The sequence below is a fragment of the Planctomycetia bacterium genome (assembly GCA_021413845.1).
In the GTDB taxonomy this organism is placed as follows: Bacteria; Planctomycetota; Planctomycetia; order Pirellulales; family PNKZ01; genus PNKZ01.
In genome coordinates, this window is sequence record JAIOPP010000008.1 from 57,672 (window position 1) to 173,014 (window position 115,343).

At 61.7% G+C, this 115,343-nt stretch carries 88 protein-coding genes and 1 tRNA gene (2 of these 89 cut by a window edge); 44 read left to right on the forward strand and 45 right to left on the reverse strand.

Annotated features, from left to right (window positions below; translation table 11 throughout):
* From K8U03_01660 to K8U03_01705, 10 genes are all read right to left on the reverse strand, one after another.
* On the reverse strand, positions 1-197 hold the 5' portion of the coding sequence (locus K8U03_01660) for a biopolymer transporter Tol (protein ID MCE9603589.1). 829 nt of this gene lie to the left of the window's left edge; the window shows 197 of its 1,026 coding nt (coding positions 1-197); it begins with the start codon at positions 195-197; its stop codon lies off the left edge, out of view.
* Between the two features lie 159 nt (positions 198-356).
* Positions 357-1,994 carry a GGDEF domain-containing protein gene (locus K8U03_01665; GenBank protein MCE9603590.1) on the reverse strand — a complete coding sequence of 546 codons (1,638 nt, stop codon included), beginning with the start codon at positions 1,992-1,994 and terminating at the stop codon, positions 357-359.
* 178 nt (positions 1,995-2,172) lie between these two features.
* Positions 2,173-3,573, reverse strand: coding sequence for an amino acid permease (locus K8U03_01670; GenBank protein ID MCE9603591.1), 1,401 nt, complete (start codon positions 3,571-3,573; stop codon positions 2,173-2,175).
* A gap of 62 nt (positions 3,574-3,635) precedes the next feature.
* Positions 3,636-5,576, reverse strand: coding sequence for a sulfate adenylyltransferase subunit CysN (gene cysN / locus K8U03_01675; protein MCE9603592.1), 1,941 nt, complete (start codon positions 5,574-5,576; stop codon positions 3,636-3,638).
* Between the two features lie 47 nt (positions 5,577-5,623).
* Positions 5,624-6,001 (reverse strand): four helix bundle protein, encoded by a 378-nt coding sequence (locus tag K8U03_01680; GenBank protein MCE9603593.1) that lies wholly within the window; start codon positions 5,999-6,001, stop codon positions 5,624-5,626.
* A gap of 57 nt (positions 6,002-6,058) precedes the next feature.
* Complete coding sequence (gene cysD / locus K8U03_01685; protein MCE9603594.1) at positions 6,059-6,973, reverse strand: sulfate adenylyltransferase subunit CysD; 915 nt, start codon at positions 6,971-6,973, stop codon at positions 6,059-6,061.
* Between the two features lie 488 nt (positions 6,974-7,461).
* Positions 7,462-8,799 carry an ABC transporter permease gene (locus K8U03_01690; GenBank protein MCE9603595.1) on the reverse strand — a complete coding sequence of 446 codons (1,338 nt, stop codon included), beginning with the start codon at positions 8,797-8,799 and terminating at the stop codon, positions 7,462-7,464.
* Positions 8,800-8,821: 22 nt separating this feature from the next.
* Entirely contained in the window at positions 8,822-9,508 is a 687-nt protein-coding gene (locus K8U03_01695) for an ABC transporter ATP-binding protein (protein ID MCE9603596.1), read from the reverse strand.
* Entirely contained in the window at positions 9,505-11,112 is a 1,608-nt protein-coding gene (locus tag K8U03_01700) for an HlyD family efflux transporter periplasmic adaptor subunit (GenBank protein ID MCE9603597.1), read from the reverse strand. Before K8U03_01700 ends, K8U03_01695 begins: the two co-directional genes overlap by 4 nt.
* 353 nt (positions 11,113-11,465) lie before the next feature.
* Positions 11,466-14,126, reverse strand: coding sequence for a hypothetical protein (locus tag K8U03_01705; GenBank protein MCE9603598.1), 2,661 nt, complete (start codon positions 14,124-14,126; stop codon positions 11,466-11,468).
* A 462-nt stretch (positions 14,127-14,588) separates the two neighbouring features.
* On the opposite strand from K8U03_01705, the gene K8U03_01710 reads away from it, so the two are divergent.
* The 4 genes from K8U03_01710 to K8U03_01725 all read left to right on the forward strand — a co-directional run bounded on the left by K8U03_01710 (position 14,589) and on the right by K8U03_01725 (position 20,597).
* The gene (locus K8U03_01710) at positions 14,589-15,773 is read left to right on the forward strand and encodes a hypothetical protein (GenBank protein MCE9603599.1); all 1,185 of its coding nucleotides are present in this window, start codon (positions 14,589-14,591) and stop codon (positions 15,771-15,773) included.
* An 89-nt stretch (positions 15,774-15,862) separates the two neighbouring features.
* Positions 15,863-16,732: a rhomboid family intramembrane serine protease gene (locus K8U03_01715; protein MCE9603600.1), complete on the forward strand. Its 870-nt coding sequence runs from the start codon at positions 15,863-15,865 to the stop codon at positions 16,730-16,732.
* A gap of 32 nt (positions 16,733-16,764) precedes the next feature.
* Complete coding sequence (locus K8U03_01720; protein MCE9603601.1) at positions 16,765-18,324, forward strand: hypothetical protein; 1,560 nt, start codon at positions 16,765-16,767, stop codon at positions 18,322-18,324.
* 53 nt (positions 18,325-18,377) lie between these two features.
* Positions 18,378-20,597, forward strand: coding sequence for a tetratricopeptide repeat protein (locus tag K8U03_01725; GenBank protein ID MCE9603602.1), 2,220 nt, complete (start codon positions 18,378-18,380; stop codon positions 20,595-20,597).
* Between the two features lie 54 nt (positions 20,598-20,651).
* Here the strand turns inward: K8U03_01725 and K8U03_01730 are convergent, their stop codons facing one another.
* The 3 genes from K8U03_01730 to K8U03_01740 are packed head-to-tail and all read right to left on the reverse strand — an operon-like array spanning position 20,652 to position 22,914.
* Positions 20,652-21,563, reverse strand: a complete 912-nt coding sequence (locus K8U03_01730; protein MCE9603603.1) for a PDZ domain-containing protein — start codon at positions 21,561-21,563, stop codon at positions 20,652-20,654.
* A gap of 28 nt (positions 21,564-21,591) precedes the next feature.
* The gene (locus K8U03_01735; GenBank protein ID MCE9603604.1) at positions 21,592-22,308 is read right to left on the reverse strand and encodes a hypothetical protein; all 717 of its coding nucleotides are present in this window, start codon (positions 22,306-22,308) and stop codon (positions 21,592-21,594) included.
* Positions 22,309-22,368: 60 nt separating this feature from the next.
* The gene (locus tag K8U03_01740) at positions 22,369-22,914 is read right to left on the reverse strand and encodes an RNA polymerase sigma factor (protein MCE9603605.1); all 546 of its coding nucleotides are present in this window, start codon (positions 22,912-22,914) and stop codon (positions 22,369-22,371) included.
* Positions 22,915-23,203: 289 nt separating this feature from the next.
* Here K8U03_01740 and K8U03_01745 point away from each other — a divergent pair, with 289 nt between their 5' ends.
* Positions 23,204-23,767, forward strand: a complete 564-nt coding sequence (locus K8U03_01745; GenBank protein ID MCE9603606.1) for an EVE domain-containing protein — start codon at positions 23,204-23,206, stop codon at positions 23,765-23,767.
* Positions 23,764-24,930, forward strand: a complete 1,167-nt coding sequence (gene bioF, locus K8U03_01750; protein MCE9603607.1) for an 8-amino-7-oxononanoate synthase — start codon at positions 23,764-23,766, stop codon at positions 24,928-24,930. Before K8U03_01745 ends, bioF begins: the two co-directional genes overlap by 4 nt.
* A gap of 2 nt (positions 24,931-24,932) precedes the next feature.
* Here bioF and K8U03_01755 read toward each other — a convergent pair whose 3' ends face one another.
* On the reverse strand, positions 24,933-25,562 hold the full coding sequence (locus K8U03_01755) for a hypothetical protein (GenBank protein ID MCE9603608.1): 630 nt from the start codon (positions 25,560-25,562) through the stop codon (positions 24,933-24,935).
* 48 nt (positions 25,563-25,610) lie between these two features.
* Positions 25,611-26,306, reverse strand: a complete 696-nt coding sequence (locus K8U03_01760; GenBank protein ID MCE9603609.1) for a class I SAM-dependent methyltransferase — start codon at positions 26,304-26,306, stop codon at positions 25,611-25,613.
* A gap of 181 nt (positions 26,307-26,487) precedes the next feature.
* On the opposite strand from K8U03_01760, the gene K8U03_01765 reads away from it, so the two are divergent.
* Positions 26,488-27,972, forward strand: a complete 1,485-nt coding sequence (locus tag K8U03_01765) for a PDZ domain-containing protein (GenBank protein ID MCE9603610.1) — start codon at positions 26,488-26,490, stop codon at positions 27,970-27,972.
* A 70-nt stretch (positions 27,973-28,042) separates the two neighbouring features.
* Here the strand turns inward: K8U03_01765 and K8U03_01770 are convergent, their stop codons facing one another.
* Positions 28,043-29,065 carry a zinc-binding alcohol dehydrogenase family protein gene (locus tag K8U03_01770; GenBank protein MCE9603611.1) on the reverse strand — a complete coding sequence of 341 codons (1,023 nt, stop codon included), beginning with the start codon at positions 29,063-29,065 and terminating at the stop codon, positions 28,043-28,045.
* Between the two features lie 119 nt (positions 29,066-29,184).
* A complete protein-coding gene (locus K8U03_01775) occupies positions 29,185-30,123 on the reverse strand; it encodes an aldo/keto reductase (GenBank protein MCE9603612.1) in 939 nt (312 codons plus the stop codon).
* A 295-nt stretch (positions 30,124-30,418) separates the two neighbouring features.
* Between K8U03_01775 and K8U03_01780 the strand changes: the two genes are divergently transcribed.
* From K8U03_01780 to K8U03_01805, 6 genes are all read left to right on the forward strand, one after another.
* On the forward strand, positions 30,419-30,631 hold the full coding sequence (locus K8U03_01780) for a hypothetical protein (protein ID MCE9603613.1): 213 nt from the start codon (positions 30,419-30,421) through the stop codon (positions 30,629-30,631).
* Positions 30,632-30,658: 27 nt separating this feature from the next.
* A complete protein-coding gene (locus tag K8U03_01785; GenBank protein MCE9603614.1) occupies positions 30,659-31,384 on the forward strand; it encodes a metallopeptidase in 726 nt (241 codons plus the stop codon).
* A 51-nt stretch (positions 31,385-31,435) separates the two neighbouring features.
* Entirely contained in the window at positions 31,436-32,542 is a 1,107-nt protein-coding gene (locus K8U03_01790) for a methyltransferase domain-containing protein (GenBank protein ID MCE9603615.1), read from the forward strand.
* Positions 32,543-32,659: 117 nt separating this feature from the next.
* Positions 32,660-33,571 (forward strand): DUF3592 domain-containing protein, encoded by a 912-nt coding sequence (locus K8U03_01795; protein ID MCE9603616.1) that lies wholly within the window; start codon positions 32,660-32,662, stop codon positions 33,569-33,571.
* Positions 33,572-33,633: 62 nt separating this feature from the next.
* A complete protein-coding gene (dinB, locus tag K8U03_01800) occupies positions 33,634-34,794 on the forward strand; it encodes a DNA polymerase IV (GenBank protein ID MCE9603617.1) in 1,161 nt (386 codons plus the stop codon).
* 51 nt (positions 34,795-34,845) lie between these two features.
* Entirely contained in the window at positions 34,846-35,298 is a 453-nt protein-coding gene (locus tag K8U03_01805) for a YaiI/YqxD family protein (protein ID MCE9603618.1), read from the forward strand.
* 14 nt (positions 35,299-35,312) lie between these two features.
* Here K8U03_01805 and K8U03_01810 read toward each other — a convergent pair whose 3' ends face one another.
* The 3 genes from K8U03_01810 to K8U03_01820 form a co-directional block, all read right to left on the reverse strand.
* Positions 35,313-37,748, reverse strand: coding sequence for a PPC domain-containing protein (locus K8U03_01810; protein ID MCE9603619.1), 2,436 nt, complete (start codon positions 37,746-37,748; stop codon positions 35,313-35,315).
* Between the two features lie 73 nt (positions 37,749-37,821).
* A complete protein-coding gene (locus tag K8U03_01815; protein MCE9603620.1) occupies positions 37,822-39,156 on the reverse strand; it encodes a DUF1501 domain-containing protein in 1,335 nt (444 codons plus the stop codon).
* 79 nt (positions 39,157-39,235) lie between these two features.
* Positions 39,236-41,548, reverse strand: a complete 2,313-nt coding sequence (locus K8U03_01820; GenBank protein ID MCE9603621.1) for a DUF1549 and DUF1553 domain-containing protein — start codon at positions 41,546-41,548, stop codon at positions 39,236-39,238.
* A 316-nt stretch (positions 41,549-41,864) separates the two neighbouring features.
* Between K8U03_01820 and K8U03_01825 the strand changes: the two genes are divergently transcribed.
* The 4 genes from K8U03_01825 (at position 41,865) to K8U03_01840 (ending at position 47,553) form a co-directional block, all read left to right on the forward strand.
* Positions 41,865-42,179, forward strand: a complete 315-nt coding sequence (locus K8U03_01825) for a thioredoxin family protein (protein MCE9603622.1) — start codon at positions 41,865-41,867, stop codon at positions 42,177-42,179.
* Positions 42,180-42,472: 293 nt separating this feature from the next.
* The gene (locus K8U03_01830) at positions 42,473-44,554 is read left to right on the forward strand and encodes a DUF1080 domain-containing protein (GenBank protein ID MCE9603623.1); all 2,082 of its coding nucleotides are present in this window, start codon (positions 42,473-42,475) and stop codon (positions 44,552-44,554) included.
* Between the two features lie 58 nt (positions 44,555-44,612).
* Positions 44,613-45,332, forward strand: a complete 720-nt coding sequence (locus K8U03_01835) for a DUF1080 domain-containing protein (GenBank protein ID MCE9603624.1) — start codon at positions 44,613-44,615, stop codon at positions 45,330-45,332.
* Positions 45,333-45,636: 304 nt separating this feature from the next.
* A complete protein-coding gene (locus K8U03_01840) occupies positions 45,637-47,553 on the forward strand; it encodes an MBL fold metallo-hydrolase (GenBank protein MCE9603625.1) in 1,917 nt (638 codons plus the stop codon).
* A 216-nt stretch (positions 47,554-47,769) separates the two neighbouring features.
* Here K8U03_01840 and K8U03_01845 read toward each other — a convergent pair whose 3' ends face one another.
* A complete protein-coding gene (locus K8U03_01845; protein MCE9603626.1) occupies positions 47,770-49,032 on the reverse strand; it encodes a Gfo/Idh/MocA family oxidoreductase in 1,263 nt (420 codons plus the stop codon).
* A 663-nt stretch (positions 49,033-49,695) separates the two neighbouring features.
* Here K8U03_01845 and K8U03_01850 point away from each other — a divergent pair.
* The 10 genes from K8U03_01850 to K8U03_01895 all read left to right on the forward strand — a co-directional run bounded on the left by K8U03_01850 (position 49,696) and on the right by K8U03_01895 (position 69,108).
* The gene (locus tag K8U03_01850; protein MCE9603627.1) at positions 49,696-51,819 is read left to right on the forward strand and encodes a DUF1549 and DUF1553 domain-containing protein; all 2,124 of its coding nucleotides are present in this window, start codon (positions 49,696-49,698) and stop codon (positions 51,817-51,819) included.
* Between the two features lie 67 nt (positions 51,820-51,886).
* Entirely contained in the window at positions 51,887-53,146 is a 1,260-nt protein-coding gene (locus K8U03_01855; protein ID MCE9603628.1) for a DUF1501 domain-containing protein, read from the forward strand.
* 531 nt (positions 53,147-53,677) lie between these two features.
* Complete coding sequence (locus K8U03_01860; GenBank protein ID MCE9603629.1) at positions 53,678-56,218, forward strand: tetratricopeptide repeat protein; 2,541 nt, start codon at positions 53,678-53,680, stop codon at positions 56,216-56,218.
* A 76-nt stretch (positions 56,219-56,294) separates the two neighbouring features.
* Positions 56,295-63,590: a tetratricopeptide repeat protein gene (locus K8U03_01865; GenBank protein MCE9603630.1), complete on the forward strand. Its 7,296-nt coding sequence runs from the start codon at positions 56,295-56,297 to the stop codon at positions 63,588-63,590.
* A 280-nt stretch (positions 63,591-63,870) separates the two neighbouring features.
* Positions 63,871-64,566 carry a MotA/TolQ/ExbB proton channel family protein gene (locus K8U03_01870; protein ID MCE9603631.1) on the forward strand — a complete coding sequence of 232 codons (696 nt, stop codon included), beginning with the start codon at positions 63,871-63,873 and terminating at the stop codon, positions 64,564-64,566.
* Between the two features lie 15 nt (positions 64,567-64,581).
* Entirely contained in the window at positions 64,582-65,007 is a 426-nt protein-coding gene (locus K8U03_01875; protein MCE9603632.1) for a biopolymer transporter ExbD, read from the forward strand.
* Between the two features lie 42 nt (positions 65,008-65,049).
* Positions 65,050-65,454 carry a biopolymer transporter ExbD gene (locus K8U03_01880; GenBank protein ID MCE9603633.1) on the forward strand — a complete coding sequence of 135 codons (405 nt, stop codon included), beginning with the start codon at positions 65,050-65,052 and terminating at the stop codon, positions 65,452-65,454.
* Between the two features lies 1 nt (position 65,455).
* Positions 65,456-65,974, forward strand: coding sequence for a hypothetical protein (locus K8U03_01885; GenBank protein MCE9603634.1), 519 nt, complete (start codon positions 65,456-65,458; stop codon positions 65,972-65,974).
* A 34-nt stretch (positions 65,975-66,008) separates the two neighbouring features.
* On the forward strand, positions 66,009-67,478 hold the full coding sequence (locus K8U03_01890) for a DUF4159 domain-containing protein (GenBank protein MCE9603635.1): 1,470 nt from the start codon (positions 66,009-66,011) through the stop codon (positions 67,476-67,478).
* Between the two features lie 91 nt (positions 67,479-67,569).
* A complete protein-coding gene (locus tag K8U03_01895; GenBank protein ID MCE9603636.1) occupies positions 67,570-69,108 on the forward strand; it encodes a tetratricopeptide repeat protein in 1,539 nt (512 codons plus the stop codon).
* 84 nt (positions 69,109-69,192) lie between these two features.
* Here K8U03_01895 and K8U03_01900 read toward each other — a convergent pair whose 3' ends face one another.
* The 4 genes from K8U03_01900 to K8U03_01915 all read right to left on the reverse strand — a co-directional run bounded on the left by K8U03_01900 (position 69,193) and on the right by K8U03_01915 (position 73,801).
* Entirely contained in the window at positions 69,193-69,333 is a 141-nt protein-coding gene (locus tag K8U03_01900; protein MCE9603637.1) for a YHS domain-containing protein, read from the reverse strand.
* A 794-nt stretch (positions 69,334-70,127) separates the two neighbouring features.
* On the reverse strand, positions 70,128-71,156 hold the full coding sequence (locus K8U03_01905) for an alpha/beta hydrolase (protein MCE9603638.1): 1,029 nt from the start codon (positions 71,154-71,156) through the stop codon (positions 70,128-70,130).
* A gap of 119 nt (positions 71,157-71,275) precedes the next feature.
* Positions 71,276-72,724: a neutral/alkaline non-lysosomal ceramidase N-terminal domain-containing protein gene (locus K8U03_01910; GenBank protein ID MCE9603639.1), complete on the reverse strand. Its 1,449-nt coding sequence runs from the start codon at positions 72,722-72,724 to the stop codon at positions 71,276-71,278.
* A 36-nt stretch (positions 72,725-72,760) separates the two neighbouring features.
* Positions 72,761-73,801 carry a galactose oxidase gene (locus K8U03_01915; GenBank protein MCE9603640.1) on the reverse strand — a complete coding sequence of 347 codons (1,041 nt, stop codon included), beginning with the start codon at positions 73,799-73,801 and terminating at the stop codon, positions 72,761-72,763.
* A gap of 276 nt (positions 73,802-74,077) precedes the next feature.
* Here K8U03_01915 and K8U03_01920 point away from each other — a divergent pair, with 276 nt between their 5' ends.
* Entirely contained in the window at positions 74,078-75,058 is a 981-nt protein-coding gene (locus K8U03_01920) for an amidohydrolase (GenBank protein MCE9603641.1), read from the forward strand.
* 7 nt (positions 75,059-75,065) lie between these two features.
* Here K8U03_01920 and K8U03_01925 read toward each other — a convergent pair whose 3' ends face one another.
* Positions 75,066-76,028: a bile acid:sodium symporter family protein gene (locus K8U03_01925; protein MCE9603642.1), complete on the reverse strand. Its 963-nt coding sequence runs from the start codon at positions 76,026-76,028 to the stop codon at positions 75,066-75,068.
* A gap of 277 nt (positions 76,029-76,305) precedes the next feature.
* Between K8U03_01925 and K8U03_01930 the strand changes: the two genes are divergently transcribed.
* Both K8U03_01930 and K8U03_01935 read left to right on the forward strand, forming a co-directional pair.
* Positions 76,306-77,238, forward strand: coding sequence for an SMP-30/gluconolactonase/LRE family protein (locus K8U03_01930; GenBank protein ID MCE9603643.1), 933 nt, complete (start codon positions 76,306-76,308; stop codon positions 77,236-77,238).
* 180 nt (positions 77,239-77,418) lie between these two features.
* Positions 77,419-78,378: a hypothetical protein gene (locus K8U03_01935; protein ID MCE9603644.1), complete on the forward strand. Its 960-nt coding sequence runs from the start codon at positions 77,419-77,421 to the stop codon at positions 78,376-78,378.
* Between the two features lie 31 nt (positions 78,379-78,409).
* On the opposite strand, the gene K8U03_01940 is transcribed toward K8U03_01935, so the two are convergent.
* On the reverse strand, positions 78,410-79,399 hold the full coding sequence (locus tag K8U03_01940) for an alpha/beta hydrolase (protein ID MCE9603645.1): 990 nt from the start codon (positions 79,397-79,399) through the stop codon (positions 78,410-78,412).
* Positions 79,400-79,435: 36 nt separating this feature from the next.
* The gene (locus tag K8U03_01945) at positions 79,436-80,845 is read right to left on the reverse strand and encodes an amidase (protein ID MCE9603646.1); all 1,410 of its coding nucleotides are present in this window, start codon (positions 80,843-80,845) and stop codon (positions 79,436-79,438) included.
* Between the two features lie 230 nt (positions 80,846-81,075).
* Between K8U03_01945 and K8U03_01950 the strand changes: the two genes are divergently transcribed.
* The 4 genes from K8U03_01950 to K8U03_01965 all read left to right on the forward strand — a co-directional run bounded on the left by K8U03_01950 (position 81,076) and on the right by K8U03_01965 (position 87,058).
* A complete protein-coding gene (locus tag K8U03_01950) occupies positions 81,076-81,855 on the forward strand; it encodes an SDR family oxidoreductase (protein ID MCE9603647.1) in 780 nt (259 codons plus the stop codon).
* Positions 81,856-81,907: 52 nt separating this feature from the next.
* Complete coding sequence (locus K8U03_01955) at positions 81,908-82,966, forward strand: SMP-30/gluconolactonase/LRE family protein (protein ID MCE9603648.1); 1,059 nt, start codon at positions 81,908-81,910, stop codon at positions 82,964-82,966.
* Positions 82,967-83,128: 162 nt separating this feature from the next.
* Positions 83,129-85,774 (forward strand): DUF1592 domain-containing protein, encoded by a 2,646-nt coding sequence (locus K8U03_01960; GenBank protein MCE9603649.1) that lies wholly within the window; start codon positions 83,129-83,131, stop codon positions 85,772-85,774.
* A gap of 3 nt (positions 85,775-85,777) precedes the next feature.
* On the forward strand, positions 85,778-87,058 hold the full coding sequence (locus tag K8U03_01965; protein ID MCE9603650.1) for a DUF1552 domain-containing protein: 1,281 nt from the start codon (positions 85,778-85,780) through the stop codon (positions 87,056-87,058).
* Between the two features lie 33 nt (positions 87,059-87,091).
* Here the strand turns inward: K8U03_01965 and K8U03_01970 are convergent, their stop codons facing one another.
* Both K8U03_01970 and K8U03_01975 read right to left on the reverse strand, forming a co-directional pair.
* Positions 87,092-88,273, reverse strand: coding sequence for a mandelate racemase/muconate lactonizing enzyme family protein (locus K8U03_01970; protein ID MCE9603651.1), 1,182 nt, complete (start codon positions 88,271-88,273; stop codon positions 87,092-87,094).
* Positions 88,274-88,335: 62 nt separating this feature from the next.
* Entirely contained in the window at positions 88,336-89,553 is a 1,218-nt protein-coding gene (locus K8U03_01975; GenBank protein MCE9603652.1) for an amidohydrolase family protein, read from the reverse strand.
* A gap of 240 nt (positions 89,554-89,793) precedes the next feature.
* Here K8U03_01975 and K8U03_01980 point away from each other — a divergent pair, with 240 nt between their 5' ends.
* The 4 genes from K8U03_01980 to K8U03_01995 all read left to right on the forward strand — a co-directional run bounded on the left by K8U03_01980 (position 89,794) and on the right by K8U03_01995 (position 93,768).
* Positions 89,794-90,711, forward strand: coding sequence for a hypothetical protein (locus K8U03_01980; GenBank protein ID MCE9603653.1), 918 nt, complete (start codon positions 89,794-89,796; stop codon positions 90,709-90,711).
* 42 nt (positions 90,712-90,753) lie between these two features.
* Positions 90,754-91,464 (forward strand): isochorismatase family protein, encoded by a 711-nt coding sequence (locus K8U03_01985; protein MCE9603654.1) that lies wholly within the window; start codon positions 90,754-90,756, stop codon positions 91,462-91,464.
* 118 nt (positions 91,465-91,582) lie between these two features.
* Complete coding sequence (locus K8U03_01990; GenBank protein ID MCE9603655.1) at positions 91,583-92,428, forward strand: amidohydrolase family protein; 846 nt, start codon at positions 91,583-91,585, stop codon at positions 92,426-92,428.
* 56 nt (positions 92,429-92,484) lie between these two features.
* Positions 92,485-93,768: a dipeptidase gene (locus tag K8U03_01995; GenBank protein ID MCE9603656.1), complete on the forward strand. Its 1,284-nt coding sequence runs from the start codon at positions 92,485-92,487 to the stop codon at positions 93,766-93,768.
* Between the two features lie 96 nt (positions 93,769-93,864).
* Here the strand turns inward: K8U03_01995 and K8U03_02000 are convergent.
* Positions 93,865-93,947: transfer RNA gene (locus K8U03_02000), tRNA-Leu, on the reverse strand.
* A 282-nt stretch (positions 93,948-94,229) separates the two neighbouring features.
* Between K8U03_02000 and K8U03_02005 the strand changes: the two genes are divergently transcribed.
* Positions 94,230-95,486: a glucose-1-phosphate thymidylyltransferase gene (locus tag K8U03_02005; GenBank protein MCE9603657.1), complete on the forward strand. Its 1,257-nt coding sequence runs from the start codon at positions 94,230-94,232 to the stop codon at positions 95,484-95,486.
* Positions 95,487-95,577: 91 nt separating this feature from the next.
* Positions 95,578-96,450 (forward strand): methylenetetrahydrofolate reductase [NAD(P)H], encoded by an 873-nt coding sequence (gene metF, locus K8U03_02010; protein ID MCE9603658.1) that lies wholly within the window; start codon positions 95,578-95,580, stop codon positions 96,448-96,450.
* Positions 96,451-96,463: 13 nt separating this feature from the next.
* On the opposite strand, the gene K8U03_02015 is transcribed toward metF, so the two are convergent.
* From K8U03_02015 to hisF, 12 genes are all read right to left on the reverse strand, one after another.
* Positions 96,464-97,261, reverse strand: coding sequence for a hypothetical protein (locus K8U03_02015; GenBank protein MCE9603659.1), 798 nt, complete (start codon positions 97,259-97,261; stop codon positions 96,464-96,466).
* Between the two features lie 57 nt (positions 97,262-97,318).
* Positions 97,319-98,284, reverse strand: a complete 966-nt coding sequence (locus K8U03_02020) for an NAD-dependent epimerase/dehydratase family protein (protein ID MCE9603660.1) — start codon at positions 98,282-98,284, stop codon at positions 97,319-97,321.
* Between the two features lie 3 nt (positions 98,285-98,287).
* The gene (locus K8U03_02025; protein ID MCE9603661.1) at positions 98,288-99,013 is read right to left on the reverse strand and encodes an NTP transferase domain-containing protein; all 726 of its coding nucleotides are present in this window, start codon (positions 99,011-99,013) and stop codon (positions 98,288-98,290) included.
* A 74-nt stretch (positions 99,014-99,087) separates the two neighbouring features.
* Complete coding sequence (locus K8U03_02030) at positions 99,088-100,317, reverse strand: glycosyltransferase family 4 protein (protein MCE9603662.1); 1,230 nt, start codon at positions 100,315-100,317, stop codon at positions 99,088-99,090.
* Positions 100,318-100,444: 127 nt separating this feature from the next.
* Positions 100,445-101,545: a lipopolysaccharide heptosyltransferase II gene (waaF, locus tag K8U03_02035; GenBank protein ID MCE9603663.1), complete on the reverse strand. Its 1,101-nt coding sequence runs from the start codon at positions 101,543-101,545 to the stop codon at positions 100,445-100,447.
* A 59-nt stretch (positions 101,546-101,604) separates the two neighbouring features.
* Positions 101,605-103,185 carry a D-glycero-beta-D-manno-heptose 1-phosphate adenylyltransferase gene (gene rfaE2 / locus K8U03_02040; GenBank protein ID MCE9603664.1) on the reverse strand — a complete coding sequence of 527 codons (1,581 nt, stop codon included), beginning with the start codon at positions 103,183-103,185 and terminating at the stop codon, positions 101,605-101,607.
* Between the two features lie 152 nt (positions 103,186-103,337).
* Positions 103,338-104,288, reverse strand: a complete 951-nt coding sequence (gene lpxK / locus K8U03_02045) for a tetraacyldisaccharide 4'-kinase (protein ID MCE9603665.1) — start codon at positions 104,286-104,288, stop codon at positions 103,338-103,340.
* Positions 104,289-104,426: 138 nt separating this feature from the next.
* Positions 104,427-105,521 carry an isocitrate/isopropylmalate dehydrogenase family protein gene (locus tag K8U03_02050; GenBank protein ID MCE9603666.1) on the reverse strand — a complete coding sequence of 365 codons (1,095 nt, stop codon included), beginning with the start codon at positions 105,519-105,521 and terminating at the stop codon, positions 104,427-104,429.
* 249 nt (positions 105,522-105,770) lie between these two features.
* Complete coding sequence (locus K8U03_02055; GenBank protein MCE9603667.1) at positions 105,771-106,385, reverse strand: CvpA family protein; 615 nt, start codon at positions 106,383-106,385, stop codon at positions 105,771-105,773.
* Between the two features lie 85 nt (positions 106,386-106,470).
* Positions 106,471-108,462 carry a Flp pilus assembly complex ATPase component TadA gene (gene tadA, locus K8U03_02060; GenBank protein ID MCE9603668.1) on the reverse strand — a complete coding sequence of 664 codons (1,992 nt, stop codon included), beginning with the start codon at positions 108,460-108,462 and terminating at the stop codon, positions 106,471-106,473.
* Entirely contained in the window at positions 108,462-109,607 is a 1,146-nt protein-coding gene (locus K8U03_02065; protein MCE9603669.1) for a PilT/PilU family type 4a pilus ATPase, read from the reverse strand. The genes tadA and K8U03_02065 overlap by 1 nt, the downstream gene beginning before the upstream one ends.
* Before the next feature lie 101 nt (positions 109,608-109,708).
* On the reverse strand, positions 109,709-110,476 hold the full coding sequence (hisF, locus tag K8U03_02070; GenBank protein MCE9603670.1) for an imidazole glycerol phosphate synthase subunit HisF: 768 nt from the start codon (positions 110,474-110,476) through the stop codon (positions 109,709-109,711).
* Positions 110,477-110,763: 287 nt separating this feature from the next.
* On the opposite strand from hisF, the gene K8U03_02075 reads away from it, so the two are divergent.
* Positions 110,764-111,165 (forward strand): hypothetical protein, encoded by a 402-nt coding sequence (locus K8U03_02075; GenBank protein ID MCE9603671.1) that lies wholly within the window; start codon positions 110,764-110,766, stop codon positions 111,163-111,165.
* Positions 111,166-111,254: 89 nt separating this feature from the next.
* Here K8U03_02075 and K8U03_02080 read toward each other — a convergent pair whose 3' ends face one another.
* Positions 111,255-112,121: a hypothetical protein gene (locus tag K8U03_02080; GenBank protein ID MCE9603672.1), complete on the reverse strand. Its 867-nt coding sequence runs from the start codon at positions 112,119-112,121 to the stop codon at positions 111,255-111,257.
* Positions 112,122-112,605: 484 nt separating this feature from the next.
* On the opposite strand from K8U03_02080, the gene K8U03_02085 reads away from it, so the two are divergent.
* The 3 genes from K8U03_02085 to K8U03_02095 are packed head-to-tail and all read left to right on the forward strand — an operon-like array spanning position 112,606 to position 113,586.
* Positions 112,606-112,782 carry a hypothetical protein gene (locus K8U03_02085; GenBank protein ID MCE9603673.1) on the forward strand — a complete coding sequence of 59 codons (177 nt, stop codon included), beginning with the start codon at positions 112,606-112,608 and terminating at the stop codon, positions 112,780-112,782.
* Between the two features lie 6 nt (positions 112,783-112,788).
* A complete protein-coding gene (locus K8U03_02090; GenBank protein ID MCE9603674.1) occupies positions 112,789-113,082 on the forward strand; it encodes a type II toxin-antitoxin system RelE/ParE family toxin in 294 nt (97 codons plus the stop codon).
* Positions 113,083-113,586, forward strand: coding sequence for a YfcE family phosphodiesterase (locus K8U03_02095; GenBank protein ID MCE9603675.1), 504 nt, complete (start codon positions 113,083-113,085; stop codon positions 113,584-113,586).
* Between the two features lie 304 nt (positions 113,587-113,890).
* Here the strand turns inward: K8U03_02095 and K8U03_02100 are convergent, their stop codons facing one another.
* Positions 113,891-115,343, reverse strand: the 3' portion of a protein-coding gene (locus K8U03_02100) for a helicase (GenBank protein MCE9603676.1). The gene runs 527 nt beyond the window's last position; only the last 1,453 of its 1,980 coding nucleotides appear in the window; the start codon falls outside the window, past its right edge; it ends in the stop codon at positions 113,891-113,893.

Sequence of the window (115,343 nt, forward strand, 5' to 3'; positions counted from 1 at the left end):
GAGGGAGCGTCGAGCGGCTGTGTGTAGATCTGATAGAAGGGATAGTCTTTCGTCACCGCTTGGTAGACGATCTGCTTGCCGTCCGGGGAGAAATAGCCTTCGCCGGCGCGCACCATGCCGCTGGTGACTTGGCGCACGTTGGAAAGATATTTCCCTTCGATCGACTCTTCGCCCTGTGCGACGGCGACCAAGTTCATGACGACGAGAGCAAGAGTAGTACGCAGTAGCGACATCGAAGAGGTCTCCGCAAGCCGGACGAGAAATGTTCACCGGCCGGTTAGTATAGGGGCCGGCCAAGGGGGTGCGATAGAGTTTCCTTCGCACCGAAAAGCGGAATACCGAACTGCGAACGGGAGCTATCGCGTAGGCTGCGCTCCGTTGCCTTGCGGGGCAAGATCGACCGGCTCGGCGGTGTGGCCGTCGTGGACGAACGTGCAATCGCGGCCCGACGCTTTCGCCGCGGCGAGCGCTACGCCGGCATGCATCACGACCGAGACCGAGCGATCGTGCGGGCCGACTTCGGCGACGCCGCAACTGACCGTCGCGTCGACATGCTTGAAGCCCCGCTCCAGCGACGACTCGTGCATGACGGCGCGAATGTGCTCCGCCGTACGGGCACCGTCGACGGCCGTGGCGTCGTTCAGCAACAGCGCGAACTGGCCGTGGTGGTAGCGAGCGAGATAATCGCGCTCGCGACAGATGCTGCGCAACACGTCGGCCGTGCGGCGAAGAACGAGATCGCCGCCGTCGCGTCCGACACCGGCGTTGATCGCAGTCAGGCGATCGACGTCGATCAGAATCAAGGCCGACGAACGATGCTCGAGTCGCGAGCGATGGATGCGGCGACGAAGTTCGTGGGAGAACGTGCCGGCCGTCGGCAGGTTGGTGAGCGCATCGTCGGGCTCCGCAGCGCGCTTGCCCGCGCGAGCGATCTTCTCGGACTCGTTACGCGCCGCGGCGACGAGAGACTCCGCCTTTTGCAGCGAGTCGGTCGTGCAATCGGCCGAAGCTTTCGCAACCGGGTCGATAGCCCGGGCGCCGGTCGCATCGAAGGACTCGAACTCCATCGCCTGATCGAGCAAGCGCGGAGAATCGAGCGAGAGAAAGTCGGCCCCGGTGTGGAAGTGGCCGCAATTGCGACCGGCGGCTTTCGACAGATACAAGGCTTCATCGGCCCGACGGACGAGCGAGGCCGCGTCGTCGTCGGGTTGCATTTCGGCGAGGCCGAGGCTGATCGTGACCGTGACTTGTTCGTGGTCGTATTCGAAGGTGTGCTTCGCGACCGATTCCAAAGCACGCTGCGCCGCGCGGCGGGCTTCGCGGAGCGTCGTCGAAGGGAGGACGACGGCCAATTCATCGTCGCCGTAGCGGGCGACGAAATCCATTTCGCGCATCGTCGCTTCGAGCACCCGTGCCACATCGCGCAACACGGCATCGCCGATCGGTGCGCCGCGGCGATCGTTGATTTGCTTCAAGCGATCGATGTCGATGAGAATCACGGATAACGGGGCCGGGCGGCGGCGGCGTTCGGCCAAGCGGCGTTCGAGCTCTTCGTCGAAGGCCCGACGGTCGGCGATGCCCGTGAGCAGGTCCAATCGCGACTCGGAAAGTTGCGTTTCGATTTGCCGCGATTGTTCTTCAAGCTTCGTTTCGGCTTCGTGAAGTTGCGTTTGCAGGTGCGTATTCGCCGTGACGATCTCGGTCATGCCGTCGACGAGCGCTTGGTGAAGTTCTTCGACGTCGTCTTCGGCGACGGTATCGAGCCGCCGGCCGACGGCTTCGACTTGCTCGGCATGATGGAACGCGCCGTGGCCCATGTCGTCGGCGATGTTTTGTAGCTTGCCGAGCGCTTCGGTAAGACGTCGCGAAAGCACTTCGGAGGTGTTCGTTCTGGTGCGTCGCGCGGAGCGGAGCCACCAACCGACGCACAAGCCGATCGTGACTTGAAACGCCGAGATGCCGCAGAGCAATAAGATCGTGGAAGTCGACAACATACGCGGACGCTCACGGAGAGAGGATCGCGAAAATCGAACCGGGAGCATGTGCGCAATGGATGCGCGCGACACGGCCCGTCATGGCAAACCTAGGTCGAAAAGAACGCGATCGAGCGTGGAAAACCGACCCCGCAAGATTTAGGGGGTCGACCTATGACGGTCGGAGCGCTTGCGCCGGTTAAAGCCGCGCCGAACGGGCCGCCGAGCCGCGGAGCATGTAGAAGTAGACCGGCACGCCGGCCGCGATGAGGAGCGATCCCCGAGCCGATTCCTCCGGCGCTCCCATCAGCAGCGACACCAGCGCCGCCGCGAAGGCCGTGAGATACAGAGCCGGCGTAAACGGATAGCCCCAGGTCCGATAAGGACGAGGCAGCTCGGGCTTCTTATACCTAAGCACGAACACCGCGCCGACCGCCAGTGCGTAGAAGAACGAGCCGCCGAAGATCACGAAATTCGTCAAGTCGTCGAACGTCTTGAGAGGATCTCCTTTTTGCAAAAACACGTAGGTCGTCAAGAGCGACGTCCAGATGCATTGCACGAGAATGGCGTTCGCCGGGGTTTCGAAGCGGCCGTGGATGCGTTGTACGACATGCGGCAACAGGCCGTCGCGGGCCATCGCGAAATAGATTCGCGGGCCCGTGAGCATGTTGGAATTCGCAGCGCCGAACGTCGAGCACATCACGCCGAACGCCACGATCTTCGCCGCAGCGCCACCGGCCAACACGCTGAAAGTCGAGGCCGCCACGCTGCTGCTGGCCGCGACCGTCGGCATGTTCAGCACTAAATGAAACGCGCAATTTACGGTCACATAGACGAACATCACCAACAGCATTCCGCTCAGCAGCGCGAGCGGCACGTTGCGCTGCGGGTTGCGAATCTCTTCGGTGATCGGGCCGATATTGATCCAGCCGTCGTAGGCCCAAAGCACCGCGATCATCGCCGCGGCGAATCCGCTCCAGAGAGTCGCGTCGGTGCGCTCGGGCCAGATCGGCTGCAAGTTGTCGACGTTCGTCTTGCCGAAACAGAAAGGCAAGATGATGATCGCCGCGAGGAAGGCGACTTTCGCGATCGACGTGAGGTTTTGCACGTGCGCCGACCAACGCGTGCTCACGTAATTGATCGCCGAAAGGAAACAGACGATCGCGAGCGTCACGGCCAGTTGGCCGTAATGATCGAGGCGACCATTGCACAGGACGTTGATGTTGATCGCCGTGCCGGTCGAAAGGGCCGCGATGGAGCCGGTGCGGATAATCCAAAACTCGGTCCAGCCCCAGAGAAACGCCGGCAGTCGACCGTAGGCTTCGCGAAGATACACGTAGGGACCGCCGGATTGCGGCAGCATTGCGCCGAGCTCGGCTAAGGCCAAGCAGCCGCACAGCGTCACGAGCCCGACGACGATCCAGACGCCGATGATCGGGCCGAAGTAAGGGAGCGCGGTCGCGATCGTTGCGGGTTTCAAAAACACGCCGCTCCCGATCACCGAACCGACGACGACCATGCACGCATCGAACGGCCCGAGAACGCGCGGCAGCGACACGGGCAACGGCGCTGGAGCGGAGCGAGGTTCTGCGGAGTCCATCGATGGGTTCTCGGTGGCACGTTTTCGGAGCGAGCGACTCGCGGCAGAACTTCAACGCGCGATCAAATAAACTTCCGACGTTCGAGCAGGGCCATGATTCGATCGACGCAATGCGCGACGGTGAGGCTATCGGTTTCGAGAGTCAGGTCGGGCTGCTTCGGTTCGTCGTACGGAGCGGAAACGCCCGGAAACTCGGCGATCTCGCCGCTGTCGGCCTTGGCATACATGCCGGCCGTGTCGCGCTTGCGCAACACTTCGAGAGGGGCCTTGAGATAAATCTCGAGGAAGCGCGCCTTGCCGACAACGTCGCGAGCTTTCGCGCGGATCGTTTCGTCGGGAGCTAAGAACGCGCAGATGCAGATCAGGCCGGCGTCGTTCACCACCTTCGCGACTTCGATCGACCGGCGAAGATTCTCCGAGCGTTCCCAACCGGAAAAGCCGAGCCCCTTCGAGATGCCTTGCCGCATCGTTTCGCCGTCGAGCACGTAGGCCGCTTTGTGGGCGTCGAACAGCCGACGTTCCAGCGCATAGGCGATGCTCGTCTTTCCGGCACCCGTCAGACCTGTCAGAAGCACGGTGACGGGCTCGACCCCGGTGCGCGCTTTGCGTTCGTCATGCGAGACCGAGTCGACGCCGATGTGCTTCCGCTCTTCGGCATCGACGACGTCCCACAAGTCGGCTCCGAAGCCGCCGATGGAGCCGTCGCGATCGACGATCATGCCCGCGCCGACGGTGTTGTTCGTCATCCGATCGATGAAGATGAACGCGCCGGTGCTGTGGTTCTTGCGATAAGGATCGAAGGCGATCGGCGAGCTGAGCGTGATCTTGCAACGCCCGACTTCGTTCATCTTCAGCTCGGCGGCATCTTGGCGATGCAGCGAGTTGACATCGACGCGATAGCGGAGCACGGCGCAAGTCCCCGCGGTCGATTTCGTCGCGTGCTTGATGGAGTATTGCTTGCCCGGCGTCAGGGCTTGGTCGTTCATCCAAACGACCATCGCTTCGAACGAGCGATCGACGCGCGGCTGGTTGTTCGGGTGAACGAGCATGTCGCCGCGGCTCACGTCGACTTCGCTCGTGAGCGTCAGCGTGACGGATTGCGGTGCGAACGCTTCCTCGCGATCGCCGTCGTAGGTGACGATCCGCGCGACCTTGCTTTTGCGGCCCGACGGAAGCGTCATGATTTCGTCGCCGACCCGGACGATGCCGGAGGCGATGGTGCCGCAGAAGCCGCGATAGTCGAGATTCGGGCGGTTCACGTATTGGACCGGCATCCGAAAGTCGATCAGGTTCCGATCGCTCGCGATGTGAATCGTTTCGAGGTAGTGCATCAAAGTGCCGCCGTGGTACCACGGCATGTTCACGCTCGCGTCGACGACGTTGTCGCCGCGCAGGGCCGACATCGGAATGAACGTGAGATCCCCCATTTCAAGCTTCGTGACGAACCGGCTGTACTCACGTTTGATCTCTTCGAACTTCTCTTCCGAGAAATCGACGAGATCCATTTTGTTGATCGCCACGACGACGTGCTTGATGCCCAACAGCGAGACGATGAAGCTATGGCGGCGCGTCTGCTGCATGACGCCGTGACGAGCGTCGATCAAGATGATCGCGAGGTTGCAAGTGCTCGCGCCGGTCGCCATGTTGCGCGTGTATTGTTCGTGGCCGGGACAGTCGGCGATGATGAACTTGCGTCGCGCGGTGGAGAAATAGCGATAAGCGACGTCGATCGTGATTCCCTGCTCGCGCTCGGCCTTGAGCCCATCGACGAGCAGCGACAAGTCGACTTCGCCGCCGGCGGAGCTTTTCTTCGCGCTATCGCGCGTGACCGCGGCCATCTGATCTTCGTAGACCTGCTTCGAGTCGTGCAACAGCCGGCCGATGAGAGTGCTCTTCCCGTCGTCGACGCTCCCGCACGTGAGCAGCCGCATGAGCTCCTTGCGTTCATGCTGAGCGAGGTAGGCTTCGATGTCTTTTTCGATTAGTTCTTGTTCGGTGAACATGGGCGGCGATGACTAATGACTAATGACTAATGACTAATGACTAATGACTAATCGGATTTTGGGTTCTTTGGCGGGTTTTTGCGGTAGATCGCTACGAAGATCAGATGTAGTTCTTTGGCTTCGCTCCATAATTCGCGGCAATCTTCTTTGTGTTCCGGTTCCGCCGTGGCGAGCATTCGGAGCCAGTATTTCGTTTCTCGTGCTTCTCTCTTGCAGACGCTGATGCGATATCTGAATTCCTTGTTCGAGCCTGCGTCGTCCGCCTCGCAATAATTTGCTCCGATACTCGTTGCACATCGGACAAGCTGGCGGATCAGCGGATCTGTAATCGAATGAAACGGTAAGCGGCGCAAAAATCGAATGACCGCCTTACCGAATTTCGCGGTTCGTTCTTCGAGATCGAATCGTTTCGATTCCGCATCCAAAGGAACCACCGCGAAAAAAGTTTAGTCATTAGACATTGGTCATTAGCCATTCAAGTTTTAGAAGTACCCCTGTCGTTTCTTCTCTTCCATCGAGCCTTGCTCGTCGTGATCGATCATGCGGCCTTTCCTCTCCGAGGTCTTGGCAAGCAGCATCTCTTGGATGATTTCCGGTAACGTCGTCGATTGCGATTCGACGGCACCGGAGAGCGGATAGCAGCCGAGCGTGCGGAAGCGGACCATCTTGATCATCGGGACCTCGCCTTTGTTCAGCGGTAGGCGTTCGTCGTCGACCATGATGAGGTTGCCTTCGCGCACGACGACCGGCCGCTCCTTCGCCAGATAGAGATCCGGGAGCGGAATTTTTTCGAGATGCACGTATTGCCAAACGTCGAGCTCGGTCCAGTTCGACAACGGGAACACGCGGATGCTCTCTCCTTTGTTCACCTTGCCGTTGTAGATGTTCCAAAGTTCCGGTCGCTGGTTCTTCGGGTCCCACACGTGGAACTTATCGCGGAACGAATAGACCCGTTCCTTCGCGCGCGACTTTTCTTCGTCGCGCCTGGCGCCGCCGAACGCGGCGTCGAACTTATGCAGATCGAGCGCTTGCTTCAGCGCCTCGGTCTTCATGATGTTCGTGTGCTTCTGGCTACCGTGCGTGATCGGGCCGATCCCTTGCTTCAAGCCTTCGGGATTGCTGTAGACGATCAGATTGAGCTTGTATTCCTTCGTGATGAACTCGCGAAAGCGGTACATCTCTTGGAACTTCCAAGTGGTGTCGACATGCATGCAAGGGAAGGGGAGCGGCGCGGGATAAAACGCCTTCTGCGCCAAGTGGAGCATCACCATCGAGTCTTTGCCGAGCGAGAACAGCATCACCGGGTTCTCGAACTCGGCCGCGACTTCGCGAATGATGTGGATGCTCTCGGCCTCGAGTTGCCGGAGGTGGGTCAGCGTGTAAGACGACGTGCTCATGATCGGGCTCGAAACCAAAAAGGAAACCGGCGATAGACGATGCGAATTACTATGGGAACGACGACCTGCGGCAAGCGGGCTCTATCGACGATCGGATACTGTCGGAAATGGAGCCCCTTCGGCAATCGAGCACTGTCGGCAATCGAGCACTGTCGCGAGAAAGCCTGCGGCGCGCGCGTGGCCGTGGCTGGAAGAATCGTCGAGAAGCGGCGACGCGACGACCTAGTCGATGTCGCGGTCTTGGCGGCGGCAATCCCTCGAGCACTCTACCGGCCTCGGCGAACTTCGGCCTCACCCGCCGCGCGCACTCCGTTTGCTCTGCTGCGGAAACCGAGTATAGAAAAACGGGGTGGAGTCCACAATGCGGAACGATTACGGGGAAGATTGGGGTCAGGGGTCGGGGGCCAGGGGTCGGGGGACAGCTGAAGAGAATGCGGGATCGACGAACTCCTATTAGTCATTAGACATTAGTCATTCGAATTTCGTCCCTATGCGACATGCCGTAGCGCTTCGATCGGGTTCATCAATGCCGCACGGCGGGCCGGGTAGAGGCCGAAGACGACGCCGATGAACATCGAGATGCCGAACGCCAGCGGAATCGACCACGGCACGACGATCGGCGAGACCTCGCGCATCGACTCGGGCATCGTGGCGACGACGCTCGGAAAGCCGGTTTCGAGTGCCGAGCGGAGGCCGCGAATCATCGGCCCGCACAGCAGCCCGCCGAGAACTCCGGTCAGGCCGCCGGCGATCGACAGCACGATCGTTTCGACGAGGAACTGCCGCGTGATGTCGCCACGCTTCGCGCCGAGCGCGCGACGAATACCGATCTCGCGCGTGCGTTCGGTCACCGTGGCGAGCATGATGTTCATGATGCCGATGCCGCCGACGACGAGCGAGACCGTCGCCATCAGGCCCATAAAGATCATGAACATCATCCGGGTGTTCTTCGCTTGTTCCAACAGCTCCATCGGTACGACCACGGCATAATCGTTCGACGGGTGCTTTTGCGAGAGCATCGCCCGGACGGCGTCGGCGGTGGGAAGTACGTCGTCGGGTACGCGCACTTTGAGCGTGACTTGATTGAGCTCGAGGAACTCGGCCGTGCGCGTGCCGTTGTGCGTGTAGGCATTCTTATCGCCGATGCGGCGGACGAACGTGTTGTAGGGAATGTAGACGTCTTGCGCGAAGTCTTGCCCGGAGAGCGAGCCGCCGACCGCGGCCGTGGCGGTCTTTTGCTTAAGGACGCCGACGACGCGATAGTAGAACTTCTCGACGTGGATCGTTTGGTTTAGCGGGTTGTCGAAGCGAAACAATTGCTCCGCGACCCCGGCCGACAACACGCAGACGCTATCTTCGGCGCGCAGTTCGGCATCGGTGATGAAGTGGCCGCTCTCGACGGTGAGCCGATTCAGGTCGAGATACTCGGGATCGCAGCCGACGATGCGCGTGTCGGCCGTGCGGTCCATGAAGCTGCATTCGCGGCGCGTCTCGCGAATGCGAACGGCCCGCGAGATGGTCGAAATGGTGTGCAGGTTGTCGTAGTCGGCGCGGGTCAGGCCGTATTGCCGCATCGCCGACGCTTTGCCTCCGCCGGCGTTTCCTTTGCCGACCGGCTGCACGGATCTGAGGATGATGTTGTCGGCCCCGAGTTGCGCGATCTGCTCTTGCGCTTTGGCGCTGATTCCTTCGCCGATCGCCAGCAACCAGATGACGCTGGCCGTGCCGATGAAGATGCCGAGCACGGTGAGCAGCGAACGGAGCGGATGCAACACCAGGCTTTTGAAGCCGAGTTGCCAAGTGCGGAATTGAAGGAAGACGAGCATGTCATCGATCGCGAGGGCGGAGCTACTTGATGCGTTCGTCGGACTGTACGCCGCCGTCGCGAAGGCGAATGATGCGTTTCGCGCGATGGGCGACTTCGTCTTCGTGCGTGACGAGAATGATCGTCTTGCCGGCTTGGTTCAAGTTGTCGAACAGCGCGAGAATTTCGTTCGTCGTGACGGAGTCGAGGTTGCCCGTCGGTTCGTCGGCGAGGATAAAGCGCGGATTGTTGACCAAGCTCCGCGCGATGCCCGCTCGCTGTTGCTGCCCGCCGGAAAGCTGTGTCGGCCGATGGTTCAAACGCTTGCCGAGCCCGACGAGTTCCGCGAGCTCGCGGCACCGCTCGCGATCTTCCGGCATGATCTTGCCGCGATAGTAAAGCGGCACTTCGATATTCTCCATCACCGTCAGCTGCGGGATGAGATTGTACGATTGAAACACGAAGCCGATTTGCGACGCGCGCACTTCCGAAAGCGAATCGTCGTCCATCTGCGCAACGTCGTCATCGCCGAGAAAATAGCTTCCCGAAGAAGGTCGATCGAGGCAGCCGAGCACGTTGAGAAACGTACTCTTTCCGGAGCCGGAAGGGCCCATCACGGCGACGTAATCCCCTTCGGGAAAGTCGATGGTCACGCCGCGGAGAGCGTGAACTTCTTCATCGCCCAAGCGGTAGACCTTGCGCAGGTCGTTGACTCGGACGGCGAACTTCATAGCCCTGCCCCGTGCGTGGTCGAGGTGTCGTTGAGCATCGCCTTCGGGCGCTTGATCGGCTCGCGCTTCGGAATGCGCGAGGCGGTTTCCGACTTCGCCAGCCGTGCTTCGGCCGGCGTGCGCTCCGCCGGATGCGAACGGGCGATCGCGGTCGGCTTCACGCGCGCCGGGAAGTCGATCGGCGTCGGCAGCGCGATGAGATCGACATATTGCTTCGGCGTCATCACGACTTGCTCGGTCCCTTCGAGACCCGACTCGATCACGACGAGCTTCGAGTTCGTCGGCCCGACTTGCACTTGCTTCGCTTGAAGGCCCTGCGGTGTGTGAACTAGGCAATAGTACCGGCCGTCGCGCTCCATCACCGCTTGCAACGGGACTTGCGCTGCGCCGTCCCGTTCTTCGGCGATCACGGCGGCTTGGGCCGTCATGCCGGGCCGCAAGCCGGGCGGAGGATTGAGGATTTCGATCTCGGTGGCGTATTCCTTGATGTGCGCCGAGAACGAGCTCGACTGTTGCAACGGGTACTCGCTCACCTTCTTCACGCGGCCGCGCAACTCGACATCGGGGAGCGCATCGATCTTCACCCGCGCCAGCATGCCCGGCCGGACGAGATCGATCCGCGATTCGTTGATCTTCGCTAAGACTTGCATTTGTTTCGGGTTCGGCAAACGAATGATGACTTGCCGTTCTCGAATCATGCGTCCTTCTTCGATCACGATCGGTTCGCCACTCGAGGTTTGATCGTTGGCATACACGACTTGGCCGGCTTTCGGTGCCGCGATCACGCACTTCGCGATCTGGGTTTTGATGCGGTCGAGCCGCGCCTTTTCGACGGAGTGGATTTCGAGAGTCGCTTGCAGTTTGGCTTCGGCCGTCTTCACTTCCGACTCCAATTGCTTCATCATCTTCTGCTTCGAGTAGGTATGCAGCACGACTTGCTTCGTGCGCGCGACTTCGAGTTCCTTGGCGGCTTTGGAAACGGCGAAGCGATCGGCTTCGAGTTGGATCGGCGTGACGTAACCCTTAGCCGCGAGCCGTTCGCTGTAGCGCACGTATTCTTGCGAGCGACGATGGGCTTCTTCGGCCACGAAGATCTCGCTCTGGAGTTGTTCTTCTTCTTGCTTGAACGTGCCCGACTCGTATTCCGAAAGGGCTAGCTTGGCGGTCTCGACCGTCGTTTCGGCCTGGATCACCGAGGCTTGGCTGGCGTTGCAGTTGATCGTTTGCAACGTGAGTTCGTTTTGCAAGACGGCATCGTCGAGGCGAACGAGGAAGTCGCCTTCTTCGACGAAGGTTCCTTCCGGCACGATCTCCAGGATCGCCACGCCGAGGCTCGCACTCGCGCTGCTGCGAAGCTGTACTTCGCTCCGGACGTCGACGTTGGCCGAGCTTTGAATGTCGCCCCGTTCGACGATCTCATGGACGAACTTTCCGACGACGACTTGCCCAGTAAGCGGCGTTTCGACGGTCGCCTTCCAAGCGCCCGGCGCGAGCTTCCAATAAGCCCCGCCCCCCGCAGCGCCGACCGCCACAACCAGCGCGGCGAGCTTCCAGCGCAGCGCACCGCGCCGACTTTTCCGACGCCTCGAACGAGAACCAGACAATGAAGGGCTCGATGCATCGACGACTTTTGATCGATCGAAACGCAAAGACCATGCTCGCAGGAGTCGCATAGGTCACCTCTTCAAAAATGGATGGGGGCAGGAGTGCGGGCGGCAGTCGGAACTCGCGGTCAATCTCGACGTTGCGCGCTTGGGGGGCGAGCAACCACGGACAGGGGTCGAGTGGTGCGAGTCGGGTGGGCGATTGTTATTCTATTCGGCCTCGAAAGGCCGATGTAGCCGCAAATTCCGGTTTCGGGTTCGGCCGGAAGTTAGACGAGCGGCAGGTATTAGGTAAACCCCACTTCCGCCGGCAGGGGCCCGAGAAAAGCGGCAAATCTTGATTGCCAGGCAGGTTACGGCGGCGTCACGAGTTTCAAGGCCGGCCCCGGTTCGGGCTTCGGCCCGGCTGCCGGCGGGGCGGCGGCATTGGGTTTTTCCAAAACTTTCGGCGCCGGCGGGATCGGCAACGGCTCGAGTACGTCGTTGCGCGGCGGCGGTGCGGCCCCCGGCGGCAATGGTAGCGGCGCGGCATCGTCGTCGGCCGGGATGCCGTCGACCGTCTCGATCGCGGCCGAGGGATCGGGGGTCACCGGGCCCGGATCGATCCACATACCGTGGTCGTCGAGTTGCATCGTTCCCATCTCGAAATCGAGATTGATCCGCTGCACTTCGTAGTTGACCCAGACGCCGAGGAAATCGTTTTGCGTGCTGAGCAAGTCGCTCAAGGCCGAGACCAAGTCGCGGCCGATCGAGGCGCGAGCCGTGGCGTAGGCTTCGGCCGTTTCGTTGATTTTCGGCGGACGATTCAGATTCTCGCGCGCTAGGTCGACTTGCTGGATCGCGACTTGCACGGCCGAGCGACGGATCTCGAAGTTCAACTGATTGAGCTCGAGCACGCGCAAAATCTGCCTCAAGTTTTGATTGATGCGATCTTCGAAGAGCATGTAGGCGCGGCGGTTCTGCTGATAGGAGATCAGCGACGCGCGATAGACGTTGCGCTCGACGAGCCGTGTGAGCGGCGCGTCGAACTCGACTCCCATGCGGAGCCGGCCGGTCGCATCGCGAAAGTTCACCGGGTTGTCGTTCACCGTTCGGACGTCGCCGCTCATGACGAAGTTCAAGCCGGCCTTGAGTGCGTTGGCGTTGAATTCGATGAGTCGCCAGGTGTCGACGAGCTGTGCCCGAGCGTTCATCCAGTCGCGGCGATTCACGCGGGCCGTTTCCAGGGCGTCGGGAGCCGAAAGTTCGATCGGCGTCCAAGTGATCGCATCGACGCGGCAGCGGGCCTTCGCCAAGGTCAAGGCGAGCAACTGGCTCGAAAGATCGGGATGTGCCCGCTTGAGGCGATCGCGGGCCGCTTCCGGCGTGATCTTCGGCAGATCGTCGCGGAGTTTTTCGAGCGTGCTCCAAGTCTCTGCGAGCCCGACGCGCAGGCCGTCGATATCGCGACGGAGCGTAGCGACTCGATCGCGCAGCGCCGTGATCGAATATGCGACCGGGTCGACCTCGCTTCGCACGACCTCGGGACGCTGCAACAGCTTTTGCAGTTGCGCTTCGCGGGCCGGCACGTTCTTCAAGAGTTCCGCGTAATCTTCTTCCAGCAATTCAAGATGGTATTCGACCTGCTTGCGGATGCCGCGGTCGTTGTCGATGAGCTCTGCAAGGTCTCCGGGGCCGATCGTGTTGTCGGGCTTATGCGCCTGGAGCGCAATGCGGCCGGCGAGCTCGGTGAGCCGCGTTACTTGCGGATCGATCAATTGAAACGGCATCAAGAGATCGTCGTTCAACTGCACATCGAGATCGGGCGGAAGCCCAAGTAGAATCTTGAAATTGTCGAGCGAGGTTTGAAACGCGGCCTTCGAAGAGAGGAGCCGGCTTTGTCCTTGATAGAGGGCTTGGCGCGCGAGCTCGACTTGGAACTTGTCTTTCAAGCGATTGGCGTCGAACTCGTCTTGCAAGCGCGTGAGGCTATCGCGCAAGGTCGTGACGTTCGCTTCTTGATTGCGAATGAGCACTTGATCGGAGAGGAGTCCGATGTAGCCGCCGATGCCGCTATAGCTAGGGAGCGGCGTGCCGACGCCGGTGCCGAGCGAGGTCGAAGAGGGGCCGTTGCCCGGATCGCGTCCCGTCACCACTTGGGCATAGAACCCTTGTCGATACTGCTCGAACTGTCGGACGTTGTAGATCAGCGTGCGCTCGAACAAAGTAAGCCGTTCGAGAATGCGAGCCCTGCCGCCGAAGCGCAAGAGGGGCTGAATGAAATTGAAATCGAAGAGAGTCGTGTTGGTGTTCGAGTCGGCCCCGGCGACTTGCCACACGATGCTGTTCGCGAGATCGGCGACGAGTTGCCCGCCGCCGGCATACAGCTTATGCACGGTGCCGGTCGTATCGCTGACGATCGTCGTCTGGGAGTTTCCGTTCGGGCCGCTTCGCAGTCGGCCGTCGGTGAGAATCGAAGTGCTGTTGGTGAGAAAGAATTGGGCATCGAAGCGGAACCGCTCGAACGTCACGTCGAGCGCCGAAAGGTAGAGGTCTTCGAGTTCCTTTTGATAGTTGCGCGAGTTCACATACGCGAGTTGCACGGCCCCTTCGCGATCGAGCACGACGTTGCCTTGGGGGTCGCAAGGTAGGAAGGCGCGCCAATGTTGATCGTCGACTTCGTCCGTTCGACCGTATTTGCCCCACCGACGATACGCCTTCTTGCCGTCGACGAAATGCATTCGCGAATGGGCCGTCGGGTCGTCGGGGGGCATCGGCTCGTGGTCGGGATCGAACGGATCGAACAACCGAGACTCCGGCCGGATCTGGATGCCCGTTTGCGTCAGCGGCTGCGCGGCTTCGAGAGTGAACTGTTGCCAGAGTTGCGACGTTTGCACGTCGGCCTGGACGCGGTAATGCCGGCGCGTGCAGCCCCCGGCGAGAATCGCCAAGCAGACGATTCCCCAAAGCCAACGACTGCCGCGGCGGGGAACGCGCCCCGTCGGGAGTTGTGTGTGGGGCCAGGAGCGGATCATGGGAGCATAATTCGGCGGTAAGATGGCGAGAGTTTAACGATTGTGCGGGTTGCATCGGAGGTTTGCGATCGATGCGGGTATTCGCGAGCAAATCCTCGCAGTAATGAACCCGAATAGCTCCCTAGACTACGCAGCTTGACACTCCGACAGGGGCAGCCTATGCTCGACCTAAGGGCCTTTGCAGCAAGAAGTTGGCGTCGGGCATCGACGGAGAATAGGTTCGTTGCCGAAATTGCCGACAACTAAATTGCCGGACCTTGTCGCGATGCAAGCGATCGGCCTCGGCGGCAACTCTCTGAGGCTGCTCTCTGAAGCTGCGGCAACGCGATTGTTACGTGATGCGCGGTTTGTCGCGTAAGATAGACAGACGCGCACCTGCGGCGAGCACGTCAGGCAGTTGAGATTTAGATGAGATTTTTCGGGCGATAACCCGGCGAAACGGTAACCAAGCGAACGAGCGCGATGAGCATTCTCACGAAGATCATGTTGGGCCTCGTATTGATCGCGACCTTTCCGACGATTTATTTCGCCGCCGGAGTGCTCAATCTGCAAGGGGCGTGGCGGACCAAAGTAACCGAGTTCGAAGCGGCTCGCGATAAAGAGCAAAAGCTCGGTGCGAAACTCGAATACGGCAGCGACGAAGCGCAGCGGTTACCGTATGTGCCGGGGAAGCCGTTGAAGCCCGAGCAGGTTCTCGGCGTCGCGCAGCTGGAGACGGCGCGTAACAATCTCATGCTCAGCACGGGCCGTGTGTGGTACGCCACGCGCGTTACCGAGTCGGTGAATCCCGAAACGAACTCGTTGAAGATGATGGTCTACGACACCGACGTCGACAACGTGCAGTTCGGCGTTGCCGCGGATTCGGGCGGAAGAAAAGAGCAGGCCGACCACGGCTTCACCGACAAGACGATTCTCTACATCTTTCAAATGGCCCACAACGGCACCCGTGCGCCGGAAGACCGCTACGTGGGAGAGTTCGTCATCAGCGGCTTGATCGAAACGAACATCCCGCTGAAGCCGGCTCGTCCGCTGACGCCTGCGCAATGGGACGCTTTGAGACAAGGAAGCTCGCAGTGGGTCGTCTACGATAAGATGCCGCTCGACTCGCGCGATTTGTTCGTCGGCTATACCGATGAAGAGATCCAGCAGCGCGTGCCGGCCGCCGTCGCCGCCGAATACATCAACGACAATCAAAAGCCGACCGAAGCGGTGTTGAACGACGAACACTTGAAGCAGTACGTCGAGGAAGACAAGGCGAGCAAGACGAAGCGCTTCCTCCGCCCGCTTCGCGACTACGATCAGATCTTCCGTACCGGTGCGGTTAGTTTGGCCGACATGGTCGACAAGCTCCAGATCTTGAAGAAGGAAAAGGAATACGCCGACCGCGGCAAGGAGAACGCCGAGAAGATCCTCACGGCGCTCGATGCGCGTAAAGTGAAGTTGGAAGCGGAGAAGGCCGTCGTCGAGGCGGAGCTCGCGGTCATTAAAGAGCACAGCGAAAAGCTGACGGCTGCGGTCGAGCAAATGAAGCAAGAGTTGTCCCGTTTGCTGGCGGATCATAAGCGCCGCAACGAACCGCCGGCCGCCGGCGGCAAGACCGCCGCGGTTCCGTCGCCCGCTGCCGGCGCTTCGCTACGGTCGAACTAATTCGAGCCCGCGCGAAACGAAGACGGAGAGCGGAGGCGGGCATGGTCGTCGAGGCCGGTCGCAAATAACGGAGTGAGGCGTCGACAGTCATGGGATTAGACAATCGCGACTATGCTCGCGACACCGAGCGAGGCTTTCAGCTTCATGCTCCGCAGACGATGATCGGCACGCTGATTCTGGTCAATGTCGCCGTCTGGGTGCTCGACATGCTGGCCGATGGCCGGATCTCGCAAACGATGGCCCTTTCGACCGACGTGCTGCGCCGGCCGTGGAACTGTTGGCAACTTCTGACCTACGGCTTCCTGCATAGTCAGACCTCGCTGCTGCACATCGTCGGCAACATGTTCGGGCTTTGGTTCTTCGGCTCCGATCTCGAAAACATTTACGGCAAGCGCGAGTTTCTCAGGATCTATCTCGTCGCCATCGTCATAGCCGGGCTCGCTTGGCTCGGGATCGAAGCCATGAGCGGCGGCGGTCGGGTCTCGATGGTCGGCGCGTCGGGAGCCGTAACGTGCGTCACCGTGCTGTATGCGTTGCGCTACCCGTATCGCACGATCTTAGTTATGGGCATCCTGCCCGTTCCGGTCTGGCTGCTCGCCACGCTGTTCGTCATGCAAGATATGGCGGGCGCTTATCGCAACGTGCATGGAGCCGGCAACGGCGTGGCCTATGTGGCCCATCTCGGCGGCGCGGGGTTGGCTTTGTTCTACTTTCATTTCGGCTGGAACTTCGGCCGTTGGGTGCCGCAAAAGCTCGCGCTGCCGTCGCTCCCGAAGATGTTCGCTCGAGGGCCGAAGCTGAAGTTGCACGAACCCACGGTCGAGCAACCCCCGAGCTTGGAAGCGGAGATGGATCGGATCTTGGTGAAGATCAACGAGACCAGCTTCGATAGCCTTACGCCCGAAGAGCGTCGCACGCTCGAACGCGCCAGCGCGCGCTTCCAAAAACGCCGCCAGTAAGTCGTGCCGGCGGTCAACAGAGCGACTCAACTATGCCGGACGAAACTCCCCACGCTTCGCGTCGCGATCTATTGAGGGGGGCACTCGCCGCTTCGCTCGCCGCCGCCACGACCACGAACGGCGTTTCGGCAACCGGCGATACCGTGTCGGCAGCGGCATCGCAACCGTCGAATCCGATCGTCGCCGAGAACAAGCTCCCCGGCAGCCGCGATTGGCAACTGACGCGCGTGCGCCTCGATAAGTCGGGCGGCTATCGTTCGCCTGCGATCGAAGGCTACTGCTCGCGGCAGAGCGTGAAGGCCGGCGAGAAGATCGAGTTCAAAGTCAGCACGTCGCCGGCTGCGAAGTTTCAGATCGAGATCTTCCGCATGGGCTACTACGCCGGCCTCGGCGCTCGGCGCATGACCGTGCTCGGCCCGTTCGACGGCACGCCGCAACCGGTGCCGGAGGTGGGCGCAGCGCGGCTTCGCGAATGCCGTTGGACGACGAGCGCCGAACTCACGATCCCTGCCGATTGGACGAGCGGCGTCTATCTCGGTCGCCTCACCACGCTTACCGAGAGCGGCGGCTCCGGCTATTGGCAGAGCTACGTCGTCTTCGTCGTGCGCGACGATCGCAAAGCCGGCCTCCTCTTTCAAACGAGCGACAATACCTGGCAAGCCTACAATCGCTGGCCCGACGACTATTCGCTCTACACCGCGCCGGGCGGCGCGCATGTGCCCGGCGTTTCGGTATCGTTCGATCGGCCGTATGCGAGGTACCCGCAAATCGTCGAAGCGCCACAGTCGGTCGGCTCGGGCGAATTTCTATTGTGGGAATTTCCGCTTTGCTATTGGCTCGAGAAGCACGGCTACGACGTGACGTACTGCGCCAACATCGACATGCTCGAGGCCGCTCAACCGCTCCGTGCGAAGGCCGTCCTCAGCATCGGCCACGACGAGTATTGGGATCTGCGGCAATTCGAGACCTTGCAGAAAAGCGTTGCGGCGGGAGTGAGCATTTTGTTTCTGTCGGCGAACACGGCGTACATGGTTTCGCCGTTCACTCCCAGCGCCGACGGCCGTGCCGATCGCGTCATCACGCGCACCGCCAGCTTCGGCCCGATGTCGGAGCTCGAGACGAAGGCTTACGGCCACATGATGGGTCCGTTTCCTTCCGCCGGGCCGGATGAAGCCACGCTCATCGGCGCGCGGACGACGGTGCCGTTCAACGGCTGCGGCGATTGGGTTTGCGCGAAGCCCGAGCATTGGGTCTTCGCCGATTCGGGGATGCAGCGCGGCGATCGGATCCCCGGCCTGGTCGGTTGGGAGTACCACGGCGACCCCGCCGACATCGCGGGGCTCGAAGTCGTCGGGGAAGGAACCGTACTCTCGGGCGGCACGAAACCGGGACATTGGGTCGCTACAATTTACCCAGGCCCGCACGGCAACTTCGTCTTCAACGCTTCGACCATTTGGTGGGCCCAAGGACTCGCGACTCCCCCCGGACACATGCTACCTTGGTCGCATTGGTCGCGACCGCATGGTCCCGACGATCGGGTCGAACGGATCACGCACAACTTGCTGCGCCGCGCGCTCGGATCGTCGAGCTAAGCGCGAGTCGCCCGTCTTATTGCGCGCGGTCCGTTTCGTTTACTTGGCGGAAGATGATCTCGAGCGAGCCGATCTCCGAAGCTTCTTCGATCGCCGCAGAGCCGGCTCTGGCGCCGTCGTCGAAAGGCGAAGCCGCAAACGGTGAAGCCACGAACGGCGAAAACGAAATTCAGCGAACCACGAACCAAGAACCACGAACCAAAAGCTCGCGCCGCATGGCGATCTTGCTCGGCCTCGTGTTGGCGGGTGTCGTCGTCGCGGTCTTCTACCCGACCCTCGGCTACAAGCTGCTCACCTGGGACGACGATCAGCACATCACCGAAAACCGGTATTTCAACCCGCTGACATGGATGAACGTGCTCCACTTTTGGGGCTACTCGCACATCTATTTGTACATCCCGGTGAGCTACAACTTCTATGCCTTCGAGGTTTGGATCGCGGGCTGGTTTCCGAGCGCCGATCCCGCCGATAAGTTCAACCCCGCCGTGTTTCATGCCGGAAACTTGTTGCTGCATCTCGGCTGCACGCTCTGGGCCTATCGCCTGATGCTGCGGTTCGTGCGTTATGCGCCCGCGGCTCTGTGCGGAGCGGCGCTGTTCGCCGTTCATCCCTTGCAGGCCGAGAGCGTCTGCTGGGTCGGCGAAACGCGCGGGACGCTCGCCACGTTCTTTTCGTTTGCGGCGATCTGGTTTTATTTGAATCGTGTCGGAGTCGATCCCGAAGCAGGCATCTTCGCCGCACGGCCTTACACGCCCCCGACGACGCGAACTCGCGACGCCGTGTTCGCGTTTCTACTTTACGGCTTGGCGCTATTGTCGAAGCCGTCGGCGTCGTCGCTGCCGTTGTTGGTGTTCGTCATCGACGTCGTGTTGCTGCGGCATTCTTGGAAGCAGTCGCTCCTGCGACTCGCGCCGTGGTTCGTCGCCGGTGCCGTGATCATGGGCCTGACCAAGTATTATCAGCACAACGACATGATCTATTGGGCCTCGATCAAGCCGTGGTATCAGCGACCGTTCGTGGCGGGGGATGCCTATGCGTTTTATCTCGGCAAGCTCCTCTGGCCGTTCGATCTCGGCTTCGACTACGGTCGCACGCCGCACTACGCCGGCGAATCGCGCATGTTCTATCGGGCTTGGCTGGCGCCGCTGCTGCTCGTCGTCGCTTCGATCGCGCTGCCGCGCCGCCGCATTTGGCTCGGAGCGTATGGATTGTTTCTCGTCGCGCTGTTGCCGGTCTCGGGCATCGTGCCGTTTATCTACCAGTCGATCTCGACCGTCGCCGACCGATATATGTATGTGCCGATGTTCGGGCTCGGGCTGCTGCTCGCGGCGTGGATCGCTTCGCGCCGCTCGCCGGTCGTGCCGATGGCGGTAACGGCGCTCGTGCTCGGGTTCTTCGCGCAGCGGACGATCGAACAATGCGAGACCTGGCGCGACGATTGGGCTCTGTATACCAACGGTTTGCGCGTCAACCCGGCCAGCTATATGTCGCACCTGAATCTCGGCAATCGCTATAAGGATGCCGGGCACTACGAAACGGCGATCGAGCAATATCGGGGCGTCCTCGCGATTCGCTACGACTACGCGTGGGCCTACCTGCACATGGGCACCTGCTACGCCAAGCTCGAAAACTACGAACAAGCGATCAAGCAACTCGATACGGCGATCAGACAAGACCCTAAGTTCGTCGAAGCGCAGATCGCACTCGGCGAGGTGTATCTGATACAAGGCCGTGAGGAAGACGCCGAAAAGTGGTTCCGCGAAGCGTTGAAATCGGCACCGGATGAATCGAATCCGAATCTCAAACTCGGTGAGTTCTTGCTCGACAAGAGTCGCAAGACGGCCGACGGAAGCTCTAAGGCCTCTTACCTGCAAGAAGGAAAGCAAGACTTCGAAGCAGGGCTGAAGATTGCGCCGGATGCGGAGTCGCACCGTCGCTATGGACGGGCGCTTGTCGGAGCCGGAGAATTTGCCGCAGGGACCGTGCAACTAGAGAAGGCGGTTGAGTTGTCTCCCGACAATGCGAAAGCGCTCGCCGATCTCGGAAGCAGCTATCTCTCGGCCGGCAAGATTGCGCTCGCCGTGGAAATGAGCGAGCGAGCGGTGCGCAGCGATCCGAACTCGGTAGACGCCCGGGCGAATCGGGCTCTCGCGCTCGCCGCAGCGGGAAAGACTCATGCGGCCCGGGTGGAATATGAGCGAGCTCTCAAGCTGCTCTCACCGGGCTCCGCTCGCGCCGCCGAAATCCGCAAGGCGATGCAAGAGCTTAAGTGATCGGGCTCGGTGCTTTCAATCGATCCCCGACCTCCGAACCTCGGCCTCGGCGCTCTACTTCTTCAACATCCCTTTGATCGGCTCGCGCAGATCTTCCGGCAGCTTATCGAGCTCGTTTTCGGAAACTTCCCATTTGTCTTTGCCGCGCGAAACCGAAACCTTAGCCGGCTCGTTGCCGTTGCGGAAAATGACGATGTTCGCACCGTCCGGCAAAGCGGCATTGCCGGGCATCAAAACTCCCGGCCCGAACAACTGCATCCTCAGCGGTTGGTTCTCGCCTTGTTGCACGCGTTTGATCCACTCTTGGATCCGCTCGGCATCCCCGTTGGGTAGCTGATTGCGCATCGCTTCCAGTTGCGCTTGAAGTTGTCGAGCGTAGGCTTGGTGCTGTTGCGGATCGAGCGCGGTGCCCGTTTGAGGAAGGCCTGGTTGAGGCAGGCCGGCACGAATGGATAAATCTCCCTCCGGGCGCTTCGCAGGCACGACCGTCACCGCTTGCGTTTTCGCAACGCGGACGATCTCGAGCTTCAGCCCGGCGCCGTTGCCGTCTCCGGCTTGATCGACGGCCAGCATCAGAGTTGCGAGATCCACGGCCGGTTTGCCCTCGATCGTCGCAAGGACGTCGTGGACTTTCAGGCCGGCTTTGTCGGCCGGGCTTTCGGGCATCACGCGCACCACGACCAGCCCGACGCCGTCGGCCAACCCGAGCTGCGCACGGAGCGTAGGATCGGCAGGCACGCACATCGCACCGATCCAAAACGGGCTCACCCCGCGCCGGTCGCCGGCGCGCAACGGCAGCACCCGTTGCAAGTCGCGCGGCGAATCCGAACGCGGTTCCTCACTCACCCTCTCCGACGGCTTCTCTTCCGACTTAGTTGCCTCGGGCTTGTTCGTGATGTCGTCGGCAGACGCCGTGCCGCTGGAGAGGAGCGCACAGCTGAAGATGCCGACCCAGAGCCGCTTCATACCCGAATCTCCGCTATGGGAAGGCTTACTATTGAAAAGCTTGGTTGCCGAGCGGCCGAATCTCGACTTGCTCGACGGGCACGACCACGCGGCGACCATCGCCGAGCGTGATCGGCATCAAGCGCCGTTCCCGCACCACGCGATTGCCGTTTTGCTCCAATGTCTTGACCATCTCGGGCGTCAACTGTTGCCCGATTTGCCCGAAGAGCGCTTCGTTCATTTTGTCCGGCTCGATCAACGGCACGTCGACCACGCGCTGCTCCCCGCCGGGACCGGGAGCGACGACCAGCCGCACGTTCTCCGAACCACGCCCGGAGTTCGCATAAGCCGGCGCACCGGCAGGCAACTGCGGATCGCTCTGCCGGGCGACGGGCACGTACGTTTCCTTATTCCACCGACCGTTCCACTGCGGATAGATGACCGCGATCAACACCCCTGCGGCCAGCACGCTGGGAACCCACACGGAGAGACCGTTCCAAGTCTTGCGGGCCAAGCTTGCGGGCTGGATCCTCGAATCGCTCGTCGTCGAGCTTTTCGGCGTCGCAGGGGCCGGCTCGGTAACGACCGCGCGGGCTTCGAGCTTCCAGGCTTGCGCTTCGAGAAACGCCAACGCACACCGACGCCAACCGTCGGGCGAGTGCTCGAGCCGTAAGAGGATCGCGCGCCGTTCCCCTTCGTTCAGTTCGCCGTCGACCAAGCGGTCGAGCGTGCGTTGATCTTCGGGCGTTAAGAGGTCTTCGTTCATAGCCTAACCCTTGCTTCGAAACGGCATCGTAACTCTCGACCCATCGTTCTCGATTCGCATCTAACTCTCGACCACCTGGAGCTCGGCGAGCGCGGCACGCATCTTCGCTCGAGCTCTGTGCAATCGTGTCTCCACCGCGCTATGGCTGATTCCGAGTCGCGCGGCGATTTGATGGTATCCCCAATCTTCGACGTACTTCAGCAACAAGATTTCCGCATCGCGCGGCGGCAATTGCTTCAGCGCGACGCGGATCAATTGCCGCCGCTCGTCTCCCAATAACCAGTCGAGCGGATCTTCGCAGCGTGCTTGATCTTCGCTCGGTCGGATGCGCTCGGCATAGCGCTCGACGAGCTTCCGCTTCCGGCCCATCTTGCGACGATAAAGCAGCGACTGCGTGACCGCCAAGCGATAGAGCCAAGGCCCGGTCTTCGCCGCGTCTTGGATCGGCGCTTTCTGACGCACGGCCGCGAGCGACACTTCTTGCAGCACTTCTTCCACTCCTTGGCGTTCACCAAGCCGCGCCATGACGACGCAGCGTAGCCAACGGTCGTGCCGGGAGAGCTCGGCCGACCAATCAATCGCCGGTTGTGGAGTGGGGAGTGCCATCGAAGAAGTTTTCCCGTCGTCGTCCGTCGGAGGGATAGTTACCGCTGCGGCGCAGAATCTTGCCTAAACAATTTCGGCAACGCATAAACCATTGCTACGGCGAAAGTTAGCATAAGAAGTGGGGCGGCGAGCCGGCGCCGATTTTAGCTTATACGCAGCCGGCTGTCGCATAGTTCCGCACGGCTACGAATTGTCTCGGGCGAACGATTACAATTTCCAGCCGAGAGCACCGCCGCATGTGCGGCGGGCTAGGGAATGAAGAGCGTACGCCTTAAGGAATCTCGCTGCCATGTCTGCTGCTCGCTATTGGCTTTTGAAGAGCGAACCGGATTGTTTTTCGATTCAGCATCTCGCCGCCGCGAAAAACCAAACGACCTATTGGAGCGGCGTGCGCAACTATCAAGCGCGGAACTTCATGCGCGACGACATGCGCCCCGGCGACCAGGTGCTCTTCTACCACTCCAGCGCCGATCCGCCGGCCGTGGCGGGTACGGCGACGATCGTGAAGCCCGGCTATCCCGACCACACGGCGCAAGACTCGGCCGACGATCATTACGACCCGAAGCACACGGCGCTCAACCCGATCTGGTACATGGTCGACATCAAGCTCGACGAGATCTTTCCGCGCGTGCTGCCGCTCGAAGAGCTGCGCGGCGTGGCGGCGCTTGCGCAAATGGAACTTCTCAAGCGCGGCTCGCGCCTTTCGGTGCAACCGGTAAGTAAAGCGGAGTACGACGCGATCGTGCAACTCGCGCATCGGAAAGGTCCCGCCACGGATGTAAAGAAGCCGTCGGTCGCTGCCGCCAAGACGACGACGAAGCCCGTGAAGAAGCCTGCCGGTCGCAAAGGATGAGCCCGCCCGATCGCCTCGCTTGGATCGACGAAGAATTGCGCGGGCTCGCGGCTGCGGACCTTGATCGGCATCTCCGCACGCATGCAGGTCCGCAGGGGGCTGAGTTACGCATAGCCGACTGTAAGTTCATCAACTTCGGCTCGAACGACTACCTCGCCCTCGCAGCCGATCCACGTCTCGCCGCCGCTGCCGCTACGGCGGCCGAGCGCGAAGGGTGGGGGAGTGGTGCGAGTCCGCTCGTCGTCGGGCATGCGGCATCGCACGCGTGCTTGGAGCAGCTGCTCGCCGAGTTCGAAGAAACCGAAGCAGCGCTCTTGTTTACGACCGGCTACGGGGCGAACGTCGGTACGATCACCGCTTTGGTCGGTCGAGGCGATGTCGTCTTCAGCGACGCGCTGAACCACGCGAGCATCGTCGATGGTTGTCGATTGTCGAAAGCCGAAGTTCGCGTCTATCCGCACGGAGATGCTGCGGCGCTCGAAGCGATGTGCGCCGACGCCGCGAAGTTTCGGCGCAGGTTGATCGTCACGGACGGCTTGTTCAGCATGGACGGCGATTTCGCCCCGCTCGGAGCACTCGCCGAAATCGCCGACCGGTACGACTGCATGCTCGCCGTCGATGAAGCGCATGCGACCGGTGTTTTCGGGGCGGCAGGTCGAGGCTCTTGCGAGGCGTTCGGCATCGAAGATCGAGTCGACGTGCGAATCGGCACGCTGAGCAAAGCGCTCGGCAGCATCGGCGGCTTCGTCGTCGGTCGGCGTTCGCTCATCGAGTGGCTCGTCAATCGAGCTCGGCCGTATGTATTCTCGACCGCGCTCCCTAGCGCCGCCGCAGCGGCTTCCGCGGCGGCAGTGGAGATCGTGTGCAAGGAGCCCGAGCGGCGCCGCGAATTGCTGGAGCGAGCCGAGGGCTTACGGCGCGCGCTCGCCGCCGCTGGTTGGGATATCGGACCATCGGCAAGTCAGATCGTTCCGCTCATGACCGGCTCCGCGGAACGGACGCTGCATCTCGCCGCGGCGCTTCGCGAGGCGGGCTTTCTCGTCCCGCCGATTCGGCCACCGTCGGTCCCTGCCGGAGCGTCGAGGCTGCGGCTGAGCCTGAGCTTCGGGCACACACCGGCGATGATCGACGAACTACTTGCCGCACTCCGGCGCGTGCGCTAGCGCTAGAGCCCTTTGCGGTAGTGCAATTGCAATTGCTTGGCGATCGAAACATCGTGCGGCGTAATCATCGGTCGCTCGAGGGGCAAGCCGCCGCGCTCGATTTGCCGAATCACCGCCTCATGCGGTTTCCAATCCAGCTCGCCGAGTTTGCGAATCGTGCCGAGTTCTTCTCCCGTCACGTCGCGAAACGCTTTAAAGATGAGCTCCGAGCAGTAGATCTTCTCGTCGTCGAATTCGTAATGAATATCGTACGGTTTGCCGAGCTGCTTACGTGCCGCTTGGACGACCGCGTCGATTTTGGGCGAATACTTTTCGTCGAACCGATAGACGGCGAAACGATTACCCCGGCCGTTGTAGATCCAGGGGTCGAGCCTTGTCTCGACGACCACGGGGCCCGTCGCTTCGATGACGACCCAAGCGCCACCCTTATCGGCCACGATACCGCAATGCGAATACGGCGACTTGCTCGCCCCTTCGATCGCGTCGACCAAAGCGTTGTGCGGCAACGATTGAAACAGAATATCGCCGACGCGCGGCTCATAGTCGCCGCGCGGGGTTTTCGAGTCGCGCTCGTTGCAACCGCTGAGCGCGAAACAGCAAAGCGCCGCGAATAGTAGCCGAGTGAACGTCATGATCGCACAATCGTACGGGAATGCCGGGATCGTCTATTTCGCGTCGACTTATTTTGCATCGTCGCGCGCAAACCACATGACGTGTTGCCAAGGCAAGCCGTCGAACTGCTCGACGAGCTTGAAGCCGTTTGGCGGCAGTTCCTTGAGGATCTGTTCCTTGCTCATCTTGTGTTCCATCTTGATCGGCACTTTCGGATCTTCCATGCGGAACTCGACGAGCACCAGTCTCCCGTCGGGCTTGAGCGCCTTGCGCATGGCCCGCAGCATCTGCTCGGGATGCGAGAACTCATGGTAGACGTCGACGCAAATAATCAGATCGCATGAATCGGCCGGCAGCAACGGATCGACGACCGTGCCTAAGATCGGCTTGACGTTCTTCAACCGCTCCGCCGCGGCCCGCTCGTTGAGCAAGCTGAGCATCTCGGGCTGGATGTCGACCGCGTAGACGAGTCCCTTCGGCCCGATGCGCTTGGCGACTCGGAGTGTGTAGAAACCGTTGCCGCAGCCCATATCGCAGATAACTTGGTCGGGCTTCAGCTTGAGCTCGCGCATGAGCTTCAAGCAGTCTTCTTCGCGGTCGCGCGATTCGCGGGTCAGCCAGTCGGCTCCGGCGTAGTGCATCGTCTGCGCGATCTCGCGCCCCTTATATTCATCGAGGGCCGGCGGAATCTTTTCGGCGACTTGGGCCTGCGCCGGCAGAGCGGCGAATACGGAAAGTCCGATGACAAGCAGCGAGCGAAACATCGAAGCCTCATAAAATAAGCGAGCGAAGCGGCGTTCATGCGTTCGGTTCATCATGCGGGTCTGCGAACGGCGAGGCAAGAGTCTCGGGAGCGAATTGCGTCGCCTTGCCCGGTTTGCTCCCGGGCGGATACCATGATACGGGTCTCTTCGTTCGGTTCCCGGAATTCGGAACGCTCGTCTTATGCCGCGCCGCAACTTGCATATTCTGTTCCTGATCTTCGTGGTGTCGTTCGTCTGCTACCACCGGGCCGACAGCGCGCATCGCAGTCGCTACGGTTCGATGTTCGACACGTTCGTTACGGCGCTCGGCGATATCAAAGACCGTTATCTGTATGAAGTCGACGAGCGCAAGCTCTTCGAGGGAGCGATGGACGGGCTGGTCGAAAAGCTCGGCGATCCGTATTCCGGCTACCATGGAGAGTCGGAAACGAAGGAGTTTCGGGAACAACTCGGGCAAGAATTCGGCGGCATCGGCGTCGAGATTACCTTGGATCGAGAAACGAAGATCCTGTCGGTGTTGAGTCCGCTCGTCGGTTCGCCGGCATACGAAAACGGCATGATGGCCGGCGATAAGATCCTGAAGATCGGCGACAAGGAAACAAAAGGCTTCACCACCCACGACGCGATGCGGCTGTTGCGCGGCAAGCCGGGAGAGATCGTGAAGCTCACGATCTTGCATCAAGGAGAAACCGAACCGAAAGAGATCGAGATTCGTCGCGCGATCATCAACGTCGACAGCGTACTCGGCGATCGACGTTCGCCCGACGGCAAATGGGACTACACGCTCGCAGCCGATCCGACGATCGGTTACATCCGGATCGCGCACTTTGGCGAAAAGACGATCGAGGAACTACGCAAAGCGCTCGAGCAATGCCGCGACAAACACGTGCGCGGGCTCGTGCTCGACATGCGCAACAATCCAGGCGGTTTACTGACGGCAGCGAATGAAGTCTGCGATCAGTTTATCAAGCAAGGGGTGATCGTAACGATCCGCGAGCGCGGAGGCCGGGAACGAGAGCGTTATGAAGCGACCGGCGCGGCTCCCTATCCGGATCTGCCGTTGGCCGTGCTCGTCAACGGCGACAGCGCGAGCGCCAGCGAAATCGTCGCGGCGTGTTTGCAAGACAACCAGCGGGCCATCGTCGTCGGCACGCGAACGTTCGGCAAAGGGACGGTGCAAACTCCCATCGAGCTCGAAGGGGGCAAGAGCCTGTTGCGACTCACCATCGCCAGCTATTGGCGGCCGAGCGAAAAGAATATCCATCGCCGACCCGACGCCAAGGAAGACGAGGAGTGGGGCGTACAACCTTCGCCGGGCTATGAAGTGAAGCTCGATGAGAAAACGGAGTTGACGATGATGCAACGCCGCCGCGATCGCGACATCGTCCATCGGCCAGGCGAAAAGCCGCCGCTGACGAAACCGAGCGCCACGCCGAGCGCGACTCCGAATGCCACACCTCTCGCCGTGCCGAGCGCTACGGCATCGCCGCCGCTGCCGTCCGGGGCACCTTCCGCGACTCCGTCGGCCGCGAAACCGGTTGATGGAAAGCCAGCCGATGCAAAACCGGCGGTTGAGCCCGCGATCGATGCCATTAACGCCGATCCGCAGTTGCAGAAGGCGGTCGATGCGCTACGGGAACAGATCGCGAAACCGCAAGCGGGGTAACGGCTGCGATGGTGGGGCCGGTGTCGTCGTGTTTGACTGACCCCCGACCTCCGACCCCTGGCCCCTTCCTCTATTCTCCCACTTCCACGACCGCTTTGATGACGCCGGTTTCCGGTTTCACGTACGATGGGAAGACATCGATTAAGTCTTCGAACTTCGCTCGGTGCGTGATCCAAGGTCCGGTGTCGATCTTACCGGCCTCGATCAACTGGATAATGTTCGAGAAGTCGGGCGAGAGTGCGTTGCGGCTGCAAAGCAGAGTCCCTTCCGGTCGATGAAAAAGCGGATGCCGGAACTTCACCTCTTCGGTGGTGATGCCGACGAAGACGAGCCGGCCGCCGTGGCAAATGAGCGTGAACGCATTCGACATCGAGGCTACGCTGCCCGAGGCGTCGATGACGACGTCGGGCAGATGGCCGTCGGTCAGTTCGCGCAGTTCTTTCTCCAGGTTTTCGCTCGGCTTCAGCGTGTGTTCGATCCCCATCGTGCGTCGGCAGAATTCGAGTCGGCCGTCGTTCACGTCGAGCACGATCGTCTTCGCGCCGGTGAGCTTCACGAACTCGAGCGTCGCTAAGCCGATCGGCCCGGCACCGATGATGAGGCACGATTCGTCGGCCTTCAGCGCCGACCGTTCGACGGCGTGGTAGCCGATCGCCAACGTCTCGACGAGCGCGAGTTGCTCGAAGGCCAGCTTCTTCGAGATGTGCAACTTGCGGGCAGGGACGAGAAAATAAGGCCGCAATCCGCCGTCGCAATGGACCCCGAGCGTTTGATGCTTCTCGCAGCAGTTGTTGCGACCGCGCAAGCAGGCGTAGCATTTGCGGCAATTGATATACGGCTCGACCGCGCACCGATCGCCGGGCCTCACGTTCGTCACGTCGCTGCCGACCTCGACGACTTCCACGCCGAGCTCATGGCCGGGAATGCGCGGATAGCTGAAGAACGGCATCTTACCGAGATAGCCGCTCAGATCGGTTCCGCAAATGCCGACGTTGTGTACCCGCACGAGCGCTTCGTCGGCGGCGGGCTTCGCAGGCTCGGCGATCTCGATGCGCTGCCAATGTTTCGGTTCGGCGAGTTGGAGAGCTTTCATGGGCGTGCGTAGAAAAGGGAGAAGTCGGAAACTAGAAACCAGAAAAGGAACGTAGTCGCTATCGAGACCGTGGCCACGCTTGCGATTTCGCGGGCCAGCCGCTGCGGAGCGCAAAGCCGCTAGAGCGGATCGTTATTCTCCGGCCGGCCTTCGATGTAAAACCAGTTGTGAATCGGCTGGAGGATCTCCAACGTATCGGCCAGGAGCTTTCGGTCGATCGGCTGTTCCGACCACTGGACCCATTTGCGCACGTTCGCCGGATTCGCCGAGCCGACGACGCAGGTCGTCAGGTCTTCGTTGTCGATCGAATACTGGAGCGCCAGCTGTGCGATGTCGATGCCGTGCTTCGCGCAATGGTCCGAGGCCCGTTTTGCGCAGTCGCGCACCTCGGGCGTGGCCTTGTGCCATTTCGGGAGCGGCTGGTTCGTGAGCAGGCGGGCGGAGAACGGGGCGGCGTTCATGATGCCGACGTGCTTCGATTTCAAGTACGGCACCAAGTCCGCGAGCATCGTGTTTTGCAGCGTGTAATGGTTGTACGATAAAATGACATCGAGCTCGGCATGATCGAGCACATAGCGAAACATCTTCATCGGATAGCCGCTGACGCCGATGAACCGCACTTTCCCTTGATCGCGAATCTTGCGGAGCGCGGGAAGCGTCTCTTCGACGATCTGGCTCATTTCAACGAACTCGAGGTCGTGGCAGAGCATGATATCGAAATGGTCGACTCCCAAGCGATGCAAACTGACGTCGACGCTTTCGACGACCCGCTTGGCGGAGAAATCGAAATGCGCGGCATCGTAGCGCCCGAGCTTGGTGCCGAGATAATAGCTCGAGCGCGGGACGTCGCGCAGGGTGAGCCCGAGCAAGACCTCGCTCATGCCGCGACCGTAGAAGGGCGAGGTGTCGATGAAGTTCATGCCGAGATCGAGCGCCGTATGCACGCTTTGCATCGCTTCGTTGATGTCGACGCCGCGAAACTCGGCGCCGAGCGACGAGGCCCCGAAGCTGAGCCAAGAGAGATCGAGCCCTGTACGACCGAGCGGACGAAACTTCATACGGCTTCGGCTCCGAATACGAAGGAGAGAGGGTGCGGCAGGCCGGTGAGGCGCGTGATCCGCAGAGGGTGAATCTACCGCGCCGGCCACGTCCGTCTACGGCAAAAGAGCCGCACCTTCGCGACGCCGGCGAGCGGGGCCGGGATTGCTATAATGCATCGCCGGATGCTTGCGCGAGAGGTGCATACGCCGCGATCCGGTGTGTCTGCGAAATCGCAAGCGAAGAGCGGTCTCGATAGCGACTCGGTTCCTTTTCTGGTTTCTAGTTTCTGACTTCTGCCTTTCTTAGCGCCTCATGCACCAGCGTACGCTTACCAAGCTCATCATCCTCGGCGTTCTCGGTTGGGGGGCGTTTCATGCCGTCGGGGCATACCGATTGAATCACAATCCGTCTCGCGCCGCGGTCGTGTTTGCCTGTACATTGCTGTTTCTCGGGTGTTGGCTGGCCGTGTTACGCGTGAGTAGCAGGCGCGTGGCTCGACGCAAGCTGGATGAAGCGCAGGATTAAGAATCACGAGTCTCGGGAGTTTTCGACATGCGTCTCGTTCCGCTGGTGATGTTGCTGTCGTCGATGTCGGTCTTTGCCGCGCGCGGGGCTGCGCCGGTCGAAAGGGATACGCCGCCGAAGATCGAGCGCACGGAGAAGAAGCCCGAAGGGTGGCGGCTATTGATCGATCAGCGCTTGCTCTCGGGAGAACATGCCGAGCTCGGTCGCCGCGCCGAGCGATTGCTGGCCGCGAATCTCTATGAGTTGAGCGAGATCATGCCTGCCGACGCGCTTGCCAAGCTGCGCGCGGTGACGATCGTCGTCGATCTCGATCATGGCCGGCTCACCAATATGCAGTACCATCCCGGCGCCGGTTGGCTCAGCGATCATGGATACGATCCGAAGTTGGTGAAGATGGTTCACATTCCGGCCGCCGGTCGGTTCGTCGACCTGCATCATCGGCGCGTGCAACCTTGGTGCGTGTTGCATGAGCTGGCCCATGCGTACCACGACCAGGTTCTCGGTTTCGACCACGCCGAGGTGCGCGCGGCCTACGATTCCGCCAAGCAGGCCGGCATCTACGACAAGGTGCTCCACATCCAAGGGAACACGACGAAGCACTACGCCCTCACGACTCCGATGGAATACTTCGCCGAGTTGTCGGAAGCGTACATCGGCACGAACGATTTTTATCCCTTCGTCCGTAGCGAGCTCAAGCTGCACGACCCGCGCGCTTATGCGCTGTTGGAAAAGCTTTGGGGTAAACTGCCGTAAGCTAATCAATCGCGCGCGTCTCCTTTTCCGTTTCTCGCAAACTCGTTTCCTATGCCACTCTCTGCGCTCACGACTCCGACCACCGATCCCACGCCGATCTTCGAGCACTTCCGCGGCTCTTACGGCAGTGAGTTGCTGACGGCCGCCGTGGCGCATTTCAACCTCTTCGAGCATGCCGCGGCGCAGCCGAGCAGGCCCGCGGAACTGGCCGCGAAGCTCGGTCTGGCGGCTCGTCCGGCCGTCGTGCTGTTCACGGCATTGCGTGCGATGAACTTGCTCGAGCTCGACGGCGCTGGACGAATCTTGCCGACGGTCGTTGCGCGCGAACATCTCATGGCCGGTGGTTCGTTTTACGTCGGCGACTATCTCGGCCTCGCCGCGGAAGCGCCGGGCGTCGTCGGGATGGTCGAACGACTCCGCACGAACCGACCCTACGGCGTTGCGCCGCCATGCGAACCGGCTCTGCCGACGGCGAGCGCCGGCGACGGTGCCGCGTTTATTTATCGCGAGGGAATGCCGTCGGCAATGGAGCAAGAAGCGTCGGCTCGGCATCTGACGCTTGCGCTCGCCGGTCGGGCAAAGAACGTCGCTCCGGCCGTCGCCGCGCAGTTGAACTTAGACGGCGCGAAGATCCTCTTAGATCTCGGCGGCGGCACCGGAATCTATTCGATCGCCTTGGTGCAGAAGAATCCCGAGTTGAAAGCGATCGTGTTCGACAGGCCCGAGGTGCTGAAGGTGGCTGCCGAGATGACCGCGGCGTATGGGGTGAACGAGCGGGTCGAGCTTGTGCCCGGCGATATGTTCGCCGATCCGTTGCCGACCGGCTGCGACGTGGTGTTGCTGTCGAACATCTTGCACGATTGGGACTTGCCGGAATGCACGACGTTGCTGGCTCGCGCCGCCGATGCGCTGCCGCCTGCTGAACAGGGAGCCGGACAGGGGGCCGGCGGGCGAATCGTGATTCACGACGTGTTCCTCAACGATGCCCTCGACGGCCCGTTGCCGATCGCCCTGTATTCGGCGGCCCTCTTCACGCTCACGGAAGGACGGGCCTACAGTGCGAACGAATACCGTGCGATGCTCCGGTCGATCGGCTTCACGGCCGGCGAGGTCGAGCCGACGGCGATCCACTGCGGTCTGCTGACCGGCACGCGGTAGAGCGAGTCTGCGAAACATAAATTCATTACAAATCGTTTTGTTTCGCGAGCGCGATGAGCTAAATTTACTTGCCGCTTCCGGCGAAAGTCGAACCTCCGGTTAAGAATCGAGCCGAGCATGTGTGCCGAAGAATACGAAGACGATTATCGTTCCGAGCTTGAAGACGACGCCGCGGACGACGGCTCGCAGGAAGCCGAGCACGAAGAAGTCGCACCCGAGCATGTGATCGAGCCGGAGCTGCAGCAGCCTACGCCGCGCACCGTGAAGCAGCGGATGGGCGTGCATGTGGTGCGCTGGATCCTTCTGCTGGTGTTGATCTTGGTGCCCGGCGGCCTGACGCTGCTCGGGAGAAACAGCCAAGCCAATTGGACGGCGCTGCGCGATCACGGCGTCGACGCGATCGCGCGCGTCGTAGGTAAGACGGCGCGCAAGACGGGAAAAAACGGGCACGCACCGCGGGCGAATTACGCCTATTTCGTCGACGGAATGCCGCATAACTTGAGCATCGATCTCTCCGATCATGAATATAACGAACTGCGGATGGGGACCGAACTGAAGGTGGCCTATCTGCCGGAGAAGCCCGGCGTGGCGAAGCCCCGCGCGACGCTCGATGGAGGAGGCACTTATGCGTCGGAAGCGATCGGGCTGTGGGTCGTGGCCGGTGTCGTAGCTTTGATTGTTTTAGGTGGCTTGATCTATGCCGAGCGGCTTCGTTCGCGACGACTCGCCCTCGCTCGCGACGGCACGGCGATCGCCGCCTCGACGCTCGACATCGCCCGAGTGTCGCTCAAGAAGAACAACACGCAATGGAAGATCGCTTATACGTTCGAGCATCAAGGGGAGACGCTGGAAGGGAAGGCGACGCTGGAGCAGAAGGTCGTTCAGCCGCTGCTGACCGTAACCAACCCCGGCGCAACCGTGCTCTACGACCCTTACGACCCGCGACGCCACGAGCTGTATCTCGGGGTACAGCAATCGGTGACCGTCTTGAAGCGCGACCAGGGCATGTCGGGCTACGGAAACGGTTGACATCGGCAGAGCTCGCGGACCTGCGCAAGAGTGCCCGTTCGTCGGAGCGAGGACCGCGCCTCATGATTCTCCACGTCGACATGGACGCCTTTTACGCTTCGGTCGAAGAGCGCGACGATCCGTCGCTCGTCGGCAAGCCGGTCGTCGTCGGAGGGACGGCGGAAGGGCGCGGCGTCGTCGCGGCGGCCAACTACGAAGCGCGGAAATACGGCGTGCATAGCGCGATGGCGTCGTCCGTTGCGCGGCGGCTCTGTCCGCATGCGGTTACTTTGAAGCCGCGCATGGATCGCTACGCCGCGGAGTCGCGGAAGATTCGGACGATCTTCGAGCAATTTACGCCGCTGGTCGAGCCGTTGTCGCTCGACGAGGCGTTTCTCGACGTCACCGGCAGCGAATCGATCTTCGGTTCCTCGGCCGAGATCGGGCGGCAAATCAAACGCCGCATTCGCGCAGAGCTTGGGCTCGTCGCGTCGGTCGGCACGGCGCCGAATAAGTTTCTCGCGAAGATCGCGAGCGACGTCGGCAAGCCCGACGGGTTCGTGGAAGTCCATGCCGCCGGCGTGCAGGAGTTTCTCGATCCGCTTCCGGTCGGTCGGTTGTGGGGCGTGGGGAAGGTGACGGGGCAAGCGTTCGAGAAGATCGGCATTCGGACGATCGGACAACTCCGCTTGCTGTCGGCCGACTCGTTGACCACGCTGTTCGGATCGGCCGGCGAACACTATCGCCGCCTCGCGCACGGGATCGACGATCGGCGCGTCGTGCCGGACAGGGAAGCGAAATCGATCTCGAACGAAACGACCTTCGCCGCGGACATCGCCGAAATGGAACTGCTGCGGGCGTGGCTCGTCGAGCTCGTCGAACAGACGGCCCGACGTTTGCGCAGGCACTCGCTGAAAGGACGAACCGTCGATCTCAAGGTCCGGTTCGCCGACTTCAAGACGATCTCGCGCTCCGTCACGTTGCCGCAACCGACGAACATCACGCAAGAACTGCTCGACGCAGGCCTGGCACTGCTCACCGAACGCTTGCCGCCGCGGCACTTGCCCGTCCGGCTGCTCGGCTTCGGCGTGACCGGCTTCGACCATTCGGGCAGTTCGCAACGACAACTGTTCGACGAGCCGGATCGAGAGCGGCTGAAAAGTTTAGACCGGGTGGCGGACCAAATCGCGGCGAAGTTCGGCTCGGCGGCGCTGCGCCGCGGCACGCGCCCGAGCGACGAGTAAGCGCGCTCCCGACCACGAACTACGAACCAAGAACCACGAACGAGAATCGTCATGCAGATTTGGGTCGATGCCGATGCTTGCCCGACGATGATCAAGGAGTTGTTGTATCGCGCCGTGAAGCGGACGAAGGTGAAGCTGACGCTCGTCGCGAATCAATCGCTGCGGACGCCGAAGTCGGAATTCATCGACACGATTCTCGTGCCGTCGGGGATGAACATCGCCGATCGGAAGATCGTCGAACTCGTCGGACCCGGCGACTTGGTCATCACGGCCGACATTCCGCTCGCGGCCGATGTCGTCGCTAAGGGAGGCTTGGCGCTCGATCCGCGCGGCGAGCTTTACAGCGATGCGAACGTCGGGCAGCGCGTCGCGGTGCGGAATCTGTTCGATGGGCTGCGCGGCGAAGGGCAAATCATGGGAGGCCCTGCCAACTACACGTTGAAGGATCGACAGGCGTTCGCGAACCAACTGGACCGTTGGCTTGCGAAAGTTCCGAAGAGCTGAACTCGTCGGCAGGCTTAGTCGACGACCGTGAGGTTCGTTTCGGCGACGATGCGGCCTTCCCCTTCGCCATGCGTCGCGCGGACCATGAGCGGCATGTTGAACGGCCCGGCACCCCCGGCGAAACGGAGCTTGAGCACGGCGTCGTTCTCGCCGGCCGGCACGACGAACGGCTCCGACGTCAGGCCCATGATGTGCGGCGGCGGCAGGAGCTCGACTCGGATCGGGCCGTTGAGCCCGGCATCGCGATCGATCTTTACGTGGATTTCGGCCGGCATTTCCGAGGTCGGCACGATCGTCTCGGGCGTGAGCGTGAGGTTCATCCGGCCCGGCGCGATGATCAGCGAAAGCTGCTCGTTCTGATGCTGCGACGTAAAGCTCACTTTGTGCTTGCGACCGGTGCCGTCGTCGACGATGCCGACCAGCGTGACGACGCTCCGACTTGTGCGCGCGAGCTCCATCCACGGCGGAAGATAAACGGCATAGTCGAACGAGTCGACTCCCGGAGCGATCGTCATCTTGCGGCCTTGCACACCTTGCAGGTGCCGCATTTGTTTCTCGGCCAAGGCGACTTCGAGCGGGCCGGTGTAGCCGTTGCGCTCGATGTTGAAACGCTTGATGAACACGCTGCCGCGCGTGGCGAACGGCAAGCCGAACACGGCGACCGACTTGAACGGCGTCGGAATGCCGACGGCGAGCATGAGCCGCTGCTCGGCTGGATCGCCGAACTTCGTGGCGATGACGCGCGGGCCGGGTTGTTTGTTTTGCGGCGGTGCGATCTCCAGCGTAGCGACGGCCGTCTTCTCGACCCCTTCGTTTTCGACGACCATCTTTCCCTTTTCCAGCTTCTCGACGCGGCCGATCCTCGCCTTGCCTCGGATTAGAACGTTGCCGAGCTCGATCGGGGCCGCTTCCGCCGCTTGAAACGTGAGGTCGAGATCGTTGCGGCCTTTCGGGATCTGCTTCGCCGAAGCGGTGATGCCGACGGGTAGCCCCTCGAACTCGAGATCGACGGCCTCGGCGAAGCCACCCAAGCGTTCGAGCTTGAGCTTGAGCCTGCCCGACGCTCCGCGCAGCGCCGTGACGACATCGCTGCCGAACGTGAGTTGAAAGTCGGGAGCGGCGGCGGTGGTAACGTAGAGCCGATAGCCGAACTCCGGGCCGCCGCGCTGCGCCGAGCGTTCTTGAATCCGAACGCGGTACGTGCCGTCGGCCGGAGGGACGAAGCGAAGTTTGGAATCGGAATCGTTGCCGCTGAGGTCGTCGTTTTCGATCACGAGCTTGCCGGTTTCATCTTCGACCGTCAACACGGAATCGAGCGCCGAACCGAGTCGGCCGGCGCGGACTTCAAGATCGAGCGGCTCGGCCTTTTTGGCATCGAGCAGCCAGTAGTCGATGTCTCCCGGCGCGGCGATCCGTCCGTTGGCGACGGTCGGTGCGCTTAGCTTCGGCTGGCTCGACTTCCCTTGGTCGTTCGGTTCCGCCTCCCGTCGTTCTTCGTACATCGAGGTCTCGAACACGAGCGGATTCGTCACGGCGCCGGCGACGGCAAACGTGCCGTGAAACGCCACGCCGGCCTCGGCCGGAATCTTGAGCGGTTGAGCGACGCTGGGGACATTCACACCGACGAGTTCGATGTCGGTCGTCGCGCCCCGTTTGCCGCCGAGCGGGTACGTGCTGAAAACGTGCGGACGATCCGAGATGGTGAGGCGATAGACGTGCGTTTGCAGACCGAGATACGCGGCGTCGTAGATGCGGGCACGATAGGTTCCGTCGGCAGGGGGCGTGAAGACGATCAGCGGGTCTTCGTCGAAGTGATCGCCGGAGAGAGCCAGTCGGCGACCCGTGGCGTCGATGATCTCAAGCTGAGCGTCGAGCGGCGAGCCGATCCGCGCGGCGTTGACTTCGACCCGAACGGCGCGCCCTTTCTTGGCCGTGAACGACCACTCGTCGATGTCTTCGCGCGGGAAGACGCGACCGTTGATCGTCACAGGCATCGTGACGGCGACCGGGATCGGCGCGCCGTCGATCTCTTGCTCGATCACTTCCGGCTCGTCGCCGACGACGAAGCGCATCGCCGAAGTAATTCCTTGGCTGGAGGAGACCCGCCAGAGTCGCTCACCGACGGCGGCGTCTTTCGCGATCGGAAGCTTCGCGGCATACTCGCTCGGGTAATCTTCCTGACGTTGCGAATCGGGGAGCGGAATCACCGGCCCTTCGAACCAAATTCCCTTCGTGCGGCGGATCACGGTCGGAGCGGCGATGCCCGAGCCTTGCCAATGGAGCGGGCATTCGTCGTGCAGGTTCATGCCGCCGATGCGGACGTCGACCGTCGTGCCGCGCTGCCCACCGGCCGGGAAGATATATAGGGCCGCAGGCTCATCGGCGCGAAGCGACGAGGCGGTGCAGCAGAGGGCCGCTGCGATCACGAGAGTCCACTGGGCACGAACCATGACCGAAAATCTCCGCGAACACGAATGCTCAGACCACTTGCTCAGACCACTGACTACCGACCACTTTCCTCAACTACATCAACGGCGTAATCGGCTTACCGCTGTTGACGATCTTAATCGGCCGACCTTCGGGCGTATGGAACTCCGCTTCCGGATCGATGCCCATCAGGGTGCAGATCGTCGCCCCGAGGTCTTCCGGGCCGTGCGGCAGATCGGCCGGCTTCTCGGCGCGCGAGTCGCTTTTGCCTTCGACCCGCCCTCCCTTGATGCCGCCGCCGGCCATCATGACGGTATACACCGGGCCCCAGTGATCGCGTCCGGCGTTCTTGTTGATGCGCGGAGTCCGGCCGAACTCGCCGCTGATGACGACGAGGGTCGAATCCAACAGGCCGCGCGTCGCGAGGTCTTCGAGCAGCGTGCTGAGCGCGGAGTCGAGCTTCGGCAGCAGGTCGGTTTTGAGGACGTTGAAGTTGTTGTCGTGCGTGTCCCAGTTGTGATGGTCGATCGTCACGCAGCGAACGCCTGCCTCGACGAGCCGACGAGCCATGAGGCACGATTGGCCGAGAGTATGGCGACCGTAAGCATCGCGCAACGCGGCCGGCTCGGCATGAATGTCGAACGCTTGCTTCGCGGCCGGCGAGGTCATGAGATCGAACGCCCGGCGACGGAACTCGCTCGTCGCGCCGGCTTGGGCATTCGCGCGGACTTCGCCCGCTTTCTGGAAACGGTCGATCTTCGCCAGCATGGCGTGCCGAGCTTCGAGGCGGTCGGCGGCGATGTTCAGCGGCGGCACCACGTCGGGCACGGAGAAGCGCGGAGCGCTCGGATCGGCTTCGATCGTGAACGGAGCGGCCGAAGCGCCGAGGTAGGCCGAGCCGCCGCTCGCCGCTGCGCGCGGCAAGCAGACATACGGCGGCACCGAGCCGCGGGCACCCAGACTTTGCGCAACAATCGAACCGAACGACGGGAAGTGGTTGTTCGGGCTAAGGCCGCCGTTGAAGCCGGCTTGCGGGAAGTAGCCGGTGAGCATGTAGTGATCGGCCGCGCCGTGGTCGCTGCTCTTTTGGTTGAATGAGCGGATCAGCGCGAGCTTGTCCATCTGCTTCGAGATGCGAGGAATATGCTCGCCGACTTGAATGCCCGGCACGTTGGAGTCGATCGGGCGGAAGTCGCCGGCGAATTCGCTCGGAGCGTTCGGCTTCATGTCGAACGTGTCGATCGTGCTTAAGCCCCCTTTGAGAAACACGTAGATGAACGACTTCGCCTTGGCGCGACGTTGTCCTTCCGTGCCCGACTTCGCTTCCGCCGCGAGCAGGCCGGACAACGTCATCGGCATGCCTACGAGGCTCGCGGCACCGATACGCAAAACATCGCGGCGAGCGATTCCATCGCAAAATTGACGATTCATAGGAACCAAATCCGTGTTCGAGATTTCGTGCAGGGCAGGTGTACTAAGAGCGCGTGTTCTAAGCAGGCTTCCGGCGGCATCAATGGTTGAAAGTAAATTCGAGCGTGTTCAGCAAACTCCAAGCGAGATCTTCGACCGACTCTTGCCGCTTGACGTTCGGCCGACGGAAGAAGTCGAGAGCCGCACGGCGTTCGTCTTCGCTGGGGTAGCGGGCATAGAAGGTCAGGTAGAGCTCGTCGACCAGTTGCTTGTCGTCGCTGATCGTAGCGACGAGGTGCTTGATCCGGCCGCCGGCGTGGTCGAGCTTCTGCTCGATCTCCGGAGAGTTCATCAGGTGCAATACTTGCGACACATTCGGAGCGACGCTCCGTTCGCACGAGCAAGCGGTAGCTCGCAACGGGCGGCCGAAGATGCGGAGGAAGTAGTGCGCTGCGCGGCTATCCCAAAGCTGGATGGCTCGGCTTCCTTGCGGAGTGCCGGCGAATTTCTCGGGGACACCGGTCGTCTGACAAACGGCGTCGAGCAGCACTTCGGCCGGCATCCGTTTGAAGAGAGCCCGCGAGTAGTTCTGCTCGTCGCGCTCGTTGCCGGCGCTCGGTTCGGTCGAACGTTGATAGGTGGCCGAAGCGATGATGACGCGCATCAGTTGGCGCACGTCGAACTGATGGCTCGACAGGTGCTCGGCCAGCGCGGCGAGAAGTTCCGGATTGCTCGGCGGGTTCGTCGCCCGGACGTCGTCGACCGGCTCGACGAGTCCTCGGCCGAGGAAGTGAGCCCAGAGGCGGTTCGATAAGTTGCGGGCGAACCAAGGGTTGTCGCGCTTCGTCATCCAGTCGGCGAGCCCGACGCGGCGGTCTTCCAGCAGCTTCGCGGCCTTGGCTTGCGCGACGAGCGGGTCGACGGGAGCGGCAGGCGTTGCGGCGTCGGCCTTCGATTCGACGAGCGGCAGAGGCTCGCCGAGCGCGTGCGCCGGAACAACTTCACCCGTGCGCGGGTGCTTCGTCTCGGGGTTGCCGCGGGCGGCGAGTGCAAGGCCGCGCGGCGTCGGCTTCTGTGTGAGCTGCGCGAAGTACGCCGTCATGCCGTAATAGTCGGTTTGGCTCCAGCGATCGTGCGGATGGTGGTGGCAGTCCGCGCACGCGATACGCATCCCGAGAAACACTTGCGACACGGTGCTGGCCCGATCGCCCGGACGTTTGACGACTTGGTAGAACGCCCCTTGCGGCTGTTCGGCCAACGGGCCGTCGGCGGTCAGCAACTCGCGCGCGAATTGATCGAACGGTTTGTTGTCGGCGAAGCTGGAGCGGATCCACTCGTAGTAATCGTGCGCCGGCTTGTGGCCGAGCGTTTCTCGATCGACCCGCAGCAAGTCGGACCACTGGAGAGCCCAGAAGTCGGCGAACTCCGGCCGCTCGAACAATTCCTCGACCCAACGGGCTCGCTTATCGGGACGTGTGTCGGCGAGGAACAGTCGGGCTTCTTCCGCGGTCGGCAACGTGCCGATCAGGTCGAGCGTGATGCGGCGCAGATAGGTGGCGTCGTCGCAGTTGCCGGCCGCCGAGATGTTCAGCCGTTGAAGCTTCGCATTGACGAGCTCGTCGATGAAATTATTGGCCGATGGTTTGGTTGCGCTGCTTTGCGGCAGCGGGGCTTGCGGCACCAGCGCCGAGAAGACGTCGACCTGTCCGTTGTAAGCGGCCATCACGGCGGCTTGGCCCGGCACGTCGCCGATCGAGACCACGCCGGCTTCGTCGACCGTCGCGACCGCCTCGTTGTTCGATTGGTAGCGGGCCAGCTCGGTGACGTCTTCTTCGCGGCCGTCGGTATAGCGAACGACGACCCGCAACGGTTGCTTAGCGCGCGGCTCGAGCAGGCGCTCCTTAGGCTCGAGCCGAATCGAGGCGACTTTAGGATCGTCCGAAGTGCCGAACGGGATGCCGGCCGCGATCCAATCGCGAAGCACCTTATACTCCCGCGATCCGACCGGGATGCGCACGCCGCCGCCGTGAGGCACGGCGCCGCTGGCTTTCGTGAGCAGAAGGCTCTTGTCGGGATCGGCGAGGAAGAGCCTGCGACCACGACCTTCTTTCGAGAGGGCGTCGTAGTCGGCCTGCGCATCGAAACCGAAGACGCTGAGCTTAAAGCCGTTCTGGCCTTCGGCTTTCCCATGGCAACCGGAGTAGTTGCAGGAGTAGCGCGACAGGATGGGAGTGATGTCGTTTTCGAAGTTGAAGCGACGAGCAACCGGAGCGTTCGGCAAGGCGGCTTCGATGTGCGAGGTCGCAAGCAAGGCCACGACACCGCAAAGCATAGCGAGGGTGTTGGGAGTGCCGACCGATAGCATGCGACGGAAGCGCATGGCGAGACGGCGAAGTTCGACGACGGAAGGCATGGGCGATCTCAATCGGCGAGGCAGGAGGGAGGCGAGCGGCAGGGTGGGCGCAGAGGGATGCGCCGAGTCTGGGGTAGGAAAAATCTATCAGCGCTAGTTTATGTTGTTTAAGAGGGGGAAAACAAGTCTATTTCAGTGCGAATGACCGCATGCCGGCTGCTATCTGCACTCACTTTCTTAGATGGTTTTCCGGAATAGACCTTCTCCTAGAATAAATGTCGGCGATACGGCGAGCGGAAAGTCTTCAATTTCGCCCGGGCCGGCGTTCTCGGCACTCAAAGTAAGGAATGTGGATATGACGTACATGGCAGAGAGCATGCCCGAGCCGACCCGTGAGGCGCTCGACGGGCTGGGGGGCTCGATTGTCGTCGAGTTCGGAGCCGAATGGTGCCCGCATTGCCAAGCGGTGCAACCGGCACTAAAGGAACTTCTTACCGCCGCGCCGCAGGTGCGGCACCTCAAGATCGAGGATGGCCGGGGGAAACCGCTCGGAAGATCGTTTGCAGTGAAGCTCTGGCCGACCCTCATTTTTCTGCGCGACGGCGAGCAAGTGGCTCGCGTTACCCGACCAAGCGACCTCGAACTGCGCGAAGCGTTCTCTAAAGTAATAGGCACGTTCCACGTGCCGTAACCACCAGCGGCATGGCCGCGCATTCCGGAGCGCGCGAAGAATCCCCCGCTCGCCGAAGAGGGGGCTCGATGCGGCGGAGCGATACGGCTGAGCGATCCCGGCGGCGCTCGTGGCTGACGGCACGTGGAACGTGCCTGCTACTAACAGTTCGACGAGCGGGGCGTTTGCCGCCGCTTGAATTCGGCGCTTGAATTACGCAAGGGGGGACGTGACACTAGCGGACGCTCCCGCTGGTCGCCGCGACTTCGTCGACCTCCGCTTCCGCACTCGTCCCTCCTCCCCAAGGCCCACCGATGAGAATCGCCTTCTCGCTGCCGCTGTCGCTCGCGCTGGTTCTTCCCTTCGCGATCTCAACTTCGTCGCTCGTCGCCGCCGAGCCTGCGAAGGCCGAAGTTTTAAAAGCCGGCGATAAGCCGACGCTCGCGAGCGTGTTCACCGATCATGCCGTGCTGCAGCGTGAGCTCGTCGTGCCGGTGTGGGGCAAAGGAACGCCGGGTGAGAAGCTCACGGTCGAGTTCGCAGGGCAATCGTTGCCGGCCACGGTCGATAAGGACGGGCGTTGGCAAGTGAAGCTCGCGCCGCTGTCGGCCTCGGCCGAGAGCCGCACCTTGGTCGTGAAGGACGAGCAGGGTGCGGAAGTCGTCGCACGCAAAGACATCCTCGTCGGCGAAGTGTGGCTTTGCAGCGGTCAATCGAATATGGGTTTCAAACTCTTCGGCAGCAACAACGGCCTCAAGGCCGCCGAGGCCGCCGGCGACGCGCAGCTGCGGCTGTTCAACGCGCAGGCTCGGGTCGCCGTCGAACCGAGCGACTCGATCGGCGGTGGTTGGGCCATCGACTCAAAAGAGAACGCCGGCGCGTTTTCCGGGGTCGCCTACTTCTTCGGGCTTGAGCTTCGTAAGAAGCTCGGTGTGCCGGTCGGGCTCATCAAGTCGTCCGTCGGTGGAACGGTTGCCGAGGCCTGGACTTCGCGCGGCGATCTGGAATCGAACCCCACGTTGAAGCCGCTCTTGGACAAGTATCTGCAGCATCTCGGTTGGCATCCCGAGAACTTGGCGAAGTATCAAACGAACGAACCCAAGGTCATGAAAGAGTATGCGGAAGCGGTCGCCAAGGCGAAAGCCGAAGGGAAGCCGGAGCCGCGAAAACCGGCCCCGCCGGTCGACCCTTCCACGAACATCAACAGCCCGACGTTGCTCTACAACGGCTCGATCGCGCCGTTCATTCCGTATGCGATTCGAGGTGTGATTTGGTATCAGGGAGAATCCAATTCGCACCGCGGCAAGGAATACCAAACGTTGTTCCCTGCGATGATCACCGGCTGGCGCAGGGCTTGGGGACAAGGGGACTTCCCGTTTTTGTTCGTACAGATCACGCCGCACGATCAGATGTCGCCCGAGGTGCGCGAGGCGCAACGCATCACGACGGAAACGACGCAGAACACGGCGATGGCCGTCACGATCGACGTCGGCAACGCCGGCGATATTCATCCGACGAATAAACAACCCATCGGTCAGCGGCTGGCGATCGCGGCGCGAGCGCTGGCATACGGCGAACCGATCGAATACTCCGGCCCGACCTACGACACGATCACGGTCAACGGCAACCAAGCGACCCTCACGTTCAAGCATCTCGGCGGAGGGCTCGTGGCGAAGGACGGCGAATTGCGCGGCTTCGCGATCGCCGGCGCCGACGGCAACTTCGTGCCTGCGATAGCCAAGATCCAAGGAGACACGATCACGGTCGCGAGCGAATCGGTCGCCGCGCCGGTCGTGGTCCGCTATGGTTGGACGAATACGCCCGACGTCAACCTTTGGAACAAAGCCGGGCTGCCGGCGTCGCCGTTTCAAACGGACAAAGTCTTCACGCTCGAACCGGGCTACGAACTCTTGAACGGTCCCGACCTCACCGGCTGGCACTACGCCGGCGGCGCGCCCTTCGACGGCAAGCCCAGTGCCGACGATGGTCGCTATACGGCCCGCGATGGGAAGATCGTCGTGAACCCGGGCAAGGGGCTGGCGCAGTTGTGGACCGTGCGCGAGTTCCCACACGATTTTCATCTCAAGCTCGAGTTCCGCGCCGGCGTGAATGCCGACAGCGGCGTGTTCGTTCGCAAGCCGCAGTTGCAATGCCGCGACTATCTCGTCGCCGGGCCCTACAAGGAACTGAAGAAGTATAAGCCGCAAGATTGGAACGAGCTCGAAGTGATCGTGAAGGGGAACATCGCCACCTGCACCTGCAACGGCGAGCCGCTCGAGTTCCCGAAGCAACCGTCGAAGACGCCGCCGGAGCTTCCGGCGACCGGGCCGATCGGGCTCGAAGCCGACCGCGGGCAGATGGAGTATCGCCGCATCCGGATTAAGGAGTTGAAGTAGGCGAGCTTGCGATCGAGCGACGTTCCTTTCACCTTTTCGCGATCAACGAGAGTTCATCATGCTTCGACATTCGTTCTTTGTTTGCCTAGCGCTGCTCTGCGGTAGTTCCGTCGCGAAGGCCGATGAGTTGCTCCCGTGGCGCGACTTGTTCAACGGCAAAGATCTCACCGGTTGGGTCGATGTGAATACGAGCCCGGAAACGTGGAGCGTGAAGGACGGGCTCTTAGTCTGCAAGGGTCTGCCGATCGGCGTGATGCGTTCGGATAAGCAGTATGAAAACTTCCTCCTGAACGTCGAATGGCGCCACATGCAAGCCGGCGGCAACTCGGGCGTGTTCGCATGGAGCGAAGGTTCCGTGCCGGCCGGCCGGCAGTTGCCGAAGGGGATGGAGATCCAAATGCTCGAGCTCGACTGGGTGAACCAGCACAAGCTGAAAGACGGCTCGCTCCCGCCGATCGCGTACGTGCACGGCGAACTCTTCGGCGCGAACGGTCTGACGACGACCCCCGACAACCCGCGCGGCACGCGCAGCAAGTCGATCGAGAATCGTTGCAAGGGAAAGGGAGAGTGGAATGAATACGTGGTCGTGTGCGTCGACGGCACCGTGAAGCTGTCGGTGAACGGCAAGTTCGTCAATGGCGTGAGCCAGTCGTCGATGCGCAAAGGCTATCTCTGCCTGGAATCGGAAGGGGCCGAAATCCACTTCCGCAAGATCCGGATCATGGAGCTGCCGCCGGGCGTCATCACGGCGGAGCAAACCGCGCCGGTGGTGAAGTAAGATCGCGGCTGCTAATGGCAATACGGATCCGTGGATTGAAACCCACGGCTACCATCGGGTCGTCGCTATGCGACTGCTTGTATGCGGCGAGACCGGCTTGCAGGGCTTGGTGTGGCTACGAGACGATGGTCGCGTAGCGACCGCTTGCTGGTAGCCGGGGACTTTAGTCCCCGGAAACGAAACGACAATCAACAAGGTGCGTCGCGTAGCGACGCATGAAACTATGCGGCATCAAATGCAAGAATGGTTTGATTCGAAGCTCAAATGTTGTTCGTGCCATCGCTTCGTCGTTTTTATCGTCGCTATGTTGGGACATGTGGCCTCGGCGTCCGCCGCAGGTTTCACGCAGCCCGATGCGAAGGCCTTGCCGAACGTCTATCTCTGGACCGACACCTGCAACGTCTGGGTCGTGCGCGATGGGGACTCCGCGCTTCTGATCGATCTCGGCGACGGTTCGGTGCTCGAGCATTTGCCGGAGATCGGCGTGAAGCGAGTCGAATGGGTTTTGTTCACGCATCATCATCGGGAGCAATGCCAAGGCGCGCCTCGCTTGGCCGGCACCGGGGCGAAGATCGGCGCGCCGGCTGCCGAGCGGGCCCTCTTCGAGAAGCCGACCGACTTCCGCAAGATGCAGGTCCGTCTGCAAGATGCCTACACGATCCACGGCGCGAGCTACGTCCGCCCGCCGATCGTGCCGATCGCGATCGACCAAGCCTTCGAGAAGATGGACACCTTCACTTGGCACGGCAATGAATTTTGGTGCATCGACACGCGCGGCAGTAGTCCCGGCGCGATGTCGTATTTGGTGAAGTTCGGCGATCGCTGGGCGGCCTTCAGCGGCGACGTGATGCTGGAAGGCGCGAAGCTCAACAATTGGTTCGACTCCGAATGGGACTACGGTTTCGCAGCCGGAATATGGGCCCTCTCGAACTCCGCCGCGCAAGTCGCCGGATACGATCCGCTGTGGCTGCTCCCCTCGCACGGCCCTGCGATTCGCGACCCGCAAGCGCAGCTCACGGAATATCGCAAGCGGCTGCACAAGTTCGAGAAGCTCTATCTGCGCGGCTACGGCGTGTCGACGTTCGCCGGCTCGTCGCAAGACCCGCTTTCACGACCGACGAGGGTGCCGCACGTGTGGCAAGTGTCGCCGCACGTCTACAAGTTTCGCGGGCCCGATTACTATCCGAACTTCTATCTCATCATCGCCGATAGCGGCCGGGCGCTCGCGATCGATTGCGGGCTCATCAAGCCCGAAGTGCTCGATCGGGCGATCGTCGGGATGCGCGAACATCTCGGCTTGAAGGGGATCGACGCGATCATTCCGACGCACATGCACGGCGACCACTTTCTGCAAGCCCCGCAACTCAGAGAGAAGTGGGGTGCGCAGATTTGGGCGCTCGAGCGCATGGCCGACGTCTGCGCGCATCCCGAATGGTTCGACTACGCTGCGCCGATCCAAGCGTACGGCAAGGGAATCGACGGCGTGAAGTTCGATCGGTTGTTTAAGGACGGCGAGGCGTTGAAGTGGGAAGGGTGCGAGTTCACGATCGATTGGATGCCCGGCCAAACGGAGTTTGCGCTCGGCGTGCAAGGCGTGGTCGACGGGAAGCGGATCGTGTTCACCGGCGACAACATCTTCGGCGACCCGAGCGACCCGGTGCAGACGGGTCACGAAGCGGTCGTGTGTCACAACAGCGCGATCCTCGACGAAGGATATATTCTCGGTGCGGAGTACCTTTCCCGAAGTAAGCCCGACTTGCTGCTCGGCGGACACTCGTACGTGATGCCCGAGCCGGCGGCGTTTATCGAGCGCTATCGGAAGTGGTCGTACGCGATGCGCGATGCCTTTCGCGAGTTGATTCGCGAGGAAGATTATCGCTACGGCTTCGATCCGTTTTGGGTCCGCGCGCAGCCGTATCGCTCGACCGCGATCGCCGGCGGCGAAGCGGTCGAGCTGACCGTGCATCTGCGGAACTTCTTGAATCGGCCCGAGTCGCGGAAGATCGAGATGCACGCGCCGCCCGGGCTCACGATCGAGCCGAAGACGTGGGAAGGAACGCTTGCGCCGGAGTCGCGCAGCGAATTCAAAATCCGCGTGCGAGCCGGCGCCGAAGCACCGGCCGGCACGCGCATGATCGCCTTCGACATCACCCGCGACGGCCGCCGCTACGGCGAACTGTTCGACGCGATCGTGGAGATCAAGCCGGCCGCGGCGAAGTAGCGCCTTTGAGGCGAGCGGGGTGCCGTGAGGCCCCCGTTTTCCGGAAATCACAAAAGACAAATTCCAAACAAAAAGCAAAACTCAAATCACAAACAAAAGCTTGCGCTTCCGCGTTTGGAATTTCGTTTCCCTTGGAACTCGTTTGTAATTTGTCTTTTGGAATTTGGAGCTTAGCGCGTAAAACCGTGTCCCTGACGGCACCCCACCCGCCTCGGCTTAGCCCAGCACTTCGGCAAGCTCTACGAAGCGGCTCTTTTCGTCGCGCGATTTTAGCGCCGCGTGGACGATCGCCGTGACTTCGAGAATCTCTTGGTGCGGCACTGGTTCGATGCCGGTGCGGCACATGCCGACGAAGGCGTTTTGCAGGCGCATCATTTGGTAGTGGTGGCCGAGCCAGTACTCGCCGTCGATCGCCGGGGTCCATTGGTAGAAGCCCTTTTCCTGCGTTTGGAAATGGACCTGCGTATGGCAATAGCGATGGGTCATGTCGGGCCGGCCGCACCAGATCTCGGCCGGGGCGCGATTTTCGTACGTGAGCATCACATGGCACATGTCGCCATGCTCGATCATGTTCACGGCCTTCACGCCCGGGCCGCAGAGCGTCATGATCATCCAAGTCGGATGCTGACCGTAGACGAGCCAGCGATCGGTGTTGTGGCCGCCGGCTTGGCTGCACATTGCGAATGTCATCTCGCCGAATTCTTTCGAGTCGCGATAGCGCAGCGCTTGTTCGGTGCCCCATTGATGGCGGTAGAGGCTCGACGACATGAGAGGCGTCTTGCGGCTCTTCGCGAGTTCGAGAATCTTGCGCGTTCCGGCGATGGTGCCGCCGATCGGCTTGTCGCAGAAGGTCGGCTTGCCGGCTTCCAGGCCGGGAGCGACGAGGTCGTAGTGGTCTTCGCCGTAGCCGGAGGCGTCGCCCATAAAGATCGCGTCGACTTGCGGCATCATGTCTTCCAACGTCTTGACGATCTTCACGCCGGGGAACGCCTGGCAATACATTTCTTGCGCCGTCGGGTCGGCATCGTAGACGCAGGTGATGCGCGTATCGGGAAACGGCACGGTGTCGAAGTTCGTGCGCGGGTTGCGGAAGTAGGTCTCGAAGATCTTCGCGCTGCCGGGATCTTTGAACTTCTTGATGGCGGCGAGGTCGCACTCCGGATGCATGCCGTTGGCGAAGTGCCAAGTGTGGCCGTTGAGTTTTTGGGGTTTGCCTTTGATGGCTGCGGAGACGACGCCGATGCGGAAGGTCTTGCCGGGAGTCGGGTGATGCGATGTCGGGAACGGAGTAGCAGCGGCCGGCGAGCTCGCGGCTTTCGGGTCGGCGCCGGCGACCGGCGCTCCGCCGGCGGCGAGGCCGAGCGCGGCGAGGCTCGCTCCACCGGCGGCTCTCAATAGGTCTCGGCGCGTGGCGGTCGGAGGGAGTTGTGAAGCGTTGAGGTTCTGCGACTCCGGCGAAGCATTCAGATCGGGGTGCATATTGCGAGGTGCTTTCGGAAGGAGGGAGGAGGCGAGAGGAACGAGCGAGCGCGAGTCTACCCGCGGCGGCGAGGGGCGTGTTTTGCGCGGCGTTGCCGGCCGTCGTGGGCGAGCCGGTTCTCAGGTTGGTATTTATGGTCACCCAATCGGCGAAAAGCTAGTTGCCGGCAACGGCAGCGGGCCGGCTTCCGCTTTCAGGCGTGTCGCGGCCGACGCGGTTGGGGAGTTGACAGGCTCAGGCTGCACTGCCGGAGCGACTGTTGCGACCCACCCGGTGGGTCGACCGAAGCCGGGGGCGGGCGAATTTTTCCTTAAATCGCTTTCATTTATCGCTTTAGGGCGAAAGCGGACGGTTTTTGTTCCGATTGCTATCAAAAAAGATGAAAACTTTGTTCTCGTCCGCGTAACCCTTTCGCCCGGCCGGACAATACAGCGTGCTGAGCAAAGTCTGGGAATCCATTTTCTTATCGCTTTACTTGGCTGCGCAAACAGATCAAGATTCACTTTCGCTCGAACGATCCGTTTGCGCTCGGAAGCCTTGCTTCACGACTGCTGAAGTCCGCCCACCTGAAGTATCCCGCCGGCAGAATTCGATCGCAGCGTTTCAAGCGACGATAAATCTAACTAACTTGCAGTTTCTCGGTGCTCGAGGAGATTAACGACGTGGCAACAGTTCACTGTTGGTCGGTTCGCCTGGTCTTGGGCTGTGTATTCTCCCTCGCGGTGGCTTCGGCACATGCCGAAACTCCACTCGATTCGATCTTGAACGGCGAAAACGCGTCGCGCAAAGTGACGACCGCCGGGAAGGTTGACGACTTGGCTTTCTTGCGTCGGCTTTCGGTCGACATGATCGGTCGGATTCCGACCCTCGCTGAAATCAGCGAATACGAAGCTTGGCCGGTTGCCGAGCGCCGCAATCTTTTGATCACGAAGCTCCTGAAGCACGAAGGCTTCGCCGATCGTTGGACCGTGTTCCTTGCCGACATGCTTCGCGTTCGTTCCGGTGCCGACGGCGGCGCGGCGATGCAAGCGTTTGTTCACAAGTCGGTTCAAGAAGGAATGCCTTACGACACCCTCTGTCGCCAGTTGATCGTCGCGACGGGCCGCGCGGGTAAGGTGCCTGAAGTGGGTTTCGTGCTCGGCGACAATGCCGATCCGATGGCTTTGGCCGGCACGACCGCTCAGGTGTTCATGGGCGTGCGCATCGCGTGCGCTCAGTGCCACGATCATCCGTTCGACGTGTGGAAGCGTGAGCAGTTCTACGGTATGGCCGCTTACTTCGGTAAGACGGGCCGCCGCGAAAGCGAATTGACCAAGGCGATCTTCGCCATCGAAAACAAAGAAACGAACGTCAAGTGGCCGCCGGAAGGTTTGGCCCCGGAAGACAAGCGTAAGGCGATGATTCCGAACTTCCCGTTCGCGCTCGAAGCCGAGCAGCCGGAACCGAAGCACGTGATGCGTTTGACTTCGCTCCGTAAGGCGATCGAAGAAGCGAAAGTAAAAGCGTCGTCGCAAAAGGATCTCTCCGTCGACGACTTGTTCGCCGCCGCCTCGAAGAAGGCCGGGACGAGTTCCGCGAAAACGGCCGAGACCTTCGATGTTACGAATGAAGCGAAGCAACAAGCTCGCAATCTTCAAGTCGAAAAAGACTTGTATACGCAAAGCCAGTTGCGGCAAGAGTTGGCCGACTTGGTAACGAGCCCGCGAAATCGTTACTTCTCGCGAGCCTTCGTAAATCGTGCTTGGGCTCACTTGATGGGTCGCGGCATCGTCGAGCCGATCGATGATTTCAGCGAAGCCAATTCCCCGTCGCACGAAAAGACGTTGGACTTCTTGGCCGATGAGTTCGTCGCTGGCGGATACGACATTCGCAACTTAGTCTCGTTGATCGTCTCCAGCGACGCTTATCAACGGGACCATGTGTACGGCCTCGAGACGCAGCAACGTAAGGCTGCCGAAGAAGCGTTCACCGCCATGCCTGCTCGCCGGATGGCTGCCGAAATGATGTTCGACAGCATTGTGACCGCCGGTCACTTGTTCGAGGTGAAGCATGCTCCGGGCGAAAACAAGAAGACGATTCGCGAAATCATCCAAGTGGCCGTCAGTCTCGACGGCACCATCAGCGCTCCGGTCGCCTCGTTGACCGGTGCCGCAGGTGGCGCGGGCATGGGTGCCGGAATGGCCGGCGGCGGTGCGGGCGGCACCAGCTACGATCTTGAATCGGCAATCGAAGTCGACTTCAAGGAAGTGCTCGCCATGGCTAAAAAAGATGAGCCGAAGGTCGAGATGATGGCGATCTCGAACGAAGATATGGAAGCCCGTCAGATGATGGAAGCTCGCGCTCTGCGACGTAAGTACGTCGACAAGGTCGTCGAGCGAGAAATCGACGACAATCCGAAGTTCGCCAGCGCCATGCGGATGCCGAGCCCGGCACCACCGGCTCACTTCTTGCGAGTGTTCGGCCAGCCGGCCCGCGACGTCTTGGGCGATCACCGCGATCACACGCCGTCGATGCGTCAGGCCTTGATGATGCTCAACGGTAAGATGACGCACGAAGCTTCGCGCGTCGGTAAGTTGGAGCCGGTCTATGGCCTGCTCACCGGTCCGAAGGCCGATCTCGATGCCGCGATCCGGTTGACCTATCGCGAAGCTTTTACTCGCGAGCCGTCGAAGGATGAGTTGACCGATGCTCGTGCCGTTCTGACTGAATCGCCGACGCCGCTCGAAGGTATGTCTGACCTCCGTTGGGTGTTGTTCAACAGTCACGAATTCCGTTTCATTCCGTAAAGACAAGTCTTAGTAATACTTTCCTAGATCAAGCCCCGTCTTCATTCCGTCGCGAAGGAGTTCATTAATGTCGTCAGGTTGTCGCGGATACGCCGTTAGTCGTCGAGCCATGCTGGGCGCAAGCGCCGGCACGTTGCTCGGTTTGAACGTCCGCAGCTTAATTGCCCGGGCAGGCACCGATCGCAAGGCCACGGCCGAGCACGTCATTCTGTTCTGGAACGGCGGCGGTATGAGCCATATCGACACCTTCGATCCGAAGCCGGGTCGTCCGACGCAAGGCGACTTCTCGCCGATCGCGACGTCGGCCTCCGGCGTTCAGATCTCGGAAATTCTTCCGCAGCTCTCGAAGCAGATGCACCACGCCGCTCTGATTCGCTCGATCGCCGGCACCAACGGCGATCACGGTCGTGCGACGTACCAGCTGCAAACCAGCTACAACACCTTCCCGAACCTCCAACACCCGGGCCTCGGCAACGTCGTCACGCACGAAATGTCGCAAATCGGCGACCTTCCTTCGTTCGTGTCGATCTCCGGCCAAGGAACCCGCTCGGGCTACCTCGGTCAAAAGTGCGAAGCCTTCTTCGTCGGTCGCCCCGGCGAAAAAGACCCGTACTTGGCTTTCCCGGAAGGCGTTGCGGCCATGCGTGGTCACAAGCGCTTGGAAGCCCTCGAACGCGTTAATGCAAAGTTCGTCAGCCGCTCGCCGAGTGCGGAATTCGACGCCACGCAAACCGCGACGAAGGAAGCCGTTCGCTTGATGCAAAGCCCGGCGCTTGAAGCCTTCGAGTTGGAAAAAGAATCCGACGCCACGCGCGATCGCTACGGCCGTACCGAATTCGGTCGCGGCTGCTTGCTCGCTCGCCGCTTGGTGGAGAAGGGCGTTCGCTTCGTGCAAGTCAACCGCGGTGGTTTCGACGTCCACTACAACGCCTTCCCGGCCATGCAGGCCCACGGCGAAGTGATGGACCCGGCCCTCGCGTCGCTCGTTTCCGATCTCGCCGCTTCGGGCATGCTCTCGAAGACGCTGATTATCATGATGAGCGAGTTCGGTCGTACGCCGAAGATCAATAAAGACGCCGGTCGCGATCACCATGCGGGTGTGTTCACCTGCTTCATGGCGGGTGGCGGCATCAAGGGTGGAACCGTCATCGGATCGTCCGATGCCGATGGTTACCTCCCGAAGGATCGTCCGGTCCAGGTTGCCGATCTCCACGCGAGCGTCTGCCACGCGTTGGGTATCGACGGCAATAAGGAAGTCATCACTCCGCTTCAACGTCCGTTGAAGTTGATCGATGGCGGCAAGCCGGTCATGGAATTGTTCGCCTAGTCGCCGGTTTACGGCAACTTTCGCGAAAGCATAAAATCCCGCGGGGCAGATCAATATGTCTGCCCCGCGGTTTTTTAGACGGTCTTTTGCGTTCGATCGTGACGACACGAACGCATAAGCATTCTCCACGCATGCACGAGCACGAGGCTCGCGCCGATGACGTCTCACGTGGCCCGCGGAGCGGCCTGCGTCGGACGACTGCGGTTCGCTGATGGGCTGTGTTTGGTTCTTGCTGCGTTCGTCTCTCGTCGGGAAGCTTTCGAATACGAATTGCGATTTGTGCGCAACGAACACTTGAGTGTTGTGCGATTCGCGATTAACGTGGAATAGCTTCCTGCTCGGCCGGTGCGCCTTAGGCGTATGTCGGCCGCTTCCCGCCGGATCGTCCTCCCGCCTTAGCATCGCCATCGAAAGAGTTCGCCTTCACGGGCTTCGCACGATCGTAGCGCTAGGTTCAATCGCTTTTTTACGTCCTTGCTTTTTTCGGTTGCTGAAAGACTCGCCATGCGACGAAATGTTTTCGGATTGTCGATGTCGGTTGTCGCCGCATCGTTCACCCTCTGTTCGGTCTTCGCCGGTGCCTTGGTCCACGGCCAAGCTCCCGCGGCTGCTCCCGCCGGAACCGAGCCCGCCGTCCGCGGTTCGCTCGTCGAAGATCGGGCCGCCGTTAAGTTGGTCGAGGCGGGCGACGCTCGTTTCGATGCCGACGAATTCTCGAAGGCCCTCGAAGTTTGGGAATCGGTGATCGAGCGCTATCCGCGCAGCAAGATTCGCTTCACCGCGCACATGCGCTTAGGCGATTACCTGCTCAAGCGCGAACGGGCCTTCGATCGGGCTCGCATCCACTTCGAAGCCGCCTCGCGCGAAGAGAATCCGGAAGAAGAACAACGGGCCGAAGCCACGCTCAATCTCGGCATCTGCTTCTACGAAGCTCGCAACTACGGCAAGTGCTTCACCGTGATGCGCGATGTCGTCGAGAAGTTCCCGGTGAGCCCGCAAGTCAATCAAGCTTACTACTACATCGGCCTCGGCCACTTCCAACTCGGCCACTTCAGCCGCGCGATCGACGCCTTAGAGAAGGTCGGCACGACGATGTCGGGCGGGGCCGGTCGTTTGGAAAAAGTCGAAGCCGGCAAGCGCCTGTTCATCAAGATCGACGACGCGGACCTCGCCGCGTTGGAAGTCGGTCGGGCCGTACGCGTGCAATTGGAATCGGTCTCCGGCGATAAAGAACAAATCGATTGCTTCGCCGTCGGACGCAACGTGCGCGTCGTGCTCGGTTCGATTCTTACGTCGCTCGGCAAGCCGCAAATCGGCAACGATCGGTTGGAAGTGCGCGGCGACGAAATGATCAAGGTCACGTACCTCGACGAGCACACCGGCGACAAGTTGTTCAATCGTCCGCGAGAAAAACAAATTCCGGTCGTCGGCAACGCCATCGCTCAGATCACGGACGGAGCTTTCAGCGAAACCCTGCGGGGCGTCGTGTTGGAGAAGTCGGTTAACCTGCAAATCACCGACGCCGATTTCGACAAGACCGATGCCGCCGATACGCTCAAGGCGTTCGTCGACATCCTGCGTGAAAAGACTCCGGAAGAATTGGAAGCCGATGCGGCGAAAGCCCCCGCGGCCACTGCTACCGAGCCGGCACCCGAAGTGAACCGCTTCAAGCGGATCGATCGCATCGAGGTGGTCTTCACCGAAGCGAAGGTGAAGCACGACTTGCCGATGTTGCCGAAGAGTGAAGAGGAAGGTAAAACTCCGGAATCTCCGAAGAAGGCTCCGGCCAAACCGGCGGATCCTGCCGCTGCGAATGCCACCCCGGCCGCTTCGCCGACGACTCCGGCTACGACGGCTGCTCCGAATGCCGCTGCTCCGGCAACCGCAACCCCGGCAACTGCCGCTCCGGCCGATGCTCCTAAGGCCGACGCTGCGAAGAGTGAGAAAAATGAGAAGGGGGAAGCGGCTTCCGCAGATCCGACGGTGAAGGCGAAGCCGGCTGTCGAGAAGTCGGTCGAGCCCGCTCCGCCGGTCGACGACGGCACGATCCATTCGGGCGTGTTCCGCGCGACGATCGAACTGGCGAAAGCCGAACTGCCGGTCGAAGGGGATGCGTTGCTGCAAGCTCTGCCGGGCGACGTGCTGCAATTGACCTACAACGACGAACGCCATACGGGCGAAGGCCCGCTGCTCGTGAACGTGCAAGCCAAGGTGATCGAAGGCAACCTCGGCGGCGTCCGCGTGACTCGCGCCCAGATTTCCGATCAAGAGCTGCGGATTCAAACGCAATTGAAAACCGCCAGCGCGCTGACGAACATCGGCAACCGCTACAAAGAGTTCGGCTTGAAGACCAATGCGACGGGCAAGTACGAACAAGCCCTCGCCGTGTGCGAAGACATCATGGTCGACGCTCGTGCTTTGGGTGGTCGCTTGCTCGAAGACACCTACGTGCAACTCTGGCAGATCTACTACGAAATGGACAAGTTGGAACTGGCCGCGGCCATGTGCCAACGATTGCAACGTGAGTTCCCGGGCTCCGGCTTCGTCGACGACGCTCTCTTGCAAATGGCCGACGTCGTCCGCAAGCAAGGCAACTTGCAACGGGCCATCGGTCTCTACACGCAACTCGTGAACATGCAGACGAGCCAGCTGCGCGGTGAAGCCCAGTTCGGCATCGCGGAATGTTACGAGTCGATGGCGACCGCCGCCGCCGCTACTCCGGCTTCTGCGGCACCGCTCTTCGATCGTGCGTTCCAAGAATACAAGCGTGTCTTCGATGCCTTCCCGGAGAGCGGTCGCGTCGGGGAAGCGGTCGCCAAGATGGCGAACTACTATTATCAGCAAAAAGATTATGCCCGTGCCGTCGATATCTTCGAGACGGTGTTGGCCGATCATCCGGATGCGAAGTTCCTCGACGTCATTCTGTTCAACTACGGTCGCTGCTTGTACCGAATGGAACGGAAGGCCGAAGCTCGCAAGCAGTTCGATCAATTGATCGCCGAGTTCCCGGAGAGCCCGCTGGCCGGCGATGCGAAGAACATCACCGAAGCGCTCGCTAAGGCCGGTTTCTAATTGCCGTTGGTTCGCTCTGAGAGTCGTTTTACCGCCCAAGTTCGCCGAATTCGTATTCATCGCTAGGAAGTTCGCCATGCGAAGTTTGATAGGAACGTTGCTTGTTCTCGTAACCGCTTTCGCGAATTCGGCGAAGGCTCAAACCCCCGCCCCGGCCGCCGCCGCGCCGACTCCTCCGCCTGCCGCGGTGGAAGACCCGCGCATCCGGCAGATGGAAGGCAGCTTATCGAAGCTGCGCGACACGTCGCCGGAAGCGGCGGCGTTGATGGTGGAGTTGATCGATGCGTACTACGCCGAAGGGCGCGTGTTCGGCATCATCCGTGTCGGGCAGACGTTCGTCACCGGCTTTTCTTCGCATCCGAAGCATAAGGACGTGATGCTCAAGCTGATCGACGGCTTGCTCGCGACCTCGCGCAACAAAGAAATCATCACTCTCGCGCGGCAATTCTTGCAGCGCTATCCGGAAGATCCGGCCTGCCCTCGCATCGAGCAGGTCCTCGCTACGACGTTGGAACAAGTCGACGATCGGCCGCGCGCCGCCGAAGCTCTCGATGCCGTGTGGCGCCGCCTGGGCGATACCTTCGTCGGCCGCGAAGCTGCGTTGCGGGCCTTCGGCTATTACAACGGCATGAACAACAAAGACGGCTTCACCAAGGCCGCGATCTTGGCCGAGTCGGTTGCCGACAAAGTCGCCGCCCCGGAGTTCGCCACCCGCTTCGGGTTGGATGCGGTCATCAACTGGCAGCGGATCGCCGATTATGCCAAGAGCAACGCCGTCGGCTCGAAGCTCTTGAAGAAGAATCTTCCGGCCGATCCGGCCATTCGCGCCTACATGCATACGCTCTTGGCGCAAAACGACATCAGCTTAGGTCAGCGCGCCAACGCCGCCGAAAACTATCGCAAGGCTCGCACGCTGGTCGATAATCGCGAATCGCTTTCGCGGCTGATCGTCGAACTCGCCTCGGCCAGCGCTCCGCCGGAGCAAATGCAACCGCTCATCGATGAATACATCAATAAATACCCGTTCGCGACCGATCGGTTCGTGTTGAAGTCGTATTTGCCGGCGGCTTATATCCGGGTGAAGAACTACACTCGCGCCGTGCAGCTTCTCAAGGAATTGTTGCTGGAAGACCCGTCGTCGAACAGCGTCGCCGCACTATTCGTGCAGTACAACACGCATGATTGGGTGAAGAACGTCACCGACGCGCCGAAGTACCCGGAAACGGAGCAACTTCTCCTGCAAGCGATCGGAAAGAACCCGATCAACGATCCATATCTACGCTATGTCTTAGCGTTCACCGTTTATCGCGACTTGATCAAGGACCCGACGAAGACGAAGCAAATCCTCCGCGACATGCTCGCGAAGTCGCCGTCGAGCAATCACTACTCGAACGAAGCGCTCGTCTGGTTGTTGAACAACGCCGAGAACGATCAAGCGTTCACGGCCGAGCTGCAACTGGCGTTGAAGTCGCGTGAAGAAAATCTGAACTTGTCGTTGTACCGCACGTTCCTCCCGACCTGGGCTCAGCAGAACCGCAACAACAAGGATCTCAAGGCCCGTGCGGCGCAAGTGAAGGACGCGATCGATAAGGCCGATCAGACTCCGCTCGCGCTGGCCTGGGTCGCTTCCGAATCGCCGACCGTGCGCACGGCGCAAGAAGGTCGGGCCAAGCTGCTCGCCGCCGGTGAGTTCGAGAAGCTCAACGACGCTCAAGCTCGCCAAGTCGTCGTGCAACAAGCGGAAAGCTACCGCTATCAAGCCGCCGCCGAAATGCGGATGAAGGGGATCGAACTCTACGGCAAGGCCGCGAAGCGCTTCCCGACCGACTACCTGATCGCCGTCGCATACCTGGAAGTGGCAAGCGACTACGGCACGCCGGAAGTCGGCAAGGAAGCAGCCTTGGCGTTGTTGAAGTTGGAGCCGACGGGCAATAACTCCGACACTTGGCGCCGCTTGTTCATCGTCGCCGATAAGAACAAAGACGCCGCGCTCGTCAAAGCGTCGTTCGATTGGATCACGAAGGCGCAACTGAAGTTCGGCCCTGAGATGGGGAACGCGTCGGTCATCGCCGACGTAATGGATCGCAACGGCATGCCTACCGAAGCGATGGCCCTGTTGAAGAAATGCTTGGACACGGCCCCGAACACGTACGAAGCGCGCAACTGCGTCGAGCGGATGTACCTAAAGCTTCCGCCGACGGAAGTTGCGGCCCGGATCGCAGTTCTCCGCGATGTGTTGACTCGCAAATCGGACTACCACGGCCAATACGCCGGCTGGTTGGCGATGGAACTTTACAAGACGAACGACATCGCCGGCTTCGAGCAAGTCTTGCGCGATAGCCGCGCGTTGCAGAACGATCGCGCGAACCGACCTTGGGGCCTCGACGACTCGGTGCCGCAGCAATTCCTCGAAATGGTGCGCACGGATAAAGATGCCGACCTCGCTAAGAAACAACGTGTCGCCGCCGTCGTGCGCGACATGCAGTTGACTACGTCGCAAGCTTCCGCTCGTTTGCTGCTCTTGGAACTCGCGCCCCAAGATGCGATGAAGCCGATGGATCGCCTGCTCGCTTATCAAGCCGCGACGTCGATCGCCGGCAACGCGAGCCACGAATGGGACTACCTGATGACCTACGCCCAAGCGGCGATGATTCGTAAGGACTATCCCGCCGCCGCCACGCTCGTGACCGGCATGATGGCGAACATGAGCAGCGTCGAGGTAACGCGTCGTCAAACCGGCCGCGATCTCGTCGGTCAAAGCTACGCTCGCATGGGTGCCGCCGGTCTGTCGATCGACGAATCGAGCCCGATCGCTCCGCTGTTGCAAGCCGCTTTGTACTTGCGACTCGGCGATGATCGCTTGGCCTTCGAGAGCTACTCGGCCAACAAAGCCCTGTTCGATGAGAATCGGGCCCAGATGCCGATCGACCTGATCCTGTTCGTTTGCGAAAGCCACATCGCCGCCGGCGGCGACGCGAACCACGACCGGGCCGAAGACATCCTTCGAGGCTGGTTGATCAAGAACGGCGAGTCGAAAGATATCGACGATCCGACCAAGGCGAGCGTGCAGCTGCTGCTCGCGAAGAACTTCTTCAAGAGCCAGCGCTACGACGTCGCTCGCAGCGAGTTCTCGACGGTCGTCAACCGTTGGCCGTCGACGCCGCAAGCCATCGAAGCGCAGTTCGGCATCGGTGAAAGCTACATGGCTCAAAAGGTCTACGACCAAGCCGAATTGGTGTTCGAGAAGCTCGTCAACAGCAAGGAACGCGACGTCGTCATTCGCGCCGAATTCCTTCGCGGCGTGCTCGCCAATCGCCGCGGCGACCGTGATGAAGCCCGCGACATCTTCAAGGCGGTGCTCGATCGGGTACCGAGCGTCGAGTTGGCGAACCAAGCCCTCTTCAATCTCGCCGAAGTCTATGGTGCCGAAGAGCGGTACATCGACCAGCTCGAACTGCTCCGCACGGTCGGTCGCCTCGGCCGAACCAGCCAACGTTGGCACGCCCCGGGCACCGCGCTCGCGATCGTCGTGCAAGACTCCGACCTGGGCATCAGCCGCGGCCACGCTCGGATTCCGGTCCGCGTGACGACCATCCCCGGTGGGGATGAAGAGACGATCTTTCTCTATAGCGGCGGCGCAGGCAAAGGCCTGTTCCGTGCCGATCTCGAAACCCGTCTCGGCACCGTGGCGAAGAACGACAAGGTTCTTCAACTGTCGGGCCTCGACGTCATCAAGTGCGATTATCCGGCCGAGTTCAAGGCCGAGTTCAAGAGCGTTCCGCTTTCCGATGCCGAGATCCACATCGCGGCCGACGCACGCTTCGAAGTCGCCGGCAGCAAGATCATCGACGAGCGCGAGGAATCGTTCAGCGAGAAGCTCGAGCGTGAAGCGCGCGAACGTGATCGAAGCCGCGGTAGCACGGCCGCCGATCGTCCGAAGAATCAAATCAAGCCGGGCAATCCGGTTTATATGCGAGTGCAAGATGCCGACCGCGACCTCACGGAAAAGCCGGACTCGATCACGGTGAAGTTGGTTGCCACGAGCGGCGACCAAGTTCAAGCCAAGCTGATGGAGACCGGTCCGCACACGGGCATCTTCGAAGCAACGGCGATGACCGGCGATCTGCCTGCCGGTGCCGTGGCGAGCGACACCTCGATCGAACACAGCCCTCTGATGGCGATCGACAAAGATCCGGCCACGTTCTGGCTCAGCGAGCCGGATGGCGCGACGCCGAAGATGCTCAGCATCGACATGAAAGATCTGAAGATCGTCGATCACGTGACGATCAGCTCGCCTAAGCCCGATCAACAATTCGCTGTTCGGGGCGATATCGAAGTGAGCAACGACGGTCGCTTCTGGTTCCGCATCGCTTCGCAACCTCCGCAAGCCCCGGCGCCGAAGGTCGCCGAGTCGTACGGCAAGATGACCCGCAGCGTGTTCGAAGGCAACTACACGAACCTGACGACTTGGGAACAGATCGTCGCTTTGATGAAGAATCAAAAGCCGACGGAGCAAACCACGGTCAACGACATCAGCTACACCGCTCCGAACACCTCGGAAGGAGACGCCATTCGTCAACGTCCGCACGCGGCGGTTTGGCACGGCAAGCTCGTGCAACAACGGGACGGCGCGGCGCGCATCGCCATCCAAGGGAATCGCACTGCGTTTTCGATCGACGGTCGCTTGGAGCTGCTGCCGGGCGACGGGAATCGATTCGTCGACGTTTGGCTTGAGAAGGGGACGCACGATCTGACGATCTTCGCAGCGACGAACAACAACGCACCGCTCGCCGGCGCGACGATCGCCCGCGAAGACCATTCGGCCTTGCGATTGGACATGCTGCCGTTCACGGCTGCCGATTTCGACCTGGCGCGTCTTGAAGCCCAACCGGCTCAGCTTCGCGCTCCGGCGACGTTGGAAATTAAAGAAGGTCGTTGGGAGGCGAAGTTCGCTCCGATCGCGGCGCGGCACGTTCGCTTTATGATTCGCGAATACTTGGGCGAAGCGGTGGCGGTGAATAATTTCATCATCGGCGATTCGCAAGTGAAGGCGCAACACATCCCGACCGCGGCCGACGTCTTGTCGCTCGCCGTAAACGATGTGCTCGAAATCGCCGCAGGCGACAAAGTCACGGCTTCTTATGCCGACGAAATGACGCAAGCCGGCACCGGTCGCAGCCAGCTTCTTTCGGCCTCGTTGACCGCGACGTATTACAACGCCGAGACGACGTCGATCGCTTACGACTTCGAACGGCAGAGCAACGGGGCGATGCAAGAGATCCGCAAGGAGCTCGTCCGTATCGATCCGGGCCAACGGGTCGTCGTCGAAATCACCGACTACGATCTCGACATCACGGCCGGTCTCGACCAGTTGAAGTTCCAAGTCTCGGTGAACGACGGCACGCCGCTCGAGTTGGTCGCTCAAGAAATCGAACAACGTCCGGGCGTTTTCACGAAGGAAGTCGACACCAGCGCTACGCCTGCGGAAGGCAAGCTGACCGTCAAGGTCGGCGATCGGGTCGTCTGCAGCTACACCGACTTGCAGAACACGTTCCCCGGTCACGCGGTTCCTCGCGAGGCGACGGTTTACATCGCCGAGCCGAGCGCTGCGAAGATCCGGATCGTCGAAACGCGCGTAATTCGTCCGCCGGTAGGGAGTGCCGCTCCGCCGCGCATCACCTATCTGCCGATGACCGATGTCCCGGTCTCGACGGTTGCCTTCGAGGCCCCGTTGACGATCGAAGTCATCGATCCGGATGCGGCTCGCGATAGTCGGAGCAAGACCTTGGTCAAGCTTACGACCCCGGCCGGTGCGGCGATCGAAGTCGAGTGCGTCGTCGCTCGCGATCCGAGCACGACCTTGGGCGGCTTCAGCCGTAAGACGATCGAAGAAGGTCGCTTCATCGGGCAGGTCATCCTGCAACTCGGCGGTAAAGATAGCCCGGACATCGTGCCGCTGGTCGCCGGAATGCCGCGCAATCTGCTCGGCGGCGGCAAGCTGGCCGAGGCCGATCAAGCTGCCGGCGAAGAGATCGTGGTCACGCGCGTTCTCAACGTGTCCGGTAAGGACATCATCGACGCGCAATATAAAGACGAGTTGAAGCCCGAGGCCGCCGCGGCTTTGATCAACGCCAAGGGACGTCTGATCGCCAACGCTACGCTGGCGTGCGTCGATCGCGACTATGAACGAGACGTGACGCAACTGCACGTCGGCGAAAAGTTGTTCCTCAAGATCGTCGATGCCGATCTCGATACTTCCGATCAGCGTGATCATGCCCGTGTCGTTCTGACGACGGCTCGCGGCGATCGTGAAGAAGTGGAATTGGAAGAAACGTTGACGCATAGCGGTGTCTTCACCGGCAGCGTCTTGTTGAAGGCTCAAGAGAAGGCCACTCCGGGCAACTCGTCGCCGGTCGAAGCGCAGCTCGAAGCCTACTTCGGCGACTTGGTCATGGTCGAGTACGTCGACAAGGCCGCGAGCACGGAGTCGGGCGAATTGGCGTTGAAGATCGAATTGCCGGTCGTGGTCGGCACCGACGGCCTCGTCGCCGCGTTCAGCAAAACCTTCGGCGACGAAACCCTCGCCGTCGAAACGCAGTTCCACGTCGCCGAGAGCTACTTCGAGCTCTTCAAGAGCCATCAAAAGCTCGAGCGCAAGGGGGAGCAACGCACCGACCTCGAAGCCGGTCGTCGCGTGTTGCGCGAAGTGATGGAAGATTATCCGAATCCGAAGTACATCGCTCGCATCGCTTACCTCTTGGGCCAGTTCGCCCAAGAGTTGAAGGACTTCGATGAAGCGATCGACAACTACCAATTGATCGTGAAGCAGTATCCGGACAGCACGCTGGCTCCCGACGCGCAGTACAAGCTTGCTCAATGCTACGAAGAGCAAGGAGACTTCGACCAAGCCCTCGAAGCCTATGTGACGCTCGCCGCCACGTACCCGAAGAGTGCGCTCATCGCCAACGTGATGATTCGGATCAGCGACTACTTCTATAAGGGTGAAAACTTCGAAGTCGCCGCGCAGGTCGGCGAGAAGTTCCTCGAGCGTTTCGATGGTCACGAGTGGGGGCCGCAGATGGCCTTCCGTATCGGTCAATGCTATTACAAAGGCAAGGACTTCACTCGGGCCGGCAAGGCGTTCGACAACTTCACGAAGGTCTTCCCCGACCACGCGCTCTGCTCCGACGCTTGGTTCTGGGCCGGCGAAAGCTGGCGGATGGGGAACAGCATTCCCGAGGCATTCCGGCGTTACAACTGGTGCCGCTGGAAGTTCGCCGAAAGCGAAGCGGCCAAGTATGCCCGCGGTCGCTTGGCACTCCCCGAGATGTTGCAGCAGTTCGAGGCCGAGGCAAACAGCGTCGATCCGTAACGAACGGATCGCGACGCTCGGCCGAATTCGAACGGTTGTGTTGCTTTGATATTTACCGCGCCTCGCGCGCCGGCGTTCGCCGGTCGGCGCGGCGCATTACGAAGGATAGCTCGGTATGTTTTATTTGTTCGCGCAAGCAGCGGCGACCGCTACCCCCTCGGCTACGGCAGCGGCGACCGCCGCCGCCGCTCCCACCGCAACCGCTACCGGCACGGCCGCCGCGCAAGCGGCGATCGATACGGTCGTCGCGACCGGACCCGCTTGGTATGAAAGCGGCGCGATGGGCTACATGATCGAAGGGGGCTTCTTCATGTGGCCGATCTTCATCCTCGGCGTGTTGGCGTTCGGCGTCATCATCGAGCGCTATCGCAGCTTGAAGATGTTGTCGACCGATACGGACGAGCTTCGTCGTGAAGTGCTCGACCTGTTGCAAGCAGATCGCGTGGAAGAAGCGCTCGAAGTCTGCAACAAGGCGCAAGGCCCCGTGCCGGCGATTCTCGGTACCGGCCTCCGCAAGCTGCTCGTGCTCCGGAAACTGAACTACGATCCGGGCCGGATCGAAGAGCAAGTCGTGAAGGCGATGGACGACTACGGCGTACACGTTACGGCCGCGCTCGAAACGCATCTGCCGATCCTTGCGACGGTCTCCAGCGTGGCACCGATGATCGGGTTCCTCGGCACGGTGCAAGGTATGGTGATCTCGTTCGCCGATATCGTCGCGCAGCACGGCAAGACCGACATCGTGCAAGCGGCGGCCGGCGGTATCATGACCGCGTTGCTCACGACCGTGTTGGGCTTGGTCGTAGGTATTCCGGCGTTCACGGCCTTCAACTACTTCACGAGCTTGATCAACAGCTTCGTGCTCGAAGTCGAAGGCTCGGCTTCGGAATTGATCGAAGCCGTGACGTTGCAAACGGTCATCGATCAGCAAGCAGGCGTGGATCGATCGGCTCCCGAAGCGGTAGCGGCGGTCTAGGATCCGGTTCAAACCATGAAACTTCGTCGTTCAACCAGCAAGATGCTCATCGAGCCGCCGAGCGTGGCGACGGGAGATATTGCGTTCAATCTGCTCGTGTTTTTCTTGGTCTGCGCATCGACGCAGCCCGACAAAGGCCGGAAGCAAGACATTCCGCGTAGCGACCCGAAGCAACAGACCGAGCAAACTCAAAACATCGAAGTGTCGCTGACGCGCACCACGGCCGAGATCAACGGCAAGAAGAAGACGGCGATGGAGTTCCTACCGGACTTGCGCACCTTGCTGTCGTCGAAGACGAAGCAAGAAGATCGGGTCGTGGTCGTGAAAAGCTCGAAGGATACGCCGTACGATCAATGGATTTTCTACACGGGCCTGATCGGCGATGCCGGCGGGATCGTCACGTTGCAACTCGAAGAAGAACAAACGGTGGTTGCGAATTAGGCTCCGAGCGATCGGGGCGAATCCTTCGCATGCAATCTATCCATGAAAGTTTCACGGCGCTCATTCAAGGTCGAAGTTCCCAGCGTGGCGATGGGCGATATCGCCTTCAACCTGCTGGTGTTCTTCGTCATCTTGGCGAAGGCGCAAGACGATGCCCACTTGCAATGGAACCCCGCCAAGACCACGACGGTCGAAGCGGCGAAGAAGGCGCGCGTCGGCATCGTCGTCGATGTCGATAGCAAGCTTTATTTGAACGGCCACGCGGTCGATCAGATGAGCCTGGCCGATGCCGTGGAGAAAGCGCTCGGTACGGCCGGCAGCGGCGAGCGAACCGTATTATTGAAGATCGATAAACAAGCCCAGGCGCTGACCTTCGAAAAAGTCTTGGAAGCGGTCAGCAAAGCCGGTGGCGAGATCATCCATATTCTCGACAAAAAAGAAGGATAACATGACCAACGCACCGAAAACCGAAGCCCGACCTCCGCGCGGCCTCGCCGGCGATATTCATCGCGCTCGCAGCGGCGCCAACGCCACGGCCGAAGAACTGCGCGAGTTCGTGCGTCAGTTGCGCGGCCGCAGCCCGCAAGAGATGCTGGGCGTCGTCGCGGGCAGCAGCTTGGTGCGCGGCACGGTCGCAGCCTCGGTGATCACGCTGATCTTCATGGTCATCGGCACGCTCTGGCCGTATGCGATGCGAAAGATGAACCCCGTCGTGGCGACGAAGCCTGCGGTCGTTGAAGCGGCTCCCGCCGCTGCAGCCCCGGCCGCGGCGAATCCGGCCGCCGCACCTGCTGCGGGAACGGGTGCAGCTGCCGCGACCCCGGCCTCGGGTTCCGCCGCGTCTGACGCCGGCCCCGGTTCGCCCGATGTTCTCGGGAAGCTCGGCATCGGCGATACGAAGATCTCCGATCCGAAGAAGAACCCCTTGGACAACAGCAAAGACGACTTGCTGAAGGATTTGAAGTGATCCGCACCTACGTCATCGTGCGGGAACGTTCGGCATGAACTCGGCACGTCCTAGTCGACTGAAGCTGGTCTCGATCGTCGCGGCTTACGCGGTGTGGGTCGTGGTCGTCTGCGCTTGGATGGCCCGAGCCATTCCGACGATCATCCGGCTCGGTTTCCTCGGGCTCGAAGGGCGCTTCATTCCCGGCGACACCTTCTACGATATCTTCTTCGGCCTCGCCGGCTTGTGCGGCCTGTGGCTCGTGCGACAAGGTCGCCGGCTGAAAGGGCCCACGCGTTATGCCAAGTACACCTTGGCGTTCCCGCTGTTGTGGCAGGCTTCGGTCTATGCGGCCGATCGATTCGAGTTTGCGATCGTCCGTGCGAAGCTCGCCGACTTCGGCCTTACCGGCCTGTTCGTCGTCGGCCTCGTCTGGATCATCTGGTACGTCGAGCGTCGTTGGAACGAGCGATTCCACCACGGCATCCACTTGGATTCGACGGAGAAGCGGAAGCGAGATTGGAATCCGCTGCATCCCGAAGCTTGGTACTACGGCCGCCACAACGCCAAGCTGCATCAGTCGCTGGCGATCTTGGCGAACTATTCGCTATTGTTTTTCCTCGGCTTCATGCTGTCGAGCCAACTCGGCGGCTGCCAAGAAATCTACGAACTTCCCGCCGGCGGCGGTAAGCACCAGACGATTGCGCAGACGGTGAAGATCCAGAAGGTGATCAAGAAGAAGTTCGTCATCAATCCGTACAGCTCGATCATCATGGCTACGCGGCCGATCGACGACGTGAAATTACAGCTCGTCGAGAAGACGGCCCATAAGTATTCGATCGGCCAAGGCGAGGGAGACGTTTCCGGATACGCCGGCGGCACCGCGATGGGCAAGACGCGCTTCATTCGTCTCGAATACGCCGGCGGCGATTGGGATCAAGACTTCGGCATCGGCGCCGATCTCAATATGTTGATTCAATTCAACGTCCGCACCGGGCAGAAGACGGCCGACCAGACCGAGTCGCGCACCATTTCGCAGCTGGATAACTTCCCGGCCGGTAAGAGCCCGCCGCTGATGTATATGACCGGGCAGCGGTCGATCACGCTCTCGAAGAGCGAAATCAAGACGCTGCGCGAATACTTGTTCGACAAGCAAGGGATGCTGTTCATCGACAACGGCGGCAGCTCGGGCTTCCATAGCCAAGCCTTCGCGATGATGCGGCTGGTGGCGCCGGAGATCGAGCCGGTGAAGGTGCCGCTCGACGACATCATTCACCGCGTCCCTTACCAGATTCCGTTCTTGCCGTATGTCTCGCCGCACGGTGGTCGCGATGCTTGGGGCTGGAAGCTCAACGGTCGTTGGGTTTGCTACTACCATCCCGGCGATATCGGCGATGCTTGGAGCGACGGCCACTCCGGCGTCCGCACCGAAGTTTGGGAAGCGTGTTATCAATTGGGCGTGAACGTGATGGCGTATGCCAACGACGAATACGCCAAGTGGCTCATGGCCCGGATGGGGAAATAACTCTTCCTCGTCGAGCGCCGTTGTGTGTCCGGAAGCTGCCATGATGGTAAAATTCGCATCGGAACCTGATGGAAATTTTAGAGGTGTTGCGATGATTCGTGTCTGTCGAACTTCAGTCTTGGTCGGTCTCTTGCTGGTCGGCTTTGCGTCGGCCGCTCCGGTCGAGGCGTATGCGGCGAAGGGCTATGAAAAGCTCGACGAAATGGCGGTCGATCGCTGGGCGAAGCTCCGCGAAACCGAGCGCTATCAGCTCAACATCGCCGAGAAATACTACCGCGAGCAGAACTGGGCGGTCGCCGCCGGCGAGTACGAAAAGTTCGTCACGCTCTATGAAACGAGCGAGGGCTGCTCCTACGCGCAAATGAAATGGGCCAACTGCCAAGTCAAAATCAAGAAGCTGAACACGGCCGTGAAGGACGGCTATCAAACGGTTATCGACTACTGGCCCGAGTCGGCCGACGCCGTCGCTTGCTCCTATCTGATCGGCCGCACCTATAAGGAAATGGGAGAGATACAGCAGGCCAAGGCCGCGTATCTCAAGCTGCTCGATAAGCACAACGGCGAGATGGTCGCCATCCTCGCGCGACTCGATCTGGCCGACTTGGCCCGCATCGAACAAGACCGCGGTCGGCAAATCGCGTTATTGAAAGAGTTGGTTCACAGTGCGCCGCGCGTCGGCGATGCCGGCCGGCAGATCGGCGAAATCTCGCGGACCTTGGCGATCTTGCTGTTCGAAGACGGTCTCTTCGCCGACGGCGTGGCCTCGATGGGCACTACCTGGAAAGAGCCCGAGCTCTCGTATTACCTGTGGCTCTACGTGCGCGAACCGCTCGGGCGTCTGATCGCGGTTCCCGAAACGAAGGACCGAGGAATCAAGGTCGCCGACGACGCGATCGCGTACTTCATCCAACAGCAACCGCAAGCGCCGAAAGACGACGCCGAGCGCGCTCGCGCCAAGTCGATGGCCTACTACGCGGCCGACATGCATCAGTATGCCGGACGCCAGGCCGAAGCCGGCATGATGTACGACAAGCTGTTGGCCCAGTACGGCAACGACGACGAAGTGCTCGCGCGCTATGCCGCGTATCTCAAGACCCAAAACCGACGCGACGATGCCCGCAAGGCCTACGGCCGGATGAAGAACCAAATCGAAGGGCAGCATCAAGTCGCCTATTCGTATCGCGAAGAGAGCAAGCCGCTGCTGGCCGTGCCGATCTACCAAGACCTGCTCACGAAGGATGCCGCCAACGCCCCGCGCTGGCAGTACAGCCTGGCCGAAGTCTATCGCGACGGGGGCAAATACAAGGAAGCGATCGCCTCGTTCCAACAATGCGACAACTTCCCGACGAACCTACAGCAGATCGGCGGCTGCTATCGGGCTCTCAACCAGTTCCGCGAAGCGATCGGCATCTACACGCAGATCGTCGGCGGGTACGAAGCCTCGGCTTCTTGGGCTCTACTGCAGATCGGCTACACGCAAGAGCAAGCCGGTCAGGCCGAAACCGCGATCAAGACGTTTCAGCAAGTGTGCAAGCGCTATCCGAAGACGGGCGAAGCCAGCCAAGCCCATCAGCACTTGAACAACAAGTATAAGATCATGGTGACGCTCGGCGGTGCGAAAGAAGAATAAGCCGCACGGCCGACAAGCGATCTACCGAAAGAAGCGGGGAGCGTCAGCTCCCCGCTTCTTTTTTACTCCGGTTTTACTTCCGGCTTACTCCTCGCCGCCGCTCTTCGCCTTCTTCGCTTTGCGGGCTTCGTACTCGGCGATGGTCTTCTCCGGCTCGGCTTCGAACAGGTCTTTGCAACCGGTGCAGCAAACGTAGTAGGTCTTCCCCTTGTACGTCAGGGCCATCGTCCCTTGGCCGCCGGTAACGACACACTCGGGGCCGCCGCTCCCTTTGCCGAAGTCGCTGCCGACGCGCGTGTAGCCGATTTCCGCCAGTCGGGCATAGGCGTCTCCTTGCGGAGTCCGTCGTTCGAGCATCACGCTGAGCCGAGCCCCTTCGGCCCGCAGGCGAATCGTCACCCGGCTCGGCCCGCCGTTCTTTTCGGCCGCGTCTGCGTCGTCGGCATCGAACGTCAAAACGCCGTCGTCGCCGAGCGAGCCCGTGTAACCGTGTTGGGTGCCGTCGGCCGATTTCGTATCGAGCCGAAACTTTCCTTTATCGACGAACGAGATCCGGCCTTCGACGAAGTGCTTCCCGGCCGGGGCTGCGAAGTCGATCGAGGCCTTGTCGGCCGCGAACTTCCAATGCCAATCGGCCTGCTCGATCCAGCCCCCTTTGTTGGAGCCCCGTACGACCGAACCGACTCCCTTCCAGATACCGACGAAGTCTTGCAACGGCTCCAACTGCCCGACCGCGGCTTTGCGCTCCGGCGTATCGGCCGTTACGACGACAGGCAGCAGAGCGACGATCAGGGCCGAAGAAATCCAGCTACGCATGAGGCGATACCTAAAAGGGAGGAACGTGAGCGTTTCGGTTGGGCGACGAACAGGGCCGCGGATCGCGAGGCCGATCGTCGAAGCAGGGGGGCGGGGGTTCGGACCGCGCACGGCCGAACTCCGCTCTATTTTAGCAGCGGAGTCGCCGGTTGCATCGGCCAAGTCGAGAATTTCGCGCTCGCGGCTCGAAGCCTATTTCAAGCTTATTTCGGTGGAGCAGGCGGGGCGACGACGATCGGAGCGGTCGAGATTTCCGACTTCACGTCGCGCAAGTAAAGATCCCAGAACTGCTGCATCCGGCCGCTCAACTCGGGCCCGGTCGGAATGCCGTGGCCGGCCCCCTGCATCGGGATCAAGAGAGACACCGTGCCGGCTTGCTTCAAGGCGGCATCGAGCCGTTCGGCGTTCGTGTAGTTCACGCGCGCATCGGCGGTGCCGTGGACGGTCATGATCGGCACCGCTTGCTTCGTCACATACGTGAGCGGCGAGACCGCCTTGGCGACGTCGGCCTTCTCGGCCAAGCTGCCGCCGATCAGCCCGACGACCGCCGGATCGTCTTTCTTCGCGGCTTCGCCCTGCATAAGCGGCGTCGTCAGATCCGAGGGGCCGCAGAAGTTGATGACGCACGTGATCGCACTGCTTACGCCGGAATGCTCGCCGACGTCTCCTTCCAGGTCCTTGTTGCCGGCCGTGAGCCCGAGCAGGGTGACGAGATGTCCTCCGGCCGATCCGCCGGTGGCGCCGATGCGCTCCGGATCGATGTTCAGCTCCTTCGCATGAGCCCGAATCCAACGGATCGCCGCTTTGCAATCGTAGATCTGGGCCGGCCAAATCTTTTCGCCGCTCAGCCGATAACCGACCGAGATCGCCGCATACTTGCCGCTTGCCGCGAGGAAGGCCGCAGGTTGGGCATAACCTTTCCTATCGCCGCCGCTCCAGCCGCCGCCGTGAATGAACACCACGACCGGCACCGGCTTATCGTCCACGCGCTTCTTCGGCAGAAAAATGTCGAGCTGCTGTTTCGGATTGTCGTTGCCCGCATAAGGTTGGTCAAAACGAATGTCGACCGTGCTCTCGAAGGCCTGCTTGATCTCTTCCGTCGGCGTCGGCTTGCGCGTGGCTTCCGCTTGCGGTTTCGCCGGCGCCGCTTGCTGCGCCTCGGCCGAAGCTGTGTGCCCAAGCAAGAGAGCCGTCGCCACGAACAGACGGAATCGCGAGAAGGTCGTTTTCATGGGAAAGGGTCCGTTGAAATTACACGTGTGAGCGATGCAGTTGCGAACCAAACAGTCGAGATCCTATTTCACGCTGCGCCGAGCGTCAAACTCTGCGGTGTCTCCGATCAGTGCCCCATTTACTTCGGCGCGGCATTGCTCGCGGCGGCTCGCTCGGGAGCGACTTGCTTCACGAGCTTGTGAACGGCCGCGGCGATGTTTTCTTCGATCCCGTCTCCCCAGCGAAACGCCGGCCTGCCGTACTCGAAAAGGTTGGAACCCCCTTCGTAGCCCCCTTCGTTCCACACGCGCCGCGACGGAATGTAAGCGATCATGTCGTCGACGTAGCCGAAGACCCACGTGCCCGGCCCGAACTCGCGCTTAAAGCGCAGCGCGTAGTCGACGACCGTCTCGGCTCCCATGCCGACGATGAGCAACTCATCACCCAGCTTCCAAGCGTGCAGCGGATAAGGATAGGCCGCGGGAAACTTTGCGCCGGCATCGAGCAACTGCAACAACCGCGCGGCCCAACGTGCCCGCACCGGGCTCTTGTCTTGCATCGCCGTGTGCAGGTCGCCCCGATCGACGACTTTGAGGTACGGCAAATCGAGCATCTCGAACGTGGTCGCCAGCTTCGGCGAAACCGGCTTGAGCGGCTTGCCGAGCGCTTCTTCGACGCCGACCGCGAGCATGTGCCCATACCGCTCGCAGAGCTCGACGCTTCTTCGCGGCAGGGGGTTCTGGTCGCCGCCGCAGGTGTTGACGAACATCGCCGTCGCGCCGGGATGGCTCTTCTCGAGTTCGAGCTGCGCGAAGCCGGGATAATCGCCGCACCACTTCATGAAGTTGAGCGTCGTCGGATGGCAGGCGTAGCCGAAGAGAATCGCGTCGAGCTTGCCGTCGGGGCGAGTCACGGTCATCACCGGCACCGCATGATCGACGGGCCCGACGAGCGGCGTCCCTTTCGCGATCATCTGCGGAACTTCCGCTTCACGGTTGTTGCGCCGGTTCACGGCGAATGTCGCGCGCCCTTCGCCGGTCTGAATGCGAGCCGGCGCGAGCGCCGCGAGCGCCCGGCCGATCATCTCGACCATCGCCGTTTGCATTTCCGTCGTGTATTCATCGACCAGGGCCACCTGAGCGGCTTCGATCGGATAGTAATCGATCAGGTCGTCGCCGAGCCGAGGGCCGCAGTGGTTGTGCGAAAAGGTAATCATCACCTGCGCTCGTTCGAGCGCGAAGCGTTGCTTGAGCTGCACGAAGACCGGATCGCTGAAAACTTTCGGCACCCCTTGAAAGTCGCTCGTAACGAGCACGGCCCGATTGCCGGCCTCGTCTTCCAGCGCGAGGGCCTTCATCCAGAGGTCGTGCAGCTTGCCGTCGGGGGCGCGCTTCGAGCCGTAGCCGGCCAGCCACACGGACTTCGCCGGCGTAATCACGGCCTTCGCGATACCGACTTTCCAATCGGCCCCCGCGACGGACGCCGACCCTCCCGCAGCGACCAGCAACACCGCTGCAAAACACACGACCCAGCGGAATCTACAGGGCGAGTTCGCGCGAAGCGGGTAGGCATCGAAACCGATATTCATCTTGCGTAACCTCGATAGCTGCGGACGGAGTTCCGTTTACTTCTGTTCGGCTTTCTTTTCGGGCTTCTTTCCTGCGAACCAATCGCGCGGAATGTCGAGCGCCCAAACTTCGTTGCTCAGCGGGCTCGCATGGCCGCCGGCGAGCCAGAGCTTATCTTGGAAGACGAACGCCGAGTGCTCGTGTCGGTCTTTCCACGACGTCGCCGTTTTCAGTTGCGTCCACTCCCGGCCGTCTTGCGAGTGCCAGACGTCCCCCCAATTGCGCGACGGATTGTTCGACCAACCGCCGAGCACCCACATCCGGTCCCGATACACGACCGAAGAGAACCAGAGACGCGGGCTCCACGGCGCGGCAGCGGTCACCTTCGTCCACTGGATGCCGTCTTCCGACGACCAGACATCGTTCGTCGCGTGGTACTTCGGCACGTAGTTGCCGCCGCCGAAGACGTAGATCTTGCCGTTCAACACGACCGCCTGATGATACGCGCGCGGCGACCAGCCGGCATTCGCGGTGGCGAGTTCCCAGGTCTTGCCGTCGGCCGACGACCAGACATCGTTCTTCAGACTCTTCTCGTCGCCGAAGTAATAGTTCTCCGTGCCGCCGAGCAGCCACATCCGGCCTTTGAACTCGACCACGGCGGCCGCGATGCGCGGAGTCCAAGCGGCGTGTTCCGTGGACTGCGTCCATTTCGCGCCGTCCGTCGACGACCAGACCTCGTTGCTCGCGCCGTGTCCTTCGAGTCGGCCGTTGTACCAGCCTCCCATGAACCACATCTTCTTGTCGAAGACGAGCGTCATCGGCAGGTCGCTATGTTTCCAAGGGGCACTCTTTTCGACGAGGTTCCAAGTCTTGCCGTCGGCCGAGTTCCAGACGTCGCGCGGCGGCGCGGCATAGGAATTGAACCAGCCGCCGAAGATCCAGAGCCGATCGCCGAACACGACCTCGCCTTGCGAATCGCGCGCCTGCCATTCGGCCTTCTCGGCGACCTTCACCCAATTCGGAGCCGGCTCTTCCGCCGAGGCCGGAGTCGCGGCGACGACGAAGAGCAGCAGACCAACCCAACTCGCTATGCGCATGTTCATGAATCCGTTTCCGCGACGAGGTATTGCTTCGCCTCCACCGGCGAACGCAATTTATAACCCGCCGACGAACGACGATGCTACAAAAACCTCCTGAATTACCGGCGGCGCAGGATGTCGCAGCACGTTATATCTAGTCTCGCTCATGTCTCCCTTTCCGTTTCCTCTGGGGTCGAGCGCCAGATAAAATCGAAGCTCCGAATCCAAATGCTCGAGCATCAGTACCATCAGTACTGCGATTCGCTACGCCCCTTTCCTCTCCGCTGATTCTTCATGCACTCCCACGCTACTACTCGCCGCGACTTCCTTGCCACGTCTCTCGCTCTCGGCGCCGCCGCTCTCTCGCGGCCGTCGTTCGCCGCCGATCCGGCACCCGACATCGTTAAGTCGAACCCGGCCGAGCCGATCATCGATATTCACCAGCACACGAACTACCACGATCGGACCAACGCTCGTTTGCTGTTTCATCAGCGTGCGATGGGCGCCACGCAAACCATTCTGCTCCCCGCGGGCAGTTCGGTGCGTCGCCCTTCGACGAACGACGGCAAATACAACGGCCTCGGCGGAGTCCGAGCCGGCGGCAACGAGACCGTCGTCGAAATGGCCGCCGCGCATCCGAAAGAGTTTTATTTCGGTGCGAACGAAGTCACCGATCTTCCCGAGGCCCGGAGCGAGATCGAGAAGTATTTGAAGCGCGGCGCCGTGATCATCGGCGAGCAGAAGTTCATGGTCGAGTGCGATTCGCCCGAGAGCCGGATCTTGTACGCGCTCGCCGCCGAGCATCAAGTGCCGATCCTGTTGCACTTCCAGCACGGGACCTACAACCGTGGTTTCGAGCGCTTCGCCACGGTGCTCGAGAAGTTCCCGAAGACGATCTTCATCGGTCATGCGCAAACGTGGTGGGCCAACATCGATAAGAACCACGCCGATCAGTCGGTGTTGTATCCCAAGGGAAAGGTCACTCCCGGCGGACTGACCGATCGCTACTTAACCGACTATCCGAATATGTTCGCCGATATGTCGGCCGGCTCCGGCCTGAACTCCTTGCTGCGCGACGAAGAGCAAACCCGCGAGTTCTTGAAACGTCACCAAGATAAGATTCTCTTCGGCAGCGATTGCAACGACGACGCCGGAAGCGGCAAGACCTGCCAAGGCTCGCAAACGATCGCCGCGATTCGTCGTCTTGCGCCGGAGAGAGCGATCGAGCGCAAGATCCTGTACGAAAACGCCAAGAAACTTTTCCGACTCGCGTAAGAGGGCTTCATCGCGAAGCGGAATCGCCGGTCGGGGTGTTGCGCTTGGTCGAGTGCAGCCGCCACCACGACGCGAGCAGACCGCCGAGAAGATTCTGCATCACCCCGCTGAACACCGCGGGGACCGCGGCGAGGGGTTGCGTGGCGAAGTGCTTCTTCGCGAGCATCGCCGCCATGCCGCCGTTCTGCATGCCGACCTCGATCGACACGGTGCGCGCGATCTCCGTCGAATAGCCGAGCACTTTCGAGACGAGATAGCCGAGGAAGAAGCCGAGCACATGGAGCGCGAAGGCGGCGATCACGAGCTTGCCGAAATTCGCGGCGATCAGATCGGCGCTCGCGGCGACGATCCCCCCGGTAATTAAGCTCAGCGCCACGACGGAGATCGGCGGGCCGAACGGAGCGACCCGCGCCACTCCTTTCGGAAACAGCCAGTTGCACACGACCCCGATGACGACCGGAACCACGACGGCTTGCAACGTCGACACGCATAAGCCCCACGCATCGACCGGCACATACTGACCGGCGAGCGTGCTGCACCATAGCGGTGTAAAGATAAACGCGAGCAGCGTCGATGCCATCGTCAACACGACCGACAGGGCGACGTTCGCGTCGGCAAGAAACGTGATCATGTTCGATGCCAAACCGCCGGGGCAACTCGCCACGAGGATCAATCCCACGGCGAAGCCCGGCTCCAACTGCAATATCCAAGCTACGAACCAGCCGATGAGCGGCATCAGCGTATACTGCGAGGCGAAACCGAGCGCCACCGAACTCGGCATCTTGAGGATGCCGCGAAAGTCGTCGATGCTCAAAGTCAGCCCCATGCCGAGCATGGAGACGCTCAGCGCCCAGACGATCCATTGGCCCGCGAACCAGAGGAGCATGTCGGGCCGATAATAGCCGACGACCGCCGTAGCGAGGAGCCAAACGGGATACAAGTTCGTGAACCAGCCCAAGAGGCGATAGATCATAGAGACCGGAAAAGGTTGAGTTTCGGATGTGGGTTACACGGGACTGGTTGGCACGAGGCGTTCGCGAGGCGGAGTCGCCGCTAGTCTATCGCCGGCGGCTCGCGCCGCAACACAGCCGGCGATATTCACGCAGCCGAACGACTCGAGGCGGCGGATTTCATTCGCACCGGCGCGGCTCCCGTTCTACAATCGCGAAAACTTTCGCCGGCCCGCGCTAGGTCGTACCATGCCGGTCGCTTCGCCCCCTTAAGCTTTCTTACGAAAGTAATTCATCATGCTCTTTCGACTTCGCTCTTACGCGTTCTCGCTCCTTCTTCTCGCCTCCTCCGGCACGGCGCACGCTGCCGAGGCGCTGTGGATCGCCACGCCGCTGACTCCCGAAAACGGGTTCACGACCGGCATCGAAGGCCCGGGCTGCGATGCGGCCGGCAACATCTATGCCGTGAACTTCGAGAAGCAAGGAACGATCGGCAGGACCACGCCGGACGGCAAGACCGAGATCTTCGTCCAGTTGCCCCAACTCGGCCCGAAGAAGACGCAAAGCGTCGGCAACGGCATCGTCTTCGATCGGGCCGGCATGATGTACGTGGCCGACTACGTCAACCATAACGTTCTTCGCGTCGATCCGAAGACGCGCGAAGTCACGGTCTTCGGGCACGACGATAGCTTCAGTCAGCCGAACGACGTCGCCATCGGACCCGACGATGTGATCTTCTGCGCCGATCCGAATTGGGGCACCAGCGCCGGGCAGATCTTTCGCGTCGATCGGAGCGGCACGATCACGCGCGTGGCCGAGAAACAAGGAACCACGAACGGCATCGAAGTAAGTCCCGACGGCAAGTGGCTCTACACGAACGAGAGCGTGCAGCGCGGCGTGTGGGCCTTTCCGATCTCGGCCGACGGCAAACTCGGCGAGCGTAAACTGGTGAAACAGTTCGAGGGCTTCGGCTTCGACGGCATGCGTTGCGACGTCGACGGCAATCTCTACGTCACGCGCCACGGCAAAGGAACGGTCGTCGTGCTCTCGCCGCAGGGGGAAGTGCTACACGAAGTCGACGTGCTCGGCAAGTCGCCGAGCAACATCTGCTTCGGCGGACCCGACGGCCGGACGGCTTATGTCACGGAAGTCGAACACCGGCGGCTGGTTTCGTTCCGCACCGATCGGCCCGGCTTGGCTTGGCAACGGTGGCAGGAAAGCAAGAAGTAAGCGCGAAGAAGTAAACAGATCGGCGATCTGTCTATTCGCCGTAAGCAGTCGGTAGATCGGCGGAAAGTCGTCGTTCAAACGGCAATCTGCTTGCTGCCGCCTCGCCGCTTCACTATCAATGGGGAATCCACACCGGCCTCGCCCCTCGCTCGCCCACCGCTCTTTCCAAGGAACTCAGTCATGAAATTCCATTTACGTTTCGGGTTGCTATCGACCGCATTACTATTGTCCGCCATGTCGCTGACCGCCACGTCGCTAATGGCCGACGAACCGAAGCCGGCCGCGAAATCGCGCGACGGCGCGACTAAGCCGAGCGAAGCCGCCCCGAGCGGCGAGCGCAAGCCGAACGCCGAGGCTCCGCGCGGCGAGCGACAAACCGACGGCCGACGAGGCGGGGCACGCTCCCTGTTTCCCGACGAGGTGAAGCTCACCGCCGAGCAACTCACGAAGCTCGAAGAACTGCAAACCAAAATCAATACGCAAGCTACCGAACTCTCGAAAAAGCGCGACGCGATTTTGACCGACGAACAGAGGACGGCTCGCGACGGAGCGTATAAGAAGATGCGCGAAGGAAACCTGAGCCGCCAAGAGGCCGCCGATCTGATCGCTACGGCAGTGAAGCCGACCGCCGAGCAAAAAACCAAGCTCGATGCGGTCGAAGAAGAGGCCAGGAAACTCCGCGGCGATGCCGAGACGCAACGACTGGCGCTCCTCACCCCCGAGCAGAAGACGACGTATCGCAAGGTGCAGGCGACCCGCGATTTGGAGCGCATGTTTGCTATGCCGGGTGACTTTACCTTGACCGATGAGCAGAAGAAGGGCTTGAAGACGCTGCAAGACGAACTCATCGGCGAGCTTACGGCTGCGACCGAAAAGCGCGACGTGATTCTTACCGACGAACGCAAGGCCGCTCGCGAGGCGGCGTATAAAGATATTCGTGAAAACAACAAGGATCGCCAAGCCGCGGCGGAAGCGCTCGATGCTGCTTTGAAGTTAACCGATGCCGAGAAGTCGGAGCTGAGCGCCAGCGAGCAAAAGTTGAACGAGCTACGGCAGAAGATCCAGGAGCGGAAGCTTGCGCTGCTCACGGCGGAGCAGAAGCAAGAGTTCGAAAAGAAATTCGGCTCACGCTCGCGCTAAACGCGACTTGTCCCGAAAGGCTCCCCTAAGTTCACTGCTTCTCAAGCTGCCTCACGACGAACTCCGCGGCCGCATGGTATGCCTCGACGACCTTCTTCCGGTCGGCGTTGGGGAGCCCGTGCTCGGCTCCTGCGAAGCGGATGAGGCGATGTTCGACGCCGTGCCGCGCGAGTTGTTCGGTCATCCGTACCGACGACTCGAACGGCACGTCGGTATCGGCCTCGCCGTGCAGCATGATCGTCGGCGGATAGTCGGGCGTCACGTTTCGTTCAGGCACAAATGGCGTAAACATCGCCGACTGCTCGCGCGGATTCCAGCCGGTGACGGTTTCGGCCCAAGTGCCGGAGCGGCGCGCATATTGATACACGGCGCCGCCGTCTCCTTTGCGCTCCCGCGCATCCGAGACCGGCGGACCGAGCGCTACTTTCGCCGCTTCTTCCGGCGATGTTTTCTGCGCGGCGTTGTGGCACGCGTGCTTGCTCGCTTCAAACGTCCACGGGCCGCCGAGGTCGCCGTAACCCCACAACGAGACCAGCGCCACCGGCCTCGGGTTCACCCGATAGCCCGTGACGAACGTCAAGTATCCTCCCGCCGAACCTCCGCAAACCGCGACCCGTTTCGGGTCGGCGGCGAACAGTTCCGGACCGGAAGCACGGACCCATCGAAACGCGTCGGTCACGTCGTCGACGATCGCGGGGAGTTTGGTTTCCGGAGCGAGGCGATAATCGATGGAAACGATCGCATAACCGCGCGGCAGAAACTCTTCGCGCATCCAATTCGGCACTCCGGTTCGGTAGCCGTTGATCAACGCCCCGCCGTGAATCCAAACGACGACCGGCCGCGGCGTCTTCGTTTTCTCGCGCATCAGCACATCGGCCTTGATCTCCAACGTGCCGACCTGCTTATAGACGAACGTCTCCAGCAGAAAGTCGGGCTTTGTCGCGACGGGCTTTTCCTGCGCCGCGGCGTGTGACGTCAAACTCGCGAGCACGATCGGTAACGAGAGAAAACGGAGATGCATGACGCAGACCTCGGTTAAGAAAATGAGCCGCCAGTTTTAGGAAAGTTCGGGACGTCGCTCGGCCCAGGGTTGGATTTGCTCCCAAGCCCGCGCGGCTTGCAGAACCACGGCATCGGCGAAGCGCCGACCGACGATCTGCAAGCCGACCGGCAAGCCGGCCCGAGTTCGACCGCACGGCACGCTGATCGCCGGTTGGCCCGTCAGGTTGAAGCCATACGTGAACGGGCTCCAGCGCAACTCGGCCCCGTCGACGCCGGCCGGCAGCTCCGGTCGATTTCGACCGATCACGAACGGCGGCACCGCCACGGTCGGCGTCACCAGCAGATCGAAGCGCTCGAAGACGGCACGCGTTTGTTGCCACACGCCGTTGCGCTCGACGAGCGCGTTCACGTAGTCGACGGCCGAGAGCTTCAGCCCCCGCTCGGCGACCGGCACGAGGCCCGGATCGAGCAAGTTTTTCTTTTCGGCGAAACCATTCGCCACGCGCGCCCCGATGCCGCCGTAGAAGAACACGGTCCAACAGTCGTAAGGGTCTTTCCATTTCAACTCGACTTCTTCGACCGTCGCTCCTGCTGCGGCTAAGTGACGAGCCGCATCGGCACACAGCGCCGCAACTTCGGGCTCGACCCAGGCGTAGCCGAGGTCGTCGCTATAGGCGATGCGCAAGCCGCGAATCCCCGCGTCGAGCTGCGCAAGATAATCGCGCGGCGCAGCGGGGAGCGAGTTCGGGTCTCGTTCGTCGGGACCGGCGAGGACCTCCAACGTCAGAGCGGCGTCGGCCACGGTGCGCGTCAACGGGCCGGTATGCCGCAACGAGTCGACGCCGGTCGCGGGATAATTCGGCACGCGCCCGAACGACGGTTTCAGGCCGACGAGCTCGCAGAACGAAGCGGGAATGCGAAGCGAACCGCCGCCGTCGGTGCCGATGCCGATCGGCCCTAGGCCGGCTGCAACCGCACTTGCGCCGCCGCCGCTGCTGCCGCCGGGCGTAAGCTCCGTGTTCCACGGATTGCGCGTAACGCCGAACACGCGGTTCTCGGTGACTCCCTTCCAACCGAACTCCGGCGTATTCGTTTGGCCGAGCAAGATTGCGCCGGCGCGGCGCATCCGCTCGACGCTCGGGGCGTCTTCGGCGGCGATATTGTTTTCGAAGAGCTTCGAGCCGGAAGTCGTGCGCACACCCTTGGTCGGCAGCAAGTCTTTAATCGAGACCGGCACGCCGTGCAACGGGCCGAGCTTGTCGCCGCGCATCACGGCCGCTTCCGCTTCGCGCGCCGAGCGCAAGGCTGCGTCGGCGGTGAGCGTGCAAAAGGCATTCAGCCGCGGGTTGAGTCGTTCGATCCGTTCGAGCACCGTCTTCACGACCTCGACCGGCGAGACTTGCTTCTCCCGCACCGCCGCGGCCAACTCGACCGCCGATAAGTAACAAAGCTCTTCGGCGTTCATCGTGTTCTTTCGCTGCGACCGAGGGCGAAGTCATGACGAAAGTGTAAGTGACGCGAAGCGACGACGCAAAGTCGGCCGGCGAACCAAGATTCTCCTCGAAAGATCGTTCGCAACGCATCGACGACCGTGAAAATCATTGAACCCGACCGTCGCTTTAGTTAGGGTGTCGAGTTCCTAGCTGGTGCCGAACCAGATCTGCCGTCGAAGATTTCCGTGGAAAGCCGATGCCGATGAATGTTCTCGACTCGTTTCGTCTCGATGGTCGCCGCGCGGTCGTTACCGGCGGGTCGCGCGGCTTGGGGCTGGAGATGGCTCGCGCGCTCGGTCAAGCCGGCGCCGAGTTGGTGCTCGTCGGCAGAGACGAAGAGCATTTGAAACAAGCGCGCGAGGTTCTTACAAGCGAAGGGCTGCGCGTCTCGACCGTGGCTGCCGATCTCGGGGTGCCCGACGAGGCCGAGCGGTTGTGCGAGCGGCTGCTGCGCGAGTTCGATCCGATCGACATTCTGGTGAACAACGTCGGCGGCCGGCGCATCAACATCCCGACGGAAGACTTGCCGCTGGCCGACTGGCAAAAGATCATCGATTTGAATCTGACCCATGCGTTTCTCTGCACGAAGCTCCTCGGCGGCGCGATGCTGAAACGCCGGCGCGGCCGAATCATCAACGTCTCTTCGATCTCCGGTATGTGGGCCGGCCGGGCGATGCGCGGACGGGCGTACGAGACATCAAAGGCCGCTCTGACGATGTTCACCAAGGCCGTCGCCGCCGATTGGGCGCAGTACGGCGTCACGGTGAACGCCATCGCGCCGGGCCCCTTTCTCACCGAAGCCAACCGCCGCTGGATCGGCGAGCGGCCGGAGTTTAAGAGCGAGGTCGAGGCGCTGATTCCGATGGCTCGTTGGGGCGAGCCGCACGAGATCGGCGGCCTGGCCGTGTATCTCGCGAGCGACGCGTCGAGCTTTATGACCGGTTCGGTCGTCGTGATCGACGGCGGCAAATTACTTTGGTAGCGTGACGACCACTTCTTTCAGCCGACTTGAAATTTCGCCTTGAGGTAACATGATGAAAAACCACGGTTACGCATTCTCGATCGTTTGCCTAGTGCTCTTCCGCTCGGCCCTCGTCTCGGCCGAAGTTCCGGCACCGACCGGCGACACGATCGTCGCCCCCGATGCGAAGTGGGAGTTGCTCTACACGCGCACTGCGAACATCAAAGGGGGCCTGACGGAAGGGCCGGCCGTCGCTCCGGACGGCAGCATCTACTTCTCCGACATTCCTTTCGGCCACGACCGGGGGCTGATCGTGCGCTTCGATCCGAAGCTCAAGCAAAACACGATCTTCAGTGAAGACAGCGGCAAGTCGAATGGCCTCGTCTTCGATCTCCAAGGTCGGCTGCTGGCTTGCGAAGGAGCCGGCCAGGGAGGGCGTTGCGTTAGTCGTTGGGACATCAAGCAGAAGACGAAGACCTCGGTCGTCGACGGCATCAACGGCAAACGCTTCAACGCCCCGAACGATATCTGCATCGATCGAGACGGCCGCATCTACTTCACCGACCCGAAGTATTTGGGGGACGAGCCGATGGAGCTGAAGCACATGGCCGTGTATTGCATCGAGCCTTCCGGCGCGATTCGCGAAATCACGCACGAAGTCGCCAAGCCGAACGGCCTCGCGATCAGTCCCGACGGCAAGGTGCTCTACGTCGCCGATCACGACAACGGCAGCGTCGACGTCACGAAGCCCGGCCCTCCGAAGGCCGGCGCGATGAAGATCTACGCCTTTCCGCTCGGCGGCAACGGTTCGGTCGACGGACCGCGCCGCACGATCGTCGACTTCGGCGACAAGAAAGGTTGCGATGGGATGACCGTCGATGCCGCAGGCCATGTTTATCTCACGGTTCGCGAGCCGTCGCGGCCGGGCATCATGGTCGTCGACGGCGACGGCAAGGAAATCGCCTTCATTCCGACCGGCGCTGCGAACCAGTCGGGCGAGGCCGTGGTCGGCCTGCCGAGCAACGTCGAGTTCGGCATCGGCGAAGAAGCGAACGTACTCTACGCGACGATCGATCTGAGCCTCGCGCGCATCCCGCTCAAGGCCCGTGGATTCCATGTGCAGTACCCGTAGCGAAAACGGCGGTAAACCATCGTTTCTACGGCAAATACGGTGAAAACGGACTCGGCATTCGACGTCCGCCGGGGGCTGCTATAATAGGTTTCTCGCAGCGCCTCATTCGACTTTGCGCCGCGCTCGACTTCCCGCCACCGCCCCCCCAGCCGTGAACTTTCGATGAAGCACCGGTTGCTCTACGCTCTTGCCTTGGCATCGCTTGCGCAAAGTGCCGCCTCGTCGGCCGAGTTGCCGGGGCAGACGCGCAAGTTTATCGAAACGCATTGCAGCGAATGCCACGACGCCGGCACGAAAAAAGGAGGGCTCGATCTCACGGATCTCAAGCCCGACCTGGCGGATCGGGCCGTGCTGCAGCGCTGGGTTTCGGTTCACGACCGCGTGCGCGACGGCGAGATGCCTCCGCCGTCGAAGGAAGGGGCACCGCCGGCGAAAGAGCGCGAGGCGATGCTCAAGGAACTCGCGAACCTGCTGCACGCGGCCGACAACCAGCGGCAGCGAACGGAAGGTCGCGTGCCGATTCGCCGACTCAATCGGACCGAATACGAAAGCACGATGCGCGACTTGTTCTCGATGCCCGGCCTGCAGGTGAAAGACCTGCTGCCGGAAGACGGCCGGGCCGACGGCTTCGATAAGTCGAGCGTCGCGCTCGAAATCTCACCGGTGCAACTGCGGAAGTATCTCGAAGCCGCCGACTACGTGCTTGATGAAGCCATCGCACACGAAGACAAACCGACGGTCTTTCAGCAGCGCTTCCGCCGGATCGGTGGACTGGCGCAGTTCTGCGAATGCTCGTTTCCGATCAAGAATCGCCGCGTCGACATGAGCGTGGTCGAGCGCATCCGTCCGCGCGACGGCACGGTCGGCATTCACATGCGCGATTTCGGCACGCATCTGCAAGCGATGGACTCGCTCGGCATCATCACCCACGCGCGCCCTTCCTACGACTGCTTGGTCGAGAACTTCTCTCCCTTCCACTCCGGCTTCTATCGTCTGCGCACTTCGGTTTGGAGCTTCAACTACAACAAGGGAGAAATCGGGGAGACCGATCGCCTGCAATCGATCGCGCTGACCGCGAACGGTCGCGTGTTGGCATACGTCGACGCCCCTTCGATGCAGCCGCGGACGCATGAGATCGTCGTGTGGTTGAACGAAGCGGACACGGTGGAACTCAACCCGGCGAGCCTGTGGCCGAACTTCAATACCGCTTACAACCACGAAGGCCCCGGCGTGGCGGTCGATTTTTTCGACGTCGAGGGGCCGTTGAACGACATGTGGCCGCCGGCGAGCCATCGGCGGCTGTTCGGTAATCTGCCGATCGCCGAGATTCCGCATGAAAAAGATCGCGAGTATCCGCGCCAACCGGTGAAGCCGATTCGTCGCCCCGGCTTTCGGCCGGATCATACCGACGGCAAGGAGTTTCAGAAGTGGCAACCGATCTGGACGGCGGCCTCGCCCCGACCGAACGACGACGCCCCGCGCTTGCTGCGCGACTTCTTGCCCCGTGCGTTTCGCCGACCGGTCACGGAAGAAGAGCTCGCCGTCTACGTGAAGATCGCGCGGGAGCGAATCGACGCCGGCGACTACTTCGAAAACGCGATGCGCGCCGCGTATCGGGTCGCCCTCTGCTCGCCCGACTTCATCTTCATTCAAGAGCCGCCGGGAGCGAATTCGCCGCAAGATCCGATGTCGCTCGATCAGTATGCGATCGCCGCGCGGCTCTCGTATTTGCTGTGGAATTCGCTGCCCGACGATGAGCTGAAAACGCTCGCCGATAAGCGCCAACTGCATCCGAAAACGATCACGCTGCAAATGGATCGGATGCTCGCCGATCCGCGCTCCAACCGTTTCGTCGACGATTTTCTCGACCAATGGCTCGACCTGCGGAAGATCGACTTCACGAGTCCCGAGGGACGCCTGTATCCGGAGTTCCGGCCCGACTTGCGCGATGCCATGCTCATGGAATCGCGGGCCTACTTCCGCGAGCTGCTCGACCACGATCTTGGGATCGGCCACGCGGTCGACTCGAATTTCCTGATGATCAACCAACGCCTGGCCGAACACTACCGCATCGCCGGCGTCACGGGTTCCGCGATTCGCCGCGTTACCAAGCCTGCGGGGAGCCCCTACGGCGGCTTCGTCACGCAAGCCGCGGTTCTGAAGATCACGGCCAACGGCACGACGACTTCTCCCGTACAGCGCGGCGCATGGGTCATGGATCGCATTCTCGGTCGGCCGGTGAAACCGCCGCCGCCCGACACGCCGGCCGTCGATCCCGACGTGCGCGGCACCACGACGATTCGCGAACAGCTCGACGCCCACCGCAACACGGCGGCTTGCGCCGGTTGCCACGCGAAGATGGATCCGCCGGGTTTTGCGCTCGAAAACTTCGACGTCATCGGCGGTTGGCGCACGCTCTATCGCTTCACCGGCGAGACCGTCACCGATCCGACCTTGCGGCGCGGCAAAGACCCGTTGAAACATGAGTTCCTCGGCGTCTTGCCGAACCAATGGATTCATGTCATGAATAACGTCCGTTTCGGTCTCCCCGTCGATGCGACCGGCACGACGGTCGACGGCCGGAAGTTCAAAGACATCGTCGAGTTCAAACACATTCTGCTCACCGAGGAAGAAGCGATCGCGCGAAATCTCATCGAGCGACTCATCCTCTATGCGACCGGAGCGCGCGTCGGTTTCGCCGATCGCTCCGAAGTCGAATTGATTCTCAATCGGACGCGCGAAAGCCATTTCGGGCTGCGCAGCCTCGTGCATGAAGTCATCAGCACCCAAACATTCCGCCGGAAATAAGCTATGAATTCCCATTCGTCGTCGCCGAATATCTCGAACGGGGTCTCGCGCCGCACGTTTCTCTGCGGCGTCGGCGTTACGCTCGCGCTCCCCGCCTTGGCACGCGCGGCTGAAGCCCCCGCGCCGCGCAGGTTGGTTGCGATCCAAACGAATCAAGGGATCATGCCGCATCTGTTCTTTCCGGAGAAAGCCGGTCGCGATTACGCGCCGTCGCCGTATCTGGAAGTCCTCGCGCCGCTGCGCAAGCAGCTCACCGTCTTCTCCAACGTCTCGCATCCCGGCGTCGACGGCGGACACTCGAACGAAGTTTCCTTCCTCACCGGCGCGCCGCATCCGGCAGGGGCGGGCTTTCGCAACTCCGTGTCGCTCGATCAATTCGCCGCCGAACAACTCGGCAGCCAAACGCGATTCTCCTCGCTCGTGCTCGCCGCCAGCAACTCCGGCGACCGGAGCATGTCGTTCAATCGCTCGGGCGTACTCATCCCGCCGGAGACGAGCCCCGCTGCGCTGTATCGCAAATTGTTCGTGCAAGGGAGCGTGAAGGAAATCGACGCCCGCGTGAACGATCTGCGCTCCGGCCGGAGCTTGCTCGACACCGTCAACGAACGAGCCAAGCGCTTGCAAGCCGGCGCGGCGATCGCCGATCGGCACCGGCTCGATCAATACTTCACCTCGGTTCGCGAACTCGAGCAACAATTGCTGCTGGCCGAAGCTTGGGAACAGAAGCCGAAGCCGAAGGTCGAGATGAAGGAGCCGCCCGAGATGAAGGATCCCGCGCAACTCATCACCCGCCTGCGCACGACGTTGGATCTGGTCAAACTGGCTTTGGAAACCGACTCGACGCGCATCGTGAGCCTGTTCGTCCAGCCGCTCGGCACGCTTACCGAAATTCCCGAGGTCAAGCACGAAACCCATTCGCTCACGCACCACGGCAATCGTCCGGAGATGATCGACGAGCTGCGCAAGATCGAGACCGCGCAATTCACGGCCTTCCGCGACTTCCTCACCGGTTTGCAAGGGGTGAACGAAGCCGGCTCGACGCTGCTCGATCGCAGTTCCGTGCTTTACGGCACATGCATGGGGAACGCCAACGGCCACACCAACAAAGACTGGCCGATGTTGCTCGCCGGCGGCGGCTTCAAGCACGGCGCGCATCTCGCTTTCGCGAAAGACAAGAACGAGCCGCTCGGCCGACTGTTCGTGTCGCTGCTCCAGCGCATGGGAGTCGAAACCGATCGCTTCGCCGGCGCGGGCGGCACCATGCCGGGCCTCGACATGGCGTAGCGCCCCGCGAGCCGACGCGGTGTTCGCAAGAGGTCAATAATCCGAGATCGAGCCGTCGGGCAGCCGGCCGCGCGTCGGCCATTCCTGCGTGTAGGGTTCTTTGGCGAGTTGCGCGAGCACCGCTTCGTCGACTTCGCAGCCGAGCCCCGGCCCTTCGGGAACCGAAGCGTAGCCGTCTTCGACGGTCCATTGCTTCCGGATCAACCCCTTCGGCGTGATGCTCGGGTAGTATTCGTGGATCAGAAACATCGGCACCGCGGCCGAGACGTGCAGGCTCGCCGTCATGCCGAGATCGGTCGTCACGCAATGCGGAGCGATCGGGATTTGGTAGCCTTCGCCGAGCGTGGCGATCTTTCGTAGCTGCGACATGCCTCCCGTGTGGGCGCAGTCGATCTGCAAGATATCGGCTACGCCTTCTTGCAGATAAGGAATGACGTCCCAAATCGTGCGGGCTTGTTCTCCCACCGCGAGCGGAATGCGGATCACTTCCTTGAGCCGCTTAAACACTTCGATGTTTCCCGGCACCGCAGGCTCTTCGATATACAGCAGCTTATACGGCTCGAGCAGCGGCGCGAGTTGCATCAGAAACGGCGGCGGCAGGGCGCAGTGAGCGTCGAACATCAGGAGCCCGTCGGGCCCCAGTTTCTCTCGCGCGCCGGCGACCAGCTTCACGAAGCCATCGAGCTGGGCCGGCGTTCCACCGAAAGGTTGCGCGCCCGCGCCGACTTTCGTTGCTTTGGCCGAGGGGTAGACGGCCACTTTATCGCGGCAAGGGCCTCCCATCAGGCGGTGGATCGGCACGCCCCATAGCTTGCCGGTGATGTCCCACAATGCCATGTCGATGCCGGCGATGACGTGCGTCATAAACGGTCCGCCGCGCATGTCGCGATGCGAGCGAAAGAGCTTCTGCCACAGATACTCGACCCGCGTCGGGTTCTCGCCGTCGAGCAGCCTGAAGAGAGAGTTGACCAAGGCGATCGCGGCGCTGCGATCCAATTGATCGATCTCGCCCCAGCCGACGATTCCCATGTTCGTCTCGATCTTGATGAAGACCTTGGCCTTCGCCGGCGTGGCGGTGAGCTTCGTGATCTTGATCTTCGTGTTGCGATCGACGACGTCGGGCACGGAGCTATCGGCGGCGGCGACTTCGTCGATCAGCATGGCTCCGGCCGCCAAAGGCGCGAGCGAACCGATCATTCGGCGACGAGTCCACATAGTTGCGATTCCTTGAGTGCGATTTGAGTTCGTCGAACGCGTTACGTGCGCGATCGGTCGGGTTATTCGATTTCGGCTCCGGCGACGAAGACGCGTCGCACGCCGAGCTCGCGATCGAGGACCACGGCATCGCCGTATTTGCCGACCGTCAGACTACCGATTTCATGCTCTCTGCCGAGGATTTGCGCCGGCGTGAGCGACGCCATGCGCACGACCTCCCACAACGGCCGCCCCGTCTGTTCCAGAAACGTGCGCAGCATATGGTCCATCCCGCGCACGCTCGAAGCAAGCCCTTTGCCGTCGGGCATCAGGCCGACGCCGTCGCGATGGAGCAGCGGTTCGCCCCCGTCGAGCGGGCCGATCATGTATTCTCCCTCGGGCATGTCGAGGGCCCGATTGCAGTCGGTGACCAGCGCCAAGCGGTCGGGCCCTTTGATCTTGAGCGCCAGTTCGAGCAGGTCGGGCGAGAGGTGCTTGCCGTCGGCGATCACTTCCGTCGTCAGTTCGTCGAAGAACAAAGTCGCTTCGAGAACGCCTCCTTGCATCGGGTAGGTTTGAAACTGCCGCAGCCGGGTCTTGTCGCTCATCGCGCAATACAGGTGGTCGATATGGCGCACACCCCAACGTACGGCCGCGCGCATTTGCTCGAACGTCGCCCAGCTATGGCCCGCGTTCAAACGAACCCCTTTGGCCGTGCAAGCGCGGGCGAACTCTTCCGCACCCGGCAGCTCCGGCGCGACGGTCGCCGTCGCCAGCGCGTCGGCGAATTCGAGATACTCCGCGAACTCGCGCTCGACCGGCGGACGAATCGCGGCTCCCGGATGCGCACCGCGGGCTTCGTAGCGGAAATAAGGACCGTAGAAATGTGCGCCGAGGACCCGCGGCAGAACCGCCGCGCCCGGCACCTTCGGCCGCATGAACTCACGCGTCAGTTTCAATACGGAGATGATTTGTTCATGCCGGGCCACGGTCGTCGTCGGGGTGAGGCTGGTCGTGCCGTGGCGTGCGTGTGCGAGGAGTGCCGTACGGTAGGAGTCGGCGGTGCCGTCCATGAAGTCGGCCCCTAGACCGCCGTGAACATGCAAGTCGACGAATCCGGGCGCGATGTAGCCGTCGCCGGCGTCGAGGATCGTCGTCGTTGCCGGATCGGCCGACGAGAGCAAGGTCGACTCATGATCGACGGCGACGATCCGACCGCCGCGCACCCAGACCGCCCCGCGCACCAACAGCCGATCCGGTAAAATGATCGTGCCGCACAACAACAAAGACCCAGGCCCCATCGACGTCTCACTTGAAAAAACCGTTTGCGGTCAACCGAACGCGAGTTGTGGGAAGGCGGGCCGAAACGCTCACTTTATGTATCGATCTCGGCTGATGCAAGCTGATTCGTGCTCTAGATCGGGGGGCGAGACTCTGGGACTTCGGCCGGTTCGTTTCTTAGCAGGTTATCGATAACACCCGCGGCGCAAGCGGGATACGATAACGCTCGCCCTGATCGTTCCTCTCCGAGGTGGTTCTGCATGTTTCGTTTCGCTTCGATGTTGGCGTTCGCCGTTCTCCTCGCGGCACCTTCCCGGGCAACGTTCGCCGAGGAGATTCGCCATTCGTTCTTCGTCGCCGGCCCGAGCTTTACGGGCATCATCGATGAAGCCGGGGGCGAAGCTTGGAACTCCGGCAAGGCCGCCGCACGCGACGGCTGGGTATTGCCCAACGGGAACATCTTGATCGCTTGGACCGATGAGATCCGAGAATATAGCGGCGACAAAAAAGAGGTGATCTTTCGGTATGCGAAGTCGGCCGAGAATCGAGAGATCGGCACCGTCGAGCGGCTGGCCGACGGCAACACGCTCATCACCGAGCTCGGCACGAAGCCGAAGCTGATCGAAGTCGATGCCGCCGGAAAGACGGTCGTGGAGTTTCCGTTGCAACCGGAGACCGACAACGCGCACATGCAGACGCGCATGGCGCGCAAGCTGGCGAACGGCAACTACCTCGTGCCGCATCTCCTGGCGTTTAAGGTGAAGGAATACTCGCCGAAGGGAGAGATCGTCGGCGAAATCAAGACCGACCTGCCGGAACTGGGAGGCCGTGCCGCGCAAGTGTGGCCGTTCACCGCGATTCGTCTCGCCGACGGCAACACGTTGGTCGCGCTCACGCACGGCAATAAGATCGCGGAGTTCGATGCTCAAGGCAAAGTCGCCTGGTTGGTCTCGAACGACGACCTGCCGAATAAGCCATTCGCCGATCCGTGCGGCTGCCAGCGTCTCGCCGACGGCAATACGGTCGTCGCGAGTTATGGCGCGCAGAAGGGAATCAAGCTGTTCGAGATCACGCGCGAGAAACAGATCGTGTGGAAGTATGAAGAGCCGCATCGCGTCCATCATTTTCAGATTCTTACGACCAACGGCAAGCCGCTCGCAGGGAAGCCGCTACGGTAGTTGCCCACTAAGAACGCATTCGCCCCGCTGAGGTAAAACGCGATGTCCGCTGAAACGAACCCGCTGGATTTCGGCTCGCCCGATCTGCGTCTTCCCGAAGCCTTGCGCGGCCCGTTGCTGGAGCATTTGGCCGAGTTGAAGCGCCGTTATCTCGCCCGGAATTGGGGGACGCGCGTCGGCTTCGGTTCGCGGCCGGCGTTGATCGTGATCGACCTAGCGCTGCATTGGACTCAGCCCGACCACGCGATGGGATCGGATTTGGAAAGCGTCGTCGTGCAGTCGTGCAAGATGCTCGCCGCTGCGCGAACCGCGGGCATCCCGATCTTCTTCACCACGTTCGCTTACGACCCGGCGACCCCGCCGAGCCCGCAGAACAAGAAGCTTTGCATGAACGTTCGGCCTGAGACGGCGCATCGCTTCGAGCTCGACGCGCGGCTCGAGCGCCGGCCCAACGAAAAAGTGATTCGCAAGCCGTATGCGTCGGCCTTCAAAGGGACGAACCTGCACGAAATGTTGACGTCGCTCGGGGTCGACACGTTGATCGTGACGGGAGTGAGCACGAGCCATTGCGTCTACGCGACCTGCCGCGATGCGACCGACAGCTTTCGGGTCATCGTTCCGCGCGAAGCGGTGGGAGAGCGCTGCGAGGTGTTCCACGAAGTGAACTTGCTCGATATCGACATCGATCTCGGCGACGTAATGCCTCTCGCGGAAGTCGTCGCCCAGCTAGAGCGCCTCGTCGGCAGGTCGTAATCAAAAGGCTATTCGCATGTTGAACCGCCGTCGATTTCACGGCCGGATCGCTTCGGCAGCCTTGGCGGGCTTCGCCGGTGCCGCATGCGCCGACGAACCGACGAAGGCCAAGCGGCCGATGGGAAAATTCTTCGACATCCACACGCACATCGGCCAGGCTGCGAATCACACTCCGCCGCTGACGGCCGAAGAGTTACTCCGTTGGATGGACGCGAACGATGTGGCGCAGGCCGCCGTGCTGCCGCTGGCGTCTCCCGAATCGTCGAGCTATTTGATCACGCCCGACTTCGTGCTCGCGCAAACGAAGCCCTATCGAGATCGACTCATTCCGTTCTGCTCGATCGATCCGCGCACCGACTACTCGGGCGGATCGCGCGGGTTGCTTGGCATGCTTACGCGCTACGTCGAGGCTGGCGCGAAAGGATTCGGCGAGCATAAGACCGGTGTGGCGATCGACGATCCGCGGAACATGAAGTTGTATGCCGCGTGCGCCGAGTTGAAGCTGCCGGTGCTGATCCATATCGACAATGCCCGCAACATGGATCGGCCGGGCCTCCCGGGCTTCGCCAAGGTGCTCGAAACCTTTCCGACCGTCAACTTCTTAGGGCACGCGTTCGGCTGGTGGGTATCGCTCGCCGGCGGAGTAACGCAAGCCGATCTTGGTGCCGGGCCGCGGATGACTCCGGTCGCTCCCGGCGGCGCCATCGATGCGCTGATGGACAAGTATCCGAACTTGTACGGCGACCTCTCGGCCAGCAGCGGCGCGGCGGCGATTCGTCGCGACATGAAATTCGGCCGCGAGTTCCTGCTGCGCCGGGCCGATCGTTTGGTCTTCGGCACCGACTATCACTTCCCCGGCCAAGCGATTCCGCAATTCGAGCTGTATCGCGAGCTCGATCTTCCGCCGGACGCAACCCAAAAAATCTTTCACGACAATGCCCGACGCTTGCTCGGGCTATCCTAACGCCGCGTTACTGCCCAACCGCCCCGCCGCCCGAACGTAGAACCTCCGAGGAAACTGTGGCTAAGAAACTCCATCGTCGAACGATTCTCCGCCGAGGTTGCACCGTCGTCGCCGGCTCGCTGCTGGCCGGTGTCCATCTTCCTGCGGTCCATGCGGGTGCCGGCTCGGGCGTCGTCGGCGAAGCGAAAGCTTTGCATCGCGAGATCCCGGTGTTCATCGGCTATCTCAATTTCGCGCAAGAGCAATTCCGCGCCGATGGTGGTCGACAGTGCGATCTCACGAAGCTCGACGCGGCGGGAGTGAAGACCTTCGTTGCTTCGATCGGCTTCGGCTGCTACTTTCAAACCGGTCCGCGCCAGTACGAGCTCGCCGGCTCGAACGATTGGCTGCTCGAACGACAGTTGAGCCGTATCGACGACGTCGTGGCGACGATCGAAAAATGCCCTCGCACTCGGCTCATCAAGACCACGGCCGACCTCGTGCCGCGCGCCGGCGACGATCAGATCGGCGTGATCGTCCATCTGACGGGCAACAACCACACGACGCGACTCGACACGGTCGACGAGTTCTTTAAGCGCGGCGTGCGAGCCACGCATCCGGCCATGCAGTACCACAACAACTGGTGCGCCGGTCATGAAGGACGTGCCGCTCCCGCGCTGAGCGAATTCGGCCGGCAGGTGGTCGCGCGCATGAACGAGCTCGGCATCGCGATCGACACGGCCCACGCTTCCGACGACACGGCCCTGGCCCTGGCCGCGGTCTCGAAACGTCCGATCAGCGATAGCCATACGACCAGTCGCGACCGCGTTCCGGCCTCGCGCGGCCTGCGCGATGCGACCTTGAAGCGCTTAGCCTCGACCGGCGGTGTGATCGGAGTGCTGTTCGCCGATCACATGCTGACGTCCGAAGCCTGGCGCACGAAGTATTCGCAGCGCCCCGTGAGCCCGCGGCTCTGGGAGTACAACAAATATCTGCTGGCATCCACGAGCGACCCGGACGAGCGAATGAAACTACGGCGCGATAAGCAAGCTCAGGAGCAGTTCTATCAAGATCGCAAACTGCCGCCCGACGTCGCAACGCCGACGACACGCGCGGCCGCCCTGGGCGACTTGGCCGACACGATCGATTATCTGATCGACACGGTCGGCATCGACCACGTCGGCCTAGGAACCGACATCAACGGCATCGACGCCGACCAATGGCCGCAAGGAATAGACCACATGGGCGACCTCCCGGTACTGACGGCCGAACTGCTGCGCCGAGGCTACAGCGTCGACCGCCTACGCAAGCTCTTAAGCGACAACGGCCACCGCGCCTACGGCGCTTGCTTGCCGACATAATGGCTGAAACGACGAGCCCGGAAACAACATGGCCCGCGGAAACGACTAAGGGACCCGACTCGCGGTTTTCACCGTAAGTCGAGTCCCTTGAGTAGGTACCGAAGGTCGGACTTGAACCGACACGGGATTGCTCCCACAGGATTTTGAGTCCAGCGCGTCTGCCATTTCGCCACTCCGGCACGGAGCGTCGGTCTCGTCGTCGGGCCGTCGGGTTGAAAGCGACGGGCACGGCACTGAAGATCGACGAGTCTATTTTAGCATCTTCTTCGCGAGAGTGAACGGGGGACTCCGCCGGTTTTTGGTCTTCCGCCGCGGCCTACCGGCCACTTGCCCTGTTCGCTATCCGCTGCAATTGGAATAATCGGGTCCTCGCCCGAGGGCTTCGGCTCTCGGTGCCGCGGATCGGTTGCATTCGCCACACTTGCGCAACTTGTTCGGTCGGCAGGCCCAAGGAAAAATCGATGACTATCGTGCTGTTCGAAGACGACAAAGTAGCGCAACTTTATCCGATTTCCGTCGGACGGCCCGCCGCCGCCATTTCGTGTGCGGGCTTCACCCTCATCGAGTTGTTGCGCAGCTTCGGCGAACAGCCGTCGTTCTTGCTCCGCTCCCATCTGCAAGCCACGGCCCTGGCCGACGGCCTGATCAGCGAATCCCCCGCCGATGGGCAGCCGCTCCGTGCGACCGCGAACGAGCCGTTGGTGTTGGTCAACGCTCGCTTGGTCCCGAGCGTCGCCGTGGTGGAAGCCGTGTTGAAGCTTGCGCGGGCCGGGAAGCCGGGCTTGGTCGTCTCGGGCGATTCGATCGCGCTGGCCGTGCTTGCCGCCGATGCGCCTCCTTTGCCGCGCGATGCGCAGCCGCCGCACATCGCGGAGTATCTCGGCAGGCTTCCGAAGGCGCCGCTCGAAGCCGAGCTGCCGCTGTTTCATTTCCCGCACGACGTCGTGCGCCACAACCTCACGGCCCTCAACGACAACCTCGCCTATCGCCTACGCAAAGGAAATTATCGTGAAGTCGCCGATGGGGTCTTCGCAGCCGACGAAGCGAAGCTCGGCTCCTATTGCGTGACCGAAACGGACAAAGGCCCGATCTTGCTCGACGCCGGCGCATCGGTCGGGCCCTATTGTTTCTTGCGCGGCCCGGTTTATCTCGGGCCCTCGGCTCGGCTCACGGAACAGTCGGCGTTGAAAGATTGCGTGAGCCTCGGCCACACGACGAAGATCGGCGGCGAAGTCGAAGGTTCCGTCATCGAGCCGTATACGAACAAGCAACATCACGGTTTTCTCGGACACAGCTACCTCGGCAGTTGGGTCAATCTCGGAGCAGGGACCTGCAACAGCGATCTCAAGAACACCTACGGCCAAGTCAACATGGACTACCACGGCCGCAAGGTGCCGACCGGCATGCAGTTCCTCGGCGCGATCGTCGGCGATTACGCGAAGACGGCCATCAACACTGGCATCTTCACCGGCAAGACCGTCGGGGCGTGCAGCATGGTCTACGGCTTCGTCACCACGAACGTGCCGAGCTTCGTGAACTATGCCCGCTCGTTCGGGCAGGTCACCGAAGTGCCGGTCGATATCCTCGTTGCGGCGCAGGCCCGCATGTTTGCGCGGCGTAAAGTCGAGCAGCGGTTATGCGACTTGCAGCTGCTGCACGATATGTACGAACTGACTAAGCACGAGCGGCAGATGGCCGGCGAGCCCCTCTCCTTGTAAACGGTCGCGCGGCCGGGTATCGTCGAAGTTTGCTTTGCTCGAATCGATCCCCGCTATTAACAAGCCTCACTCCGCAACCACGCACGCTTCGATGAATCTCCGACACGCTTACGGTCCCGGAAAATTCGGCCTCTCCTTCGAGCTTTATCCTCCTAAGAGCGAGACGGCCGAAGCGGAGTTGTTCGAGCATGTCGCGGAGTTGATGACGTTCCGGCCCGACTATGTTACTTGCACCTACGGCGCCGGCGGCTCGACGCGCTCGAAGACACTCGACATCGTCGAACGGGTCCGTCGCGATTTCCGCGGCGCGACCGCCTCGCATCTCACCTGCGTCGGCGCCACGGTCGAACAATTGCGCGACTATCTTACCGAAGCCGAGAAGCGCGGCGTGTCGAACATCGTCGCGCTGCGCGGCGATCCGCCGAAAGGGGAGACCGAGTTTCGCCAAGTCGTCGGCGGCTTGCGCTACGCCAACGAGCTCGTCGCTCTGATCCGCGCCGAGTTCCCGAATTTCGGCATCGCCGTGGCCGGCTATCCGGAAAAGCATCTCGAAGCGCCGAGCCTCGATGTCGATCTCGCAAACCTCAAGCGCAAGGTCGATAGCGGAGCCGATGCCGTCGTGACGCAGCTCTTCTATCGCAACTCGGACTTCTTCGAATTCCGCAACCGTTGCGAGCGGCTCGGCATTCGCATTCCCCTCGTGCCTGGCATTCTTCCCGTCACGAACCTCGCCCAGATCAAGCGCATCACCGCGCTATGCGGAGCGCAACTCCCCGAAGACTTTCGAGCCGACCTCGAACGCTGCGGTGCCGATGCCGAGGCGCAGTTCGAAATCGGCGTGGCGTTCGCCGTCCGCCAAGTGCGCGAGCTCGTCGCCGCCGGAGTGCCGGGTATCCACTTCTACGTCCTCAACAAGTCGAACGCCACGGGGCGCGTGTTGCGCGAAGTAGCGCTTGCGCGTTAGAAACGTTTCATGCCTAGGCCGCACGGCGCACGTCGTTGTGCCGGCGATAGCGATCGGCCTTCGTTTCGATGCGCCGCGCGAGCCGTTTTGCTTCGTCGTCGAGCTTCGTGAGCCCGAGGTACTGCTTGAAGAAGCGTAGCCGATCGGTGCGCGTAATCCCGGCGGGATCGCTCGAAAACAGCAGCCCGGCGAGGTCTTTGATCTTCCAGCGCGCGAGCCGCGAGTGCAGCAGCCGCCCCAAGTCGATCAGCACCAAGTCGAAGCCGTCTTCGCAATCGGCATCGTCGCGAAGATAGAAATGGCACAGGTAAAAATCGCGATGGTACAGCCGTTCGTCGTGCAACCGCCGAGCCACGTCGACCAAGCGCCGTACGAGCGCTTGCTTCCTGCGCCGCTGTTGCGAGGCGGGCAGCTTCGCCAACGGGCCGGGAATGTAACGATGCAACGGAAGGTAGCCCACGAGTTCGCGCGTCGCCAGCAAGCTGCCGCAAGCCGCTCGTCCGTCGGCACCGGCGAACACCGTTTCGGGCACGCGCACGCCGAGCGCCGCGACCCGTTCGAGGTTGGCGAATTCGCTCGGCCCGGGAAACGCTTTCGCCGGCGCAAACTTCCGCTGCCACCACGGCAAACGCATGTGCTTCTTCACGTACAGGCTCAGCGTTCGCCCGTCGACTTCGACACGGTAGCGCCCCGTCGAACGTCCTTGCTTCTGCACGTAGTCGTCGGTCGGGTTCCAAGCCGCGATCGCGCCGTAGCTATCGAGCGACGACGCGGCGAGAAACGAACGATAGCCGGGATTGATCCAGAACATGATTGGGGAGCGGCAAGGATTCTGCAATGTAGATAGTAACTAAAAAACAAGCGAGTCTTAGGCGGCGCTGCGCTCCCGGACGACCTCTTCCGACAGCACCGAGCTTAAAAGATCGGCGAGGCTTTGCTCGATCGGCGTTGTCGCGCGCCAGCCGCAACAGACGGCCGTCTTCGTCGGGTCGCCGTAGACGTTCGGCAAGTCGCCGGCGCGCGATAGGTCGCGAGTTTCGACGATCGGCATGCTCTCTCCGGTGAGCTCGATCATCTGGTGAAGCAGGTCGCGAATCTCGTGCGATCGCCCGCTACAGACGTTATACAACCGGCCCGGAACCCCTTCGCGCAGCAAGCGCACATACGCATCGACCGCATCGCGCACGTCGACGAAGTCGCGCCGCGCGACAAGACTGCCGCATTCGATCTGCGCCTGCTCGCCCCGATGGATGGCTCCGATTTGTTGCGCAAATCGACCCAGCGACAAATTCTTGCCGAGCCCAGGCCCAACGAGATTAAACGTCCGTGCGACGATGATCTGCAGCGGGCCGGCGGCAGGTTCGGCCAGCGCCGCGCGTGTCGCTTCCAGCTTAGTCCGGCCGTACGGCGACTCGGGCACGCAGGGAGCATCTTCGCTTACGGGAAGCCGCGCTGCTCCGGCCGACCCAAGCTCGGCCGCGCTCCCTACCACCAGCACACGAATCGTCTTTTCGTTTCGCGAGGCAAAGCTCTTCAAGGCTTCGATCAAGTGCTGGAGCGCGTCGACGTTGGCTGCGCGCAGCTCGTCGAACGTCGCGGCCGCGGTCATGCCTGCCAGGTGATAAACCGCGTCGGGTCGAATAACGTCGATCGCTCGTCGCAGGGCGGCCCCGTCGGTGAGATCGCACGCCTGAAATTCAGCGACCTGCGGAACGCTACGTGCAGGGATCGTGCGGCCGAGACCGACGATGGTGACGTCGTCGCGGCTCAAGCGTTCGGCCAGGTGCCGGCCGGAGAACCCCGCGACTCCCGTGATCAGCACGCGCTCGCGCATCGCTTAAGCCGCCGCTCGCAAAGGCTGCGGATAGAAGCGGAGCGGATCGCGGCGGTATTCATCGCACGCCGTGGCATAGTCGTCGGGCCGGCCGATGTCGAGCCAGTAGCAATCGTCGCGAAACGTCAGCACGTCGCGACCGTCGCGCTTGATGCGCAGAATCAGCTCGGGCATCGAGAGCCGTTCGCCGGGCGTGACGTAGTCGCACACTTCCGGCTCGAAACAGTAGATTCCCATGCTGACGTCGAAGCGGTGCGTCGGCTTTTCGATGTAGTCGAGCAGGCGTCCTTGTTCGTCGGTCTCGAGCACTCCGAGATCGATCTTCACCTCGCGCCGATACGTGGCGATCGTCGCGAGCGACTTGCGGCGACGATGAAACGCGGCCAGCCGGTTGAAGTCGAGCGTCGTGAGCAGGTCGCCGTTCATCACCAGGAAAGGCTCGTCGACGCGCGGCAGCAGGCCGAGGCAGCCGGCCGTGTCGAGCGGAGTGGTCTCGCGGAAGTAATCGATCTTCAGCCCGAACCGTTCGCCATCGCCGAGAAAGGCCCGAATGAGCTCCGCTAAATGTCCGGTGACGACCGTCAAGTCGGTGACGCCGAACAGCTGCAACTGGCGCACGAGGACTTCGATCACCGGCGTGTCGTCGAGCGGAACGAGCGGCTTCGGAAACGCCGCGGTGAAGGGCTGTAAGCGAGTCCCTTTTCCACCGGCAAGCAATACGGCACGCATGAAGAACGATCTTTCGGACAGAGGACGAGGTCGAATGAACTGTTTAATAAAAGATTTGTTGCCGTCACGACGGGCTAAGCCACACGCTTGCGATTTCGCGAACTCGCCGTAGACCCCTGCAAAGCCGTGGCGTGCATCGTCGCTCGATGGCGTTCCAACAGCGCGACCAACTCGCGCATCCGCACGTCCATCGTCGAGCGAGCCGCGGTTCGGCGGGCTTCGATCGCCATCCGGTGGCGCAGCGCATCGTCGTTGCAGAGCAAAGTCATGTGTTGCGCTAAGTCGTCGGTTTGCCACGGCGATTCGACGATGAAACCATCGCGACCTTCCGTCAGCAATTCCGACGCGCCGTTCTGTTGTGTCGTAATCACCGGCAAGCCGAAGCCGAGCGCCTCGGGCACCACGAGGCTGCAAGGATCGTAGAACGTCGGGAAGACGAACGCATCGCAACCGGCGAAGCAAGCCTGTACGTCGTCGACGAAGCCGAGAAAGCGAACCCGATCGGCGATGCCGAGCTTCGCCGCTTGGCGTTGATAAGCGTGGTCGCGCCGACTTCCGCAAACGATCAGCATCGCTTGCGGACAATCTCCGGCGACTTGCGCAAACGCTTCCAGCAGCGGTTCCAGGCCCTTGAGGGCATAGTTGCGAGCCGTGAAGAGCAGGGCGACGTCGTGGGTTTCCAGTCGTTGTTCGCGGCGGAATCGTTTCCGGCCGGCCGCGCCGTCGAATGCGCGTCGGCTCGGCTCCAGTCCGTTGTAGACGACGGCGATGCGCTCGGCCGGCAGATCGTAATACTGGCGGAAATGCTCGGCGCTTAGTTCGCTCGGAGCGACGACCGTCGCATGGCGCGCGTCCGGGCCGAACTGTTTCGTTTCGATTCGCTTAAAGAACCATTGTTTCGGGCTCAACGCTTTGCCCGCGACGTGCAACGCGCGCACGAGCGGGTGCCGAAAGCGTTCCAAGCTATAGTCGACGGCCGCCGGATGCGCGCCCGCGACCGCGAGATAAATATCTTGATACCAAGTCTTATTGAAGCCGATGATGAGATCGAAATCTTCTTGGAGTAGTGCGCGTTCGCTGGCGGCGGCGAAGCGATAGGTGCGTAGCCAACCGCAGAGCGGAAGTTCGCGCACGGCGACTTCATGCACCGTCGCGGCGTCGGAAACTTCCCCGGCATCGACACCGCGGGCAAACAGATGCACGTCGTGTCCGGCTTCGATGAGCGCGCGCGCAACGGACCCGGCATATTTTTCGGCGCCGCCGCGGCGTGCGCCGATCCATTCGATATTAAGTCCGATTTTCATGCGCAGGCCATTCGTCGCGAGCGGCTTCCTTGCCTCGAAGCGGCGGCGATTCTACACGGGTTCCGAAATCCGGGACAAGACAGGAACGGTGCCGGCAGTGAAGGCGGAAACCTTTCGCCATGTGTAGCTACGCTGACAAACTGTGGACCTGCGAGGCCGGATACTTCGCCAGCATGCGGAGCGTTGCCTTTTCAACCTCGTCGACGCTCAGATCTCGCATGCATTGATGCGTTCCGAGCGGACAAACGCGGCTTTGGCATGGTCCGCAAGGGAGCTTCTTCTGGATATGCACGGCCTCGGCCTGATGGTTTTCGCTCCACTCGATGTGCGTCGGCCCGAACAGCGACACGACGGGGACGCCGAACGCCGCCGCGAAATGACGCGGCCCGCTATCGGTCGTCACCATAAGGCGCGAACGCTCGACGCATGCCTTCGAGAGCCCGATGCTTAGGGGCTGGTCGGCTAAGGTGTCGTCGGCCAGAGACGTCACGCGCGGATGATTGGCTTGCGCCACGACATCGCGCGCAACCTCGCGCTCGGCCGGGCCGCAAAGCATCAGCACGGAAGCGTCGGTCCGAGCGACGAGGCGACGGGCCAACTCGGCGAAGTACTCGTTCGGCCAAACCTTCGCGGCACCGTAAGCGCCGCCGGAGTTGAACACGATCGTCGGACGATCGCGCGGGAGCCCGAGCGTTTGCCAAGTTCGCTCGGCGGCCGCGCGATCTGCCGGGGAGACGGCCAGCTCCAAGCGAGGCGACTCCGGCGGACAGCCGAGGGCGTAGGCGAGCTCGAGATAGTAGTCGAGCACCGGCGCCGGCGTGTAGCGACGTGCGCCGTACCAGGTGCGCCCGGCGTAGAGAGGGGTGAGCTTGTCGGTGAGCAGCGGACCGCGCAAGGCGCGCGCATAGCCGACGCGCCGGCGAGCCCCGCTGAGCCGCGCCAAGACTCCGGTGCGCAACGAGTTCGTGAGCAATACGACGGCATCGAGCTGCTCGGCCCGCAGCTTTTGAACCAATGCGCGGCTATGAAGCTCGGCATGCTTCGAGCGCGGGTCGTAGTACAGCTCGCCGTCGAGCCACGGAGTTCCGGCGAGCACCTGCGCCACGTAAGGTCGCATCACGCCGACCATCCGGCCTTCCGGCCCGAGCATGCGCCGCAAGGCGCGCAGAGTCGGCGTCGCCATGACGACGTCGCCGATCCAGTTCGGAAGAAAGATGCCGAGGCGCATGGAAGCGAGCAGTGGTCAGTGGTCGGTGGTCAGTGGTCGGTTAGGAAAGGAGGAGAGAGCTACTGGTGGAGCCGCGCTGAGGAGGTTTTGGCTTGGATCGGTTGGCCGACTTGGAAGTGGGGGGCCGGGATCGCCGGCTTGCTACCTGTTGGCTGGTTCAGTGCGGTTTGGTTGAGTGCTTCGACGATGTGGCTTGTTGAGATGCCGTCGACCATGCCGGCGATGCAGACTTGGCCGCCGTACGATTCGACGATGTCGTACCCGACGATCTCTTCGCGCTTATAAGCTCCCCCTTTGACCAACACCTCGGGCCGAAGCGTTGCGATGAGCTCGCGCGGCGTATCGTCGTCGAAATTCACCACGTAAGCCACGCAGCCGAGCGCTGCGAGAATGGCCGAGCGATCGATCGCGCCGATCACCGGCCGGGTCGGCCCTTTCAAACGGCGCACCGAAGCATCGCTGTTGACGCCGACGATCAGGATGTCGCCGAGCTGAGCCGCCTCTTGCAAGTAGGTGACGTGCCCGACGTGGAGCAGGTCGAAGCAGCCGTTCGTAAAGACGATCTTCTGGCCTGCGGCACGGTGCGCGGCCACGAGCGTCGAAAGAATGGGAAGGGCGACGACTTTGCCCGTGCCCGCGGCTCGATCGGCGGCGAGGCGCGCCATGATTTCGCGACGTGGAATCGGCGTGCAGCCGACCTTTTCGACTTCGAGCCCGCCGGCGACGTTCGCCAAGCGCACGGCATCGGCCGGTTCAACTCCGGCGGCGAAGCAAACGCCGATCATCGCGAGCACCATGTCGCCGGCGCCGGTGATGTCGTACACGGCGCGGGCCTGGGTCGGGTAGACCTCGCCGCGCCCTTCCGGAGCGACGAGTGCCATGCCGTCGCGATCGAGCGTGACGATACCGAAGTCGAGTTTCAATTCGCGGCAGAGTTTCCAACCGGCGCGGATCGCGTCGTCGTGGGTTTTGATTTCGATTCCGGTCGCGCCGGCCGCTTCCGAGCGATTGGGGGTCATCGTCGTGGCGCCGCGGTAGCGCGAATAGTCGGACCCGCGAATCGGGTCGACGATCACCGGCTTGCCGAGCGTGCGGGCCGCATCGATCACGGCACGGAGCAGCCTCGGTGCGCAGACTCCCTTGTCGTAGTCGGAAATCAATACGACGTCGAAGCGTTCGAGCTCGGCGAGAATGCGGTCGCTTAGTTCGTGTGCGAGGTCGGCGCGGAGCGGATCGCGGACCTCGCTATCGACGCGCAAGATCTGATGCGGGTGGCGGCCTTGCGCGCGGCCGATGAAGCGTTCCTTCACGGTCGTCGGACGCTCTTCATCGAACATCACGAGGCTATCGTCGATCCCGAGATCGCGCAACATGCGGCGCACGAGGCGCCCGTCGAGATCCTGACCGACGATGCCCGCGCACGTCACCTCGGCTTCGAGGCCTCGGAGCATATTGCAAACATTCGCCGCGCCGCCGAGTCGGGCCTCGCGCTCGTCGGCGCGAAGGAGAATGACCGGCGCTTCTTGGCTCACGCGTTCGGCATTGCCCCAGGTGTAGCGATCGAGAATCAAGTCGCCGAGCACGAGCACGCGCGGACGACCGAGTGCGGCGAAGAGAGGAATCAAATCGGTAGGTGGCATCGCATGTCATCCTTGACGCGAAGTGGTCGACAATCCATGTCGGGTGAGTGCCGGGAGCACTCGAGAGTCGCGACAGGATAGCGTCTGGGCAAGGTCGCGACCAAGAGGAAACGGCCGGCTGCGCGTAGGAGCGGCGCAAAGAAAATGAAATGCTAGCTCTCGGCTGCCGGCAGCAGTTGCTCCAAACGGCGGAGCAAGTCGGCTTCGCCCGAGAGGAATTCGACCCCGACGACGACGGCCTTCAGCGGCTTGCCGGCGAGCAGATCGAGCCGAAGTTTGACGAGGTCTTTGTGCGTGCAGACGAGCATCTCGGCCTGGGCTTCGCGAGCGGCTTGCGCCAGCATGTCGACGTCTGCGCGCTCGTAGGCGTGGTGGTCGGCGAACTCGCGAAAAGCGACCAACTCGCAGCCGAGGCCGGCGAGCGTGCGACGAAAACCTTCGGGATTGCCTATGCCGCAAAAGCCGAGCACGCGCCGCCCGCGCAACGTTTCGAGCGAAGATTCCGCGCCGGCGGAGTCGAGCAGCGAGCGAGGCGCATGCCGGACTTCGCACCAGGCGGCGCCGGCTTCGTAGCGCCGCACGACTTCGCGAATGCGGCTCCGTTCGGCCGGCTCGACCAGATCGGCCCGGGACAAGACGACGACCCCGGCGCGCTTCAGGCCGGCGAGCGGCTCGCGCAGCAAGCCGCGCGGAAAGACATGGCCGAAGCCGAACGGCTCGAGGGCATCGATCAGGACGACATCGAGATCGCGCCGCAAACGGCGATGTTGGAAACCGTCGTCGAGCAGCACGACTTGGCTCTCGAACTCTTCGATCGCCATGCGCGCGCCCTCGACGCGGTCGACGTTTTGCAGGTGCGGCACGTCGGGAAGTTTTTCTTCGAGCTCGATCGCTTCGTCGTTGCGTGCGCCGGCTTCGACGCCGTAGCCGCGGCTGACGATCGAGACCCGCACGTCGCGCTCGCGCAAGCGCCGGGCGATCCACTCGACGAGCGGCGTCTTGCCGGTGCCGCCGAGCGTGAGGTTGCCGATGCAGACGACCGGCACCGCGACGGCATGCGAGGCGGCGCGGCCGGTGTCGTAGAGCCAATTGCGGACGCGCATCGCGAGGGCGTAGCCGGTTTCGCCGATGCGTAGCGCGGCTCGCGCGGCGGAAGCCGTGAGTCCTCGCCGCCGGCCGGAGACGAGCTCACGGAAACCGGCGGCGGAAAACAACGGCGGGTTCACCCGAAGAGCCTGCTTTTAAAGCTTCTTGCAAATCGCTTCGGCCATCTCGCGCGTACCGACGGCCGTCGGGTCGTTGCGGTCGTCCTTCAGGTCGTACGTGACGTGCTTACCTTCTTCGATGACCGCGGCCACGGCCTTCTCGAGCCGAGCCGAAGCGTCGGTTTCGCCGAGGTGTTTGAGCATGAGCATGCCCGAGAGAATCAGCGCGGTCGGGTTGACCTTGTTCAGGCCTTTGTATTTCGGAGCGCTGCCGTGAGTCGCTTCGAACACGGCACCGTTGGGGCCGAGGTTGGCACCCGGCGCCACGCCGAGGCCGCCGACGAGACCTGCCGCGAGATCGGAGAGGACGTCGCCGTATAGGTTCGGCAAGACGAGCACGTCGTACAGTTCCGGCTTTTGCACGAGTTGCATGCACATGTTGTCGACGATGCGGTCTTCGAACTCGATGTCGGGATATTGCTTCGCGACGTTGCGTCCGCATTCGAGGAACAGGCCGTCGGAGAACTTCATGATGTTGGCCTTATGCACGGCCGTGACCTTCTTGCGACCGTTTTCACGGGCGTAGTCGAACGCGCACTTGATGATTCGCTCGCTACCCGAGACGCTGATCGGCTTGATGCTGACGCCGGTCTCTTCGAGGCCGGACTTCACTTTGCCCGACTTCGAGTGGGCGTTGACGAACTCGATGAGCTGCGCCGTTTCGGGCTTCCCCTTCTCGAACTCGGTTCCGGCGTAGAGGTCTTCCGTGTTCTCGCGCACGATGACCAAGTCGACCGGCAGTTGGCTGTAGTAGGTGCGGACCCCTTTGTAGATCTTGCAGGGGCGAATGCAGGCATAGAGCCCGAAGGCTTGGCGAAGATGGACGTTGATGCTGCGGAAGCCGGTGCCGACGGGAGTCGTGATCGGGGCCTTGAGCGCGCACTTGGTGCGACGGAGGCTTTCGAGGCAGGCTTCCGGCAGCGGCGTGCCGGTGCGGGCCATGACGTCGACGCCGGCCTCTTGCGGATCCCAATTGATTTTCACGCCGGTCGCGTCGACGCAACGCTTGGCTGCTTCAGCTAGTTCCGGACCGGTGCCGTCGCCCGTGATGAGAGTGACTTCGTAAGCCATGAGAGCAAATGCCTTTCTCGATCGATGCCGAACACGCTGAACTGGTCGACCCGGAACGATTTTCGCCGGGATGTTTTACCGTTGCCGCAGCCGTAGAAACGGCCGCTCGAACCTTACGGAAGGAATGGAAAAGAGTAACACCGCCGGTTTCGATGGTCAACGGGCCGCGCGGTGTGCTGCGGCTCGAAGAATAAGGGAGAAAAAGAGAATTTTCGCGGTTGCTGCCGAGCCGCGCCGCCGCCCGCCGGCTTAGTTGACCAGCAGGCTTTCTTGCGTGTCGAGCCAGGCACGCCGGGAGGCGTATTTCAGCATGAATTCGCTCTTGGGATCGAACATGCTCGTGACGTTCCCTTGCGCGTCGACGGCGTTGCGGCCGAGGCCGCCGTTGTCCGATTGCTTTTGCATGAACCCGAGCCAGAGGCGGTCGGGCTGCAGGCCGAAGAACAATTTTTGCTCGGCGTCGAAACCGCCGTCGAAAAAGTTGCGAGTCAGGGGGGCCGTGTGGAGCGTGAAGCAGACGAAGCAAACGGCCGTCCAACCGATCCAGAACGCCACGATGACGCCGCCGAAGTTTTCCATCAGCGGATGAAAGCGGACGCGAAAGCGCGACAGTTTCCCGGTGAGAGTGCGCAGCAGCAAGAAGGTGCCGGCGAAGAGCAGGCCGAGCGAGATGATATCCCACACATGCACGGCCGAGGTCAGGAGCGAGGTGAGGAACTGCGCGAGAGGCTCGAAGTAGCACGTCGCGATGATCGCCGAGAGGATCGTGTTGAAGAGCGTGATCGTGTTGCTCCAGAGCCCATCGCGGGCCAAGCCGCCGACGATGAACAACACGATCACGATAAAGATGACGTTGAGTACCATAAGATCGGCGGCGATGAAGGTTGTGCTGAGGTTCGAGCTGGTTTATCTGGCGAACGGAGAAACGGTAAGGCGAGCGGCGTCGGTTTTACGATCCCGGCCGTTTCGGCGCCGGAGGCTTCGCGGCCGGCTTCTGTGCGGCGGCGGCTGCCGGCTTCGCAGCGGTCGCGGGCTTCGCCGTGGCCGCCGCAGGGGCAGCAGCGGGGGGGCCGGCAGGCGCGGCGGCCGGTGCCGCGGCCGGCGTGGCCGTTCCGTCCTTCAACACTCGCGACAACTCGGCTACCGAGGTGAGCCCCTTCACGACGAGGAGCAGCCCTTCGTCTTCAAAGGTCTTCATCCCTCCCTTACGCGCGGCGTTGCGAACCGATTCGACCTTCGGATCTTTGAGCAGCGTCTGGCGCACGAGGTCGTCGACGACGAGCAGCTCGATCATCGCGATCTGGCCGTTGTAGGCGAGGCCCGCACAACCCTTGCAAACTTCTTGGCGGGGCTGCGTCGGCGGTCGATAGAAGGCGGCGACCTTATCGGCCGGAATGCCGAGCTTCTGCAGAATTTGCGGCTGCGGAGGGTACGCCTCTTTGCATTGATCGCAAAGTTTACGGACGAGACGCTGAGCGATCGCGCCCGAAACCGCGGCGGCGTATTTCTTCAGCGGCACCTTGGTCGCGATCGCCGGCAGCAACAAACCTTCGGCCGCTTCGCGTGCCCGGGCCGTCGTCAGGATGAGCCGATCGTCGGACACGGCGTCTTCGCAGATAAACGTCGCCGTCTCGACGTTCACCAACTCGGGCACGAACAACACATCGGGGAATTGCCGAATGACGCCGGGGATCTTCGTCATCGGCGATTCTTGTTCGAGGCTGTCGTACGGCGTGATCTGCACGTTCTCGACCTCGACGTCGGCCGAGTTCTTATCTTCGATCGCCATGATGCTGCGCGTGTAGCGATCGATGGATGCGAGGCAAGCGGTGACGAGGCTCGTGAGCCCGCCTCCCGGCGGCGCGGCGATGACGAACAAGCCCGACTTCCGGCCGAGCAAGCCCAGAAGATCGTCGGCTACTTTTTGGCGCAGCGAGTATTCGGCGATGCGCCGCTTGCGAACCGCAGGGTCTTCGAACTGCACCAGCGCTCGCTCGCCGGTCGGCGTTCCCTGGCTCGTGAGCTTGCAGGCGATCTTGCGTCGCGTCGCATCTTCGACGGCGGTGAACGTCCCTGTTTGCCGCGTCCGACGGTCTTCGGGCTTGAGCCCGCACAGCACTTTAACGGCGGCGAGAACGGGATCGCCGACTTGCCGCGGCAGGGCATCCCCTTCGAGCCAAACGCCGTCGACGAGAAACTTCACGGCGACCGCTTCGGCGGTGAAGTCGAGCATGATCCCGCTCGCGCGATGGCCGATCGATTGGCGGATCAGATCGCGCATGAGGGCTTGGCCCGGCGACTGGCGAAGCGCGATCTCGCGCTTTTGCGTTTCTTCCGAGGAAGGGGCTCCGCGCGCGAGGAGCGTGATCGGCGGGTTGAGCCCCTTCTGCTTCCCCGTGGCGCTGATCTTGATGCCGAAGCGTCGGAGCGACGTCGCGGCGATGAGCCGAAGATGCGCCGGCGTGAAGACTTGGTCTTCCGCCTGTTGCAGCTTGTTTCGCTGCATGACATAGACGACCGTCGGCGCAACGAGCGCCGCGAGCATCAGCACGAAGCTCAGCGCGTACCAAGGAATGACGAACTGCAACAGAAACATCACGGCGAACGGCCCGAACGCCAGGGAGTTCCAGAGCCGGTAATTCTGCTCGACCTTCTGCGCGTCGCGATTGAGCCAGTCGCACGTCAGGATCCAGCCGAAGAACAGCAAGATCGTGCAGACGAGCTTCGGGATGCCGAAGTAAGAGCCGGGGCCGCGCGCGAAGTTGGCCGACGTAAATTGGTCGGGCGCCTTATCGTTGCTCCACATCGGCCAAGTGCCGACGGGCGGAGGCGCGGCGACTGCCGGAGCGGCCTTCGAGCTCTGAGCGTGCGCGGGGGTCGGCGCGGTCGCCGTGAGGCACGCGAGAGAGATGCCGAGAAGTAAAATCAGGATACGCGACATTACAAAATTCCAGGTTGGGCGACGTTGATGCCCTTCAGGGCCATCTTCAATGCATCGACGTTCGGAGCGACTTCGAACGCCGTCGCGCGGTCGATCAGATCGGTGTCGACGAGGTTCTTCAAGCTCATCGTGAAGTCTTGCATCCCTTCCTTTTCGCACATGCGAATGGCGTCGGGGAGCTTTTCGTCTTTCTCTTCGAGAATCAATTTGCGCACGATCGAGTTGAACGTCATGATCTCGACGGTCGGCACTCGGCCGACCCCTTCCTTGATCGACGGCAACAACTTCTGCGCCACGATCGCCTTCATGTTCATCGCGATCGCGCTGCGGAGCGACGAGTGCATCGTTTGCGGGAACAAGTCGAGGATCCGGCCGATCGTCGAAGGGGCGCTCGAAGCGTGGATCGTGCCGAACACCAAGTGCCCCGTCTCGGCGGCGTGGATCGCCGTGAGGAACGTCTCTTCGTCGCGCATTTCACCGACGAGCATGATGTCGGGGTCTTCGCGCACCGCGTGCTTCATGCCGATCTTAAAGTCGATCACGTCCATGCCGATCTCACGCTGATTGATCATGCTTTTATCTTCTTCGAAGATGAATTCGATCGGGTCTTCGAGTGTGAGAATGTGTTTGCGGTAGTTACGGTTCACCCAATTGAGCATGCTCGCGATCGTCGTACTTTTGCCCGAACCGGTTACGCCGGCCAAGAGCACCATCCCTTGGTGATACTTGCAGAGATCGACCATCCCCGGCGGGAGGTGCAAGCCTTCGAAATTGGGAATCGACCGATTCACGCGCCGCGCCACGAGCCCGACGTGGCCGAGCTGCGTGAGCATGTTGACGCGGAATCGCCACATCTCGCCGTCGACGTCGACGGTGTACGCGAAGTCGGCGCCGCCGGTGTCGTTGAAGATCTTCCGGTTCCGGTCGTTGAGCAGCGGGAACAACAGCCGCACCATCTCTTCATCGTCGAGCGGCGGGCGCGTGAGCGGACGCAGGTCGCCGTTGACGCGCACGATCGGCGCACGGCCGACCTTCATGTGAAGATCGCTCCCTTTCAGCTTCACGAGGGCCCGAAACAGCTTATCGACTTCGAGCTCGACCCGTTTCTGGATATATCGTTCTGCATCTGCGTCGATCAGGGCCATCCGGCAGGCTCCGTAGTCTGAAGGGAATCGAGCGGCGATGGAAGTGAGTGGGGCTCGCGACTGACGATTCGATAGAAGTGTGTGAGGAAAGACATCGGAAGCTAAATTCGAACCGCGACGCCGCGCGCGGCCATCGCCCGCTTCGCCGCCCCGATCGTGTATTCGCCGAAATGGAACATCCCGGCCGCAAGCACGGCGTCGGCATGTCCGAACAGCACGGCATCGGCCAAGTGGTCAGGCGTTCCCGCCCCGCCGCTGGCGACGACCGGAATCGAGACGGCATCGCTGACGGCTCGCGTCATCTCTAGATCGTACCCTTGTTTGGTGCCGTCGGCATCCATGCAGGTCAGCACGATCTCGCCGGCCCCGAGTTTTTCGACCTGGCGAGCCCAGTCGACGGCGTCGAGCCCGGTCGGCACCCGTCCGCCGTTGATGTACACTTCCCAAGTGTCGCGCCCGTCGCGCCGGACCCGTTTCGGGTCGATATTCACGACCGTCGCGCAGCTGCCGAACTTCCGACTGACTTCGGAGATCAGCTCCGGAGTGCGCACAGCGGCCGAATTGATGCTCACCTTCTCGGCCCCGGCTTGGATCAGGCAGGTGGCGTCGTCGAGCGTCCGGATGCCGCCGCCGACGGTAAACGGCATGAAGATCGTCTCGGAGACCCGGCGGACGACGTCGAGCATGATGGCCCGGCCTTCGTGGCTGGCCGTGATGTCGAGGAATACGAGCTCATCGGCCCCGTCCGCTTCGTAGCGTGCGGCGACCGCGACGGGGTCGCCGGCATCCCGGAGCTCGAGAAACTTCGTTCCCTTGACGACGCGCCCACGTTCCACATCGAGACAAGGAATGACGCGCTTGGCGAGCATGGTTTGCGTAGCGATCGATAAGAGCCTAGAGCGCGCGAATCCGGCGAGACTACGTCGACTATCCGCCCCGGAATCGGCGGGATTTTTTACTCTAAGCTCCTCGGGCGCAACGGTCAACGGCCCAAGCGTTTACCTATCGGAAGTGAGAGCGAAGTTGGGTCGATCGCAGGGTGCCGGCGGATGGCAGAGTTAAAAAGGCGTTAATTTGTGAAAAAATAAGCTGACAGGGAGTATTATTGCGCCAGACACGCACTTTCGCACCCCATTCGTTTTCTTCGAGGTGAGCCATGAGAGCATTTCTCTTAGCAGGTTTTGTTTTCGCCGCAGCCGCGGCCGCTGCATCGACCGGTTATGCACAACAACGCGACGCCGGTAGCAAGATCCGCGGCGAAGCGGGCAACGGCACCAGCGACGCCGTGCGCACGTACTCGCGCGGTTACGTTTACGCTCCGGCTCCCGTCGCGGTAGCGCAACCGCAACAGGCGGTCGTGAACGTCGCTCCGGCTCAGCCCGAGGCCAACGCTACGGCGGCCGTCGATAACGCTCGCACCGGCACTCGCACCTTTTCGGTAGAGCCGCAATCGACCGCTCCGTCGACGACCTATCGCACCTATGCTCCCCGTCGCTTGAATGCGCGCTCGCAGTGGAATCGGGCCGATCGCAAGATTCTCGGACACAACGAGTACTAAGCCGCAGCGCCGACAACGCGACGATCGCACGCCCGGACGAGCCTCTTCACGAAGGGGCTCGTCCTTTTTTTATTGGCGACTCATCTTTCCTAGCGACTCGTCGTCACGAATCGATCGCTCTCCAGATCGGCGAGCCAGCGCCGTTCGAGATCGGCTACTCCGTCGAGGCCGTAGTGTTCGCGAAGGGCCGCGTCGTATCCTTGCGACGCGGCTCCTTTCAAGAAGGCCGCAAAATCGGCCGGCGTGCGGCGCTCAGCGAGAAACCGCACCATCGAGGCGCTCTGTCCGTAAAACGCCGTGATTCGTTCCGCTCCCGGATATTCCGTGAGCTCCAAGATTTCGCCGAGACGAAAGTGTTCGCCCCGAGCGACGGCACGCCGCAAGTCGGCGTCGTGTCGAAATTGTTTCTCCGTCGGGTCGGCGAGAATCGCCCAACCCTCTTCGGCCCAGCGTCCCGGCGGCGTCGTGCCGAAGCGATCGGCGAGCAGCACATGAATCAGTTCATGCGGTAGCGCGCCGTCGAACCATTCGGCTTTGTCGCCGCGAAGATCGATCCGTCGCGTGACGATCCGGCCTTTCTCCGTCTCGATCCACGAACTGCCGAGCGTTCTCTCTCCGCCCGGCACTTCGCGCACGTAGCTGCTCAACGTGTCGTGGACGACGACCAAGCATTTAGGCTGCCATGCCGTGAGGGCTTGATCGTCGAACCATTTCGTGCGCAGCTCCGTGAGCAACGCTTCACAACGTGCGCCGAGTTCGTTCAAAGCCTTCGCGTCTTGCGTGCTTTGGATAACGAAGTGCTCGGTCGTCACGGTGCGATAAGGAGCAGCTTGTTTGGCCGCTTCGACTCGCGTCGCACCGACCATGAGCGACCAACCCACCAACATCGAACTGACGGACAACCATCGAACCCACGACGTGATTACCGCGGAGTTCTGCAATAATGTAGAACGCACAGGCCGGTCTCATCATGGGTTCGCTGCGTACGCTGCGTGCGGCCCTGCTCGCAGTCGTTCGGAATGTCGTCCGCAGTCGGATTCGTTGAGACCGTGCTAAGAACACTTTTCGTGCCGAACCTCCTGGCGCAGTTCGCGCAGCCCGCCGCCGGCAGGTCTTAAAGCCTTGGCGTTCATTTCCTTACGGAAAATGCGTTCGCCTTCTGCTACGCTCGGCGACTCGCACCTCTGCACCGATGCCTAGCATCCGCTGCCGCGACTCGTTGCAACTTCCCAACGCTTTTCGATGCCGGCATCGATCGGCGAAGCAAAGCGATGGCTAGTTTGGAATGGACGCCGCTTTTTTGACGTAAAACATCCTTCTTGCTAGGCTCGTAGTATGAGTTCCGATCTTTCCCCGCAGAACGAACGATTCATACATCAAGTACTCGCTGACGGAGTTTTTTCCTCGCGCGAGTCGCTGTTGAATTGCGCGGTAGATTCCTTGCGAGTTGCCGCAGCGGAGAGTCCCACGGCCGCTCGCCTAGCCGAAGAGCTTAGACTGGTCGACGAAGCGATCGACGACGTCGAGTCGCGCGGATCCGTGGCGTGGGATTCCGCAGTCGTAACCCGACGTATTCTCGAACGCCTCGCCGAGACCGGTGCGCCGGCAAACGATTAGTGTCTAGTGTCGCGCGTTGACATCAGCCGAATCGCCGACGCTGAAATCACGGAGATCGGCCTTTACGTCGCTGCTCGCAATCCCATAGCCGCCGGACGCATATTGGCGGATCTGGACGACTTGTTTCGGATGCTTGGGACTCATCCCGAACTGGGTGAACGGCATACGACGCCGCACCGGCGAGATGTTCGTCGGTTTCCGCTCGGTAGCTATGTGATCTACTATCGCCTTGTGGAAGGAGGTGTCGAAATTCTTCGGGTACTTCATGGAGCTCGTGAGCAAGGCAAGAGTTCGTCATAGATGCTCCTAGGAATTCTCTCCGATACGCACGATCGCCACGAGCGCACCGCGCGGGCGATCGACCTGCTCCGTGTCGCCGGAGCCGAGGCGCTGGTGCATTGCGGCGACTTCGTCTCGCCGGCGATCGTGCGCTTGCTCGCGGGTTCGCCGAGTTGGATCGTCTTCGGCAACAACGATGCCGACGATATCCGCAAGCTCGCACGAGCAGCCGCCGATGTGGGAGCCACCTCGCTCGGCTGGGGCGGCAATTGGGAACTCGCCGGCCGCCGCCTCGCCGCGACCCACGGCCACCGCCCGGCCGAAGTGAAGCGCTTGCTTGCCGGTTCTTCGGATCATGGTCCGCCCGACTATCTCTTCACCGGCCACTCACACCGCAAACTCAGCGAGCACCTCGGCCCGACGCACCACATCAATCCCGGCGCACTCCACAGAGCCCGCGAGTTCACGGTCGCTCTCTTAGACCTCACGACGAACGAACTCCGCTTCGTAAACGTCCCGCCTTAGTAGCAGGCACGTTCCACGTGCCGTAGCCACGTGCGTCGTTCCGTAAAGAAGCCGCACCGCGCACAAATTCGGCGAGCGGGGTGCCGTCAGGCCCCCGTTTCCGGAAATCTCAAATCACAACAAACAAGCTCCAAACAAAAAACAAAGCTCAAATCACAAACCGAGGCTTCTGCTTCCGCGTTTGAAGTTTCGTCTGCTTGGGAATTCGTTTGTAATTTGTCTTTTGGAGTTTGGAATATTGCTCGACTTTAGAACCGATCGCGCAGAAACGGGGACATGACGTTCCCCGCTCGCCTCAGAGGTTCTACCCGAACTCTTCTCCATCGGTCGCCGTCGCCCGATCCGCTCGTTCCACCACCACCTTCGCGGGCGGCAGCGAGTTCAAGAACACCTTCCCGTAGCGTTTCGTTCGCACGCGTGGGTCGAGGATCACGACGCTCCCGCGATCGCGCGCGCTGCGGATCAAGCGGCCGAAGCCTTGCTTGAGTTTCAGCACCGCCTCGGGAAGCGAGTAGTCCATAAATGGATTGCCGCCGGCTTCCTTGATCGCTTCCAACCGCGCTTCGAGCAACGGCCGGTCGGGTACGGCGAACGGCAGCTTCGTGATGATCACCGTTTGCAAAGCGTCGCCCGGCACGTCGACTCCTTGCCAGAAGCTATCGGTGCCGAGCAGCACGCCGCGCGGGTTCTCCTTGAAGCGTTCGACCATCGTCGAGCGGGGCACGCCGTCGGCCTGGGAATACAACGCGAGGTTCTCTTCGGCGAGCCAGCCCGAGAGACGCGAGGCCGTTTCGCGCAGCATTTCGTAGCTCGTGAACAGCACGAACGCATGCCCGTCGGTGCGGGCAACGTATCGCTTGATCATCTCCACGGCCGAGCGCTGGTAGTCGGCGGCGCGCTCCGTCGGGTCGGGCATGCCGTCGAGCAAGATGATCTGCGCTTGCTCCTTGTAATTGAACGGGCTCCCGAGCTCCAGCGTGTCGACTTGCGTCAGGCCGACGCGGGTCTTGAAGTAGTCGAACGCTTTCGAGTCGGCGTCTCTGCCGCCCGACGCCGGGCGGACGGTGAGCGTGGCGCTCGTCATGATGACGGTCGGCACTTGTTGAAACAGATGCTCGCGCAACAACGCGCCGACGTCGAGCGGCGCGGCGTTCAAAGTCGTGCGCGGGCGACGGCCTTGCGTTTGTTCGATCCAGTAGACGCCGCCGGCGAGGGCCTGCTTCGTCCAAGCTTCGATCTGGCCCGAGAGCCCCATGAGCCGATCGGCCGCCGAGGCGACATCTTGCTTCTCTTCGACTTCGGTGAGGCCGTCGCCGATCCGGCGGACGAGCTTCGAGAGCTTTTGCAGAGCAGGGGAGAGCCCGTTGCGGACGATCTCGGGCTGCCGCACGCGTCCGTTGCCGACGGCGTGGCGATTGCGCCACACGGCGACCGACTCGAAGAACTCGTCGGTCGAAAAGCGACAGTCGAGCACCGCCTGCTGCGCGTCGCTCGCGCGATGATGCACGAGCAGGCCGCGGTTGGTGCGGTCGTTGTAGAGCTTGTTGAGTTGGTATTCGATCGAGCCGCTCGATACGCCGAGCCCCATGTGGTCGCCCGCGACCGCTTCGAGCGTGTGGGCCTCATCGAAGACGACGCAGTCGTAGTCGGGCAGAATGCTCGCCCCCTGCATGCGGAGCGAGAGGTCGCTGAAAAAGAGCGCATGGTTGACGATCAACAGCTGCGCATTAGCGACGCGTCGCCTTGCGCGGTAGTAG

Coding starts and splice junctions, on each gene's coding strand:
- K8U03_01985 (MCE9603654.1), top strand. CDS start 90,754: ATGTCCGCTGAAACGAACCCGCTGGATTTCGGCTCGCCCGATCTGCGT.
- K8U03_01870 (MCE9603631.1), top strand. CDS start 63,871: ATGGGCTACATGATCGAAGGGGGCTTCTTCATGTGGCCGATCTTCATC.
- K8U03_01770 (MCE9603611.1), bottom strand. CDS start 29,065: ATGAAAGCTCTCCAACTCGCCGAACCGAAACATTGGCAGCGCATCGAG.
- K8U03_01875 (MCE9603632.1), top strand. CDS start 64,582: ATGAAACTTCGTCGTTCAACCAGCAAGATGCTCATCGAGCCGCCGAGC.
- K8U03_01980 (MCE9603653.1), top strand. CDS start 89,794: ATGTTTCGTTTCGCTTCGATGTTGGCGTTCGCCGTTCTCCTCGCGGCA.
- K8U03_01795 (MCE9603616.1), top strand. CDS start 32,660: ATGTGTGCCGAAGAATACGAAGACGATTATCGTTCCGAGCTTGAAGAC.
- K8U03_02075 (MCE9603671.1), top strand. CDS start 110,764: ATGAGAGCATTTCTCTTAGCAGGTTTTGTTTTCGCCGCAGCCGCGGCC.
- K8U03_01935 (MCE9603644.1), top strand. CDS start 77,419: ATGAAATTCCATTTACGTTTCGGGTTGCTATCGACCGCATTACTATTG.
- K8U03_01725 (MCE9603602.1), top strand. CDS start 18,378: ATGATCTCGAGCGAGCCGATCTCCGAAGCTTCTTCGATCGCCGCAGAG.
- K8U03_01865 (MCE9603630.1), top strand. CDS start 56,295: ATGCGAAGTTTGATAGGAACGTTGCTTGTTCTCGTAACCGCTTTCGCG.
- K8U03_01775 (MCE9603612.1), bottom strand. CDS start 30,123: ATGAAGTTTCGTCCGCTCGGTCGTACAGGGCTCGATCTCTCTTGGCTC.
- K8U03_01895 (MCE9603636.1), top strand. CDS start 67,570: ATGATTCGTGTCTGTCGAACTTCAGTCTTGGTCGGTCTCTTGCTGGTC.
- K8U03_02005 (MCE9603657.1), top strand. CDS start 94,230: ATGACTATCGTGCTGTTCGAAGACGACAAAGTAGCGCAACTTTATCCG.
- K8U03_01990 (MCE9603655.1), top strand. CDS start 91,583: ATGGGAAAATTCTTCGACATCCACACGCACATCGGCCAGGCTGCGAAT.
- K8U03_01815 (MCE9603620.1), bottom strand. CDS start 39,156: ATGAATCGTCAATTTTGCGATGGAATCGCTCGCCGCGATGTTTTGCGT.
- dinB (MCE9603617.1), top strand. CDS start 33,634: ATGATTCTCCACGTCGACATGGACGCCTTTTACGCTTCGGTCGAAGAG.
- K8U03_01745 (MCE9603606.1), top strand. CDS start 23,204: ATGTCTGCTGCTCGCTATTGGCTTTTGAAGAGCGAACCGGATTGTTTT.
- tadA (MCE9603668.1), bottom strand. CDS start 108,462: ATGTCGCGTATCCTGATTTTACTTCTCGGCATCTCTCTCGCGTGCCTC.
- K8U03_01900 (MCE9603637.1), bottom strand. CDS start 69,333: ATGGCCCTGACGTACAAGGGGAAGACCTACTACGTTTGCTGCACCGGT.
- K8U03_01690 (MCE9603595.1), bottom strand. CDS start 8,799: ATGCTCGTCTTCCTTCAATTCCGCACTTGGCAACTCGGCTTCAAAAGC.
- bioF (MCE9603607.1), top strand. CDS start 23,764: ATGAGCCCGCCCGATCGCCTCGCTTGGATCGACGAAGAATTGCGCGGG.
- K8U03_01805 (MCE9603618.1), top strand. CDS start 34,846: ATGCAGATTTGGGTCGATGCCGATGCTTGCCCGACGATGATCAAGGAG.
- K8U03_01950 (MCE9603647.1), top strand. CDS start 81,076: ATGAATGTTCTCGACTCGTTTCGTCTCGATGGTCGCCGCGCGGTCGTT.
- cysN (MCE9603592.1), bottom strand. CDS start 5,576: ATGTTCACCGAACAAGAACTAATCGAAAAAGACATCGAAGCCTACCTC.
- K8U03_01845 (MCE9603626.1), bottom strand. CDS start 49,032: ATGCACCCCGATCTGAATGCTTCGCCGGAGTCGCAGAACCTCAACGCT.
- K8U03_01840 (MCE9603625.1), top strand. CDS start 45,637: ATGTTGGGACATGTGGCCTCGGCGTCCGCCGCAGGTTTCACGCAGCCC.
- K8U03_01915 (MCE9603640.1), bottom strand. CDS start 73,801: ATGCGCATAGCGAGTTGGGTTGGTCTGCTGCTCTTCGTCGTCGCCGCG.
- K8U03_01940 (MCE9603645.1), bottom strand. CDS start 79,399: ATGCATCTCCGTTTTCTCTCGTTACCGATCGTGCTCGCGAGTTTGACG.
- K8U03_01715 (MCE9603600.1), top strand. CDS start 15,863: ATGGGATTAGACAATCGCGACTATGCTCGCGACACCGAGCGAGGCTTT.
- K8U03_01665 (MCE9603590.1), bottom strand. CDS start 1,994: ATGTTGTCGACTTCCACGATCTTATTGCTCTGCGGCATCTCGGCGTTT.
- K8U03_01945 (MCE9603646.1), bottom strand. CDS start 80,845: ATGAACGCCGAAGAGCTTTGTTACTTATCGGCGGTCGAGTTGGCCGCG.
- K8U03_01825 (MCE9603622.1), top strand. CDS start 41,865: ATGCCCGAGCCGACCCGTGAGGCGCTCGACGGGCTGGGGGGCTCGATT.
- K8U03_01965 (MCE9603650.1), top strand. CDS start 85,778: ATGAATTCCCATTCGTCGTCGCCGAATATCTCGAACGGGGTCTCGCGC.
- K8U03_01790 (MCE9603615.1), top strand. CDS start 31,436: ATGCCACTCTCTGCGCTCACGACTCCGACCACCGATCCCACGCCGATC.
- K8U03_02015 (MCE9603659.1), bottom strand. CDS start 97,261: ATGTTCTGGATCAATCCCGGCTATCGTTCGTTTCTCGCCGCGTCGTCG.
- K8U03_01975 (MCE9603652.1), bottom strand. CDS start 89,553: ATGGGGCCTGGGTCTTTGTTGTTGTGCGGCACGATCATTTTACCGGAT.
- K8U03_01755 (MCE9603608.1), bottom strand. CDS start 25,562: ATGACGTTCACTCGGCTACTATTCGCGGCGCTTTGCTGTTTCGCGCTC.
- lpxK (MCE9603665.1), bottom strand. CDS start 104,288: ATGCGCGTCCGCAATTGGCTCTACGACACCGGCCGCGCCGCCTCGCAT.
- K8U03_01695 (MCE9603596.1), bottom strand. CDS start 9,508: ATGAAGTTCGCCGTCCGAGTCAACGACCTGCGCAAGGTCTACCGCTTG.
- K8U03_01860 (MCE9603629.1), top strand. CDS start 53,678: ATGTCGGTTGTCGCCGCATCGTTCACCCTCTGTTCGGTCTTCGCCGGT.
- K8U03_01855 (MCE9603628.1), top strand. CDS start 51,887: ATGTCGTCAGGTTGTCGCGGATACGCCGTTAGTCGTCGAGCCATGCTG.
- K8U03_02055 (MCE9603667.1), bottom strand. CDS start 106,385: ATGGTACTCAACGTCATCTTTATCGTGATCGTGTTGTTCATCGTCGGC.
- K8U03_01890 (MCE9603635.1), top strand. CDS start 66,009: ATGAACTCGGCACGTCCTAGTCGACTGAAGCTGGTCTCGATCGTCGCG.
- K8U03_01920 (MCE9603641.1), top strand. CDS start 74,078: ATGCACTCCCACGCTACTACTCGCCGCGACTTCCTTGCCACGTCTCTC.
- K8U03_01885 (MCE9603634.1), top strand. CDS start 65,456: ATGACCAACGCACCGAAAACCGAAGCCCGACCTCCGCGCGGCCTCGCC.
- K8U03_01720 (MCE9603601.1), top strand. CDS start 16,765: ATGCCGGACGAAACTCCCCACGCTTCGCGTCGCGATCTATTGAGGGGG.
- K8U03_01705 (MCE9603598.1), bottom strand. CDS start 14,126: ATGATCCGCTCCTGGCCCCACACACAACTCCCGACGGGGCGCGTTCCC.
- K8U03_01785 (MCE9603614.1), top strand. CDS start 30,659: ATGCGTCTCGTTCCGCTGGTGATGTTGCTGTCGTCGATGTCGGTCTTT.
- K8U03_01710 (MCE9603599.1), top strand. CDS start 14,589: ATGAGCATTCTCACGAAGATCATGTTGGGCCTCGTATTGATCGCGACC.
- K8U03_01970 (MCE9603651.1), bottom strand. CDS start 88,273: ATGTGGACTCGTCGCCGAATGATCGGTTCGCTCGCGCCTTTGGCGGCC.
- K8U03_01730 (MCE9603603.1), bottom strand. CDS start 21,563: ATGAAGCGGCTCTGGGTCGGCATCTTCAGCTGTGCGCTCCTCTCCAGC.
- K8U03_02030 (MCE9603662.1), bottom strand. CDS start 100,317: ATGAAAATCGGACTTAATATCGAATGGATCGGCGCACGCCGCGGCGGC.
- K8U03_01960 (MCE9603649.1), top strand. CDS start 83,129: ATGAAGCACCGGTTGCTCTACGCTCTTGCCTTGGCATCGCTTGCGCAA.
- K8U03_01820 (MCE9603621.1), bottom strand. CDS start 41,548: ATGCCTTCCGTCGTCGAACTTCGCCGTCTCGCCATGCGCTTCCGTCGC.
- K8U03_01765 (MCE9603610.1), top strand. CDS start 26,488: ATGCCGCGCCGCAACTTGCATATTCTGTTCCTGATCTTCGTGGTGTCG.
- K8U03_01880 (MCE9603633.1), top strand. CDS start 65,050: ATGAAAGTTTCACGGCGCTCATTCAAGGTCGAAGTTCCCAGCGTGGCG.
- K8U03_01780 (MCE9603613.1), top strand. CDS start 30,419: ATGCACCAGCGTACGCTTACCAAGCTCATCATCCTCGGCGTTCTCGGT.
- K8U03_01735 (MCE9603604.1), bottom strand. CDS start 22,308: ATGAACGAAGACCTCTTAACGCCCGAAGATCAACGCACGCTCGACCGC.
- K8U03_02020 (MCE9603660.1), bottom strand. CDS start 98,284: ATGCGCGAGCGCGTGCTGATCACGGGAGTCGCGGGGTTCTCCGGCCGG.
- K8U03_01760 (MCE9603609.1), bottom strand. CDS start 26,306: ATGTTTCGCTCGCTGCTTGTCATCGGACTTTCCGTATTCGCCGCTCTG.
- K8U03_01955 (MCE9603648.1), top strand. CDS start 81,908: ATGAAAAACCACGGTTACGCATTCTCGATCGTTTGCCTAGTGCTCTTC.
- K8U03_01670 (MCE9603591.1), bottom strand. CDS start 3,573: ATGGACTCCGCAGAACCTCGCTCCGCTCCAGCGCCGTTGCCCGTGTCG.
- metF (MCE9603658.1), top strand. CDS start 95,578: ATGAATCTCCGACACGCTTACGGTCCCGGAAAATTCGGCCTCTCCTTC.
- K8U03_01905 (MCE9603638.1), bottom strand. CDS start 71,156: ATGAAAACGACCTTCTCGCGATTCCGTCTGTTCGTGGCGACGGCTCTC.
- K8U03_02025 (MCE9603661.1), bottom strand. CDS start 99,013: ATGCGTGCCGTATTGCTTGCCGGTGGAAAAGGGACTCGCTTACAGCCC.
- waaF (MCE9603663.1), bottom strand. CDS start 101,545: ATGCGCCTCGGCATCTTTCTTCCGAACTGGATCGGCGACGTCGTCATG.
- K8U03_02050 (MCE9603666.1), bottom strand. CDS start 105,521: ATGGCTTACGAAGTCACTCTCATCACGGGCGACGGCACCGGTCCGGAA.
- K8U03_02095 (MCE9603675.1), top strand. CDS start 113,083: ATGCTCCTAGGAATTCTCTCCGATACGCACGATCGCCACGAGCGCACC.
- K8U03_01835 (MCE9603624.1), top strand. CDS start 44,613: ATGCTTCGACATTCGTTCTTTGTTTGCCTAGCGCTGCTCTGCGGTAGT.
- K8U03_02065 (MCE9603669.1), bottom strand. CDS start 109,607: ATGGCCCTGATCGACGCAGATGCAGAACGATATATCCAGAAACGGGTC.
- K8U03_01810 (MCE9603619.1), bottom strand. CDS start 37,748: ATGGTTCGTGCCCAGTGGACTCTCGTGATCGCAGCGGCCCTCTGCTGC.
- K8U03_01830 (MCE9603623.1), top strand. CDS start 42,473: ATGAGAATCGCCTTCTCGCTGCCGCTGTCGCTCGCGCTGGTTCTTCCC.
- hisF (MCE9603670.1), bottom strand. CDS start 110,476: ATGCTCGCCAAGCGCGTCATTCCTTGTCTCGATGTGGAACGTGGGCGC.
- rfaE2 (MCE9603664.1), bottom strand. CDS start 103,185: ATGCCACCTACCGATTTGATTCCTCTCTTCGCCGCACTCGGTCGTCCG.
- K8U03_01910 (MCE9603639.1), bottom strand. CDS start 72,724: ATGAATATCGGTTTCGATGCCTACCCGCTTCGCGCGAACTCGCCCTGT.
- K8U03_01740 (MCE9603605.1), bottom strand. CDS start 22,914: ATGGCACTCCCCACTCCACAACCGGCGATTGATTGGTCGGCCGAGCTC.
- cysD (MCE9603594.1), bottom strand. CDS start 6,973: ATGAGCACGTCGTCTTACACGCTGACCCACCTCCGGCAACTCGAGGCC.
- K8U03_01930 (MCE9603643.1), top strand. CDS start 76,306: ATGCTCTTTCGACTTCGCTCTTACGCGTTCTCGCTCCTTCTTCTCGCC.